Annotated in this window: 102 protein-coding genes, 2 tRNA genes and 1 riboswitch (2 of these 105 cut by a window edge); of the genes, 63 read left to right on the forward strand and 41 right to left on the reverse strand. The window is 61.5% G+C overall.

Annotated features, from left to right (window positions below):
- From GDV60_RS03210 to GDV60_RS03220, 3 genes are all read right to left on the reverse strand, one after another.
- Positions 1–9, reverse strand: the 5' portion of a protein-coding gene (locus tag GDV60_RS03210) for an aldo/keto reductase (RefSeq protein WP_159906279.1). Its footprint begins 804 nt before the window's first position; 9 of the gene's 813 nt are visible here — the first part of the coding sequence; the start codon lies at positions 7–9; its stop codon lies beyond the left edge, outside the window.
- Positions 6–1,181, reverse strand: coding sequence for an FAD-binding oxidoreductase (locus GDV60_RS03215; RefSeq protein WP_159906281.1), 1,176 nt, complete (start codon positions 1,179–1,181; stop codon positions 6–8). The genes GDV60_RS03210 and GDV60_RS03215 overlap by 4 nt, the downstream gene beginning before the upstream one ends.
- A gap of 85 nt (positions 1,182–1,266) precedes the next feature.
- A complete protein-coding gene (locus GDV60_RS03220) occupies positions 1,267–1,602 on the reverse strand; it encodes a multidrug efflux SMR transporter (RefSeq protein WP_029299169.1) in 336 nt (111 codons plus the stop codon).
- A 201-nt stretch (positions 1,603–1,803) separates the two neighbouring features.
- Here GDV60_RS03220 and GDV60_RS03225 point away from each other — a divergent pair, with 201 nt between their 5' ends.
- Complete coding sequence (locus GDV60_RS03225; protein WP_092233020.1) at positions 1,804–2,694, forward strand: LysR family transcriptional regulator; 891 nt, start codon at positions 1,804–1,806, stop codon at positions 2,692–2,694.
- A 23-nt stretch (positions 2,695–2,717) separates the two neighbouring features.
- Positions 2,718–3,995: a lipid IV(A) 3-deoxy-D-manno-octulosonic acid transferase gene (waaA, locus tag GDV60_RS03230; RefSeq protein ID WP_092233022.1), complete on the forward strand. Its 1,278-nt coding sequence runs from the start codon at positions 2,718–2,720 to the stop codon at positions 3,993–3,995.
- Between the two features lie 110 nt (positions 3,996–4,105).
- Here the strand turns inward: waaA and GDV60_RS03235 are convergent, their stop codons facing one another.
- Positions 4,106–5,545 carry a TolC family outer membrane protein gene (locus GDV60_RS03235; protein WP_070996444.1) on the reverse strand — a complete coding sequence of 480 codons (1,440 nt, stop codon included), beginning with the start codon at positions 5,543–5,545 and terminating at the stop codon, positions 4,106–4,108.
- Positions 5,546–5,741: 196 nt separating this feature from the next.
- Positions 5,742–5,847: riboswitch (TPP riboswitch) on the forward strand.
- A gap of 150 nt (positions 5,848–5,997) precedes the next feature.
- Between GDV60_RS03235 and thiC the strand changes: the two genes are divergently transcribed.
- Together thiC and cytX are read left to right on the forward strand one after the other, a co-directional pair.
- The gene (thiC, locus tag GDV60_RS03240; RefSeq protein ID WP_159906283.1) at positions 5,998–7,887 is read left to right on the forward strand and encodes a phosphomethylpyrimidine synthase ThiC; all 1,890 of its coding nucleotides are present in this window, start codon (positions 5,998–6,000) and stop codon (positions 7,885–7,887) included.
- Positions 7,888–8,041: 154 nt separating this feature from the next.
- A complete protein-coding gene (gene cytX / locus GDV60_RS03245; protein ID WP_070996443.1) occupies positions 8,042–9,331 on the forward strand; it encodes a putative hydroxymethylpyrimidine transporter CytX in 1,290 nt (429 codons plus the stop codon).
- Here the strand turns inward: cytX and GDV60_RS03250 are convergent.
- Positions 9,300–10,046: an RsiV family protein gene (locus tag GDV60_RS03250; protein ID WP_104911453.1), complete on the reverse strand. Its 747-nt coding sequence runs from the start codon at positions 10,044–10,046 to the stop codon at positions 9,300–9,302. The two genes, cytX and GDV60_RS03250, sit on opposite strands and share 32 nt — an antisense overlap.
- Positions 10,047–10,248: 202 nt before the next feature.
- On the opposite strand from GDV60_RS03250, the gene GDV60_RS03255 reads away from it, so the two are divergent.
- From GDV60_RS03255 to GDV60_RS03295, 9 genes are all read left to right on the forward strand, one after another.
- Entirely contained in the window at positions 10,249–10,866 is a 618-nt protein-coding gene (locus GDV60_RS03255; protein ID WP_029299158.1) for an NUDIX domain-containing protein, read from the forward strand.
- Positions 10,857–11,306, forward strand: a complete 450-nt coding sequence (locus tag GDV60_RS03260; RefSeq protein ID WP_029299156.1) for a DUF1249 domain-containing protein — start codon at positions 10,857–10,859, stop codon at positions 11,304–11,306. Before GDV60_RS03255 ends, GDV60_RS03260 begins: the two co-directional genes overlap by 10 nt.
- A gap of 97 nt (positions 11,307–11,403) precedes the next feature.
- Entirely contained in the window at positions 11,404–12,219 is an 816-nt protein-coding gene (cpdA, locus tag GDV60_RS03265) for a 3',5'-cyclic-AMP phosphodiesterase (protein ID WP_029299155.1), read from the forward strand.
- Between the two features lie 476 nt (positions 12,220–12,695).
- Entirely contained in the window at positions 12,696–13,304 is a 609-nt protein-coding gene (locus tag GDV60_RS03270; protein WP_029299153.1) for a YqiA/YcfP family alpha/beta fold hydrolase, read from the forward strand.
- A gap of 44 nt (positions 13,305–13,348) precedes the next feature.
- A complete protein-coding gene (gene parE / locus GDV60_RS03275) occupies positions 13,349–15,253 on the forward strand; it encodes a DNA topoisomerase IV subunit B (protein ID WP_032862074.1) in 1,905 nt (634 codons plus the stop codon).
- Entirely contained in the window at positions 15,253–16,248 is a 996-nt protein-coding gene (locus GDV60_RS03280) for an esterase-like activity of phytase family protein (protein WP_159906285.1), read from the forward strand. The genes parE and GDV60_RS03280 overlap by 1 nt, the downstream gene beginning before the upstream one ends.
- Entirely contained in the window at positions 16,245–16,766 is a 522-nt protein-coding gene (locus GDV60_RS03285; RefSeq protein WP_159906287.1) for a TIGR02281 family clan AA aspartic protease, read from the forward strand. The genes GDV60_RS03280 and GDV60_RS03285 overlap by 4 nt, the downstream gene beginning before the upstream one ends.
- A 10-nt stretch (positions 16,767–16,776) precedes the next feature.
- Positions 16,777–19,041, forward strand: coding sequence for a DNA topoisomerase IV subunit A (gene parC / locus GDV60_RS03290; RefSeq protein WP_057437367.1), 2,265 nt, complete (start codon positions 16,777–16,779; stop codon positions 19,039–19,041).
- 176 nt (positions 19,042–19,217) lie between these two features.
- Complete coding sequence (locus tag GDV60_RS03295; RefSeq protein WP_029299146.1) at positions 19,218–19,925, forward strand: membrane integrity-associated transporter subunit PqiC; 708 nt, start codon at positions 19,218–19,220, stop codon at positions 19,923–19,925.
- Positions 19,926–20,099: 174 nt separating this feature from the next.
- Here the strand turns inward: GDV60_RS03295 and GDV60_RS03300 are convergent, their stop codons facing one another.
- Complete coding sequence (locus GDV60_RS03300; protein ID WP_029299144.1) at positions 20,100–21,632, reverse strand: AhpA/YtjB family protein; 1,533 nt, start codon at positions 21,630–21,632, stop codon at positions 20,100–20,102.
- 133 nt (positions 21,633–21,765) lie between these two features.
- Between GDV60_RS03300 and serB the strand changes: the two genes are divergently transcribed.
- The gene (gene serB / locus GDV60_RS03305) at positions 21,766–22,980 is read left to right on the forward strand and encodes a phosphoserine phosphatase SerB (protein WP_092233037.1); all 1,215 of its coding nucleotides are present in this window, start codon (positions 21,766–21,768) and stop codon (positions 22,978–22,980) included.
- Positions 22,981–23,120: 140 nt separating this feature from the next.
- On the opposite strand, the gene asd is transcribed toward serB, so the two are convergent.
- The 3 genes from asd to GDV60_RS03320 are packed head-to-tail and all read right to left on the reverse strand — an operon-like array spanning position 23,121 to position 26,407.
- Entirely contained in the window at positions 23,121–23,981 is an 861-nt protein-coding gene (asd, locus tag GDV60_RS03310) for an archaetidylserine decarboxylase (RefSeq protein WP_070996440.1), read from the reverse strand.
- A gap of 16 nt (positions 23,982–23,997) precedes the next feature.
- A complete protein-coding gene (locus GDV60_RS03315) occupies positions 23,998–24,813 on the reverse strand; it encodes a rhodanese-like domain-containing protein (RefSeq protein WP_070996439.1) in 816 nt (271 codons plus the stop codon).
- Positions 24,814–24,871: 58 nt separating this feature from the next.
- Complete coding sequence (locus GDV60_RS03320; protein WP_029299137.1) at positions 24,872–26,407, reverse strand: HDOD domain-containing protein; 1,536 nt, start codon at positions 26,405–26,407, stop codon at positions 24,872–24,874.
- Positions 26,408–26,573: 166 nt separating this feature from the next.
- On the opposite strand from GDV60_RS03320, the gene motA reads away from it, so the two are divergent.
- Positions 26,574–27,425, forward strand: a complete 852-nt coding sequence (motA, locus tag GDV60_RS03325; RefSeq protein ID WP_029299136.1) for a flagellar motor stator protein MotA — start codon at positions 26,574–26,576, stop codon at positions 27,423–27,425.
- 3 nt (positions 27,426–27,428) lie between these two features.
- Positions 27,429–28,451 carry a flagellar motor protein MotB gene (gene motB / locus GDV60_RS03330; protein WP_029299134.1) on the forward strand — a complete coding sequence of 341 codons (1,023 nt, stop codon included), beginning with the start codon at positions 27,429–27,431 and terminating at the stop codon, positions 28,449–28,451.
- Between the two features lie 149 nt (positions 28,452–28,600).
- Here motB and rsgA read toward each other — a convergent pair whose 3' ends face one another.
- Entirely contained in the window at positions 28,601–29,632 is a 1,032-nt protein-coding gene (gene rsgA, locus GDV60_RS03335; protein WP_029299566.1) for a small ribosomal subunit biogenesis GTPase RsgA, read from the reverse strand.
- Positions 29,633–29,740: 108 nt separating this feature from the next.
- On the opposite strand from rsgA, the gene orn reads away from it, so the two are divergent.
- Positions 29,741–30,283: an oligoribonuclease gene (gene orn / locus GDV60_RS03340; protein ID WP_010213620.1), complete on the forward strand. Its 543-nt coding sequence runs from the start codon at positions 29,741–29,743 to the stop codon at positions 30,281–30,283.
- 205 nt (positions 30,284–30,488) lie between these two features.
- Positions 30,489–31,103, forward strand: coding sequence for a trimeric intracellular cation channel family protein (locus GDV60_RS03345; protein WP_169851492.1), 615 nt, complete (start codon positions 30,489–30,491; stop codon positions 31,101–31,103).
- Here the strand turns inward: GDV60_RS03345 and queG are convergent.
- Positions 31,085–32,164 (reverse strand): tRNA epoxyqueuosine(34) reductase QueG, encoded by a 1,080-nt coding sequence (gene queG / locus GDV60_RS03350; protein ID WP_029299568.1) that lies wholly within the window; start codon positions 32,162–32,164, stop codon positions 31,085–31,087. The genes GDV60_RS03345 and queG overlap by 19 nt on opposite strands.
- Positions 32,165–32,227: 63 nt before the next feature.
- Here queG and GDV60_RS03355 point away from each other — a divergent pair, with 63 nt between their 5' ends.
- The 12 genes from GDV60_RS03355 (at position 32,228) to GDV60_RS03410 (ending at position 46,579) form a co-directional block, all read left to right on the forward strand.
- A complete protein-coding gene (locus GDV60_RS03355) occupies positions 32,228–33,088 on the forward strand; it encodes an NAD(P)H-hydrate dehydratase (RefSeq protein ID WP_159906289.1) in 861 nt (286 codons plus the stop codon).
- Positions 33,076–33,543, forward strand: a complete 468-nt coding sequence (gene tsaE / locus GDV60_RS03360; RefSeq protein WP_029299575.1) for a tRNA (adenosine(37)-N6)-threonylcarbamoyltransferase complex ATPase subunit type 1 TsaE — start codon at positions 33,076–33,078, stop codon at positions 33,541–33,543. Before GDV60_RS03355 ends, tsaE begins: the two co-directional genes overlap by 13 nt.
- Before the next feature lie 17 nt (positions 33,544–33,560).
- Positions 33,561–34,982: an N-acetylmuramoyl-L-alanine amidase gene (locus tag GDV60_RS03365; RefSeq protein WP_029299576.1), complete on the forward strand. Its 1,422-nt coding sequence runs from the start codon at positions 33,561–33,563 to the stop codon at positions 34,980–34,982.
- Positions 34,983–34,996: 14 nt separating this feature from the next.
- Positions 34,997–36,895: a DNA mismatch repair endonuclease MutL gene (gene mutL, locus GDV60_RS03370; RefSeq protein WP_166647829.1), complete on the forward strand. Its 1,899-nt coding sequence runs from the start codon at positions 34,997–34,999 to the stop codon at positions 36,893–36,895.
- Positions 36,895–37,866 carry a tRNA (adenosine(37)-N6)-dimethylallyltransferase MiaA gene (gene miaA / locus GDV60_RS03375; RefSeq protein ID WP_070996436.1) on the forward strand — a complete coding sequence of 324 codons (972 nt, stop codon included), beginning with the start codon at positions 36,895–36,897 and terminating at the stop codon, positions 37,864–37,866. Before mutL ends, miaA begins: the two co-directional genes overlap by 1 nt.
- Before the next feature lie 95 nt (positions 37,867–37,961).
- Positions 37,962–38,222, forward strand: coding sequence for an RNA chaperone Hfq (hfq, locus tag GDV60_RS03380; protein ID WP_010221594.1), 261 nt, complete (start codon positions 37,962–37,964; stop codon positions 38,220–38,222).
- Between the two features lie 12 nt (positions 38,223–38,234).
- Positions 38,235–39,536 (forward strand): ribosome rescue GTPase HflX, encoded by a 1,302-nt coding sequence (hflX, locus tag GDV60_RS03385; protein ID WP_092233046.1) that lies wholly within the window; start codon positions 38,235–38,237, stop codon positions 39,534–39,536.
- Positions 39,537–39,632: 96 nt separating this feature from the next.
- Positions 39,633–40,811 (forward strand): FtsH protease activity modulator HflK, encoded by a 1,179-nt coding sequence (gene hflK, locus GDV60_RS03390; RefSeq protein WP_029299584.1) that lies wholly within the window; start codon positions 39,633–39,635, stop codon positions 40,809–40,811.
- Entirely contained in the window at positions 40,811–41,677 is an 867-nt protein-coding gene (hflC, locus tag GDV60_RS03395) for a protease modulator HflC (RefSeq protein ID WP_010213607.1), read from the forward strand. Before hflK ends, hflC begins: the two co-directional genes overlap by 1 nt.
- Positions 41,678–41,973: 296 nt before the next feature.
- Positions 41,974–43,161, forward strand: a complete 1,188-nt coding sequence (locus GDV60_RS03400; protein ID WP_159906291.1) for an ATP phosphoribosyltransferase regulatory subunit — start codon at positions 41,974–41,976, stop codon at positions 43,159–43,161.
- Between the two features lie 54 nt (positions 43,162–43,215).
- Positions 43,216–44,505: an adenylosuccinate synthase gene (locus GDV60_RS03405; RefSeq protein WP_092233048.1), complete on the forward strand. Its 1,290-nt coding sequence runs from the start codon at positions 43,216–43,218 to the stop codon at positions 44,503–44,505.
- A 139-nt stretch (positions 44,506–44,644) separates the two neighbouring features.
- Positions 44,645–46,579, forward strand: a complete 1,935-nt coding sequence (locus GDV60_RS03410) for a methyl-accepting chemotaxis protein (RefSeq protein ID WP_159906293.1) — start codon at positions 44,645–44,647, stop codon at positions 46,577–46,579.
- A gap of 90 nt (positions 46,580–46,669) precedes the next feature.
- Here GDV60_RS03410 and GDV60_RS03415 read toward each other — a convergent pair whose 3' ends face one another.
- The 4 genes from GDV60_RS03415 to GDV60_RS03430 all read right to left on the reverse strand — a co-directional run bounded on the left by GDV60_RS03415 (position 46,670) and on the right by GDV60_RS03430 (position 49,755).
- Positions 46,670–48,235, reverse strand: a complete 1,566-nt coding sequence (locus GDV60_RS03415; protein ID WP_104911466.1) for an iron ABC transporter permease — start codon at positions 48,233–48,235, stop codon at positions 46,670–46,672.
- Positions 48,235–49,260 (reverse strand): extracellular solute-binding protein, encoded by a 1,026-nt coding sequence (locus GDV60_RS03420; RefSeq protein ID WP_159906295.1) that lies wholly within the window; start codon positions 49,258–49,260, stop codon positions 48,235–48,237. Before GDV60_RS03420 ends, GDV60_RS03415 begins: the two co-directional genes overlap by 1 nt.
- 144 nt (positions 49,261–49,404) lie before the next feature.
- Positions 49,405–49,491, reverse strand: a tRNA-Leu gene (locus GDV60_RS03425).
- Positions 49,492–49,668: 177 nt separating this feature from the next.
- Positions 49,669–49,755, reverse strand: a tRNA-Leu gene (locus GDV60_RS03430).
- A gap of 224 nt (positions 49,756–49,979) precedes the next feature.
- Between GDV60_RS03430 and rnr the strand changes: the two genes are divergently transcribed.
- From rnr to GDV60_RS03505, 15 genes are all read left to right on the forward strand, one after another.
- Entirely contained in the window at positions 49,980–52,610 is a 2,631-nt protein-coding gene (rnr, locus tag GDV60_RS03435) for a ribonuclease R (protein WP_159906297.1), read from the forward strand.
- Positions 52,607–53,362: a 23S rRNA (guanosine(2251)-2'-O)-methyltransferase RlmB gene (gene rlmB / locus GDV60_RS03440; protein ID WP_032862039.1), complete on the forward strand. Its 756-nt coding sequence runs from the start codon at positions 52,607–52,609 to the stop codon at positions 53,360–53,362. Before rnr ends, rlmB begins: the two co-directional genes overlap by 4 nt.
- A 307-nt stretch (positions 53,363–53,669) precedes the next feature.
- A complete protein-coding gene (gene rpsF, locus GDV60_RS03445; RefSeq protein WP_003217491.1) occupies positions 53,670–54,092 on the forward strand; it encodes a 30S ribosomal protein S6 in 423 nt (140 codons plus the stop codon).
- A gap of 29 nt (positions 54,093–54,121) precedes the next feature.
- On the forward strand, positions 54,122–54,352 hold the full coding sequence (gene rpsR / locus GDV60_RS03450; protein ID WP_003171373.1) for a 30S ribosomal protein S18: 231 nt from the start codon (positions 54,122–54,124) through the stop codon (positions 54,350–54,352).
- 36 nt (positions 54,353–54,388) lie between these two features.
- Positions 54,389–55,282, forward strand: coding sequence for a hypothetical protein (locus GDV60_RS03455; RefSeq protein ID WP_029299607.1), 894 nt, complete (start codon positions 54,389–54,391; stop codon positions 55,280–55,282).
- 18 nt (positions 55,283–55,300) lie between these two features.
- Positions 55,301–55,747: a 50S ribosomal protein L9 gene (rplI, locus tag GDV60_RS03460; RefSeq protein WP_003171376.1), complete on the forward strand. Its 447-nt coding sequence runs from the start codon at positions 55,301–55,303 to the stop codon at positions 55,745–55,747.
- A 110-nt stretch (positions 55,748–55,857) separates the two neighbouring features.
- Entirely contained in the window at positions 55,858–57,255 is a 1,398-nt protein-coding gene (dnaB, locus tag GDV60_RS03465; protein WP_017138451.1) for a replicative DNA helicase, read from the forward strand.
- A 218-nt stretch (positions 57,256–57,473) separates the two neighbouring features.
- Positions 57,474–59,777, forward strand: coding sequence for a YgiQ family radical SAM protein (locus GDV60_RS03470; RefSeq protein ID WP_029300547.1), 2,304 nt, complete (start codon positions 57,474–57,476; stop codon positions 59,775–59,777).
- Between the two features lie 249 nt (positions 59,778–60,026).
- Positions 60,027–60,944 carry an NAD synthetase gene (locus GDV60_RS03475; protein WP_159906299.1) on the forward strand — a complete coding sequence of 306 codons (918 nt, stop codon included), beginning with the start codon at positions 60,027–60,029 and terminating at the stop codon, positions 60,942–60,944.
- Complete coding sequence (locus GDV60_RS03480; RefSeq protein ID WP_159906301.1) at positions 60,944–61,387, forward strand: hypothetical protein; 444 nt, start codon at positions 60,944–60,946, stop codon at positions 61,385–61,387. The genes GDV60_RS03475 and GDV60_RS03480 overlap by 1 nt, the downstream gene beginning before the upstream one ends.
- Before the next feature lie 137 nt (positions 61,388–61,524).
- Positions 61,525–62,445: an NAD synthetase gene (locus GDV60_RS03485; protein ID WP_159906303.1), complete on the forward strand. Its 921-nt coding sequence runs from the start codon at positions 61,525–61,527 to the stop codon at positions 62,443–62,445.
- Positions 62,442–62,891, forward strand: a complete 450-nt coding sequence (locus tag GDV60_RS03490) for a hypothetical protein (protein ID WP_159906305.1) — start codon at positions 62,442–62,444, stop codon at positions 62,889–62,891. The genes GDV60_RS03485 and GDV60_RS03490 overlap by 4 nt, the downstream gene beginning before the upstream one ends.
- 187 nt (positions 62,892–63,078) lie before the next feature.
- Positions 63,079–66,363 (forward strand): DUF2126 domain-containing protein, encoded by a 3,285-nt coding sequence (locus tag GDV60_RS03495; protein ID WP_159906307.1) that lies wholly within the window; start codon positions 63,079–63,081, stop codon positions 66,361–66,363.
- Positions 66,364–66,460: 97 nt separating this feature from the next.
- Positions 66,461–68,947, forward strand: coding sequence for a circularly permuted type 2 ATP-grasp protein (locus GDV60_RS03500; RefSeq protein WP_133713913.1), 2,487 nt, complete (start codon positions 66,461–66,463; stop codon positions 68,945–68,947).
- Positions 68,947–69,837, forward strand: coding sequence for a transglutaminase family protein (locus GDV60_RS03505; protein WP_029300524.1), 891 nt, complete (start codon positions 68,947–68,949; stop codon positions 69,835–69,837). The genes GDV60_RS03500 and GDV60_RS03505 overlap by 1 nt, the downstream gene beginning before the upstream one ends.
- A 155-nt stretch (positions 69,838–69,992) precedes the next feature.
- Here GDV60_RS03505 and GDV60_RS03510 read toward each other — a convergent pair whose 3' ends face one another.
- Positions 69,993–70,181: a hypothetical protein gene (locus tag GDV60_RS03510; protein WP_070996421.1), complete on the reverse strand. Its 189-nt coding sequence runs from the start codon at positions 70,179–70,181 to the stop codon at positions 69,993–69,995.
- A 382-nt stretch (positions 70,182–70,563) separates the two neighbouring features.
- Between GDV60_RS03510 and azu the strand changes: the two genes are divergently transcribed.
- Positions 70,564–71,010 carry an azurin gene (gene azu, locus GDV60_RS03515; protein WP_154907262.1) on the forward strand — a complete coding sequence of 149 codons (447 nt, stop codon included), beginning with the start codon at positions 70,564–70,566 and terminating at the stop codon, positions 71,008–71,010.
- Between the two features lie 133 nt (positions 71,011–71,143).
- On the opposite strand, the gene nadE is transcribed toward azu, so the two are convergent.
- The 3 genes from nadE to GDV60_RS03530 all read right to left on the reverse strand — a co-directional run bounded on the left by nadE (position 71,144) and on the right by GDV60_RS03530 (position 74,228).
- On the reverse strand, positions 71,144–71,971 hold the full coding sequence (gene nadE, locus GDV60_RS03520) for an ammonia-dependent NAD(+) synthetase (protein ID WP_029300518.1): 828 nt from the start codon (positions 71,969–71,971) through the stop codon (positions 71,144–71,146).
- A gap of 3 nt (positions 71,972–71,974) precedes the next feature.
- A complete protein-coding gene (gene pncB / locus GDV60_RS03525) occupies positions 71,975–73,189 on the reverse strand; it encodes a nicotinate phosphoribosyltransferase (RefSeq protein ID WP_029300515.1) in 1,215 nt (404 codons plus the stop codon).
- A gap of 148 nt (positions 73,190–73,337) precedes the next feature.
- Positions 73,338–74,228, reverse strand: a complete 891-nt coding sequence (locus GDV60_RS03530; RefSeq protein WP_104911475.1) for a LysR family transcriptional regulator — start codon at positions 74,226–74,228, stop codon at positions 73,338–73,340.
- Between the two features lie 149 nt (positions 74,229–74,377).
- On the opposite strand from GDV60_RS03530, the gene GDV60_RS03535 reads away from it, so the two are divergent.
- From GDV60_RS03535 to GDV60_RS03575, 9 genes are all read left to right on the forward strand, one after another.
- Positions 74,378–75,868, forward strand: a complete 1,491-nt coding sequence (locus GDV60_RS03535; RefSeq protein ID WP_159906309.1) for an aldehyde dehydrogenase family protein — start codon at positions 74,378–74,380, stop codon at positions 75,866–75,868.
- Positions 75,869–76,017: 149 nt separating this feature from the next.
- The gene (locus tag GDV60_RS03540; protein ID WP_092233090.1) at positions 76,018–77,301 is read left to right on the forward strand and encodes an FAD-binding oxidoreductase; all 1,284 of its coding nucleotides are present in this window, start codon (positions 76,018–76,020) and stop codon (positions 77,299–77,301) included.
- Between the two features lie 389 nt (positions 77,302–77,690).
- Entirely contained in the window at positions 77,691–78,827 is a 1,137-nt protein-coding gene (locus GDV60_RS03545; RefSeq protein ID WP_159906311.1) for a branched-chain amino acid ABC transporter substrate-binding protein, read from the forward strand.
- 222 nt (positions 78,828–79,049) lie between these two features.
- Positions 79,050–79,964 (forward strand): branched-chain amino acid ABC transporter permease, encoded by a 915-nt coding sequence (locus tag GDV60_RS03550; RefSeq protein ID WP_029300506.1) that lies wholly within the window; start codon positions 79,050–79,052, stop codon positions 79,962–79,964.
- Positions 79,965–79,966: 2 nt separating this feature from the next.
- A complete protein-coding gene (livM, locus tag GDV60_RS03555; RefSeq protein WP_029300505.1) occupies positions 79,967–81,244 on the forward strand; it encodes a high-affinity branched-chain amino acid ABC transporter permease LivM in 1,278 nt (425 codons plus the stop codon).
- Positions 81,241–82,116 (forward strand): ABC transporter ATP-binding protein, encoded by an 876-nt coding sequence (locus GDV60_RS03560; RefSeq protein WP_029300504.1) that lies wholly within the window; start codon positions 81,241–81,243, stop codon positions 82,114–82,116. The genes livM and GDV60_RS03560 overlap by 4 nt, the downstream gene beginning before the upstream one ends.
- The gene (locus GDV60_RS03565; RefSeq protein WP_029300502.1) at positions 82,113–82,829 is read left to right on the forward strand and encodes an ABC transporter ATP-binding protein; all 717 of its coding nucleotides are present in this window, start codon (positions 82,113–82,115) and stop codon (positions 82,827–82,829) included. The genes GDV60_RS03560 and GDV60_RS03565 overlap by 4 nt, the downstream gene beginning before the upstream one ends.
- A gap of 791 nt (positions 82,830–83,620) precedes the next feature.
- Complete coding sequence (locus tag GDV60_RS03570) at positions 83,621–84,385, forward strand: SDR family oxidoreductase (protein WP_029300500.1); 765 nt, start codon at positions 83,621–83,623, stop codon at positions 84,383–84,385.
- A 172-nt stretch (positions 84,386–84,557) separates the two neighbouring features.
- On the forward strand, positions 84,558–85,463 hold the full coding sequence (locus tag GDV60_RS03575; protein ID WP_029300498.1) for a cation diffusion facilitator family transporter: 906 nt from the start codon (positions 84,558–84,560) through the stop codon (positions 85,461–85,463).
- Positions 85,464–85,855: 392 nt separating this feature from the next.
- On the opposite strand, the gene GDV60_RS03580 is transcribed toward GDV60_RS03575, so the two are convergent.
- Positions 85,856–86,977, reverse strand: a complete 1,122-nt coding sequence (locus GDV60_RS03580) for an AGE family epimerase/isomerase (protein ID WP_159906313.1) — start codon at positions 86,975–86,977, stop codon at positions 85,856–85,858.
- Positions 86,978–88,721: 1,744 nt separating this feature from the next.
- Between GDV60_RS03580 and GDV60_RS03585 the strand changes: the two genes are divergently transcribed.
- The gene (locus GDV60_RS03585) at positions 88,722–89,300 is read left to right on the forward strand and encodes a hypothetical protein (protein ID WP_159906315.1); all 579 of its coding nucleotides are present in this window, start codon (positions 88,722–88,724) and stop codon (positions 89,298–89,300) included.
- A gap of 127 nt (positions 89,301–89,427) precedes the next feature.
- Here GDV60_RS03585 and GDV60_RS03590 read toward each other — a convergent pair whose 3' ends face one another.
- Genes GDV60_RS03590 through ureE form a run of 4 tightly spaced genes read right to left on the reverse strand, consistent with a single transcriptional unit; the run spans position 89,428 to position 91,818 of the window.
- Entirely contained in the window at positions 89,428–90,000 is a 573-nt protein-coding gene (locus GDV60_RS03590) for a HupE/UreJ family protein (RefSeq protein WP_070996402.1), read from the reverse strand.
- A gap of 22 nt (positions 90,001–90,022) precedes the next feature.
- Positions 90,023–90,637 carry an urease accessory protein UreG gene (gene ureG, locus GDV60_RS03595; RefSeq protein ID WP_029300789.1) on the reverse strand — a complete coding sequence of 205 codons (615 nt, stop codon included), beginning with the start codon at positions 90,635–90,637 and terminating at the stop codon, positions 90,023–90,025.
- Positions 90,638–90,646: 9 nt separating this feature from the next.
- Entirely contained in the window at positions 90,647–91,321 is a 675-nt protein-coding gene (locus tag GDV60_RS03600; protein ID WP_092233099.1) for an urease accessory protein UreF, read from the reverse strand.
- The gene (gene ureE / locus GDV60_RS03605) at positions 91,318–91,818 is read right to left on the reverse strand and encodes an urease accessory protein UreE (RefSeq protein ID WP_029300785.1); all 501 of its coding nucleotides are present in this window, start codon (positions 91,816–91,818) and stop codon (positions 91,318–91,320) included. The genes GDV60_RS03600 and ureE overlap by 4 nt, the downstream gene beginning before the upstream one ends.
- 309 nt (positions 91,819–92,127) lie before the next feature.
- On the opposite strand from ureE, the gene GDV60_RS03610 reads away from it, so the two are divergent.
- A complete protein-coding gene (locus GDV60_RS03610; protein ID WP_029300782.1) occupies positions 92,128–92,649 on the forward strand; it encodes a C40 family peptidase in 522 nt (173 codons plus the stop codon).
- Between the two features lie 5 nt (positions 92,650–92,654).
- Here the strand turns inward: GDV60_RS03610 and GDV60_RS03615 are convergent, their stop codons facing one another.
- Both GDV60_RS03615 and GDV60_RS03620 read right to left on the reverse strand, forming a co-directional pair.
- Positions 92,655–93,287 carry a TetR family transcriptional regulator gene (locus GDV60_RS03615; protein WP_029300780.1) on the reverse strand — a complete coding sequence of 211 codons (633 nt, stop codon included), beginning with the start codon at positions 93,285–93,287 and terminating at the stop codon, positions 92,655–92,657.
- Between the two features lie 152 nt (positions 93,288–93,439).
- Positions 93,440–93,859 carry a hypothetical protein gene (locus GDV60_RS03620; protein ID WP_159906317.1) on the reverse strand — a complete coding sequence of 140 codons (420 nt, stop codon included), beginning with the start codon at positions 93,857–93,859 and terminating at the stop codon, positions 93,440–93,442.
- A 368-nt stretch (positions 93,860–94,227) separates the two neighbouring features.
- Here GDV60_RS03620 and GDV60_RS03625 point away from each other — a divergent pair, with 368 nt between their 5' ends.
- Complete coding sequence (locus tag GDV60_RS03625; RefSeq protein WP_159906319.1) at positions 94,228–96,297, forward strand: AsmA family protein; 2,070 nt, start codon at positions 94,228–94,230, stop codon at positions 96,295–96,297.
- A 112-nt stretch (positions 96,298–96,409) separates the two neighbouring features.
- On the opposite strand, the gene GDV60_RS03630 is transcribed toward GDV60_RS03625, so the two are convergent.
- Complete coding sequence (locus tag GDV60_RS03630) at positions 96,410–96,940, reverse strand: bacterioferritin (RefSeq protein WP_029297770.1); 531 nt, start codon at positions 96,938–96,940, stop codon at positions 96,410–96,412.
- Between the two features lie 176 nt (positions 96,941–97,116).
- On the opposite strand from GDV60_RS03630, the gene GDV60_RS03635 reads away from it, so the two are divergent.
- Positions 97,117–98,007, forward strand: coding sequence for a triacylglycerol lipase (locus GDV60_RS03635; RefSeq protein ID WP_104911482.1), 891 nt, complete (start codon positions 97,117–97,119; stop codon positions 98,005–98,007).
- Positions 98,008–98,021: 14 nt separating this feature from the next.
- On the opposite strand, the gene GDV60_RS03640 is transcribed toward GDV60_RS03635, so the two are convergent.
- Positions 98,022–98,900, reverse strand: coding sequence for a DMT family transporter (locus GDV60_RS03640; protein WP_029297767.1), 879 nt, complete (start codon positions 98,898–98,900; stop codon positions 98,022–98,024).
- Positions 98,901–98,997: 97 nt separating this feature from the next.
- Here GDV60_RS03640 and GDV60_RS03645 point away from each other — a divergent pair, with 97 nt between their 5' ends.
- The 3 genes from GDV60_RS03645 to GDV60_RS03655 all read left to right on the forward strand — a co-directional run bounded on the left by GDV60_RS03645 (position 98,998) and on the right by GDV60_RS03655 (position 101,349).
- Positions 98,998–99,786 carry a helix-turn-helix transcriptional regulator gene (locus tag GDV60_RS03645; RefSeq protein WP_029297765.1) on the forward strand — a complete coding sequence of 263 codons (789 nt, stop codon included), beginning with the start codon at positions 98,998–99,000 and terminating at the stop codon, positions 99,784–99,786.
- Positions 99,787–99,857: 71 nt separating this feature from the next.
- Positions 99,858–100,157, forward strand: coding sequence for a PsiF family protein (locus GDV60_RS03650; protein ID WP_029297763.1), 300 nt, complete (start codon positions 99,858–99,860; stop codon positions 100,155–100,157).
- A gap of 178 nt (positions 100,158–100,335) precedes the next feature.
- On the forward strand, positions 100,336–101,349 hold the full coding sequence (locus tag GDV60_RS03655) for an AI-2E family transporter (RefSeq protein WP_029297762.1): 1,014 nt from the start codon (positions 100,336–100,338) through the stop codon (positions 101,347–101,349).
- Positions 101,350–101,485: 136 nt separating this feature from the next.
- On the opposite strand, the gene GDV60_RS03660 is transcribed toward GDV60_RS03655, so the two are convergent.
- Positions 101,486–102,754, reverse strand: coding sequence for an Hsp70 family protein (locus tag GDV60_RS03660; protein WP_159906321.1), 1,269 nt, complete (start codon positions 102,752–102,754; stop codon positions 101,486–101,488).
- A 272-nt stretch (positions 102,755–103,026) separates the two neighbouring features.
- On the opposite strand from GDV60_RS03660, the gene cbpA reads away from it, so the two are divergent.
- Positions 103,027–103,971, forward strand: a complete 945-nt coding sequence (gene cbpA / locus GDV60_RS03665; RefSeq protein ID WP_092233116.1) for a curved DNA-binding protein — start codon at positions 103,027–103,029, stop codon at positions 103,969–103,971.
- Between the two features lie 250 nt (positions 103,972–104,221).
- On the opposite strand, the gene GDV60_RS03670 is transcribed toward cbpA, so the two are convergent.
- The 12 genes from GDV60_RS03670 to urtA all read right to left on the reverse strand — a co-directional run.
- A complete protein-coding gene (locus GDV60_RS03670; RefSeq protein ID WP_070994281.1) occupies positions 104,222–105,349 on the reverse strand; it encodes a sensor histidine kinase KdpD in 1,128 nt (375 codons plus the stop codon).
- Between the two features lie 95 nt (positions 105,350–105,444).
- Positions 105,445–107,145 (reverse strand): urease subunit alpha, encoded by a 1,701-nt coding sequence (gene ureC / locus GDV60_RS03675; protein WP_029297750.1) that lies wholly within the window; start codon positions 107,143–107,145, stop codon positions 105,445–105,447.
- A gap of 111 nt (positions 107,146–107,256) precedes the next feature.
- Positions 107,257–107,562 (reverse strand): urease subunit beta, encoded by a 306-nt coding sequence (locus GDV60_RS03680; protein ID WP_159906323.1) that lies wholly within the window; start codon positions 107,560–107,562, stop codon positions 107,257–107,259.
- Positions 107,559–108,092 (reverse strand): GNAT family N-acetyltransferase, encoded by a 534-nt coding sequence (locus tag GDV60_RS03685; RefSeq protein ID WP_029297748.1) that lies wholly within the window; start codon positions 108,090–108,092, stop codon positions 107,559–107,561. The genes GDV60_RS03680 and GDV60_RS03685 overlap by 4 nt, the downstream gene beginning before the upstream one ends.
- 5 nt (positions 108,093–108,097) lie before the next feature.
- Positions 108,098–108,628, reverse strand: coding sequence for a GNAT family N-acetyltransferase (locus GDV60_RS03690; protein WP_029297747.1), 531 nt, complete (start codon positions 108,626–108,628; stop codon positions 108,098–108,100).
- A 9-nt stretch (positions 108,629–108,637) separates the two neighbouring features.
- Complete coding sequence (locus GDV60_RS03695; RefSeq protein WP_032862374.1) at positions 108,638–108,940, reverse strand: urease subunit gamma; 303 nt, start codon at positions 108,938–108,940, stop codon at positions 108,638–108,640.
- Positions 108,941–109,029: 89 nt separating this feature from the next.
- Positions 109,030–109,869, reverse strand: a complete 840-nt coding sequence (locus tag GDV60_RS03700) for an urease accessory protein UreD (RefSeq protein ID WP_159906325.1) — start codon at positions 109,867–109,869, stop codon at positions 109,030–109,032.
- Between the two features lie 30 nt (positions 109,870–109,899).
- The gene (gene urtE, locus GDV60_RS03705) at positions 109,900–110,598 is read right to left on the reverse strand and encodes an urea ABC transporter ATP-binding subunit UrtE (RefSeq protein WP_029297740.1); all 699 of its coding nucleotides are present in this window, start codon (positions 110,596–110,598) and stop codon (positions 109,900–109,902) included.
- 157 nt (positions 110,599–110,755) lie between these two features.
- Positions 110,756–111,616: an urea ABC transporter ATP-binding protein UrtD gene (gene urtD / locus GDV60_RS03710; RefSeq protein ID WP_133713901.1), complete on the reverse strand. Its 861-nt coding sequence runs from the start codon at positions 111,614–111,616 to the stop codon at positions 110,756–110,758.
- Positions 111,613–112,692 carry an urea ABC transporter permease subunit UrtC gene (urtC, locus tag GDV60_RS03715; RefSeq protein ID WP_070994285.1) on the reverse strand — a complete coding sequence of 360 codons (1,080 nt, stop codon included), beginning with the start codon at positions 112,690–112,692 and terminating at the stop codon, positions 111,613–111,615. Before urtC ends, urtD begins: the two co-directional genes overlap by 4 nt.
- A complete protein-coding gene (gene urtB, locus GDV60_RS03720) occupies positions 112,692–114,194 on the reverse strand; it encodes an urea ABC transporter permease subunit UrtB (protein WP_159906327.1) in 1,503 nt (500 codons plus the stop codon). The genes urtC and urtB overlap by 1 nt, the downstream gene beginning before the upstream one ends.
- A gap of 96 nt (positions 114,195–114,290) precedes the next feature.
- Positions 114,291–115,343: the 3' portion of an urea ABC transporter substrate-binding protein gene (urtA, locus tag GDV60_RS03725; RefSeq protein WP_029297732.1), read on the reverse strand. It continues 213 nt past the right edge of the window; the window shows 1,053 of its 1,266 coding nt (coding positions 214–1,266); its start codon lies off the right edge, out of view — the gene reads right to left on this strand; the stop codon is at positions 114,291–114,293.

Genomic DNA, 115,343 nt, shown 5'->3' on the forward strand with positions numbered 1-115,343 from the left:
CAGGCTCATGGCAACAATTGCTCCCAGGCGGGTTGGGCGATGGCGGGGCGAGGCAGTTGCGGCAATGGTTCGCTGGGTGTCGGCTGGATGCCGTCACGTTCCAGGGCGTTGAGCACCCGGTCGGCGAAGTCCGGCGCCAGGGCCAGCTTGGTTGGCCAGCCCACCAGCAGCCGGCCCTGTTCGGCGAGGAATGCGTTGTCCGGCCGGGTCAGGCCCGTTTGCAGGGGCTCGGCGCGATCCACCCGCAGGGTCGCCCACTGGGTCTGGCTCATGTCGATCCACGGCAGCAGTTGCGCCAGCTCCTTTTGCGCGGTGGCGATCTGCTCGGCGGGCGTGCGGTGCACGCCTTCGGTCTCGGCAATATCGCCGCCCATGTACCACACCCAATTGCCGTCAGCGGTCGGGTGCGTGGTGATGGTGATCCGTGGCTTGGTGCCCCCGCCCAGGCAGTGCGCGTACAGGGGTTTGAGGCCAGGGCCCTTGGCGATGATCATATGCAGCGGGCGCTTTTGCATGGCCGGCTGGCTCAGGCCCAGGGTGGTCAGCAGTTCGGCGGTGCCGCCGCCGGCGCTCAGCACGATGCGCTGGGCGCGAACCGCTCGGCCATCGACTTTCAGGCCAACCAGGATGCCACCCTCAAGCAGCGGCTCGATCTGTTGCCCGGCGAGCAGGCCGTCGCCGGCCAATTGCGCCAGGCGTTCGATCAGGCTCGGCACATCCACCACCAGTTCGGCCAGGCGATAGACCTTGCCCTTGAAGCGGCGGTCTTGCAGGGCCAGCGGCAAATCTTCGCCCTTGACCTGGTCGACGCGGCCGCGCACCGCCTTGCTGGCGAAGAAGCTGGTGAGGTTGCCGGCCAGGGTGCCTGGCGACCACAGGTAATGGGCCTGCGACAGCAGGCGCACGCCCGTCAGGTCCAGCTCGCCGGTGCCGGCCAGCGCCTCGCGCCAGCGTCGTGGCATATCGGCAATAGCTTCAGAGGCGCCGGTCAGGGCACCGTGCAAGGCGTATTTCGCACCACCGTGAATGATCCCCTGGGACTTCACGCTCTGCCCGCCACCCAGGGTCGCGTTCTCCACCACAATCGTGGAAAACCCCTGGCTACGCAGGCGCGCATTGAGCCAGAGGCCGGCAACCCCGGCGCCGACAATCAGGACGTCGGTGGAAATAACGGATGGCATGGGGCGACCTCAGTGTTCAGAACAAGAGGCCAAGTATACAGACTCGACGGCGGGATCTTTGCTCAGGATCAACAACTGTAGGAGGTCAGTGGCCTGCCGTTTTCGAAAACAACTGAATCACCACCACCCCGAGCACAATCAAGCCCATCCCGAGCATCGCCGGCAGATCGAGCTTCTGCCCATAGATAAACAGCGCCGCGATGCTGACCATGACAATGCCCATCCCGGCCCATACCGCATAGGCCACGCCCACCGGGACGGTGCGCACCACCAGAGTCAGCATCCAGAAAGCCACGCCATAACCCACGATCACCAACAGTAGGGGAATCGGCGTGCTCCAGCCCTTGATTGCTTTCATGGAAACGGTAGCGATCACCTCCGAGCAGATGGCGATAGCCAGGTAGTAGTAGGCGACGTTCATGGGGCAATCCTCGGGATGGGCTCAATACTGTAGGAGCGAGCTTGCTCGCGAAAATCGTTAACGGTCATGCGCATAACCTGGTTGAACGTGGTGTTCTCGGGTTTTTCGCGAGCCAGCCCGCTCCTGGAAAGGCTGGCATTTTAGTGCGTTATCAGATGGGGTAAAGTCATTACCTATCCGAATTAAAGATGGGGTTGACCAATGAGCGTGCAATGGAACCTGGAGCAGATGCGCCTGTTTGTCAGCGTCGCCGAACAGCGTTCTTTTTCGGCGGTGGCCCGGGACCAGCGCAAGGCGCAGTCGGCGGTAAGCAATGGCATTGCCTTGCTGGAGGCCGACCTTGGGGTGAGCCTGTTTGATCGTAGCAGCGGTCGCCAGCCCCGGTTGACCGAGGCCGGCGCGGTGCTGCTGGAGGAGGCCCGGGAAGTGCTGCGTCAGTGCGAGCGTCTTAACGGCCGCGCTCTGTCCTTGATGCGTGGCGAAGAAGCGCGGCTGCGCCTGGCCCAGGACGAAGCCATGTTGTATCAGCCGGTACTCGATAGCCTGGAGGCGCTGGCCGGGAAATTTCCTAGCCTGGAAGTGCAATTGTCGAGCACGGCCCAAGGTGATGTCGCACGCAAATTAGTCGAGCGCAAAGCGGACCTGGGGTTGCTGTTCTACCACGACCAGATCCCCGAGGCCCTTGAGCGGCGGGTGGTTGGCAGCGTGGAGATGGTCACGGTGTGCGGCGTCGGGCATCCGCTGGCCAGCGGCGGTTTTGTCGATTGCCAGCGCCTGGCGCAGTTTCGCCAGTTGCTGATGTCGACCCAGACCAGCGTCTACCCCGGTAGCGAGGCGGCCAGCCCGCAGGTGTGGCGTGCCGACAGCTTTTACGTGTTGGCCGAGTGGCTGGCGCGTGGCCTGGGCTGGGCCTGGTTACCGCGACATGTGGTGCAATACCCGACGTATCAGGGGCAGATGGTCGAGTTGGATAGCGAATGGACGCCACCGGCCCTGGTGGTAGAGCTGGTTTGGCGTCGGGATGAACCCTTGGGCCCGGCGGCGCGCTTTCTGGCCGAACGTTTTACCGAGTGTTTGCAGGCGATCGGCTGAAAAAGCCGATAAACTCCGGCGCCATGAATAGAACTCTCTACAGCTGTCTGTTTTACCTGGCGCTGCCGTTGGTGGCCTTACGTCTATGGCTGCGGGCACGCAAGGCGCCGGCCTACGCCAAGCGCGTCAGCGAACGCTTTTCCTACGGGTTGCCGCTACTCAAACCCGGTGGGATCTGGGTGCACGCGGTGTCGGTGGGCGAGAGCATCGCCGCCGCACCGATGATCCGTGGTTTGCTGGCGCGTCATCCACAGTTGCCGATCACCGTCACCTGCATGACGCCCACCGGTTCCGAGCGGATCCAGGCATTGTTCGCCAATGAGCCGCGCATCCAGCATTGCTACCTGCCCTACGATTTGCCATGTGCCGCCAAGCGCTTTCTGGACCGGGTCCAGCCCAGGCTGGCGGTCATCATGGAAACCGAGTTGTGGCCCAATCATATCCACCAGTGCGCCAAGCGCGGGATTCCCGTGGTACTGGCCAATGCGCGGCTGTCGGCACGCTCGGCCAAGGGCTACGCACGTTTCGCCAAACTGACTGCGCCGATGCTGGCAGAAATGAGCCTGTTCGCCGTGCAGACCGCCACCGAGGCCGAGCGCTTTCGCAGCCTGGGCGCACGTGCGGAAACGGTCGAAGTCACCGGCTCGATCAAGTTTGACCTGACCATCGACCCTCAGCTGTTGGCGCGCGCCGCTGCGTTGCGTGAGCAGTGGCAGGCCAGCGAGCGCCCGGTGTGGATCGCCGCCAGTACCCACGAGGGTGAAGATGAAGTGGTGCTGGCGGCCCATCGGCAGTTGCTCGCCAGCTATCCCAACGCCCTGTTGATTCTGGTGCCACGGCATCCGGAGCGTTTCAACACGATGTTTGAGCTGTGCCAGCAGCAGGGTTTTGCCACCGTGCGGCGCTCCAGCGGCGCGCCGGTCAACGCCCAGACCTCGGTATTGCTGGGCGACACCATGGGCGAGCTGCTGTTTTTGTATGCCTTGGCCGACAGCGCTTTTGTCGGCGGCAGCCTGGTGCCCAATGGTGGGCATAACCTGCTGGAGCCCGCTGCGCTGGCCAAGCCGGTGATCAGCGGCCCGCACCTGTTCAACTTCCTCGAAATCGCCGCGCTGATGCGCGAAGCCGGGGCGTTGCGGGAGGTGGAGGATGCCGAGGGCTTGGCCGAGGCGGTGCGGCAGTTGTTTGAGCTGCCGCAGGATGCGCAGAAGATGGCGCAGGCGGGGCTCAAGGTGATGCAGGGCAACCAGGGGGCGTTGAAGCGCTTGCTCGATGGTATCGACCGCCTGATCAACCGCTGACCTTGTGGGAGCGGGCTTGCTCGCGAAGACGGTGTGTCAGTCAACACATGTATTGACTGAGACACCGTCTTCGCGAGCAAGCCCGCTCCCACATTTGTTATGCGGTGGGTTTAGTTGCTGGGGCGGGCCTTCAGTTGCTCGGCCGCAGCCTTGGCCAGGTCCGGCGGCAGGAAGTCCTTGTCCGGGTTGTAGTCAGCCTTCAGGTACCGCGCCAGATCCTGCAGATCCCCCGGGTTCAACGTCCCCGCCGCCTGCTTCAGGCGCAGGTTGTCGAGGATGTAGTCATAGCGGCTGTTGTTGTAGTTGCGCACCGAGGAGTAGAGCTGGCGCTGCGAGTCCAGCACATCGACGATATTGCGCGTGCCCACCTGGTAACCGATTTCCGTGGCTTCCACTGCGCTCTGGTTGGAGATGATCGACTGGCGGCGGGCCTGCACTTGCTCCACATCGGTATTCACCGCGCGGTGCAGGTTGCGGGTGTTTTCCACCACCTGGCGGCGCAGGCCTTCGCGTTGCTGCTCGGTCTGGCCCAGGCGCGAATATGACTCGCGCACCTGGGAGCTGGTGAGGCCGCCGCTGTACAGCGGGATATTCAGGCGCAGGCCGATGGTGCGTTGCTCGACATCACCACGATAGGGCTGGCCGAAGGCGTTGGGGTTACTGAAACCGAGGGCGTCGTTGTCGCCTTTCTCGTATTGCGCCACCGCGTCCAGGGTCGGCGCGTGGCCGGCCTTGCGTTGCTTGAGGGTCTCTTCGGCAGCCGTCACCGCATAGTTGCTGGCCAGCAGGTTCAGGTTCTGCCGCCCGGCGGTGTCGACCCAGGCTTTGGCGTCGTTCGGTGCCGGCGGCAACACCGGCAGCGTGTGGACAATGCCCTGGATCGCGTTGTATTGGCGGTTGGTCAGGGTGATCAGCGCTTCAAACGCGTCATCCACCTGGCGCTGGGCGAGGATCCGGTTGGCGCGTGCGGTGTCGTAGCTGGCCTGGGATTGCAGTACGTCGGTCTTGTCCGACAGGCCCACGTCGAAACGCTCGTTGGACTGGTCCAGTTGGCGCTTGAAGGCCGCTTCCTCGGCCTTGGTCGAGGCCAGGTTGTCCTGGGCGCGCAGCACGGCGAAGTAGTTTTCGGCGCTTTGCAGGATCAGTTCCTGCTCGGTGGCCGAGAGTTGCAGGGCGGCTTGTTCATTCACGGCTTCGGCAGCCTGCAGCTGGAACCAGCGGTCGGCACGGAACAGCGGCTGGCTGAGGGTCGCGCGCCAGGTGTGGGCGTCGCGATTGGCAGTGGCCGAGGGCGTGTCGATCTGGGTGCGCACGTTATTCACGTCGGCGCCGGCCGAGAGGTTGGGCAGCAGGCCGGCACGGGCCTGGGGCACCACTTCTTTTTGCGCGCCGTATTGGGCACGGGCGGCGGCCAGGTCGGCGTTGTTGTCCACCGCTTCCTGGTAGACGCTGACCAGATCGGTTTTGGTCGACAAGGGCGCTTCTGCTGCCCAGACCATTCCATTGGTCGCACAAGACACGGCAAGAGCCAGTGAAAGTTTGCGCAGCATGAGGCGATCCCTAGATAAATATTACGGCGATAATTTAGCGCCCAAGGCTACGACGAGCAATCCATAGCGTCAAGGCGTTGAGACAGTAGCCGAGTGTAGTGGCCGCACTGCGGCACAACAATCCTGTAATTGCGCCATTCATCACGCTGAATGCACCGCTATTGGCAATTTGCCTGCTCCATGGTCTAGACTGGCCGCGTTCTTGTCGGGGTGCCTTGCTATGAGGCTGAGATCGGTAAATACCGGATCCCGTTGAACCTGATCAGGTTAGCGCCTGCGTAGGGAACAAGATTTCTCGTCACCCGGCGAGTCCTCTTGTGCTTCGTCCGGGATGTTGTTCGACCATCGAACAGCCCTCGTGTACCAAGCACAGCACTGATTCCAGTGCGTCCGTCCGTCACAGGTTCGCTCCGACAAAAATCCACTGCCTGGATGTGTCTGGAGAGCCCGTGATGAGTACAAAACTAAAAAACACCGTGCATTTGAGTGAGTCGGCCAAGGTTGACTCGGGATCCGTGCAGCCGTTTACCCGCTCGCAAAAAGTCTATGTGCAGGGCACCCGCCCGGACATCCGCGTACCGATGCGCGAAATCAGCCTCGACGTGACTCCCACCGACTTCGGCGGCGAGATCAATGCGCCCGTGGTGGTCTACGACACCTCCGGCCCGTACACCGACCCCAACGTGATTATTGACGTGCGCAAAGGCCTGGGCGATGTGCGCTCGCCGTGGATCGAATCCCGTGGCGACACCGAGCGCCTGTCCGGCCTGAGTTCGCACTTCGGCCAGCAGCGCCTGAGCGATGCCGAGCTGACCGCCCTGCGTTTTGCCCATGTGAAGAACCCACGCCGCGCCAAGGCCGGGGCCAACGTCACGCAAATGCACTACGCGCGCCAGGGCATCATTACCGCCGAGATGGAATACGTCGCCATCCGCGAAAACATGAAGCTTGAAGAAGCCCGCGCGGCCGGCCTGCTGACCCAGCAACACGCCGGCCACAGCTTCGGCGCCAGCGTGCCGAAAATCATCACCCCCGAATTTGTGCGCGAAGAAATCGCCCGTGGCCGCGCCATCATCCCGGCCAACATCAACCACACCGAACTGGAACCGATGATCATCGGCCGTAACTTCCTGGTGAAGATCAACGGCAACATCGGCAACAGCGCCCTGGGCTCGTCCATCGAAGAAGAAGTGGCGAAACTGACCTGGGGCATTCGCTGGGGTTCTGACACCGTGATGGACCTGTCCACCGGCAAGCACATCCACGAAACCCGCGAGTGGATCATCCGCAACTCGCCGGTGCCGATCGGTACCGTACCGATCTACCAGGCCCTGGAAAAAGTCGGCGGCGCAGCCGAAGACCTGACCTGGGAGCTGTTCCGCGACACCCTGATCGAACAGGCCGAGCAGGGCGTCGATTACTTCACCATCCACGCTGGCGTGTTGCTGCGCTATGTACCGCTGACCGCCAAGCGCGTCACCGGCATCGTGTCCCGTGGCGGCTCGATCATGGCCAAGTGGTGCCTGGCGCATCACAAAGAGAACTTCACCTACACGCATTTCGATGAAATCTGCGAAATCATGAAGGCCTACGACGTCAGCTTCTCCCTCGGCGATGGCCTGCGCCCGGGGTCGATTGCCGACGCCAACGACGCCGCGCAGTTCGGCGAGCTGGAAACCCTTGGCGAACTGACCAAGATCGCCTGGAAGCACGACGTACAAACCATGATCGAAGGCCCGGGCCATGTGCCGATGCAGTTGATCAAGGAGAACATGGACAAGCAACTGGAGTGCTGTGACGAGGCGCCGTTCTACACCCTCGGCCCGCTGACCACTGACATTGCACCGGGCTACGACCACATCACCTCAGGCATCGGCGCGGCGATGATCGGCTGGTTCGGTTGCGCGATGCTCTGCTACGTCACGCCCAAGGAACACCTGGGCCTGCCGAACAAGGATGATGTGAAGACCGGCATCATCACCTACAAGATTGCGGCCCACGCCGCGGATTTGGCCAAGGGCCATCCAGGCGCGCAGATCCGTGACAACGCCTTGAGCAAGGCGCGGTTCGAGTTCCGCTGGGAAGACCAGTTCAACCTCGGCCTGGACCCGGACACCGCGCGCTCCTATCACGACGAAACCCTGCCCAAGGATTCGGCCAAGGTCGCGCATTTCTGCTCGATGTGCGGGCCGAAATTCTGCTCGATGAAGATCACCCAGGAAGTGCGTGAGTACGCGGCCAACCAGCGCATCGAGGCGGTGGATGTGGATGTGGCCAAGGGCTTGGCCGAGCAGGCGCAGCGGTTCAAGCAGGAAGGCAGCCAGCTCTACAAAAAGGTCTGATCCGAGATCGCGGGCGCCTGTAAGGGCCTCATCGCGAGCAAGCCCGCTCCCACACTCGACCGCATTCCAGAGGTGGAACTCGATCGAGTGTGGGAGCGGGCTTGCTCGCGAAAGCAATCTCTCAAACAACAGATACTCCTCAGAGATTCCACCCTTGAGCATTCAACCGAGTACCTACTCTCCCGACATTGCCGTCCCCATAGACAAGCGAGTTTTTGGCGCCCGCGATCTGTTTTCCCTGTGGTTCTCCCTCGGCATCGGTCTGATGGTCCTGCAGACCGGCGCGTTGCTGGCGCCTGGCTTGGGTCTGTCGGGCTCGTTGCTGGCGATTTTCCTCGGCACCCTGGTAGGCGTGCTGCTGTTGGCCGCCGTCGGGGTGATTGGCAGTGACACCGGCCTATCGTCCATGGCCGCCCTCAAGCTCAGCCTGGGCGCCAAAGGCGCTAGCCTGCCGGCGCTGTTGAACCTGCTGCAACTGATTGGCTGGGGCTCGTTCGAAATCATCGTCATGCGCGATGCCGCCAGCCTGCTGGGCACCCGTGCCTTCAACGAAGGCAGTCTATGGGCCAGCCCGTTGCTCTGGACGCTGTTCTTCGGCGGCCTCGCCACCTTGCTGGCGGTCAGTGGCCCGCTGACCTTCGTGCGAAAGATCCTGCGCAAGTGGGGGATCTGGCTGCTGCTGGCGGCCTGCCTGTGGCTGACCTGGAACCTGTTCGCCAAGGCCGACCTGGCCGCGTTGTGGGCCCAGGCGGGCGATGGTTCGCTGCCGTTTGCCGTCGGGTTTGATATCGCCATTGCCATGCCGTTGTCCTGGTTGCCGCTGATTGCCGACTACTCACGCTTCGGCAAACGCGCAACCCGAGTGTTTGGCGGCACGGCCCTGGGCTTTTTTATCGGCAATTTCTGGCTGATGAGCCTGGGCGTGGCTTACACCCTGGCGTTTGCGCCCAGTGGTGAAGTCAACGCGCTGCTGCTGGCGTTGGCCGGGGCTGGCCTGGGGATTCCGCTGTTGCTGATTCTGCTGGATGAATCAGAAAACGCCTTCGCCGATATCCACTCCGCGGCGGTATCCAGCGGCATGTTGCTACGGGTGAAAGTCGAACACCTGGCACTGGCGATCGGGCTTGTTTGCACGCTGATCGCCTGCTTCGCGCCCTTGGCCCAGTATCAGAATTTCCTGCTGTTGATCGGCTCGGTATTCGCGCCGCTGTTTGGCGTGGTGCTGGTAGACCACTTCATCCTGCGCCGACGTGGCCAGGCGCTGCCTGCAAGCCTGCGCTGGCCGGCGCTGCTGGCCTGGCTGGGCGGTATCAGCACCTATCATCTGTTGGCCAATCTGTACCCGGATATTGGCGCGACCCTACCGGCACTGGCGCTGGCAGGGCTGCTGCAATTTATCCTCGGGCGGGCCTTCAGGGGCGTACGGGCACCAGCTCCGGCTTGATGATGCCGTCGAGGCGCGCGTAAGGAATCTGCAACTCGACGTGGCCCATGGCGTAGGGCGCAATGGTGGTCGTAGGGTATTTGAGCACCACCGCGCCGTAGGTCAGCGCCACGTTCGGGGTTTTCTGGAAGGGCCAGCTTTTCACGTACTCCGGCTCCAGGCTCAGGCGGGTGCTGATCAGCCAACTGTTGTGGGCTACCTGGGCGGCTTTCCAGAACGCGTCTTCCTTGCCAGGGCGCAGCATGTCCGCCAGGGTCAGGTTTTTTTGCTGTTGGCGTGAGTAGTTGATGAAGCCGCGGCCAGGTTCGCCATGGGCGCCGCCGGTGTCCAGGTAGCTGGACAGTTCGATGATCACCAAGCCGTCATGCTGCTCCCGTACCTTGGCCTGCAAGTACATGCTGTTGCGTGGGCCGGACTCGCGCAGGAATTTTTCCCGATAGGCGTTCAGCGACGCCGGCAGTGGCGCGCCGGGGGTGGTGCGGGTCATTTCCAGCAGGCGTTGCTCGATCAAGGCGTCGAGCTTGGGCTCGTTGGCGAAATGCACCGTATCGATGTTCACCAGTGGGCAATCGGCAGTGGTGCAGCCCGGTTGCACCACTTCGGATGCATCGCGGGTGGCTTCCAGCGGCGCGCGGTAGCTGGGTTGGAACAGGCTCTGGCAAGCGCCGAGCGTCAAGGCAATACAGGCCACGGAGGCGACTTTTAACAGCGACATGGGCGTCCTTCATAAAGCGGAGAAGAGCGAAAGATATGGGGCTTCGACTGTCGGCATCCCAGTCAGTTCGCCACTAAGCTGATTACAGTGAGTTTGACCGCCGCCGCCTGTCCCGGCAACAGGAAAGGGGCTGCACCGACGGGCGCGGGCGCTGTAGGATGGCGCGATGCCGAGACACACACCGCAATAAACGAGGGTTGATATGACCGACAGTGCGAAATCGACGCCGAACAGATTTGAAGTGGTTCAGCGCGACAATGCCTACCAGGGCTTCTACAAGCTTGATCGTGTACAGCTGCGCCACGAGCTGTTCGACGGCGGCATGAGCCCGGTGATCAACCGCGAGATTTTTGTCCGCCACGATGCCGTCTGTGTCCTGCCCTACGATGCGCAACGCGATGAAGTGGTGTTGATCGAGCAGTTCCGGGTTGGCGCCATGGGCCGCACCGACAATCCATGGTTGGTGGAGATGGTTGCCGGTCTGATCGACAAAGACGAGCAACCGGAGGAGGTTGCGCACCGCGAAGCCGAGGAGGAAGCTGGGCTGACCTTCTCTGCGCTATGGCCGATCACCAAGTATTTCCCGTCGCCGGGGGGCAGCACCGAATTCGTCCACCTGTTTTTGGGACGTTGCGACAGTAGCGGTGCTGGCGGTATCCATGGCCTGGCCGAAGAAGCAGAAGATATCCGCGTTACCGTGTGGGCCTTTGAAGATGCCCTGCAAGCGGTACGCGACGGTAAAATTTCCAACGCAGCCAGCATTATCGCCCTGCAATGGCTTGCGCTTAATCGCGCGGAAGTGAGGGGGTTATGGCAGTAAAGGCACGGGAACGCTACCGGGTCGACCTGATCGGCTTGCAAGCCGCTTGCGAGGCCAACTATGCGCGGCTGATGCGCCTGTTGCCGGACATGCGCCATACGCCCGAAGCACGACGGATCGCCGTGACCCACGGTGACCAGATGCTCGGCGTGCTGACCCTGGAAGTCATCCTCACTTGCCCGTACACCAGCACCCTGCGCGTGCGCCAGGAGCACAGCCTGCCGTGGCTGCCGGTGCCGCAGCTGGAAGTGCAGGTGTATCACGATGCGCGAATGGCCGAAGTGGTCAGCGCCGAACATGCACGGCGCTTTCGCAGCATCTATCCTTACCCCAATATGTTCATGCACCAGCCCGATGAGAAAGCACAGCTCAATGTGTTCCTCGGTGAATGGTTGAGTCATTGCCTGGCCCTGGGCCATGAGTTTGAAGTCGTCCGATAGCGTTCGACGGCGTGCGTTTGACGGCTTTCCTCTTTGTGTCCTGCCCCAGCATAATTGCACCCATTGTCCATTTATGTGATTGCCCTGGGAGAACGCCTTGCCGAGCGTATCCACCGTGAACCCCGATGCGCCGGCGTTGCTGGTGCAACTGTCTGACAGCCACCTGTTTGCCGAGGCCGACGGCACGCTGCTGGGCATGAATACCCGCGACAGCCTGCAACGGGTGATCGAGCTGGTGCGGGCCCGGCAACCGCAGATTGATTTGCTGCTGGCCACCGGCGACTTGTCCCAGGACGGTACGCTTGAGTCCTACCAGCTGTTTCGCGACCTGAGCCAGCAGATTGGCGCCCCGGCGCGCTGGATTCCGGGCAATCACGATGAGCCGCAGGTCATGGCCCAGGCGACCATGGGCAGCGCGTTGCTGGAGTCGGTGGTGGATGTGGGCAACTGGCGCATTACCTTGCTGGACTCCGCCGTGCCGGGTTCGGTACCGGGCTATCTGGCCGAGCCGCAACTGCAATTGCTGGCGCAAGCCTTGAGTGAAGCGCCGGGTCGCCATCATCTGGTGTGCTTCCATCATCACCCCGTGCCCATCGGCTGTGCCTGGATGGAGCCCATCGGTTTGCGCAACCCCGAGGCGCTGTTTGCCGTGCTCGACCGTTTTCCCCAGGTGCGGGCGGTGTTGTGGGGGCATGTGCACCAGGAGATCGACCGCCAGCGTAATGGCGTGCGCTTGCTGGCGTCGCCGTCCACCTGCATCCAGTTCGCCCCCGGCAGTGAGGATTTCAAGGTCAGCGAACAGGCGCCTGGCTATCGTTGGCTGCGTCTGCACCCGGACGGGCGGCTGGAAACTGGGGTAGAACGGGTCGAAGGTTTCACCTTTACCGTGGATTACGGCAGCAACGGCTACTAAACCTGCAAACACACATCAAAATGTAGGAGCGGGCTTGCCCGCGATAGGCATAGGTTTCTACACAACTTTGCCGCATCGCATAACCCCAGGCAGATAGGGCTGTTGTGGCGAGCGGGCTTGTCGGAACGCCGCATCGCCCGCGCTGGGCTGCGAAGCAGCCCCAATAAGCCCGCAGCGTTTCTTCAGATAAATCGCGATAGGCGGGTTTAGGGCTGCTTCGCAGCCCAGCGCGGGCGATGCGGCGTTCCGACAAGCCCGCTCGCCACATGGAAGATCGTCAGTTTCTGAAAGTTGTGTAGATGCCTATGCCGCGATAGGGGAGTGTCAGCCAACCCATCCATGACGGATATACCGCTATCGCAGGCAAGCCAGCTCCCACACTGGTCCGCAGGCCGCGTTCGGCAGTAACCCTGCTCACACCGCGTCATTCCCTGTAAACTGCGCCCCTTTGGCCGATAACGCACGGAGAGCCCGGCATGTCCGCTTCGATCTTGTATATCCACGGTTTCAACAGCGCGCCGGCCTCGACCAAGGCCAGCTACCTGATGGGCGTGATGGACAGTCTCGGGCTGGCCGACCAACTGCGGGTGCCGGCCCTGCATCACCATCCACGCCAGGCGATTGCCCAGTTGGAGCAGGCGATCGGCGAGCTGGGGCGGCCGCTGCTGGTCGGCAGCTCACTCGGCGGCTACTATGCAACCCATCTTGCCGAACGCCATGGCCTCAAGGCCCTGCTGGTCAACCCGGCGGTCAGCCCCCATCGCATGTTCGACGGTTACCTGGGCACCCAGAAGAACCTTTACACCGATGAGACCTGGGAATTGACCCACGATCACGTCGCGGCCCTGGCTGAGCTTGAGGTTGCAGCACCCCAGGATGCCCAGCGCTATCAGGTGTGGTTGCAGACCGGGGACGAAACACTGGATTATCGTCTCGCCGAGCAGTATTACCGGGCCTGTGCCTTGCGTATCCAGGCTGGCGGCGACCACGGTTACCAGGGCTTTGGCCGACAGTTACCGGCCCTGTTGAGTTTTGCCGGCATTGGCGCAGATCAGTACCAATCCTTCGATTTCACCGCATTGTGAAACCGCAGGTTACTTTTTAATCGAACGACTCACGACGAGACCCCATGGCCACTCCCAGCGCTAGCTCTTATAACGCCGACGCCATCGAAGTCCTCTCGGGCCTCGACCCGGTGCGCAAACGCCCCGGCATGTACACCGACACCAGTCGGCCGAACCACCTTGCCCAGGAAGTCATCGACAACAGCGTCGACGAAGCCTTGGCCGGGCACGCCAAGTCGGTCCAGGTCATTCTGCACGCCGACCATTCCCTGGAAGTGTCCGACGACGGGCGCGGCATGCCGGTGGATATCCACCCCGAAGAGGGCGTGTCGGGTGTCGAGCTGATCCTCACCAAGCTCCACGCCGGCGGCAAGTTTTCCAACAAGAACTACCAATTCTCCGGCGGCTTGCACGGTGTGGGTATTTCCGTGGTCAACGCCCTGTCCACGCAAGTGCGGGTCAAGGTCAAGCGCGACGGCAACGAATACCAGATGACCTTCGCCGATGGCTACAAGGCCACCGAGCTGGAAGTCGTCGGCACTGTCGGCAAGCGCAATACCGGGACCAGCGTGTACTTCGCGCCGGATCCGAAATACTTCGATTCCCCGAAATTCTCCATCAGCCGCCTCAAGCACGTACTCAAGGCCAAGGCCGTGTTGTGCCCGGGCCTGCTGGTCAGTTTTGAAGACAAAGGCACCGGCGAAAAGGTCGAGTGGCACTACGAAGACGGCCTGCGCTCCTATCTGGAAGACTCGGTCAGCGACTTCGAGCGCCTGCCCAACGAACCCTTCTGCGGCAGCCTGGCCGGTAACAAGGAGGCCGTGGACTGGGCCTTGCTGTGGTTGCCCGAAGGTGGCGACAGTGTGCAGGAAAGCTACGTCAACCTGATCCCCACAGCCCAGGGCGGTACTCACGTCAACGGTCTGCGCCAGGGCCTGCTGGATGCCATGCGCGAATTCTGCGAGTACCGCAGCCTGTTGCCGCGCGGCGTGAAGCTGGCGCCGGAAGACGTCTGGGAGCGCATCGCCTTCGTTCTGTCGATGAAAATGCAGGAGCCGCAATTCTCCGGCCAGACCAAGGAGCGCCTGTCGTCCCGTGAGGCGGCGGCGTTTGTCTCGGGTGTGGTCAAGGATGCTTTCAGCCTGTGGCTCAACGAGCATCCGGAACTGGGCCTGGCCCTGGCCGAGCTGGCGATCAACAACGCCGGGCGTCGCCTCAAGGCCAGCAAAAAGGTTGAGCGCAAGCGCATCACCCAGGGCCCGGCATTGCCCGGCAAGCTGGCGGACTGCGCCGGGCAGGACCCGATGCGCTCCGAGCTGTTCCTGGTGGAAGGTGATTCCGCCGGCGGTTCGGCCAAGCAGGCACGGGACAAGGAGTTCCAGGCGATCCTGCCGCTGCGCGGCAAGATCCTCAATACCTGGGAAGTCGACGGCAGCGAAGTGCTCGCCAGCCAGGAAGTGCACAACATCGCCGTGGCCATTGGCGTGGATCCCGGCGCCGAGGACATGAGCCAGTTGCGCTACGGCAAGATCTGCATCCTCGCCGACGCCGACTCCGACGGCTTGCACATTGCTACCTTGCTCTGCGCCCTGTTCGTCCAGCATTTCCGCCCGCTGGTGGATGCCGGGCACGTCTACGTGGCGATGCCGCCGCTGTACCGTATCGACCTGGGCAAAGAAATCTACTACGCCCTGGACGAAGCCGAGCGCGACGGCATCCTCGATCGCCTGGTGGCCGAGAAGAAGCGTGGCAAGCCGCAAGTCACTCGATTCAAGGGCCTGGGTGAAATGAACCCACCGCAACTGCGGGAAACCACAATGGACCCGAACACCCGGCGCCTGGTGCAGTTGACCCTGGAAGACTACGCCGCGACCTCGGAAATGATGGACATGTTGCTGGCCAAGAAGCGCGCCGGCGACCGCAAGGCCTGGCTGGAGTCCAAGGGCAACCTGGCCGAGGTATTGGGCTGATGCGCAGCGGTTTCGCCCTGGCGATACTGTTGTTGAGCGGGTTGGCAGCGACCCAGGTCGTGGCCCAGCCTGCGGCCGAGCTCAAGCTGCTGTCCGAACACCCGGTAGACGGCATGCGCGGCGGTAACCTGTCGGGCCTGGCCTTGTGTGGCAAGGAGTTGTGGACGGTCTCTGACCGCGACGACGACCAGATCTACCGCCTCGATACCCGCGCCGAGACCTGGCAGGCCGAGACGGTAAAGATCGACGTGCCGCCGGTGCCTGAGTCGGGTCTGCCCTGGGGCTTGCGCGCGCGCACCACGGCGGCGTCGGTGATTCGTGGTGGCGACCTGGATTTTGAAGGCATCAGCTGTGATGCCGCGGGTAATCGCTATATCGTCAGCGAAGCCCACGCGGCGGTGCTGCAAGTGCCGGCAAGCGGCGATCCGGAATGGCTGAAGATTGCCCCTGGAATGGTTCGCGAGGCGCGGGCCAGTGGCCTGCTGCTGCACTTCAATGCCTTGTTTGAAGGCTTGGCGGTCAACCCCGAGGGCAATCAGATCTGGCTGGCGGCCGAGCGTGAGCGGCGCGGGCTGATTTCGATCAAGCGGGGGCAGAGCGTTTGGGATTGCGACGGCCCCTGCGTACTGTTGAGTGAAGCCGGCCAGGAAATGCAGCCGGCGCAGTTTCCGGGCGCCAAGGCGGTGTCCAAGGACTTTGCCGACCTGGCGCTGTTCAATGGCAAGTTGTTTACCTTGGAGCGCAATGCGTTCCAGGTCTGCCGGCGCGACCGCGTGACGGCCAAGGTCGAGTTGTGCTGGTCGTACGCCGACGAGGCGCTGCAGCCCAATCGACGTTACGCCCAGAGCTACGGCCTGGCAGAAGCCTTGCTGATTGACGCCGACGGAGCCTGGATTGGCATCGACAATAACTTCGGCACCCGGGCCGACGGTGAAAAACGCCCGATGGTCTATCGTTTTGCTGCTCCGGCCGGTGGTTGGAGTGCCCAGCCATGAGTACGCAGCCGCCTGGCAAGCGCGCCGGACGCATATTGATGTTCGTGGCGTGGGGCGCCGGGCTGTTTCTGGCAACACGGTTTTTTGGGCAATGGGAAGCGCGTCAGGAAAACCCCAACGCCGTGGTCACCTCGCAGCAACACGCGGGTTATATAGAAGTGAAACTGGTCGGCAACGGCCAGGGTCATTTTGTCGCCACTGGCCAGATCAACGGCCAGCCGGTGGAATTCATGCTCGATACCGGCGCCACCGACGTGGCGGTACCGGCCGAGTTGGCCGAACGCCTGGGGCTCAAGCGCGGTTTGCCGGTGACCTTGAGCACCGCCAACGGTCGCAGCCAGGGCTATCGCACCCACCTCGAGCGCCTGCAACTGGGCGATATCGTCCTGCAGGACGTACGCGCCCTGGTGGCGCCGGGCCTGGGTGGCGAGCAAGTGCTGTTGGGCATGAGCGCATTGAAACAACTTGAATTTACCCAGCGCGGCGGCACCATGCTGCTGCGCCAGACCAGACAATGATGAGGCCCGCATGAGTGACATCCTTGCAGACAGCTTAGACGGCGTAGAACGCCGGTCGCTGGCTGACTTCACCGAAAATGCCTACCTCAACTACTCCATGTACGTGATCATGGACCGTGCCTTGCCGCATATCGGCGACGGCTTGAAGCCGGTACAGCGGCGCATTATCTACGCCATGAGTGAGTTGGGCCTGGACGCGGACTCCAAGCACAAGAAGTCGGCGCGTACCGTCGGTGACGTGCTCGGCAAGTTCCACCCCCACGGCGACTCGGCGTGCTACGAAGCCATGGTGCTGATGGCCCAGCCGTTCAGCTACCGCTACACCCTGGTCGATGGCCAGGGCAACTGGGGTGCGCCGGACGATCCCAAGTCCTTCGCCGCCATGCGTTACACCGAGGCGCGGCTGTCGCGCTACTCCGAAGTACTGCTCAGCGAGCTGGGCCAGGGCACGGCAGACTGGGGCCCGAACTTCGACGGCACCCTCGACGAGCCGCTGGTCTTGCCGGCGCGCCTGCCCAATATCCTGCTCAACGGCACCACCGGTATCGCCGTGGGCATGGCCACCGACGTACCGCCGCATAACCTGCGCGAAGTCGCCACCGCCTGCGTGCGTCTGCTCGATGAGCCCAAGGCCACGGTCGAGCAGCTGTGCGAGCATATCCAGGGCCCGGATTACCCGACCGAAGCGGAAATCATCACGCCGCGCGCCGACCTGCTGAAAATGTACGAGACCGGCAAGGGCTCGGTGCGTATGCGTGCCGTGTACCACATCGAAGATGGCGACATCATCGTCACCGCCTTGCCGCACCAGGTCTCCGGCGCCAAAGTGCTGGAACAGATTGCCGCGCTGATGCAGGCCAAGCCGTCGAAGCTGCCGCAAGTCGCTGACCTGCGTGACGAATCCGACCACGAAAACCCGTGCCGCATCGTGATCATTCCGACCAACAGCCGGGTCGATCATGAAGTGCTGATGCAGCACCTGTTTGCCAGCACCGAGCTGGAATCCAGTTACCGGGTCAACGTCAACATCATTGGCCTGGACGGCAAGCCGCAACTGAAAAACCTGCGCAACCTGCTGGTGGAGTGGCTGGAGTTCCGGGTCAATACCGTACGCCGCCGCTTGCAGTTCCGGTTGGACAAGGTCGAGCGTCGCCTGCACCTGTTGGACGGTTTGCTGATCGCTTACCTCAACCTGGATGAAGTGATCCATATCATCCGTACCGCCGAGCACCCGAAAGCCGAGCTGATCGCGCGTTTCGAGCTGAGCGAGATCCAGGCCGACTACATCCTCGATACCCGTTTGCGTCAGTTGGCGCGCCTGGAAGAGATGAAGTTGCGCGACGAGCAGGACGCCTTGCTCAAGGAGCAAGCCAAGCTGCAAGCGCTGCTGGGTAGCGAAGCCAAGCTCAAGAAGCTGGTGCGCAGCGAATTGATCAAAGATGCAGAAACCTATGGTGACGACCGCCGCTCGCCGATTGTCGAGCGCGCCGAGGCCAAGGCCCTGACTGAAACCGAGCTGTTGCCCAACGAGAAAATTACCGTCGTTCTGTCGGAAAAGGGTTGGGTTCGCTCCGCCAAGGGGCATGATATTGACGCCACTGGCCTGTCGTACAAGGCCGGTGATGGATTCAAGACTGCTGCGGCCGGGCGCTCCAACCAGTTTGCGGTGTTTATCGACTCCACCGGGCGCAGTTATTCGGTGCCGGCTCATACCCTGCCGTCTGCACGAGGCCAGGGCGAACCCTTGACCGGTCGCCTGGCGCCACCGCCAGGGGCAAGTTTTGAATGTGTATTGCTGCCTGATGATGACTCGCTGTACGTCATCGCCTCCGACGCGGGCTACGGTTTCGTGGTCAAGGGCGAGGACTTGCAGGCCAAGAACAAGGCAGGCAAGGCCCTGTTGAGCCTGCCGAACAACGCCAAGGTGATCTTGCCGCGTCCGGTCGAGGACCGCGAAGGCAATTGGCTGGCATCGGTGACCACCGAAGGGCGCTTGCTGGTGTTCAAGATCAGCGACCTGCCGCAGTTGGGCAAGGGCAAGGGCAACAAGATCATTGGTATCCCAGGGGAGCGGGTGGCCAGTCGCGAAGAGTACGTGACCGACATCGCAGTGATCCCGGAAGGCTCGACCCTGGTGCTGCAGGCCGGCAAGCGCACGTTGTCCCTGCGTCCCGACGACCTGGAGCACTACAAGGGCGAACGTGGACGCCGTGGGAATAAATTGCCCCGTGGCTTCCAGCGGGTAGATGCATTGCTGGTAGAAACGCCCGCTTAAAGCGATATAGAGCGCCCGATCTACGATTTAACGCGTAGATCGGCGCTTTCGCGCTGGAGTCATGGCGCATATTCACGGATGATATGGCCTTTCCAGCGCCGGCGTGGCTGAGCGCGTATAGGTTATTTTTAGTATTACATTGTGGTTTGCCTTGTGGCAGCCACCTGGATGGGATGATGACTGCTCCACGCCTTCCTTTATTTTTGATGCTCGCTGGCCTTTTGGGGTTGGCGGGCTGCACCACGCACCAGCCGGTGTCGCTGTACCAGCTGGATAGCGGAAATCCTGCGCAACCAGCGCAAAGTGCTGGCATGGCGGTGTTGCTCGGGCCGGTCGTGGTTGCCGATTACCTGCAACGTGAAACCCTGCTGCAACGCCAGGACGATGGCAGCCTGCAAGGCTCCATCGACGGCCGTTGGGCCGGTAGCCTGTCGTCGGATATCAACCAGTTGATGCTGCGCCAGGTGGCTGGCCACCTGGACAGCCAGCGTGTGGTGCTGTCGCCGGCGCCCACCAGCTTCTCGCCCGATGTGCAGGTCTTGCTGACCATCACGCGCCTGGATTCCGGGGCGTCGCAGCCGGCCATCCTTGACGCGCAATGGCGCCTGATCGACCGCCGCGGCCAGGTGCGGGACAACCGCATCGTGCATCTGCAGGAACAGCATGCTGGCAGCACGGCCTCCCAGGTCCAGGCCCAAGGCGTGTTGTTGCAGCGTTTGGCAGAACAGCTGTCGGTAGCCCTCAAGCCATTGGCCAACCAGCCACCGATTGCCGAAGCCCCGCGCAAACAGGCCCCGGCACCCGCCAAGCCGGCAGCCCCGGAAAAGCCGAAGATCCCAATGGCTTCGCCGATTCGCACCGACATGGAAGTGTTCCGCTTCTGAGGTAACAGCCCCCTGTAGGAGCGAGCTTGCTCGCGAAAAACTCAAGGGCAACGCGCTCATTCAGGATAAGCGCGTTAACGTTGACGATCTTCGCGAGCAAGCTCGCTCCTACACAGAGCCAATAAAAAGCCCACCCATGAGTGATCATGGGTGGGCTTTTTGTTGGGGGAGGATTCACCCCTTGTTGCGGGTCTCATGCATCCGCGCCAACTGGCGCTCCAGCATCGACGGATAAGGCTCCATCAACCGCTCTACACAGCACGCGCCTTCCGGGCTGGCAATCGGGCGGATGCGCGCGCGTTGGCGGATCAGCGCGTCGTCGCTGATCTTGCGCTCCACCAGCAGCAGGTTGCGGCTGTGTTGCGACAAGGCCAGGGCGTCCTGGGCGTTTTCGGTCAGCAGCAGGTCGATCTGGCTCATGCCATACAGGTCGTCGCCCAGGGTCAGGCCCAGTTGCAGTTGCAGGGTGATGCCGCTGTCAGCGACTTCAATTTGCAACGCATGGCCCAGGGCCCGCAGCAGCTCGCCGCAGCAGATGGCATTGGTCAGGTAGTCTTCGCCGCTGTCTTCGCTGTGGAACAGCATCAAGGTGCTGCCGTCGTTCAGGGTGTGCAGCTCGCTCTGGTACAGCGAGGCAGCCTGGTCGAGGCAGTCGCGGTAGCGTTCCAGCAGTTCGGTCAGGCGTGCACGGGGCAGGCGGCGCAGTTGATCCTGGGCGCCCAGTTGCACGGCCAGTACGGCGCTGTGTTGCGGCTGGGTGTTCTGGGAGACGGCAGGTGTCGGGGTCGGTAACGTTGCAGGCGTTGAGTCGTCGCGCAGGTCGGCAAACGGGTCGTCATCGTCCAGGCTGTCTTCGTCGGCCTTGATGACTGTGCGCGGTACTGGCTTGAGGCCGGCCACCGGCGCCGACTCGTCGAAGCTCGGGTCACGCAGGTTGCGCACTTCAAACTCGGGTTCGTCGTCGTAATCGGCGTCGTCAAACTCCGGTTCAGGCTCGACCTCCTGTACCACCGGCTCTGGAGCGAAGCTGGTGTGCAACTGGCGGGCAAGGTCGCCGATTTCATCCTGGCGGTCAGTGGCCGGGGTGTGCTCGTCGATATCGCGCAGCCAGATGCGCAACTGCATCAGGGGCGTGGAGATATGCCGGCCCAGGCGCAGGCTCAAGGCCAGGGCCAAGGCCAGCAGGATCGCGCTGAGGATGCCCATGCTTTGCAGGCTGATGGTCATCGGCTGCTGGAACTGTTGCATGTCCAGGCTGATGCGCAGTTGGCCGGCTTTCACATCCTGAAACGTGATATTGCTCTGGTACAGGCCTTCGGCTTCACCCAGCAGGCCGTTCTTCGGGCGTTGCCCGGCTTCGGCCATGATCCGGTTGTCCACGCTGTAGATGGCCGCGTGGGCCACCAGCGGGTTCTTGGTCAGGTTGTTGAGCAGCACGTTGAGGCTGAGGATGTCGTTGGACACCAGCAACTCAGTCGCCGAGGTGGCGGTCTGGGTCGTCAAGCTCTCGCCCAGGGCGTCGGCTTGCTCGTGCATGGCCTGTTTGAACTGCAAACCCATCACGCACGCATAGATCACCAGGGCCAAGGCGACCAGGATCACGTTATGGCTGGCGATGCGTAATGCGATCGGTACACGGCGGTGGCGCAGTGCCCGGAAGATCAGCAGGAAGAAGTTATCGGTTTTTACTGGCGTGGGCCGGTTCACTTGCGCTCGGCTCTTGGTCCGTGAAGTTGACGCGCAGTATAGCGACAGGCCCAAGACCGGCAAAGCGCTGGCTGTGCCCGATGGTCACTGAAAGTGGGTAGAATGCGGTTTTTTTCCAGCCCGGGGGTGCGCTTTGCGCGAAATTGTCCTGATTAACATCACAGGTGAGGACCGTCCGGGTCTTACCGCAGCCATTACTGGTGTCCTCGCCCAGGGTGGTGTGACCATTCTCGATATCGGCCAGGCCGTGATCCACGACACCCTGTCGTTCGGCATCCTGGTCGAGATCCCGAGCACTGAGCAAGCCTCGTCCGTGCTCAAGGACATCCTGTTTACGGCCTATAAGCTGGATCAGCAGGTACGTTTCACCCCGGTCTCCGAGGAGGATTACCAGCATTGGGTCGCTGGCCAGGGTAAAAAACGCCATATCGTCACGCTGTTGACGCGCCGGGTGACCGCTGAGCAATTGCAGCGGGTCAGTTCGATCACCGCGCAATATGGTCTGAACATCGATCATATCGACCGTCTGTCGGGCCGCATGCCGCTGGATATGCCGGCGGACCAGGGCAAGGGCTGTATCGAGTTTTCTGTACGTGGCGAGCCGGCCGATCCGCAGGCCTTGCGCGCCGAGTTCCTCAGCGTCGCCCAAGAGTTGAACGTCGACATCGCCTTCCAGGAAGACTCGCTGTTCCGGCGCAATCGCCGCCTGGCGGTATTCGACATGGACTCGACCCTGATCGAAGCCGAAGTCATCGACGAGTTGGCCAAGGCGGCGGGCGTTGGCGAGCAAGTTTCTGCGATCACCGAGCGCGCGATGGCGGGTGAGTTGGACTTTCGCGCCAGCTTCAAGGAGCGCCTGGCGCTGCTCAAGGGCCTGGACGTCAGCGTGCTGGATTCCATCGGCGCCTCGCTGCGCTTGACCGAAGGTGCCGAGACTCTGTTCGCCGAGCTCAAGCGCCTGGGCTACAAGACAGCGATTCTGTCGGGTGGCTTTACCTACTTCGCCAAGCAATTGCAGGCCAAGCTGGGCATCGACTATGTGTTCGCCAACGAGCTGGAAGTGGTGGATGGCAAGGTGACGGGCGTGGCGGTCGAGCCGATTGTCGACGCGCAGCGCAAGGCTGATCTGCTACGGGAGTTGGCGCACAAGGAAGGTTTGCGTCTGGAGCAGACCATTGCGGTCGGCGACGGTGCCAACGACTTGCCGATGCTGGCTATCGCTGGGTTGGGCGTCGCGTTCCGTGCCAAGCCGTTGGTCAAGCAGTCGGCCAAGCAGGCGATTTCGACGTTGGGGTTGGACGGTGTGCTGTATCTGTTGGGCTTTCGCGACCGCGACGGCCAACTATAAGCACCCGATCCCCTTGTAGGAATGGGATCGAAAATGTGGGAGCTGGCTTGCCTGCGATAGCGGTGTTGGATTTACCATCGTCATCGCAGGCAAGCCAGCTCCCACATTGATTGGGTTGCAGCTTCAAATCTGCTGGGGGATCAGGCCTTTGGCAGCGCGATACCCTGGCCCATCTGCACCGGCGTGCCTGCCGCCAGCTCTTGTGCCCACTGCACCTGGTCCGGGCCAAACAGCACGATCGCCGTGGAGCCAAGCTTGAAGCGCCCCAGTTCCGCACCTTTTTCCAGGTGGATCGGCGCACGGGCGGCTTCGTCGTAACGGAAGGTTTTCAACTCGCGCTTGGGTGGTGTTACCAACCCAGCCCATACGGTCTCGATCGACGCCACAATCATCGCGCCCACCAATACCACGGCCATCGGGCCGCGTTCGGTATCGAACAGGCAGACAACTCGCTCGTTACGCGCAAACAACTCCGGCACGTTTTCGGCGGTGGTCTGGTTGACCGAGAAAATCCGCCCAGGCACGTAGACCATTTCCCGCAGGGTGCCGGCCAATGGCATGTGCACGCGGTGGTAGTCCTTCGGCGACAGGTAGATGGTGGCAAAGTCACCGCCCATGAAGGGCGCAGCAACGGCCGCGTCGCCACCGAGCAATTCCAGCACGCTGAAACTGTGGCCCTTGGCCTGGAACACGCGCCCGTGTTCAATCGGGCCGAGTTGGCTGACTGCGCCGTCTGCCGGGCTCAACACCGCGCCCGGGGTCGGGTCCAATGGGCGCGCGCCATCTTTCAGGGCGCGGGTGAAGAAGGCGTTGAAGTGCTCGTAGGCGGTCACGTCCTCCACCAGGGCCTGGGACATGTCGACTTGGTAACGTTTGGCGAACCAGGTGGTGAAGGCATTCTTGAACCAGCGCACGCGGCACTCGGCAATGCAGCCGGCCAGGCGCGACAGCAGGTGATGGGGCAGCAGGTACTGGCTGAGGATAAACAAACGCTTTTTCATGAACTGTCCTTAAACCTTAAATCTCGACGGGGGTGTCGGGGTGGTTGCCCCATTCGCCCCAGGAACCGGCATAACCTTTGACTCGCGGATAACCGAGCGCCTTGGCCACCAGGTAGGTGAAGCCAGAACGGTGGTGAGTCTGGCAGTGGGTGATGATTTCTTTGTCTTTGGTCAGGCCCAGGCTTTCGAGGATCTGCGGCATGTCGCGGCGGATTCGCAGGTTGCGCGCCGTGTCCATGCCCGCAGTCCATTCGAAGTTCACTGCGCCGGGAATATGCCCGCCCTTGGCCGCAAGGACTTTCTCCCCCGAGTACTCCAGCGGCCCGCGTGCATCCCAGATCCCCAGGTCGGCAGCGCCGAGGCGGCTTTGCAGGTACTCGCGGGTGGCGGTGGGCTCGTCGTGCAGGGTCAGGCTGACCGGCCCGGCGACGGCGGCAACGGCCTCGGTGGACACCGGATGCTGTTCATCCAGCCACGCCAGCAGGCCGCCATCGAGGTAGTGATACTTCTTGTGGCCGATCACGTCGAGCAACCAGATGAACCGCCCGGCCCAGCCGCCGCCCTCGTCGTCGTACACCACGTAGGTGGCGTCCGGGGTGTGGCCCAGTTCGCCGAACAGCTTTTCCAGGTCGGCCTTGGCCGGCAACAGCCCCGGCGCGGGTGGCTGGCCCAGTTGGGTGCGCTTGGGATCAACGAAGTGCGCGCCGGGGATATGCCCTTGGGCATAACGGGCGGCGCTGGTGAGGTCCACCAGAATCAACTGCTCGGCGGCGAGGCGACCCAGCAGATCGCTGGGCTCGATCACCAGCGGCAAGCCAGAAAAGTCAGGCATGTGAGGTCTCCCGGGCACTAGGTTTGGGCGATAAAAGAGGGCGATTGTATCGCAAGCATCAGGTGGTGCGGTTGGTAAAGCAGTGCAGGGCTTTCTCGATGCATTGGGCGGTTTTGCCGAAGGCCTGCACGGTGGTTTCGGAGAACGGCCCGCCGCCCTGGTCGGCAATCATCAACATCACCACCCGGCCGTTACAGCTCAGGGAGCGCAACAGCAGGTGCTCGCCCACGAACAGGCGGCGCACGGAGGCAGGCAGCAGCGCCGCGAATTGTGCGTGATTGTCCGGGGTCAGGCGCACTTGTGCAGATTTCTCCAGCAAGCGTTGCAGCAGCGTGCTTTGTGCGGTCTCAAGGCTCAGATTGGCGGCGTCCTTGGGCAGGCCGTCGACCTGATGCACGCGCAACATGGTCAGGGCCTTGTCGGCCATCAGCAGCATGACGCGCTGCATGCCGCTGGCCACCAGGGCCTCCTTGGCGCAGGTGGTCAAGTGCATGGCGTTGGCGAAGCGGCTCGGCTCTACCAGCAACTCGCTGCACCGCTTGCGCCAGATCGCCAGGGCTTCGGCTGTGGGCGGTGGTGCTGGCAGCAGGCCGCGATGCACGCGCTGCACATGCCATGGCCAGATCAGCGCCAGCGCTGGATGCCAGAGGCCTGGGGTCAGGGTATGGCGGGCACTGATGGCGGCCTGTTGGTGCACTTGCTGCTGCACATCGGCCAGCGGTTGTTGCAGGTACAACGCCGTGAGGTACTGCCAGCGCTGGGTGTGCGGGCAGGTCCAGGACTCTTGCGCCGCCAGTGCCATGCCATTGGCCAGGAGCACGGTGTTGGCCGGCTGGTTCAGCCAGCGGCGCAACGCGGGATCGTCATCGAGTTTTTGCTGCTGGCTCAGCGGCACTTCATCGCGGGCGATGTGCAGGGCCTTGACCAGCAAACGTTGTTCCTTGAGCAGCAGTTGGTAGCCCTGAGACACCCAGATCGGCAAGCGCCAGGCCTCGGTCAGCCCCAGGCACAGCTCCAGCAGGCGCACACCAAACAGCTCCTGCTCGACCTTGCGTGCCGACTGGCCCTTGTGGATCACCCGCAGTTCCCATTCTTCGAGGAGCTTGGGGTAGGCCACGGCCATCGGCCACAGCGGCGAGAGAAACAGCAGGCTGCCCCAATGGATATCCTGCCAAAGGCGCGCCAGGCGGCTGGCGAACAGGCCGCTGGCTTGCTGCGAGGCATGTTGGCTGATCAGTTGCAGTTGGCGCAGGGCCACGGGGATTTCATTGAGTGGCACTGACGGCAGGCGTGCGAGCAATTCTTCGGTGCGCTTGAGGCCGAGGCGGTTGATCGCCACTTCAAGGTTTTCTGCGGGTTCCGCCAGGCTGCCGTGGGCCTGGTTATTGGCTTCGCGCATGACGCTCAGGACCAGTGCCGGGCTGTCTTGCATCAGCTCTGCAATATCTCGCAACGAACGGCGGCTGTCGCCGATGGCCTTGCACACGGCCATGTGGCTCGCTTGCGGGACGGGCAGGTGAATCTCGTCCAGGCGCTTTATCCAGCCGGCCAGAGAGTTGGGTTTTGTAGTTGGGACTGTCGTTTCGTTTGCCATGATTGGGGCGCGATCATCACTTGCGGTCAACACGCCCGGAGCGGGCCGAACTGGCTTTTCGCCTTAACGGGCTATAGTCTGGCGCAGTTTTGCCGATAAGTAGAAGAAGAGTTTTTAGATCTTCCGAATATGTCCATGAACCCGACGGCGCAAGTACTCATCCCCTATGGCTAAAATTATCGGCATCATCGTCGTCATCGCAAGCGTGCTCGGCGGATACGTTCTGTCCCACGGTAAAATTGCTGCGCTGATCCAGCCCTTCGAAGTGCTGATCATCGGCGGTGCGGCGTTTGGCGCTTTCCTGCAGGCTAACCCAGGCTACATGACCATGCACGTGGTCAAAAAGTCGCTGGGTATGTTCAGCTCGCGCTTTTCCCACACGTTCTACCTGGAAGTGCTGGGCCTGGTCTACGAGATCCTCAACAAGAGCCGCCGTGAAGGCATGATGGCTATCGAAGCTGATATCGAGGACGCCGCGGCGAGCCCGATCTTCGCCAAGTACCCGGCCGTGCTCAAAGACGACCGCATGACGGCCTACATCTGCGACTACCTGCGCATCATGTCCTCCGGCAACATGGCCCCGCACGAGCTGGAAGGCTTGTTCGACATGGAACTGTTCAGCCTCAAGGAAGAACTCGAACACCCATCCCACGCCGTGACCGGCATCGCCGACGGCATGCCCGGCTTCGGTATTGTCGCGGCGGTACTGGGTATCGTGGTGACCATGGCGTCCCTGGGCGAAGGCGACCAGGCCGCGATCGGCATGCACGTTGGTGCGGCGTTGGTGGGGACCTTCTTTGGTATTCTCGCCGCTTATGGTTTCTTTGGTCCGCTGGCCACCTCCCTGGCCCACGATGCCAAGGAAGAGCTCAATATCTACGAAGCCATCAAGGCGTCGCTGGTGGCATCCGCTTCGGGCATGCCGCCGTCCCTGGCCGTGGAATTCGGGCGCAAGGTGTTGTATCCGAAGCACCGTCCGAGCTTTGCCGAGCTGGAACAAGCAGTTCGCGGTCGCTAAGCCATGGAAAACAACCAGCCAATCATCATCAAGCGCGTCAAGCGCTTCGCGGCCGGGCACCACGGCGGCGCCTGGAAAATCGCGTTCGCCGACTTTGCGACGGCGATGATGGCGTTCTTCCTGGTGCTGTGGCTGATGTCCACTGCCACCCCTGAACAGAAGATCGCCATTGCCGGTTATTTCAAGGATCCCATCGGCTTCTCCGAGAGTGGTACGCCGTTTGTGATCGACCTGGGTGGTTCGCCTGAGTTGGCTCCCGAGCGCACCATCAACCCGGAAGTGCAAACCGAAGCGCCCCAGGAAAACATCCCGATCGAACGCCAGACCGTCGAAAGCATGGCCGAACAGGTCGAGCAGGAGCGCCTGGAATTGTTGCTGCAAGAGTTGCAGAACAAGGTGGATGAGAACCCGCAACTGCAAAAATTCAAGGACCAGATCCACTTCCAGATCACCCCGGATGGCCTGCGTATCCAGATCATGGATGCGGCTAACCGCCCGATGTTCGATTCTGGCAGTGCGCGCTTGAAGCCTTACTTCGAAGACATCCTGCTGGCCATGGCCGACACCATCAAGGCAGTGCCGAACAAGATCAGCGTCAGCGGCCACACCGATGCCAAGCCTTATTCGGGCCTGGGTGATTTCGGCAACTGGGAGCTGTCTGCCAACCGCGCCAACGCTGCGCGTCGTGCCCTGGTGGCCGGCAGTTATCCGGATACCCAGGTAGCGCGCGTGGTGGGTTTTGCTTCATCGCAGCTGTTTGATGTCCAGGACCCGTTCAACCCGGTCAACCGGCGCATTGATATCGTCGTGCTGACCAAAAAGGCCCAGCGTGCGATTGAAGGTGATCAGGTACCCACACCGCCAGTGCCGACCCAAGGCGATGGCGCGCCGGGCGAAGTGCCGGTTGACCCGAACGCGCTGCCGCCAGAGCAGCAGCCGTTGCCAGCGCATGAGTTGCGCCAGAAGCTCAATCTGTTTGATGAGGGTGGGGTGAAGGCTCCCGGAGAAGCCCCGGCCGGGAGCTGATGCGCTTTGTGTGGGAGCGGGCTTGTGTGGGAGCGGGCTTGCTCGCGAAGACGTCGGCCCAGTAAACATTGAGGTTGGCTGACCCACCGCTTTCGCGGGCAAGCCCGCTCCCACACAAGCCCGCTCCCACACATGCGTGTGCCTACAACTTAATAGCTGCTCTCTGGCAAGCTGGCGATGATCGAGCGATAGCTGTTCATCCGCTGCTGCTGCACGCGCCCATCTTCCAGCGCCTTGAGCAAGGCGCAACCCGGCTCGCGGTCATGCTTGCAGTCGCGGAAGCGGCAGGTGCCGATCAAGTCGTTGAACTCGATAAAGCCGGCTTCCACGTCGCTGCGGCTGACGTGCCCCAGGCCGAATTCACGGATGCCCGGTGAGTCGATCAACTCGCCCCCGCCCGGGAAGTGAAACAGGCGTGCGGTGGTGGTGGTGTGCGTGCCCTGGCCGGACAGTTCCGACAGCGGGCCGACGCGGGTCTCGACTTCCGGTAGCAGGCTGTTGACCAGCGACGACTTGCCCACGCCCGACTGGCCGACGAACACGCTGATGCGCCCGTCCAACTGCTGTTGCAGTTGTTCCATGCCATTGCCATGGTGCGCGGAGACTTCCAGTACCGGGTAACCCAACTGCCGATAAACCGCGAGCAGCGCATTCAGCGCTGGCGCGTTTTGTTCGTCGATCAAGTCGAATTTGTTCAGCAGCAGCAGGGGCCGGATACCCGCGTGTTCGGCGGCCACCAGGTAGCGGTCGATCAGGTTGGCGTGGGGCTCGGGCAGCGGGGCGAAGACGATGACAATCATGTCGACGTTGGCCGCTACCGGCTTGAGCTGGCCACGGCTGTCGGGGCGACGCAGTTCGGTGGTGCGCGGCAGTTGCGCGACGATCACCCCGATGCCCTGGTTGCCGGCACGCCAGACGACTTTGTCGCCGGTTACCAGCGCCGGCAGGTTGGCGCGCAGGTGGCAGCGGGAAACCTGGCCCGCCAGTTCGCCTTCCAGCGCCTCGACTTCGACCTGTACCCCAAAGTGCGCGATTACCAGGCCCGTTTGCTCGGGTCCCAGGTCGCCGCCCTCCAGCGCTTCCACGGCAGAGGACTCACGTTTGGCGGCGCGGGCAGCGCGTTCACCCTGGATCTTTTCGATGCGCCAGTTTTGGCGACGGTTGAGCTGGCGTTTGGCCATTGGTGTTCCGTGTCGATAATGCAAAAGGTTGGGTAAAACGGTCGCGAGTCTAGCACGCCGCCGCCTGCTAAACTGCGCAGCTACGCCAAGGTGCCAAGGAACTACGACATGCAAAACCCACAGAACCTGATTTGGATCGATCTGGAAATGACCGGTCTGAACCCTGACACCGACGTCATCATCGAGATGGCGACCATTGTCACCGACAGCAACCTCAACACCTTGGCCGAAGGTCCGGTGATCGCTATCCACCATAGCGACGCGGTGTTGGCCACTATGGACGAGTGGAACACCCGCACCCACGGCAACTCGGGCCTGACCCAGCGTGTGCGCGACAGCCGCATCAGCATGGCCGAGGCTGAGGCCGAGACGATTGCCTTCCTGGAAAAATGGGTGCCCAAGGGCAAGTCGCCGATCTGTGGCAACAGCATCTGCCAGGACCGCCGCTTCCTCTATACCCATATGAAGGCACTGGAAAGCTACTTCCACTACCGCAACCTTGACGTGTCGACCTTGAAAGAACTGGCCGCGCGCTGGGCGCCGGAGGTCAAGGACAGCTTCCACAAGGGCAGCACCCACCTGGCCCTGGACGATATCCGCGAGTCGATTGCCGAGCTGCAGCATTACCGCAAGCATTTCATCAAGGCCTGATCCTACCGTTTGGCAGGTTTGTTGTGGGTATGTCGTGGCGAGCGGGCTTGCCCCGCGCTGGGGCGCGCAGCGGCCCTAATTCAGCCACTGCAACCCTTCGGTCGGATATCATCGCCCAATATCGGGGCTGCTACGCAGCCCAGCGCGGGGCAAGCCCGCTCGCCACCACACGCCAGCTCTGCACAATATTCCTGCAAGGATCGCCATCATGCTGTTGATGCTCTACCTCATCGCCATCACCGCCGAAGCCATGACCGGTGCCTTGTCCGCCGGTCGGCGCGGCATGGATTGGTTCGGCGTGGTGCTGATCGCGTGCGTCACAGCCCTTGGCGGCGGTTCGGTGCGTGATGTGCTGCTCGGCCACTACCCGCTGACCTGGGTCAAACACCCGGAATACCTGGTGCTGACCTCAGTCGCGGCCTTGGTGACGATCTTTATCGCGCCGCTGATGCGCCATTTGCGTTCACTGTTTTTGGCGCTGGACGCCGTGGGCCTGGTGGCCTTTACGCTGATCGGCTGCATGACGGCCCTGGAAATGGGCCACGGCATGCTGGTGGCTTCGGTCAGCGGCGTGATTACCGGGGTGTTCGGCGGCATCCTGCGGGATATCTTCTGCAACGACATTCCGCTGATCTTCCGCCGCGAGCTGTACGCCAGCGTGTCGTTCCTCGCGGCCTGGTGCTACATGCTGTGCATCTACCTCGAACTGCCCAGCGAGCAAGCTATCCTGCTGACCCTGTTCAGCGGTTTTCTGCTGCGTCTGCTGGCGATCCGCTTTCATTGGGAAATGCCCAAGTTCGTCTACAACGACGAGCACTGACGGATCGCGTGCTGGTTCAGTGCCCATTCCACATGTTCGCGGACCAGTTCAGAGGGGTAATCCCGGCGCGCCTTCAACGCTTCGAGCACCGGAATGCTGGAGGGCGCATTCCCCAGGCCCACGGCCAGGTTGCGTAGCCAGCGCTCGTAACCGGCACGGCGCAGTGGCGAGCCTTCGGTGCTGCTGAGGAATTTATCCTCGTCCCACATAAACAACTCGGCCAGTTCGGCGTTATCCAGGTTGTGGCGCGGCTTGAAATCGCTTTCTCCTGAAGGTCGGGCGAAACGATTCCACGGGCAAACGATCTGACAGTCATCACAGCCGAACACGCGGTTGCCAATCAACGGCCGCAGGTCTTCGGGGATCGCGCTCTTCAACTCAATGGTCAGGTAGGAAATACAGCGCCGGGCGTCCAGCACATAGGGCCCGACGAACGCATTGGTCGGGCAGATATCCAGGCAGGCGGTGCAGCGGCCGCAGTGTTCGGTGCTGTGGGGCGGGTCGATAGGCAGCGGCAGGTCGACAAACAGCTCGCTGAGAAAGAAGTAACTGCCGGCCTTGCGGTTGAGGACCAGGGTGTTTTTGCCGATCCAGCCCAGGCCGGCCTTTTCAGCGATGGCTTTTTCCAGCACCGGGGCGCTGTCGACAAAGGCGCGAAAGCCAAACGGGCCGATCTGGGCCTGGATGCGGTCGGCCAGTTGCTGCACGCGCTTGCGGATCAGTTTGTGGTAGTCGCGGCCCAGGGCGTAGCGGGAGATGTAGGCTTTTTCGGGTTGGGCCAGCAGTTGCGCCATTTGCGTGTCGCCGGGCAGGTAATCCATGCGCAGGGACACCACGCGCAAGGTGCCAGGTACCAGTTCGTCGGGGTGCGAGCGCTTGCTGCCATGGGCGCCCATGTAGTCCATCTCGCCGTGGTAGCCCGCGTCGAGCCAGCGCTGCAGGTGCTGTTCATGCTCGGCCAGGTCCAGGCCGCTGATGCCGACTTGTTGAAAGCCCAACTCGCGGCCCCAGTCTTTGATCGATTGGGCGAGGGCGGGCAGATCGGTGGTAATAGCAGGCATGAGACGAGAGAAACCGCAGGTTAGATGCGTATAATTCTGCCAGACATCGGAGCTTGAAGACGCATGCCGCAGACAAAACACGAAATAACCGACGTTCAGCCGCTGTTGCCTGGCCATTTGCCGCAACTGGCTGCGCGTTCCCCAGCGGCCCACAAGGGCCAGTTTGGCCATGTCCTGGTCATTGGCGGCGACCATGGCTTTGGCGGCGCGTCGCTGCTGAGTGCCGAAAGCGCGCTGCGCAGCGGTGCTGGCCTGGTATCCCTGGCGACCCGCAGCGAGCACGTCCCGGCAGCTCTGACCCGTTTGCCGGAAGTCATGGTGCGGGGCGTGCATTCAGCCAATCAGTTGATGGCCCTGCTGGAAAAAGTCTCGGTGATCGTTATCGGTCCCGGCCTCGGCGACATGCCGTGGGGTAAAAGCCTGATGTCGGTGGCTGCCAATGCCCGGCTACCCCAGGTCTGGGATGCTGATGCACTGAACCTGCTGGCCGCAGGCCATGTAGCTCTGCCGGGCGGTTGTGTGATCACTCCGCACCCTGGGGAAGCGGCGCGGCTGATGGGGATCTCGACAGCCGAGGTTCAGGCCGACCGGCTTAAGGTGGCGCGCGCGCTGAGCCAGAAATTCAATGCCGTCACGGTACTCAAGGGCGCTGGCAGCCTGATCGCCAGCCCGGATGGGCGGGTGGCACGTTGCGATCAGGGCCATCCCGCCATGGCGTCGGCGGGTTTGGGCGATGTGCTTGCCGGCCTCACCGGCGCGCTGCTGGCTCAGGGCATTCCGGCGTTCGAGGCCGCCAGCCTGGCGGTGTGGTTGCATGCCACGGCGGGCGACCGTCAGGGTAGTTTTGGTCGCGGCCTGGCTGCCAGCGACCTGATTCCCGCCATTCGTCAGTTGTTGGAGGAGCAGTCACCGTGTCTGAAGTAACGCTGTTTATTGCGGATGAGGAGGCCATGGTGGCTTTTGGCAAACGCATTGCCGAAATCACCCAGGGCGCGGGCCTGATTTTTCTGCAGGGCGATCTGGGTGCCGGCAAAACCACGCTGTCGCGCGGCATTATTCGTGGGCTTGGCCATACCGGCGCAGTAAAAAGTCCGACGTTCACTTTGGTAGAACCTTACGAGATCGGTGACGTGCGGGCGTTCCATTTCGACCTCTATCGCTTGGTGGATCCCGAGGAATTGGAGTACATGGGCATCCGCGATTACTTCGATGGCGATGCGTTATGCCTGATCGAGTGGCCGGACAAGGGCACAGGCTTTTTGCCAAAGCCTGACCTGACCATTACCATTACCCCGCATGACAATGGGCGTCAGTTGAAATTGTTGTCCCAGAGCGCGCGCAGTGAGTCCTGGTGCGCCGCTTTGGCTTTGGAATTCTAATAATGGGTGGGTTAGGTATGCGCTTTCGCGCGTTGGTTGCTGTCGTGGGGGTGTTGCTTGCGGCAATGACTGTCAATGCTCTGGCCGCTTCACAGGTAAAAAGTGTGCGCCTGTGGCGAGCGCCGGATAACACGCGACTGGTGTTCGACCTGTCTGGCCCGGTCCAGCACAGTGTCTTTACCCTGACGGCGCCTGATCGCCTGGTCATCGACATCAATGGTGCGACCCTGGCCGCGCCGTTGAAGGTTTCCACGGCCAACACGCCGATTACCGCGATGCGCTCGGCCCAGCGCACGCCGACCGACCTGCGGGTGGTCATCGACCTGAAGAAGGTCGTCACACCCAAGAGTTTTTCCCTCGCGCCGAACGCCCAGTATGGCAACCGCCTGGTGGTCGACCTGTTTGACAACCCGGCCGACGCGGCGCCAGCCCCTGCGCCAACGCCTGCTGTTGCCACGACGCCTGCGGTGCCGGTCAACCCTGCGCAGCCCCAGGTCAAGTTGCCACCGCTGCCGCCCGCACCGGCCGGCAAGCGTGACGTCATCGTAGTGATCGATGCCGGCCACGGCGGTGAAGACCCGGGCGCCTCCGGCTCCCGTGGCCAACACGAAAAAGACGTGGTCCTGGCCATTGCCCGGGAATTGCAGCGCCAGATCAACGGCATGAAAGGCTACCGCGCCGAATTGACCCGTACGGGTGACTATTTCATCCCATTGCGCGGGCGTACCGAAATCGCCCGCAAGAAGGGCGCCGACCTGTTCGTCTCGATCCACGCCGACGCCGCACCGTCGAAGGCCGCCTTTGGCGCCTCGGTGTTTGCCCTGTCGGATCGCGGCGCGACGTCTGAGACTGCACGCTGGCTGGCCGATAGCGAAAACCGCTCCGACTTGATCGGCGGCGCGGGCAACGTGTCCCTGGATGACAAGGACCGCATGCTCGCCGGTGTGTTGCTTGACCTGTCGATGACCGCCTCGCTGACCTCCAGCCTGAACGTCGGGCAAAAAGTCCTGACCAACATGGGCCGGGTCACGCCGCTGCATAAACAGCGGGTGGAGCAAGCCGGGTTTATGGTGCTCAAGTCGCCGGATATCCCGTCGATCCTGGTGGAAACCGGCTTTATCTCCAACGCCAACGAAGCCAACAAGCTGGCCAGTGCCAGCCATCAGCAGGCCCTGGCGCGTTCCATCAGCTCTGGCGTGCGTCAGTTCTTCCAGCAGAACCCGCCACCGGGCACCTATATCGCCTGGCTGCGCGATTCCGGGAAAATCGCCCAGGGCCCACGCGATCACCGGGTGCAGCCTGGCGATACGCTGGCCATGCTGGCTGTGCGCTTCCAGGTGTCGGCCGCTACCTTGCGCAGCGCCAACAGCCTGAAAACCGACGAACTGAAAGTCGGCCAGGTGTTGACCATCCCTGGCACTGAATTGGCAGCCCAGTAATGAGTGAATCGGTATTGAACAGCGCCTCGCGCATCGAATTGCTCAGCCCGCGGCTGGCCAACCAGATTGCCGCGGGTGAAGTGGTTGAGCGCCCGGCCTCGGTGATCAAGGAGCTGCTGGAAAACAGCCTCGACTCCGGCGCCAAGCGCATTGACGTGGATGTGGAGCAGGGCGGGGTCAAACTGCTGCGGGTGCGCGACGACGGCAGCGGGATTTCCTCCGATGACCTGCCGCTGGCGCTGGCGCGACATGCCACCAGCAAGATCCGTGACCTGGAAGACCTTGAGCGGGTGATGAGCCTGGGTTTCCGTGGCGAAGCGCTGGCGTCGATCAGCTCGGTGGCGCGCCTGACCCTGACTTCCCGCACCCGTGGCGCCGAGCAGGCGTGGCAGGTAGAGACCGAAGGTCGCGACATGGCCCCCCGGGTCCAGCCGGCGGCCCACCCGGTAGGCACTTCGGTGGAAGTGCGTGACTTATTCTTTAATACCCCGGCTCGGCGCAAATTCCTCAAGGCCGAAAAAACCGAATTCGATCACCTGCAAGAAGTCATCAAGCGCCTGGCCCTGGCCCGTTTCGACGTGGCCTTCCATTTGCGCCACAACGGCAAGACCATCCTCAGCCTGCACGAGGCCAACGACGATGCCGCGCGCGCCCGACGCGTATCGGCGATCTGTGGCGCGGGCTTCCTGGAGCAGGCGCTGCCGATTGAAATCGAGCGCAATGGCTTGCATTTGTGGGGGTGGGTAGGCCTGCCGACGTTCTCCCGCAGCCAGGCGGACTTGCAGTACTTCTTTGTGAATGGCCGTGCGGTGCGCGACAAGCTGGTGGCCCATGCGGTACGCCAGGCCTATCGCGACGTGCTGTTCAACGGCCGCCATCCGACCTTCGTGCTGTTTTTTGAAGTGGACCCGGCGGTCGTCGACGTCAATGTGCACCCGACCAAGCATGAAGTGCGCTTCCGTGATGGGCGCATGGTTCATGACTTCCTCTACGGTACCTTGCACCGAGCGTTGGGCGACGTGCGCCCGGATGATCAGTTGGGCGCGCCGATTGTCACTGCCGTCGTCCGCCCGACAGGGCCGGAGGCCGGTGAATTCGGGCCCCAGGGCGAAATGAGCCTGGCGGCCAACCTGCTGCAATCGCCGCAAGCCCAGCCGAGTTACCCGGCGGCGGGTTCCGGTGCAGGTGCCGGCTATCAATATCAATACACCCCGCGACCGCAATCGGCAGTGCCGGTGGCCGAGGCCCAGGCGGCCTATCGCGAGTTCTTTGCGCCGCTGCCCGGTGCCGAGCCGGGCGCAGTGGCTTTGCCGGAAGGTGGCGGTGATATCCCGCCCCTGGGTTATGCCCTGGCCCAGCTCAAGGGCATCTATATCCTCGCGGAAAACGCCCACGGCCTGGTGCTGGTGGACATGCACGCGGCCCATGAGCGGATCATGTACGAGCGCCTGAAGATCGCCATGGCCAGCGAAGGCCTGAGCGGCCAGCCGTTGCTGGTGCCGGAGTCGTTGGCGGTCAGCCAGCGCGAGGCCGATTGCGCTGAAGAGCACCTGGCGGTGTTCCAGAAGCTGGGCTTTGAGTTGCAGCGCCTGGGGCCAGAAACCCTGGCGATCCGGCAGATTCCGGCTTTGCTCAAGCAGGCCGAGGCCAATCGGCTGGTAGCTGACGTGCTGGCGGACCTGATGGAATACGGCACCAGTGACCGGATCCAGGCGCATATCAACGAACTGCTCGGCACCATGGCCTGCCACGGTGCAATCCGCGCCAACCGGCGCCTGGCCCTGCCGGAAATGAACGGCTTGCTGCGGGATATGGAAAACACCGAGCGCAGCGGCCAATGCAACCACGGCCGACCGACCTGGACCCAAATGGGCCTGGATGATCTGGACAAACTATTCCTGCGCGGCCGTTGATGAGCTCTCTACCTCCCGCCATCTTCCTGATGGGCCCGACGGCCGCCGGCAAGACCGACCTGGCTATCGAGCTGACCAAGGTCCTGCCGTGCGAGTTGATCAGCGTCGATTCGGCCCTGGTTTACCGGGACATGGACATCGGCACCGCCAAACCGTCCAAAGAGCTGTTGGCCGCCCATCCCCATCGTCTGATCGACATTATCGATCCGTCGCAAAGCTACTCGGCGGCGGATTTTCGCAGCGATGCCCTTGCCGCCATGGCGCAAATCACCGCGCGGGGCAATATCCCGCTGCTGGTGGGCGGCACGATGCTCTATTACAAGGCGCTGCAGGAAGGCCTGGCAGACATGCCGCCCGCCGATCCGCAGGTGCGCGCGGAAATCGAAGAAGAGGCTGCGCGCCTTGGCTGGCAGGCCCTGCACGAGCAATTGGCGGCGATTGACCCGGTGTCTGCCGCGCGCATTCACCCCAATGACCCCCAGCGCCTGAGTCGGGCCCTGGAAGTCTGGCGCGTGAGTGGTCAGACCATGACAGCCCACCGCCTCAGACAATCTGCGCAAAGTACTGACGCAGGCACCTCTGGACCGGGACAATTGCCCTATACTGTCGCAAATCTGGCGATCGCTCCGGCGAATCGCCAGGTGCTGCATGAGCGAATTGCACAAAGATTCACAATTATGTTGGAACAGGGGTTCGTAGAGGAGGTCGTAGCACTGCGTTCAAGAGGTGATCTGCATCCGGGATTGCCTTCGATACGTGCTGTAGGCTACCGCCAAGTCTGGGATCATCTGGATGGCAAGCTGACGTCAGCCGAAATGCAGGAGCGCGGCATTATTGCCACGCGCCAATTGGCAAAGCGCCAGTTCACTTGGCTGCGCAGCTGGACTGACTTGCATTGGCTGGACAGTCTGGATTGCGACAATCTGTCACGCGCCTTGAAATACTTGGGAACGGTCTCCATATTGAGCTGAGTCCTTGCAATTGCCGTCTATCCTTGGGGGTGTGACGGTCACAAACTATCTATTTTTCCGATTTTTTATTATTGATCCTTAAAGGAGTGCGGCACATGTCAAAAGGGCATTCGCTACAAGACCCTTACTTGAATACTTTACGTAAAGAGAAAGTTGGGGTTTCCATCTATCTGGTCAACGGCATCAAGCTGCAAGGTACGATCGAGTCTTTCGACCAGTTCGTTATCCTGCTGAAAAACACCGTCAGCCAGATGGTCTACAAACACGCTATCTCGACAGTAGTGCCGGTTCGTCCAATTCGTCTGCCTAGCGCAACCGAATCCGAACAGGGTGACGCTGAGCCAGGTAACGCCTGATAGGAGTCTCCTTTGTTCTTTGAGCGCCACGGTGGTGGTGAGCGAGTAATCCTCGTTCACTTGGATGGACAGGACCCTGAGGCGCGCGAAGATCCGCAGGAGTTTCAGGAGCTGGCAAATTCGGCCGGCGCCGAGACCGTCGCGTTTTTTAACGTGCCGCGTCATCGGCCAACCGCCAAATTTCTGATTGGCAGCGGCAAGGTCGAGGAACTGCGCGACCTGGTCCATGCCGAAGAAGCCGATCTGGTGATCTTCAATCACATCCTCACGCCCAGTCAGGAACGTAACCTCGAACGTGTGTTCGAGTGCCGCGTGATTGACCGCACCGGTCTGATTCTCGATATTTTTGCCCAGCGCGCCCGTACCCATGAAGGCAAGCTCCAGGTCGAACTGGCCCAGCTTGACCACATGAGCACCCGCCTGGTTCGCGGCTGGACTCACCTTGAGCGTCAGGGTGGCGGTATCGGCATGCGTGGCCCGGGTGAAACCCAGCTTGAGACCGACCGGCGTCTGCTGCGGGTTCGCCTGCGCCAGATCAAGGGCCGTCTGGAAAAAGTACGCAGCCAACGCGAGCAATCGCGCCGTGGGCGTACGCGTGCGGATATCCCTACCGTGTCCCTGGTGGGCTATACCAACGCCGGCAAATCCACGCTGTTCAACAACGTGACCAAATCGGACGTGTACGCGGCCGACCAGCTGTTCGCCACCCTCGACCCGACCTTGCGCCGTCTGGAACTCGACGACCTGGGGCCGATTGTGCTGGCCGATACCGTGGGCTTCATTCGCCACTTGCCCCACAAGCTGGTCGAGGCGTTCCGGTCTACGCTCGAAGAGTCGAGCAACTCCGACCTGCTGCTGCACGTAATCGATGCGGCCGAGCCTGACCGGATGTTGCAGATCGAACAGGTCATGGTGGTACTGGGCGAGATTGGTGCCCAGGACTTGCCGATCCTTGAGGTCTATAACAAACTCGATTTGCTTGAGGGTGTAGAGCCGCAAATCCAGCGTGACGAAAACGGCAGGCCCCAACGGGTCTGGCTCTCGGCGCGCGATGGTAGCGGTCTTAAGCTGCTCGAGCAGGCGATTGCCGAGTTGCTCGGTGGTGATTTGTTCGTCGGCACCTTGCGCTTGCCGCAGCGTTTTGCTCGACTGCGTGCTCAGTTTTTTGAGTTGGGCGCCGTACAGAAAGAAGAACACGACGAAGAAGGTGTCAGCCTGCTGGCTGTTCGTTTGCCTCGTTCGGAGCTCAATCGGCTGGTGAGTCGTGAGGGTGTTGTACCGACAGAGTTCCTCGAACAACACACTTTGCAATAAAAGCCTGAGAAAGCGGTTGTGCCGCTGTGGCAGGCATTCTGTAGCATTGGTCGGCGCGCCGTGGGTGCGTCTTTGCTTTATCAGATGGAGAGCGCTATGGCTTGGAATGAGCCGGGTGGCAACTCGAATAATCAGGATCCTTGGGGTGGTAAACGCCGCAATAATGGCGACCGCAAGGGGCCACCAGATCTCGACGAGGCCTTCCGAAAGCTGCAGGAAAGCCTGAATGGGTTGTTCGGTGGTGGAAAAAAACGTGGTGGTGACGACGGCGGTCGCACGAGCAAGGGCGGCGGCTACGGCCTGCTTGGCCTCGGTCTCGTGGCGCTGGCGGCTGTCTGGCTGTACAGCGCGGTCTATGTAGTCGACGAGCAGGAGCAAGCCGTGGTGCTGCGCTTCGGCAAGTACTACGAGACTGTCGGTCCAGGCCTGAACATCTACTTCCCGCCGATCGACAAGAAGTACATGGAGAACGTCACGCGTGAGCGTGCCTACACCAAGCAGGGCCAGATGCTGACCGAAGACGAGAACATCGTCGAAGTGCCGCTGACCGTGCAGTACAAGATCAGCAACCTGCAGGACTTCGTGCTTAACGTCGACCAGCCGGAAATCAGCTTGCAGCACGCGACCGAAAGCGCCCTGCGCCACGTAGTGGGCTCCACTGCGATGGACCAGGTGCTGACCGAAGGTCGTGAATTGATGGCCAGCGAGATCAAGGAGCGCCTGCAACGGTTCCTCGATACATATCGCACCGGTATCACTGTTACCCAGGTCAACGTACAGAGCGCAGCGGCACCGCGTGAAGTGCAGGAAGCCTTCGATGACGTGATCCGCGCCCGTGAAGACGAGCAGCGTTCGCGCAACCAGGCTGAAACCTACGCCAACGGCGTCGTGCCGGAAGCCCGTGGTCAGGCCCAGCGCATCCTTGAAGATGCCAACGGTTACCGCGACGAAGTCGTGTCCCGCGCCAAGGGTGAGGCTGACCGCTTCACCAAGCTGGTGGCCGAGTACCGCAAGGCACCGGAAGTCACCCGCGAGCGTCTGTACCTGGACACCATGCAGGAAGTCTTCACCAATACCAGCAAGGTACTCGTGACCGGCAACAAGGGTGGGCAGAACAATCTGCTGTACCTGCCGCTGGACAAGATGATCGAAGGTGGTCGTAGCGCTGGTAACACTTCGTCTTCCGCCAGTTCGACTGCCGCTGCCAACGAAGCGAGCGCCCGTGCGGCCGCTGACTTGCAGCAACAGCAAACACGTTCCAGGGAGAGTCGTTGATGAGCAATAAATCGCTGACCGCCCTGATTGTGGGTGTCGTCGTGGTCATCGCTGCCTGGAACTGCTTCTACATCGTGGCTCAGACCGAGCGTGCGGTGTTGCTGCAATTCGGTCGCGTGGTCCAGGCGGATGTCCAGCCAGGCCTGCATGTGAAGGTCCCCTACGTCAACCAGGTGCGCAAGTTCGACGCCCGCCTGATGACCCTGGATGCACCGACGCAGCGCTTCCTGACCCTGGAGAAGAAAGCCGTGATGGTTGACGCCTACGCCAAGTGGCGCGTCAAGGATGCCGAGCGCTTCTACACCGCGACTTCCGGCCTCAAGCAGATTGCCGACGAGCGTTTGTCCCGTCGTCTGGAATCGGGCCTGCGTGACCAGTTTGGTAAACGCACCCTGCACGAGGTGGTATCGGGTGAACGTGATGCGCTGATGGCTGACATCACGCGTTCGTTGAACACCATGGCCGAAAAAGAGCTGGGCATCGAAGTGGTCGATGTTCGGGTCAAGGCCATTGACCTGCCCAAGGAAGTGAACCGCAGCGTGTTCGAGCGTATGAGCACCGAGCGTGAGCGTGAGGCTCGTGAGCACCGTGCCAAGGGTAACGAACTGGCTGAAGGTATCCGTGCGGATGCCGACCGTCAGCGTCGCGTACTGTTGGCAGAAGCCTATCGTGAGTCTGAAGAGGCTCGCGGTGATGGTGATGCTCAAGCCGCGGCGATCTACGCCAAGGCTTACGGCCAGGACCAGGAGTTCTACGCGTTCTATCGTAGCCTGCGTGCCTACCGTGAAAGCTTCGCGAACAAAACCGATGTCATGGTGCTGGACCCAAGTAGCGATTTCTTCCGCTACCTGGAAAAGTCCAAGTAACCCGCTGACTGGCTGGTTTCACTCCGTCGGGCGGCTAAAACGCTCGGCGGGGTGATCCTTTCGGAAAACGGGTGTATGATGCGGCAGCCGGGAAATTCCCGGCTTTTTTGCGTCTGCATGTTTGATTGTTGTTGTGCGCTGCAGGCGTGACAGGTTTTTCGAGGAAAGTGCCCGACGAGGCCCGTTACAGGCCATTCGTCACGTCGCTCTTGCGCGTGGTTTATGCAGGGGCCGGGTATTTTCTGCTTCACTCAAGGCTCGCCCAAGGGCTGGCCGGGTCATAGGGGAATGGCGTAATGGCAACGGTAGACCGCTGGCTGCTGCCAGATGGCATCGAAGAAGTACTGCCACCAGAGGCTGCGCGTATTGAAATCGCGCGTCGCCAGGTGTTGGATCTGTTCCAGAGCTGGGGTTACGAGTTTGTCGTGACTCCCCATATCGAGTACCTGGAATCCCTGCTGACCGGCGCGGGCCAGGACCTGGATCTGCGCACCTTCAAGGTCATCGACCCGCAATCGGGCCGGCAAATGGGCTTTCGCGCCGACATCACGCCGCAAGTGGCGCGCATCGATGCGCATACCCTGCGCCGTGAAGGGCCGAGCCGCCTGTGCTACGCCGGCAGCGTGCTACATGCCCAGCCGCGTGCCTTGTCGTCTTCCCGTAGCCCGATCCAGCTGGGCGCCGAGTTATACGGCGATGCAAGCCCGAGCAGCGACGTCGAAGTCATCAGCCTGATGCTGGCGATGCTGCAGTTGGCTGACGTGCCGGATGTGCACATGGACCTGGGGCATGTCGGTATCTACCGTGGCCTGGCCCGTGCGGCGGGTCTGTCCGGTGAAGTTGAGCAACAGTTGTTCGATGCCCTGCAGCGCAAGGCTATCGACGAAGTGATCGCCCTGACCGAAGGTGTGCCTGCCGATCTGGCTGGCATGCTGCGTGCGCTGGTGGATCTGTGTGGTGGTCGCGAAGTACTGGTCGCCGCCCGTGAGCGCCTGGCCAAAGCGCCTGCGCCTGTATTGGCGGCGCTGGACGATGTGCTGGCGATTGCCGAGCAGTTGTCGGCGCGCTTCCCGCAGTTGCCTTTGTATTTCGACCTGGGTGAGTTGCGCGGCTACCACTACCACACCGGTGTGGTGTTCGCCGTGTTTGTGCCGGGTGTTGGCCAAGCCATTGCCCAGGGCGGTCGTTATGACGATATCGGCGCCGACTTCGGTCGTGCCCGTCCGGCAACTGGTTTTTCTACCGATTTGAAAACCCTGGTGACCCTGGGGCGTGCTGAAGTCGAGCTACCGTCTGGCGGTATCTGGATGCCAGACAGTACGGACGCGGCACTCTGGCAGCAGGTCTGCCAGTTGCGCAGCGAGGGTCAGCGTGTCGTCCAGGCTTTGCCTGGGCAGCCATTGGCCGCCGCCCGTGAAGCGGACTGCGACCGGCAATTGATTCAGCAGAACGGGCTTTGGCAAGTATCGCCACTGGCTTCTTGAGTTTTCCTGCCGGCCAACGCCGGCACCAAGTTTGCGCGAATGAGGACAAGTGTTATGGGTAAGAATGTCGTAGTCCTGGGCACCCAATGGGGTGATGAGGGCAAAGGCAAGATCGTTGATCTGCTGACCGAACATGCTGCCGCCGTAGTGCGCTACCAAGGTGGCCACAACGCTGGCCACACCCTGGTCATCGATGGCGAAAAAACCGTCTTGCACCTGATCCCGTCGGGCGTCCTGCGCGAAGGCGTGCAGTGCCTGATCGGCAATGGCGTGGTGGTTGCACCTGACGCCCTGTTGCGCGAGATCACCAAGCTGGAAGAGAAAGGCGTACCGGTGCGCGAGCGCCTGCGTATCAGCCCGTCCTGCCCGCTGATCCTGTCCTTCCACGTCGCCCTGGATCAGGCCCGTGAAAAGGCCCGTGGCGAGCTGAAGATCGGTACTACCGGTCGCGGCATCGGCCCGGCCTACGAAGACAAGGTTGCACGTCGTGGCCTGCGTGTGGGCGACTTGCTCAACATGCCGCGCTTTGAAGACAAGCTGCGTGAACTGGTGGATTACCACAACTTCATGCTGGTCGGTTACTACAAAGAGCCGGCCATTGAATTCGACAAGACCCTGGCTGAGTGCAAAGAGTACGCTGAGCTGCTCAAGCCGCTGATGCTGGACGTGACGGCCGAGCTGCACGACCTGCGTCGCGCCGGCAAAGACATCATGTTCGAAGGTGCCCAGGGTTCGTTGCTGGACATCGACCACGGTACCTACCCGTACGTGACCAGCTCCAACACCACCGCTGGTGGCGTGGCGACCGGTTCGGGTGTTGGCCCGATGTTCCTGGACTACATCCTGGGCATCACCAAGGCCTACACCACCCGCGTAGGTTCGGGTCCATTCCCGACTGAGCTGTTTGACGATGTCGGTGCGCACCTTGCCAAACAGGGTCACGAGTTCGGCGCGACTACCGGTCGTGCTCGTCGTTGTGGCTGGTTCGACGCCGTTATCCTGCGCCGCGCTATCGATGTGAACAGCATCTCGGGCATCTGCCTGACCAAGCTGGACGTGCTCGACGGTCTGGAAGCCATCAACATCTGCATCGGCTACAAAGATGCAGACGGTAACGATGTTGCCCCGACTGACGCCGACAGCTACGTGGGCCTGCAGCCGGTGTACGAAGAAGTGCCGGGCTGGACCGAGTCGACCGTGGGTGCCAAGACCCTGGAAGAGCTGCCTGCCAACGCCCGTGCCTACATCAAGCGCGTTGAACAGTTGATCGGCGCGCCGATCGACATTATTTCGACGGGCCCGGACCGCAACGAGACCATCGTCCTGCGTCATCCGTTCGCTTAATAAGCTGTTGATGTAAAAAGCAAAGGGCCCCTTCGGGGGCCCTTTGTCGTTTCTGTCTCGGGCACGGCACGACCCTTGCTATGTTTCTCTCTTTCGCGGTGCTATCAATTTAATGGCACCCGTGGTGGAGGGATTCCCGATGTCTGCCGTTCTCTCATTGTTACAAAGCCGGTTGTTGCGACCGGTGTTCGTTACCCTTGGTATCGCTCTTTTGGTGCAAGTGCTGGTGGCGGTCGCCCTGACCCGGAGCACAGTCACGGCCCTGGAAGCCGATTTGGGCAAGCGCCTGGGCGTCGACAGCCAGAAACTGTCGGGCGAATTGACGCAGGCGGGCAAGGAAGTGATGTCCAGCCTGGACAGCTTATCGACCAGTATCAGTGACCGCCTGACTGCCGGGCTTTCTGCGCGTTTGAAGCAAGAGCAGCAGCAACTGCGTGCGACCCTGGAAAAGGACCTGAAAGACTCTGCCAACGACATGGCGCAGTTGCTGGCCTCGGTTGCACCGCGTGCGATGTGGGACAGTGATGTTCCGGCACTGTCGGAATTCGCCCGGCGCGCCCAGCGCAATCCCAATGTGTTGTTTGTGGTGTATGACGACGCTACTGGCCAGCATCTGACCCGTTATCTGAACCGGGAAAACCCGATCAACAAGGCGCTGTTGGAGAAAGGCGAGGGTGACCGTGCGTTGGATAAAGTGTTGAATGCCGCGAAAAACGACCCTTCGGTGTACTACGTCGAAGCCTCTATCAGCCCCAATGGCGTGGAGATCGGCAAGGTGCTCATGGGGGTTTCCACTGCGGCGGTGGAGGCTGACCTGACGGCGCTGGACCAGCGCTTTGCTGCGCTGATCGCCAGCGGCGGTCAATTGGTGGGGGATAGCCTCAAGGGCGCAGCGGCCGACAGTGCGGCAGCCATGGGCGCCCGCCTGCAGTCGGCGCAAGCCACGGCCACGGAAATGACGGCCAACACCTCGGGTGCGGTACAGGAGGCCGCGCAAGCCTTGCGCTGGCGCATCGGCCTGGGCCTGGCGGTGGTTGGCCTGGGCGTATTGTTGCTGATTGCCGTGGTGCTTGGGCGGCGTGTGGTCAACCGCTTGAAACTGCTGATTGCGGCCATGGATGATCTGGCGGCGGGTGAGGGCGACCTGACCAAGCGTGTGCAGATCAACAGCCAGGATGAAATCGGCGCCATGGCCTCGGCGGTCAATCGCTTTGTGGATAAGTTGCAGCCCATTGTGCGGGAGGCGGGTGATGTGGCGCAGCGTACCGGTGTGGAAATCGGCGCGATGACTCTGCGCAACGCCGGTGCCGATGCGGCGGCGGGCTTGCAGCGCGATGAAGTGGCCGAAAGTCTGCGGGCCCTGTCGCAAATGGCTGATGAGGCCCAAGCCGAAAGCCATGCCATGCAGGCCGCGTTGCAGCAGGTGGTGGATATTCGCCAGGCCACCGATGAAAATTCGCGGACCTCGGCCGAGGTCGGCAGTTTGATCGAGGCATTGGCGGGCCAGGTGCAGGCCGGCTCCAAGGTGATCGAGCGCCTGGCCCAGCAAAGCGAGCAGATTGAAGTGGTGCTGACGGTGATCCACGGCATCGCCGAGCAGACCAACCTGCTGGCCCTGAACGCGGCTATCGAAGCGGCGCGGGCCGGTGAGACCGGGCGTGGTTTTGCGGTGGTGGCGGACGAAGTGCGCGCGCTGGCCAGTAAAACCCAAAGCTCCACGGGCGATATCCAGGCGCATATCGTGGCGCTGCAACAAGGCGCGCGCGAGGCGGTGGAAACCATCGGCAAGGCCGGACGCCAGGCCAGTGAGGGGCTGCTGGTACTGCGCGACAGCGTGCGCTTGCAGCAAACGGTACAGGCCTCGGTTGAGCAGGTGCATGCGGCGATAGGCCTGGCGACTCGGGCTGCCGAGCATCAGGCCCAGGGCGCGCATGCGGTGCGTGGTCGGGTCGAAGTGATCCACGCCCAGGCCGAGCGTGCGGCCCAGGCGGTGGTGGAAACCACCGCCAGTGGCAAGGTGCTGGATGGGTTGGCGGCGCAGTTGAAGGCCAGCCTGGGGCAGTTTCGGGCCTGAGGTTGGCTGCTCGGGCCTCATCGCGGGCAAGCCCGCTCCCACAGGTAATCGCGTTCCAATGTGGGAGCGGGCTTGCCCGCGATTGCGGCCTCAGCGGCTCAGATACATCCGCGTCGTGAGCAGATAGACGGGCAACCCCGACACCACAATCAACAACGCTGCATAAGGCGCCGCCGCCGCAAACTCCACATTCGAGGTATGCGCCCACACGGCAGTGGCCAAGGTATTGAGCCCGGTCGGGCTAAGCAGCAGGGTCGCGGTCAATTCCTTCATCGCATCGAGGAACACCAGCGCAAACGCGGCCCCCAATGCCGGAAAGATAATCGGCAAGGTCACCCGGCAAAATGCGCTGAATGACGATGCACCCAGCGTGCGGGCCGCTTCCTCCAGTTGGGGCGCCGCCTTGTTCAGCGCGGTCCGGATCGGCGCCTGGGCCAGCGGCAAGAACAGCAATGCATATGCGATCAACAGCAGTGCCGAGGTCTGATACAGCGCCGGCACGTAATGCAGGGCGAAATACACCAGGGTCAAGGCAATCACCAGGCCGGGCAGGGCGTGCAGCAGGTAGGGCAGGCGTTCGGCCCACAGCGCCAGTTGGCCCTTGTAGCGCACCACCAGCAAGCCGACTGGCACCGCCAGCGCCAGGCAAAGTGCGGCGCCGCCCAGGGACAAGGCCAGGGACGACAGCAACGCCTCACTGATTTGCGCGACCGGGAAGGCGGCCGAAGAACCGACGGCCAGCCAGTAACCGAGCATCCCCAGTGGAATGCCGCTGCCAATGATCGCCAGCATCAAGCAATAAAGCTGACCCAGTGGCGCCCATTTTCCCAGTCGAACCTGCTCGGCATGCCGCGCCGCGCCTTGCCCGGTGCGCACATGGCGGCCCTTGCCGCGCACGCGCAATTCCAGCCAGAGCAGGGTCAGGCACATCATCAGCAACACCGCAGACAGCATCGCCGCGTTGGCATTGCTGAACTCCAGTTCGAACTGCTGGTAGATCGCCGTGGTGAAGGTTTGCAGGCCGATGATCGACAGGGCTCCGAATTCCACCAGCATATGCAAGGCAATCAGCAGGGCGCCGGCCAGCAGCGACGGCCACAACAGCGGCAAAGTAATGCGAAAGAACACGCCCCAGCGATTGAGCCCCAGGGTGCGGGCCGACTCTTCCAGGGACGGATCGAGGTTGCGCAGGGTGGCCGCTACCGGCAAAAACACCAGAGGGTACTTGGACAGGGTCATCACCAGGATCGCTCCGCCAAGGCCTTCGAACTGGGCACTCAGCGACACCCAGGTAAAGCTGCTGACAAACGCCGGCACGGCAAACGGCAGGCACAAAATCACGCCCCAGATGCGCCGGCCCGGGAGGTTACTGCGCTCCAGCAGCCAGGCCAGGGACAGGCCGATCACGGCGCAGGCCACGGTCACGCCGATCATCAGTGCCAAAGTATTGCGCAGCAACCCGAACACATACGGTCGCCACAGCAGATGCACTGCCTCGGCCCAGCCGGCTTGCCAGGCCTTGAGGCCTACATACACCAACGGCAGCAGGCTCAGGCCGACCAACAGTAAGACCGGCAGCAGCAACCAGATCGAGGGGCGCTTGCGCCGTGGGCTAAAACCCCCGCGCAAGGCGGGGGTCGGTAGCGATGGGTTCATCAGTTCAGGCCAACCTCACGTTCCAGCTCCAGGGCTTCTTCGGCATTGCCCAGGTCGGCGGGAGTGATTTTCGGCGGTTGCAGTTCGCTAAATGGCTTGAGGCCGCGATTGGATTCCATGCCTTTGCGCAGCGGGTATTCGGCGGACGTGTTGGTAATCACGCGCTGGCCTTCTTCGCTGGCCATGAACGCCAGCAGTTGCTGGGCTTCCTTGGGGTGCTTGCTGGATTTCAGTGCTGCTGCTGCGGATACGGTAATCAGGCCGCCGGCATCGCCATCGGTGAAGTAGTGCAGTTGCGAATCCAGGTTGGTCTTTTCCTTTTTCAGGGCAAACCAGTAGTAGTTGTTCACCAGCACCGTGGCCACTTCGCCGTTTTCCACGGCTTTGAGGGCGACCATATTGTTGCTGTAGACCTTGCCGAACGCGCGCAGGCCGGTGAGCCATTCTTCGGCGGCGTCGCGCCCGTGCATCTTGAGGATCGCGACGGCTTGTTCCTGGAAGGCGCCGCTGGTTGGGACGAAGCCAACCTTGCCTTGCCACTCGGGGCCGGCAAAATCCAGCACCGACTTGGGCAGTTGGTCTTCCTTGATCAGTTTCGGGTTGAAGGCCACGACCCGGGTGCGTGCGGTCACGCCCATCCAGGCGCCGTCGGCGGCCACGTATTCCTTGGGTAATACATCTAGCGTGCTGGCATCGATGGTCGCCAGCAGGCCTTGTTCGCCGAGTTTGTTCAGCGGCGGGGACTCTTCGGTGTAGATCACGTCGGCAGGGGAGCGATCACCCTCTTCAACGACCTGGCTGGCCAGTTGGTTGCTGCTGCCCTTGCGCACATTCACATGGATGCCAGTCTTGGCCTCGAAGGCCTTGGCGAGTTCATCGCCGACTTCCTTGTGCTGGCCGTTGTATAGGGTCAGTTCAACCTTGTCGGCGGAATAGGCGGTGGGCGAGAGTAGGGTCAGGCCGAGCAGAGTGATGGTCAGGCCACGCAGAAGGGATGTCTTGAGACGGATATCGCGGATCATCATCCGGGGTGTTCCTCACTTGTATGCAACAAATTCTTACAAGGATAAACGATAAACCTTCTCAAGTCCGGGCATGGCTGGAATTGCTGGCAGAGTTTTTAAACCCCAGAAACGAAAAAACCCGCTTTCGCGGGTTTGATCTGAATTTGGTGCCCAGGAGAAGACTCGAACTTCCACGACCTTGCGATCACCAGCACCTGAAGCTGGCGTGTCTACCAATTTCACCACCTGGGCATTATCAAACAACGTTGCCGCTGTTGATGGGGCGAACTATACGGCGGGCTTTTTGATCTGTAAACCCCTGATTTGATTTTATAAATCAAATTTTCAGTTAAAAATCAAAGGCCTGTAACGCAAAAACCCGCTTTCGCGGGTTTTTGTGAAACTCAAGGCTGACCTTGGGTTTTGAATTGGTGCCCAGAAGAAGACTCGAACTTCCACGACCTTGCGGTCACCAGCACCTGAAGCTGGCGTGTCTACCAATTTCACCATCTGGGCAGTATCTTCAACGTTGCCGTCGTCGATGGCGCGCACTATACGGAGTGACTTTTACGCTGTAAACCCCCGTCATCAAAAAAGCCTGGAAAATTTCGCGGGCGGTCGCGCAAGGTGGCTTACTGGGGCTATAAAACGCATTTCCCGGCTAGTTATTGCTGGAAATTTCCCGTTTCAATACGCGTATGCCAAACTAACCCACATATAGACAAGGTGAAAACTCTCTAATGGCCGATTGGCAGTCCCTCGATCCCGAGGCCGCTCGTGAAGCGGAAAAATATGAAAACCCTATTCCTAGCCGCGAACTGATCCTGGCGCATCTCGCCGATCGGGGTTCGCCTGCTAGCCGCGAGCAGCTGGTTGAAGAATTCGGTCTGACCACCGAAGACCAGGTCGAAGCGCTGCGCCGCCGCCTGCGCGCCATGGAGCGCGATGCACAGTTGATCTACACCCGTCGTGGCACCTACGCCCCGGTGGACAAGCTCGACCTGATCCTTGGCCGCATTGCCGGTCACCGTGATGGCTTCGGCTTCCTGATCCCTGACGATGGCAGCGATGACCTGTTCATGAGCCCGGCGCAAATGCGCCTGGTATTCGATGGCGACCGTGCCCTGGCGCGCGTGTCCGGCCTGGACCGTCGCGGTCGCCGTGAAGGCGTGATCGTCGAAGTGGTGTCCCGTGCCCACGAGTCCATCGTCGGTCGTTACTTCGAAGAAGGCGGCATCGGCTTCGTGATTCCGGACAACCCGAAGGTCCAGCAGGAAGTGCTGGTAACCCCGGGCCGCAATGGCGCTGCCAAGGTCGGTCAGTTTGTCGAGGTGAAAATCACCCACTGGCCAACCCCGCGCTTCCAGCCACAGGGCGATATCGTCGAAGTGGTCGGCAACTACATGGCGCCGGGCATGGAAATCGATGTTGCGCTGCGCACCTACGATATCCCGCACGTCTGGCCTGAGGCCGTGCTCAAGGAAGCCGCCAAGCTCAAGCCGGAAGTCGAAGAAAAAGACAAAGAGAAGCGCATCGACCTGCGCCATCTGCCGTTCGTCACCATTGACGGTGAAGATGCCCGCGACTTCGACGATGCGGTCTACTGCGAAGCCAAGCCCGGCAAACTGCGCCTGTTCTCCGGCGGCTGGAAGTTGTTCGTCGCGATTGCTGACGTATCCAGCTACGTGAAGATCGGTTCGGCCCTGGATAACGAAGCCCAGGTGCGCGGCAACTCCGTGTACTTCCCTGAGCGCGTGATCCCGATGCTGCCGGAGCAGCTGTCCAACGGCCTGTGCTCCCTGAACCCGAAAGTCGACCGTTTGGCCATGGTGTGCGAGATGAGCATCTCGAAAACCGGCGAAATGACCGACTACCAGTTCTACGAAGCGGTGATCCATTCCCAGGCGCGCCTGACCTACAACAAGGTCAGCACCATCCTGGAAACGCCGAAGACCAGCGAAGCCAAGGCTTTGCGCACCCAGTATGCAGACGTAGTCCCGCACCTCAAGCAGCTGTACTCGCTGTACAAGGTGTTGCTGGGCGCTCGTCATGTGCGTGGCGCGATCGATTTTGAAACCCAGGAAACCCGGATCATCTTCGGTTCCGAGCGCAAAATCGCCGAGATCACGCCGACCACCCGTAATGACGCGCACAAGCTGATCGAGGAATGCATGCTGGCGGCCAACGTGGCCACCGCTGAGTTCCTGAAAAAGCACGAGATTCCTGCGTTGTATCGGGTCCACGATGGTCCGCCGCCGGAGCGCCTGGAAAAGCTGCGCGCCTTCCTCGGCGAGCTCGGCCTGTCGCTGCACAAAGGCAAGGACGGCCCATCGCCGAAGGATTACCAGGCTTTGCTGGCCAGCATCAAGGATCGTCCGGATTTCCACTTGATCCAGACCGTGATGCTGCGTTCCCTCAGCCAGGCAGTGTACAGCGCCGACAATCAGGGCCACTTCGGCCTGAATTACGAGGCGTACACGCACTTCACCTCGCCGATCCGTCGCTACCCGGACCTGCTCACGCACCGCGCAATCCGCAGCGTGATCCATTCCAAGCAGAACACCCCGCACGTCAAGCGCGCCGGTGCCATGACCATTCCGAAGGCACGGATCTATCCGTACGACGAAGCGGCCCTGGAACAGTTGGGCGAGCAGTGCTCCATGAGCGAGCGCCGTGCCGACGAAGCCACTCGCGATGTGGTGAACTGGCTCAAGTGCGAGTTCATGAAAGACCGCGTAGGCGAGTCGTTCCCGGGTGTGATCACCGCCGTGACCGGCTTTGGCTTGTTCGTCGAGCTGACCGACATCTACGTCGAAGGCCTGGTGCACGTCACCGCCTTGCCGGGTGACTACTACCACTTCGACCCTGTGCATCACCGCCTGGCGGGCGAGCGCACCGGTCGCAGCTTCCGTTTGGGCGATACCGTCGAAGTGCGGGTCATGCGCGTCGATCTCGACGAACGCAAGATCGACTTCGAGATGGCTGAAAAAACCATCGACGCTCCGATTGGCCGCAAAAAGCGTGGTGCTGAAACTGCAGCACCGGCGAAAAAAGGCGCTCCGGCGAAAGCTGCCGCTGCAGCTGAGCCAGCCGCCAAGCCTGCTCGTCGCTCGTCGACCAAGGAAAAGGTCAGCGATGCTTACCGTCCTAGCGATGCCGCGGCGAAAAACGCCGAGCTGCGCAAGAGTCGCGAATTGAAGCAGCAGTTGCTCAACGAAGCCAAAAGCGGTGGTAAAGCGGCGTCTGGGGGAAAGTCCCAGGGCGCCGACAAACCGTCGAGCAAACCGAGTAAGCACCGTAAAGGCCCGCCTAAGGCGGGTTCGGCCCCTGCGAAAAGCGGCGGGTCGCGCAAACCTAAGGCCAAGTCATGAGTCTGGAAAAAATCTACGGCGTGCACGCCGTAGAAGCGTTGTTGCGTCACCATCCCAAGCGCGTCAAGCAAGTGTGGCTGGCCGAAGGTCGTAGCGAGCCGCGCGTGCAAGCGCTGGTCGAGCTGGCCAACCAGAACAAGGTTGCCATCGGCCAGGCCGAGCGTCGTGAAATGGACGTCTGGGTCGAAGGCGTGCACCAGGGCGTGGTCGCGGACGTGAGTCCGAGCCAGGTCTGGGGCGAGGCGATGCTCGACGAGCTGCTCGATCGCACCGAAGGCGCGCCGCTGTTGCTGGTGCTTGACGGGGTGACCGATCCGCACAACCTCGGCGCCTGCCTGCGTTCGGCGGACGCTGCCGGTGCGTTGGCGGTGATCGTGCCTAAAGACAAGTCGGCCACGTTGACGCCGGTGGTACGTAAAGTCGCCTGCGGCGCGGCGGAAGTGATTCCGCTGGTGGCCGTGACCAATCTGGCGCGCACCCTGGAAAAACTCCAGCAGCGCGGCTTGTGGGTTGTGGGTACGGCGGGGGAGGCCGAGGTCAGCATCTATGACCAGGACCTTACCGGCCCGACCATCTTGATCATGGGGGCAGAAGGCAAGGGTATGCGTCGCCTGACCCGTGAGCATTGCGATTACCTGGTGCACTTGCCGATGGCCGGTAGCGTCAGCAGCCTCAACGTTTCAGTCGCAACGGGCGTCTGCCTGTTCGAAGCCCAGCGCCAGCGCGGCGCCAAGGCCAAGACCAAGAAGTAATCAGGCCTGGCACAGGTCCAAATGTGGGAGCGGGCTTGCTCGCGAATGCGCAGTGTCAGTCGCCATAAATGTTGGCTGGCCTAACGTATTCGCGAGCAAGCCCGCTCCCACACTGGTTTTGCATCGCTTGAAAGATTGTTCAAATAATCACCAATTGCCTTGCACCCTTTCTTCCCCTTCTCTACAATTGCGCCCCTTGCCTTCCCGGCGGGCACGCATGTGCCTCCCAGCGGCAAGATTCCTAAGTGTCATTCACTCCTTGTCTGACCGTTTTTGAGCGGCAGGCTACAACCCGTAAGGAGCATTCATGCGTCATTACGAAATCATCTTTTTGGTCCACCCGGATCAAAGCGAGCAAGTCGGCGGCATGGTTGAGCGTTACACCAAGCTGATCGAAGAAGACGGCGGCAAAATCCACCGTCTGGAAGATTGGGGCCGTCGTCAACTGGCCTACGCAATCAACAATGTTCACAAGGCTCACTACGTGATGCTGAACGTTGAGTGCACTGGCAAGGCCCTGGCCGAGCTGGAAGACAACTTCCGCTACAACGATGCAGTGATCCGTAACCTGGTCATCCGTCGCGAAGAAGCCGTTACCGGCCAATCCGAGATGCTCAAGGCTGAAGAAAACCGCAGTGAGCGCCGTGAGCGTCGCGACCGTCCTGAGCACGAAGGCGCTGAAAGCGCTGATAGTGATGACAGCGACAACAGCGATAACGCTGACGAGTAATCCACGGACCTTATTAAGGAGCCTATCAAATGGCACGTTTCTTCCGTCGTCGTAAGTTTTGCCGCTTCACCGCTGAAGAAGTGAAGGAGATCGACTACAAAGATCTCAACACTCTGAAAGCCTACGTATCCGAGACCGGCAAAATTGTTCCAAGCCGTATCACCGGTACCAAAGCTCGTTATCAGCGTCAGCTGGCCACCGCTATCAAGCGCGCCCGCTTCCTGGCCCTGCTGGCCTACACCGACAGCCACGGCCGCTGAGACCGGGCAGTCGACAAGTAGTAAGGGATTGAATGCATGCGCGCCTTAGCTGAGTTCATCATGCGCGGTCGTGTGCAGGCCACTCTGGTAGTGGCTGGATGTGCAGCGTTGCCGTTGTTGTATTGGTTGGGTGCTGCCGCAGGAAGCCTTGTGCTGCTGCGGCGCGGTTTGAAGGACGCCTTGGGCGTCCTTGCCCTGGGGTTGCTGCCGGCCTTGATCTGGTGGCTGCAATTCGACGATCCACGGGTACTTCTGGTACTGCTGGGGTCTTCGAGCCTTGCGTTGGTTCTGCGCGCAAGTGAGTCCTGGGTCCGTACGCTGCTGGTCAGCGTGGCATTGGGAGTGGTGTATTCAGTGGTGCTTGGCGCGGCTTTCCGCCCGCAAATCGAGGCGCTGTCGCAGGAGTTGGTAAAAATCCTGCCACTGGCCCTCGGGGATCTCTACCAGCAATTGTCGGTAGATGAGCGAGCGCGCATGGCCACACTGATTGCTCCGGTCCTTACCGGCCTGATAGCGGCACTGTTGCAGATCGTCAGTGTGCTGAGCCTGATTCTTGGGCGCTACTGGCAGGCGTTGTTGTATAACCCGGGTGGTTTTGGTCGCGAGTTTCGCAGTATCAGAATCCCCGCAGGCCCAGCGATGTTGCTGCTGGCGTGCATGCTTGTGGGGCCGAACTTCGGCCCGCAAATGGCCATGTTGACGCCGTTGTGCAGCGTACCGCTGGTGATTGCCGGGCTGGCCCTGATACACGGGCTGGTGGCGCAAAAGCGCCTGGCCAAGTTCTGGCTGGTGGGGTTGTACGTGACGCTGTTGCTGTTTATGCAACTGATCTATCCGTTACTCGTGGTCTTGGCCATTGTCGACGGCCTGATTGATTTTCGCGGTCGTCTGGCGCCGAAAGACGCCGATAACGCGAACGGTGAAGGTTAAAAGTTAGAGGATTTTCACATGCAACTGATCCTTCTGGAAAAAGTCGCCAACCTGGGCAACCTGGGCGACAAAGTAAACGTTAAGGCCGGCTACGGTCGTAACTACCTGCTGCCATACGGCAAAGCCACCGCTGCAACCGCTGCCAACCTGGCCGCGTTTGAAGAGCGTCGCGCTGAGCTGGAAAAAGCCGCAGCAGACAAAAAAGCTTCGGCTGAAACCCGTGCTGCCCAACTGGCCGAGCTGGAAGTGACTATCACTGCCACCGCTGGCGACGAAGGCAAGCTGTTCGGTTCGATCGGTACTCACGACATCGCTGACGCACTGACCGCCTCCGGCGTTGAAGTGCAGAAGAGCGAAGTTCGTCTGCCGAACGGCACCATCCGCAACGTAGGCGAATTCGACGTAGCCGTGCACCTGCACGCTGAAGTTGAAGCCACCGTACGCGTTGTCGTGGTAGCAGCTTAAGAAGCACCTAACTGACTGGCACCTCGCGTGTCAGCCAGTTAACATCGGGCACGATCCTGTTTACAGGTCGTGCCTTTTGTTTTTCTACACACCCCTAATTCCAAGTGGCCATGAACGATATTTCAGCTCCTGAGCAATACGATCTGCAAACCGCTGCCCTGAAGGTGCCGCCGCATTCCATCGAGGCCGAACAGGCCGTGCTCGGTGGCTTGATGCTGGACAACAACGCCTGGGAACGCGTGCTCGATCAAGTCTCGGACGGTGACTTCTATCGCCATGACCACCGCCTGATCTTCCGCGCCATTGCCAAGCTGGCCGACCAGAACTCACCGATCGACGTGGTGACCCTGGCCGAGCAACTGGACAAGGAAGGCCAGACTTCACAAGTTGGCGGCCTCGGTTACCTAGGCGAGCTGGCGAAAAACACGCCATCCGTCGCCAACATCAAGGCCTACGCCCAAATCGTGCGCGAGCGGGCAACCCTGCGCCAGTTGATCGGCATCAGCACCGAAATCGCCGACAGCGCCTTCAACCCCGAAGGCCGCACTGCCGCCGAGATCCTCGACGAAGCCGAACGGCAGATCTTCCAGATCGCCGAAGCCCGCCCGAAAACCGGCGGCCCGGTCAGCGTCAACGACCTGTTGACCAAGGCTATCGACCGTATCGACACCTTGTTCAACACCGACAACGCCATCACCGGTATCTCCACCGGCTACACCGACCTCGACGAGAAGACCAGCGGCCTGCAGCCGTCCGACCTGATCATCGTCGCCGGCCGTCCATCCATGGGTAAGACCACCTTTGCGATGAACCTGGTGGAAAACGCCGTGTTGCGCAGCGACAAGGCCGTACTGGTGTACTCCCTGGAGATGCCAGGCGAATCGCTGATCATGCGTATGCTTTCCTCGCTGGGTCGGATCGACCAGACCAAGGTGCGCGCCGGTCGCCTGGAAGACGACGATTGGCCGCGCCTGACCTCGGCGGTCAATCTGCTAAATGACCGCAAGCTGTTCATCGACGACACCGCCGGTATCAGCCCCTCCGAGATGCGTGCGCGTACCCGGCGCCTGGTGCGTGAGCACGGCGATATCGCCCTGATCATGATCGACTACCTGCAGTTGATGCAGATCCCTGGCTCCAGCGGTGATAACCGTACCAACGAGATTTCCGAAATCTCCCGGTCCCTCAAAGCCCTGGCCAAGGAATTCAACTGCCCGGTGGTGGCCCTGTCCCAGCTCAACCGTTCCTTGGAACAACGCCCGAACAAGCGCCCGGTGAACTCCGACTTGCGGGAATCCGGAGCGATCGAGCAGGATGCCGACGTGATCATGTTCGTGTACCGCGACGAGGTGTATCACCCCGAGACGGAGCACAAGGGCATTGCCGAAATCATCATCGGCAAGCAGCGTAACGGGCCGATCGGCTTTATCCGCCTGGCCTTCATCGGCAAATACACGCGCTTCGAAAACCTGGCGCCGGGCAGTTATAACTTCGACGACGACGAATAAGCGCCCTCCAATGTGGGAGCGGGCTTGCTCGCGAAGGCGGTGTGTCAGTCAATATATCGACTGACTGATCCGCCGCTTTCGCGAGCAAGCCCGCTCCCACATTGCAAAGCATTCACAATTCAGGGCACTCCACAATTCCGACCATTACCGTCGGAATTGGTCAAAATTTGTGCTATATTCCGCGCCCGCGATTTTTCATCTCAACACCGGTCACCGTCATGCAAACAGCCAAGCCGTTATTTGACTATCCCAAGTACTGGGCCGAATGTTTCGGTCCAGCGCCATTCCTGCCCATGAGCAGGGAGGAGATGGATCAGCTCGGCTGGGATTCATGCGACATCATCATCGTCACCGGTGATGCCTACGTTGACCATCCGTCGTTCGGCATGGCAATCATCGGCCGGCTGCTGGAGTCCCAGGGCTTTCGCGTCGGGATCATTGCCCAGCCCAACTGGCAGTCCAAAGACGATTTCATGAAGCTCGGCGAGCCGAACCTGTTCTTCGGCGTCGCGGCCGGCAACATGGACTCGATGATCAACCGCTACACCGCCGACAAGAAAATCCGTTCCGACGACGCCTACACCCCTGGCGGCATGGCCGGCAAACGCCCGGACCGCGCGAGCCTGGTGTACAGCCAGCGCTGCAAGGAAGCCTACAAGAACGTGCCGATCGTACTCGGCGGTATCGAGGCCTCCCTGCGTCGCATCGCCCACTACGACTACTGGCAGGACCGGGTGCGTAACTCGATCCTGATCGATGCCACCGCCGACATCCTGCTGTACGGCAACGCCGAGCGGGCCATCGTCGAAGTTGCCCAGCGCCTGTCGTGGGGCCACAAGATCGAAGACATCACCGATGTGCGCGGCACCGCGTTCATTCGCCGTGACACGCCAGCCGGCTGGTACGAAGTGGACTCCACCCGTATCGACCGCCCGGGCAAGGTCGACAAGATCATCAACCCGTACGTGAATACCCAGGACACCCAGGCCTGCGCCATCGAGCAGGAAAAGGGGCCGGTTGAAGATCCGGAAGAAGCCAAGGTCGTACAGATCCTGGCCAGCCCGCGCATGACCCGCGACAAGACCGTGATCCGCCTGCCTTCCGTAGAGAAAGTGCGTGGCGACGCGGTGCTGTATGCCCACGCCAACCGCGTGTTGCACCTGGAAACCAACCCAGGCAACGCCCGCGCCCTGGTGCAGAAGCATGGCGAAGTAGACGTGTGGTTCAACCCGCCGCCCATTCCCATGACCACCGAAGAAATGGACTACGTGTTTGGCATGCCTTACGCACGTGTCCCGCATCCTGTGTACGGCAAGGAGAAGATCCCGGCCTACGACATGATCCGCTTCTCGGTGAACATCATGCGTGGCTGCTTCGGCGGCTGCACCTTCTGCTCGATCACCGAGCACGAAGGCCGGATCATCCAGAACCGTTCCGAAGAGTCGATCATTCGCGAGATCGAAGAGATCCGCGATAAGGTCCCGGGCTTTACCGGGGTGATTTCCGACCTCGGCGGCCCTACCGCGAACATGTACCGCATCGCCTGCAAGAGCCCGGAAATCGAATCCGCGTGCCGCAAGCCATCGTGCGTGTTCCCCGGCATCTGCCCGAACCTGAACACCGACCACTCCTCCTTGATCCAGCTGTACCGCAGCGCCCGTGCATTGCCGGGTGTGAAGAAGATTTTGATCGCTTCCGGCCTGCGCTACGACCTGGCTGTCGAGTCGCCGGAGTACGTCAAGGAACTGGTGACCCACCACGTCGGTGGTTACCTGAAGATCGCCCCGGAACACACCGAGGAAGGTCCGCTCAACCAGATGATGAAACCGGGCATCGGCAGCTATGACAAGTTCAAGCGCATGTTCGAGAAGTACACCAAGGAAGCGGGCAAGGAACAGTACCTGATCCCGTATTTCATCGCGGCCCACCCGGGCACCACCGATGAAGACATGATGAACCTGGCCCTGTGGCTCAAGGGCAATGGCTTCCGCGCCGACCAGGTGCAGGCGTTCTACCCCTCGCCAATGGCCACCGCCACCGCGATGTACCACTCGGGCAAGAACCCGCTGCGCAAGGTCACCTACAAGAGCGACGCGGTGACCATCGTCAAGAGCGAAGACCAGCGCCGCCTGCACAAGGCGTTCTTGCGCTACCACGACCCGAAGGGCTGGCCGATGCTGCGTGAAGCATTGACCCGCATGGGCCGCGCCGACTTGATCGGGTCGGGCAAGGACCAGTTGATCCCGCTGCACCAGCCGTCCACCGACAGCTACCAGAGTGCCCGTCGCAAGAACTCGACGCCGGTGGGCAGCCATAAGGTCGCCAAGGAAACCACCACCAGGATTCTCACCCAGCACACCGGCCTGCCACCTCGCGGCAGCGACGGCAGCAACCCGTGGGACAAGCGCGAACAAGCCAAGGCCGCGGCCCAGGCACGTAACAAGCAGGCGGCCAAGGAGCGCGCTGATGCGGCGAAGGGCAAGGGCGGCAAGCCTGCGCGCAAGCCGGTCGTACCGCGTTGATCGCAGCCTGAACATGCAAAACGCCAGCCTCGTGCTGGCGTTTTGCTTTCTAGCGGGTCGGGAACCTGTTTGTTAAGGTGGCGCCCGTTAAGCTGCCATACCTGTAGGAGCGAGCTTGCTCGCGAAAAACGTCAACGATAACGCGAGCTGCCTGGACAAACGCGGCGCTTGTGAATTTTTCGCGAGCAAGCTCGCTCCTACAGAAATGAGGCCTCTGCGGTCACTCGAACCCTCCAAGGAAGAACACCCATGAGCAACCCCCTGCTCAACATCGGCATGGACTCCAACCGCTCCCAGTTCATGGCGCGCCAGCGCATCGAAAGCCAGATCAACCTCCCACGCCTGTTCGCCGCCATCGACGCCGACCCCGGCATCGTCGGCGCGGGGGTGGTGTACATCGACGCTGACTTCAATGTCATTACCCTGCGCGAGTTCAAGCCGATCTGCAGCATCAAGCCCAAGCGCATCATTTTGCGTGAGGCGCAGAGGTACATTTCGCCGGCGCAGTTTGCCAATCAGGTGGCTAACAACCCGCGTGAGTCCCGGTTGGTGGGCGAAGCAGTCAATACGACCCTGTCTTGTGCGGGCGCAATCCTCGGTTGGATTGTGGTGTTCAGCGGTACAGTCGCCGTGCCTTTCACTGGTGGCGCGAGCCTGGTGGTGGCGGGCATCGGTGCGACGGCTGCAGCGGCCAGTACTGCGCAATGTGTCGTCGGGGGTGTGAGAACTATCAACGAACTCAATGACCCGGCAGCCAACGACGATATGGATAGCGAGGACTGGTATCACTATGCAATGCCGGTATTGGACGCCGCTTCACTGCTGGGGGCCGGCGCCTCTACTCTGACGACTCTTCGGCTGCTGCAGGCTAGAAAGGTGACCACTGGCAGAAGTTGGTACGAGTTGTCCAAGGGGTTGTCCCGCCAGCAACGCAAGGCGCTCACCAAAGAGTTGCTGAGCCTGAAAGATCCAAGACTGAGCAATAAACTCTTGAAACTGCGCCAGCGCTCCGGTCAGCTGGCCAAGCGCTATTCAGCGAGCGAGATCAATCACGCTACTGTGACGCAGATCAGAGACTCCCTCGGGGCAGCCGTTGGTCTTACCGGGAGCGCTATATCAGGCAACATTAGAACGATTGCAGTTGGCCTCTATGAGGAGGTTGAGTGATGGATCGTCCGAGTTCATTGAGAGCTTTTTTAGCGCAATATTTTCCAGCGTTTATATGCGCATTCTTCCTTGCCTGCTTCTCTCTTTCCGCCGCTATTTCATTGGCTTCAAGTACATTTTTTCGCAGTGACCCAGAGCGGGCGCGTTACTCTTTTCTGGCGGCAGTTTTCTTGGGCTTGCTCTTGGCGTTCAGCCATTTCGTCATGATCAGAGGGCGAGAGTGGGGGGCTTGGGTCATCGCTGCCTTCTACGTTGTATGTTTGCTGGTCGTGTTGCCAACCTATAGCTATCGGCCACATATGGCAGCGTATGTAATAGGGCTGCTGTTTCCGTTGGCGGGGTTGCTGTTGCTCAATAGTCAGCGTCATCGGGCAATGCGACAGAAACTCGTCGAGCTGCGCCATCTGCGCCAGGCTGCGACTGCAAAGTACAAAAAATGGTGAATGTGTGGATTTACTAGCCTTGCCTCAATGTGAGCTGCCTGGACAAACGCGGCGCTTGTGAATTTTTCGCGAGCAAGCTCGCTCCTACAGAAACGAGGCCTCTGCGGTCACTCGAACCCTTCAAGGAAGAACACCCCATGAGCAACCCCCTGCTCAACATCGGCATGGACTCCAACCGCTCCCAGTTCATGGCGCGCCAGCGCATCGAAATCCAGATCAACCTCCCACGCCTGTTCGCCGCCATCGACGCCGACCCCGGCATCGTCGGCGCGGGGGTGGTGTATATCGACGCTGACTTCAATGTCATTACCCTGCGCGAGTTCAAGCCGATCTGCAGCATCAAGCCCAAGCGCATCATTTTGCGTGAGGCGCAAAAGTACGTTTCGCCGGCGCAGTTTGCCCAGCAGGTGCAGGACAATCCGCGGGAGTCGCGTCTGGTCGGCGAAGCGATCAACACCACTTTGTCCTGCGCCGGTGCTGTGATCGGCTGGGTCGTAGTATTGAGTGGTACCGTTGCTATTCCGTTTTCGGCGGGAGCCAGTACCGTGGTCGCGGCGCTTGGTTACACCGCTGCGGCTGCCAGCTCTGTCCAGTGTTTTGCCAGTGGATATCGCACTGTCAATGAGATCAGAAACCCCGCACGCAACGATCAACTCGATAGCGAGGAGTGGTATCAGTACACCATGATCGTGTTGGATGCTGCGTCGCTGGTTGGGGTTGGAGCATCGGCACTGACAACGGTCAAGCTGGTGAGGCTGAACAGGGTGACAACCGGCAAGAGTGTGAGAGAGGTGCTCAAGGGCCTGAGTCGGCAGGAGCGAGCCAAACTGACCAAGGAACTATTGAGTATCAACGACCCTCGCTTGACATCGAAGATGATTAAGTTGAAGCAGTTGTCGGGTGAACTACCCAAGCGTTTCGCGCCTACCGAAGTCAAGCATGCAACAGTCACGCAAATTAAGGATGCCTTGGGTGCTGCGGTCGGTTTTACCGGCAGTGCGATTTCGGGGAATGTTCGGACTGTTGCTGTAGGCCTATACGAAGAGATCGAGCAATGAATGAGTTTCCCAGCATTCGTAGTTTTCTTTCGCAGTATTTCCCGGTTTTTATGGGGGGGATATTCGCGTCCATTTTTACGTTGGTATTTGCAGTTCCGTTGTTTTTCGACAGCTATTTTCAGGACCTTCCCATTGAGGACAATGCAAAGTATTCGTTCCTGGGTGGCATCGCGCTCACCTTGGTGGTGGTGCACTGCAATTTCATGATTGCTCGCGGACGTGCGCAATGGGTGCGGCCGCTGGCGGTGCTTCTGGGGTTGTGCCTCCTAAGTGTGTTGCCCGCCATCAGTGATCAGCAGCATCCGTTGATCTATAGCTTGAGCTTATTGTTCCCATTGCTGGGCTTGCTGCTGCTCAACAGCAAGCGCCATCGCGAAATGCGCCAGCGGCTGCTTGAAATACGCCACCTGCGCCAAGCCGCAATCGCAACGCGCAAAAAGCGTTGATTGGGTAGATTCACCACTGCGCCCCGCACTTGCGCCACAAATATGTGCAACCCTCGCACCACGGCGTTCACTCTCGCGCCGTTTTGGTGCTGTACTGCACCGGGTCCCTCGATAAAGCGTAATGACCGCCGCTCTGGCATAAGTCTTGCGCGCTTTGTTTCCATGCCCTGGCTCGCAGGAGGCCGCCGTGTCGATTCATGTCGCGTTGCACCATGTTACGCATTACCGTTACGACCGTGCGGTGGAGCTTGGCCCGCAGATTGTGCGCCTGCGCCCGGCGGCCCATAGCCGCACGCGGATCCTGTCCTATGCGCTGAAGGTGCTGCCCGAGCAGCACTTCATCAATTGGCAGCAAGACCCCCAGGGCAATTACCTGGCGCGCCTGGTGTTCCCGGAAAAAACCGATGAGCTGCGCATCGAAGTCGACCTGGTCGCTGAGATGGCGGTGTTCAACCCGTTCGACTTTTTCCTTGAGCCCTACGCCGAAAAAATCCCTTTCAGCTACGCCGCCGATGAGCAGCGCGAGCTGGCGCCTTACCTGGAAACCCTGCCGCTGACGCCAAAATTTGCCGCGTACCTGGCCGCTATCGACCGTACGCCGCTGCCGGCCGTGGATTTCCTGGTCGGTCTCAACCAGCGCCTGGCGGCGGATATCGGCTACCTGATCCGCATGGAGCCGGGCGTGCAAACCCCGGAATTCACCCTGGAAAACGCCTCCGGCTCGTGTCGCGATTCGGCCTGGCTGCTGGTGCAATTGCTGCGCAACCTGGGCTTGGCGGCGCGATTTGTCTCCGGTTACCTGATCCAGCTCACCGCCGACGTCAAGGCCCTCGACGGCCCGTCTGGCACCGAGGTGGACTTCACCGACCTGCACGCCTGGTGCGAGGTGTATTTGCCCGGCGCCGGCTGGATTGGCCTGGATGCCACCTCCGGGCTGTTCGCCGGTGAAGGCCATATTCCGCTGGCCTGTAGTCCCGATCCATCGTCCGCCGCCCCGATCAGTGGGCTGGTGGAGCCGTGCGAGTGCGAATTTACCCACGAAATGTCCGTGGAGCGCATCTGGGAAGCCCCCCGGGTGACCAAGCCCTACACCGAAGAACAATGGCTGGCGATCCAGGCCCTGGGCCGGCAGATCGATGGCGACCTGCTCAAGGACGATGTGCGCCTGACCATGGGCGGCGAGCCGACGTTTGTTTCCATCGACGACCCCGACGGTGCCGAATGGAACACCGCCGCCCTCGGCCCGGACAAGCGCCGCCTGTCTGCCGAGTTGTTCCAGCGCATGCGCAAGCACTACGCGCCCAAGGGCCTGGTGCACTTCGGCCAGGGCAAGTGGTACCCCGGCGAGCAACTGCCGCGTTGGTCGCTCAATTGCCATTGGCGCCGCGATGGCGTGCCGGTCTGGCACAACGACGCGTTGATTGCCGACGAGCAGCAAGACTACGGCGCCGATGACGTGATGGCCGGGCGCTTCCTGGCGAGCATTGCCGAGCGCCTGAAACTCCCCGCGCGCTATGTATTCCCGGCCTTCGAGGACAATTTTTACTACCTGTGGCGCGAAGGTGCCTTGCCGCAGAACGTCAGCGCCGAGGATTCACGCCTGGAGGATGGGCTGGAGCGCGAACGCCTGCGCAAGGTGTTCAGCCAGGGCCTGGATAAAGTCATCGGCCATGTACTGCCCCTGGCGCGCACGGCGGCCAATGATCGCTGGCAGAGTGGCCGGTGGTACCTGCGCGACAGCCATTGCCGGCTGGTACCGGGTGATTCGCCGCTGGGCTATCGCTTGCCCCTGGCCTCACAGCCGTGGGTGACGGCGGCAGACTACCCCTTTGTGCATCCGACCGACCCCAATCAGGACCTGCCGGAGCTGCCCTTCACCGCGCCAGCGCCTGGCGAGCCCGCCCCCATCGACGAGCGTGTGCCCAAGGTCGACGAGTCCGCTGACTGGCTGACCCGCACCGCTTTGTGTGCCGAAGCGCGCGGGGGGCGGCTCTACCTGTTCATGCCGCCCCTGGAGCGGGTCGAGGACTACCTGGAGCTGGTGGCCGCCATCGAGGCCACCGCCCATGAACTGCATTGCCCGGTGCTGCTGGAAGGCTACGAGCCGCCGAGCGATCCACGCCTGAGCAACTTCCGCGTCACGCCCGACCCAGGCGTGATCGAAGTCAACGTGCAGCCATCGACGACCTGGGATGAATTGGTGGAGCGCACCGAGTTCCTCTATGAGGAAGCCCGGCAAACTCGCCTGACCACCGAAAAATTCATGATCGACGGGCGCCACACTGGCACAGGCGGCGGAAACCACTTCGTGCTGGGCGGCGCCACGCCCAAGGATTCGCCGTTCCTGCGCCGCCCGGACCTGCTGCGCAGCCTGATCAGCTACTGGCACAACCACCCGTCCTTGTCGTACCTGTTTTCCGGGCTGTTTATCGGTCCTACCTCACAGGCGCCACGGGTGGATGAGGCGCGCAACGATGCGTTGTATGAACTGGAAATCGCCTTCGCGCAGATGCCCGCGCCAGGCGAGGAATGCCCGCCGTGGCTGGTGGACCGCTTACTGCGCAACCTGCTGATCGACGTGACCGGCAACACCCATCGCGCCGAGTTTTGCATCGACAAGCTCTACTCCCCCGACGGCGCCACCGGCCGCCTGGGTTTGCTGGAGCTGCGCGCCTTTGAGATGCCGCCCCACGCACGCATGAGCCTGACCCAGCAGTTGCTGTTGCGAGCCCTGGTGGCGCGCTTCTGGCGTGAGCCCTACGCGCCGCCAAAGCTGGCGCGCTGGGGCACGGAGCTGCACGACCGGTTCCTGCTGCCGCACTTTATCGAGCAGGATTTTGCCGACGTGATCGTCGAACTCAACGCGGCCGGTTATCCGCTGCGTGCCGAATGGTTTGCCGCACACCTGGAGTTCCGTTTTCCCAAGGTGGGCGACTATGCCGTCAGCGGTATCGAGCTGGAACTGCGCCAGGCCCTGGAGCCCTGGCATGTACTGGGCGAAGAGGGCGCAGCGGGCGGTACGGTGCGCTATGTGGATTCATCCCTTGAGCGTTTGCAGGTGAAACTCAGCGGCTTGCCACCCCAGCGCTATGTGCTGACCTGCAACGGCGTGGCCGTGCCGCTGCACGCCACCGGCCGGGTGGGCGAGTTCGTCGCGGGCGTACGTTATCGCGCCTGGCAACCGGCCAACTGCCTGCAGCCGACCATTGCGGTGCACGCACCCTTGGTATTCGATCTGCTCGATACGTGGATGCAGCGCTCCCTGGGCGGTTGCCAGTACCACGTGGCCCATCCGGGCGGGCGCAATTACGACAGCCTGCCGGTCAATGCCAATGAAGCGGAGAGCCGGCGCATGGCGCGGTTTTTCCGCTTGGGGCATAGCCCCGGGAAGTTGCCGATACCACCGGTGGTGATCAACGATGAACTGCCTATGACCCTGGACCTACGGCGTATTCCCCATAAAAATGACTAAACACAAACCTAAGGTAGGAGCCGGCAAGCCCGCTCCTACAGTAGATTTGCAGTGTTTGTGAGTTAATCTGCCTTCCCTTGCCCCTGCCGAGCGTTCCATGTCCGACTTGCTCGACCGTTACCCGCTGACTGCGGGCACTTATCACGAACTGCTGGACGACAGCGGCGCGGTGCGCGCCCATTGGCAGCGCCTGCTCGACCATCTGCAGCGCAGCACCCCGGCGCAGTTGGCCCAGCGCCAGGCGCTACTGACCCGCCAGATCCAGGAAAACGGCGTGACCTATAACGTCTACGCCGACCCCAAGGGCGCCGACCGCCCCTGGGAGCTGGACTTGCTACCCCACGTATTGGCTGCGGATGAATGGGCGCATTTGGCGGCGGGTATCGCCCAGCGTGCGCGGCTGCTCAACGCGGTACTGGCCGACCTGTATGGCCCGCAACGCCTGATTGCCGAAGGCTTGCTGCCGGCTGAGCTGGTGTTTGGCCATAACAACTTCCTGTGGCCGTGCCAGGGCATCCAGCCGCCCGATGGGGTGTTCCTGCACCTGTATGCGGTGGACCTTGCGCGCACCCCGGATGGCCGTTGGTGGGTCACGGCGGACCGTACCCAGGCGCCGTCCGGCGCCGGTTATGCCCTGGAAAACCGCACCATCGTCTCCCGCGCGTTCCCGGATTTGTATCGCGACTTGCAGGTGCAGCACCTCACCGGGTTCTTCCGCACCCTGCAGGAAACCCTGGCCCGCCAGGCGCCCGGCGATGACCAGCCGCCGCTGATCGTGCTGCTGACCCCGGGGCGCTTCAATGAAAGCTATTTCGAACACCTGTACCTGGCCCGTCAGCTTGGCTACCCATTGGTAGAAGGCGGCGACCTGACCGTGCGCGACAGCACCGTGTACCTCAAGACCCTCAGTGGTCTGCGCCGTGTGCACGCAATCATGCGGCGCTTGGACGATGATTTCTGCGACCCCCTGGAACTGCGCACCGACTCGGCCCTGGGCGTGCCCGGCCTGCTGGACGCGGTACGCCAGGGCAATGTGCTGGTGGCCAACGCCCTAGGCGCCGGCGTGCTGGAATCGCCCGGGCTGCTGGGGTTCCTGCCCAAGATCAATCAGTTTCTGTTTGGCGAAGAACTGATCCTGCCGTCCATCGCCACCTGGTGGTGCGGCGAAGCGCCGGTGCTGGCCGAAGCCCTGGAAAAACTGCCGGAACTGCTGATCAAGCCGGCGTTCCCTTCGCAAAGTTTTGCCCCGGTGTTTGGCCGCGACCTGAACGATGAGCAACGCCAGGCCCTGGCCGAGCGCATGCAGGCGCGACCCTACGCCTATGTGGCCCAGGAGTTGGCCCAACTGTCCCAGGCGCCGGTCTGGCACACCGTGGATGACCATCTGCAACATCGCGCCATCGGCATGCGCGTGTACGCAGTGGCCGGTGAGGATGGCTACCGGGTGCTGCCGGGTGGCCTGACCCGCGTGGCAGCGCAGGCCGATGCCGAAGTGGTCTCGATGCAGCGTGGCGGGGCGAGCAAGGACACCTGGGTGCTGGGCGAGCGCGCGCCCGGTGGCGAGCAATGGCGCGCGCAGCGGGCGATCGGCACCCACGACCTGGTACGTCGCGACCCGTACCTGCCTTCGCGGGTCGTAGAAAACCTGTTCTGGTTCGGCCGTTACTGTGAGCGCTGTGATGACAGTGCACGCTGGCTGCGCATCGTCCTGGCGCGCTATGTCGACGGTGACGACCCCCTGGCCTTGCAGGCCGCCGTGGAACTGGGGGAAAGCCTGCGCCTGCTGCCGGAGGAGGGCGAGTTGCCCGAGCGCCTGCTGCAGGCCCTGCTCGGTGATGACTGGCCCTCGAGCCTGCGGGCCAACCTGCAGCGTCTGCAGTGGGCGGCGTCCCAGGTGCGCGGCAAGCTGTCCCGGGAGAACTGGCAGGCCCTGGTGGAGTTGCAGCGCGAAGCCATGGAGCTGGAACGCGAGACGCCGGATTTTGGTGAACTGCTGGACTTCCTCAATCGCCTGGTAATGTCCCTGGCGGCCTTGTCCGGCTTTGCCCTCGACGACATGACCCGCGACGAAGGCTGGCGCTTTTTGATGATGGGCCGGCGCATCGAGCGCCTGCAGTTTCTCAGCAGCAGCCTCGCGGCCTTCCTGCGCGGGGTAGCGGTGTTCGATCAGGCCGGGCTGGAGTGGTTGCTGGAACTGGGCAACAGCAGCATCACCTACCGTTCGCGCTACCTGGCGGTGCCGCAATTGATTCCGGTGCTGGACCTGTTGCTGCTGGATGAACAGAACCCCCATGCGGTGCTGTTCCAGCTCAAGCTGGTGAGCCGCACTTTGCGCCGGCTCAACGATGACTTCGGCGTACCCCGGGAGACCGGCCTGGCACCGCTGGTGGAGCGCCTGGCGCGCTTTGACCTGGGTTGCCTGGAGAACCCGTTGTTTGGCGACGCCAGCGTGCGTGCGGCCCTCGATGGCCTGGCGGACCTGTTGCAGGCTGTCGCCGATGAGAGCGGGCAAGTTTCTGATCGCCTGGCCCTGCGCCATTTTGCCCACGTGGATGATGTCAGCCAGCAAACGGTGTCTGTGTAATGAGCGCGCGCTATCAGATTTTCCACGACACCCATTATCACTACGACAGCCCGGTGTCCCTGGCCCAGCAACTGGCGCACCTGTGGCCGCGCCCCTGTGCCTGGCAGCGCTGCACCTCGCACCAGTTGCAGATCAGCCCCGAGCCGACCGCGCGCCGCGATGAGCTGGACGTGTTTGGCAACCCCATCACCCGGCTGGCGTTCGAGCGGCCCCATGACGAATTGCTGGTCAACGCCGGCTTGACCGTCGAAGTGCTGGCCCGGCCGGTACTGGACTTCAGCCAGTCACCACCCTGGGACCAGACCCGCAACAGCCTGAGCTACAGCGGCCAGCCGTTGTCGGCAGAGGCAATCGAGGCGTGCCGCTATCGTTTCGAATCGCCCTACGTGCATTTGAAGAAAAACTTTGTCGAGTTCTCCGAGAGCTGCTTTGCGCCCGGTCGCCCGCTGTTGTTGGGGGTGCAGGCGTTGATGGAGAAGATTTTCAGCGAGTTCACCTTCGATGCCGAAGCCACCCAGGTCGCCACGCCGCTGGTGGAGGTGCTGGAGCGTCGACGGGGGGTGTGCCAGGACTTTGCCCACCTGATGCTCGCCTGCCTGCGCTCACGGGGCCTGGCGGCACGTTACATCAGTGGCTACCTGCTGACCCAGCCACCGCCCGGCCAGCCACGGCTGATCGGCGCCGATGCGTCGCACGCGTGGGTATCGGTGTTTTGCCCGCGGTCGGGCTGGGTGGATTTTGACCCGACGAACAATGTGCAGCCGGCACTGGAGCACATCACCCTGGCCTGGGGCCGGGATTTTTCAGATGTCTCGCCGTTGCGCGGGGTGATTCTGGGAGGGGGGAGCCATGACCCGGAAGTGCGGGTAACGGTGATGCCGCTGGAATAACCGATGGTTCCCGTGTTGTGGCGAGCGGGCTTGTCGGAACGCCGCATCGCCCGCGTTGGGGCGCGAAGCAGCCCCAGAAATGGGACTGCTGCGCAGTCCAACGCGGGGCGAGCCCGCTCGCCACATACAGGTCAGGTATTCATTGAGGCGGGTGTTCAGGCCTCAGGTGCAGGGTCTTTCGGGGTTTCAGTGTCATCAGCAGCCACTTCACCTTCGGCATCCGGGTTCAGTGCGCCTGCTTCTTCGTCAGCTGCAGCTTTCTTGCGTTGCAGCTTTTCCTCTTTCTTCTGTTCCTTGGCCAAGTCTCTCTGACGTTTGGCGAAGGAGTAATTAGGTTTTGCCATGGGCGATCCTCTGGGGTCGAAGGTGAGGTTGAGCGGCGGCTATTCTGCCTTTAAACGCGCCCCAAGGGTTAATCGGGTTTCAGAATCGCCTCTACCGATTAAACGTTAGTCGACATTAACCGTTTCGTAAGTACCGCTGGCGCCACAGGCGTAAGTGGCAAGCAAGCTGCGCAACAGGCTGTTGAGGTGCATGGCTCGGACTCCAGGAAGTAAAGATGGGCCGATCATAGGTCGTGTGCGGCACTTTGGCCGGTTGATTCTGTCGATCAGTCTGATAGCCTAAAGTTGTATACAATCTGTTGATTCAGATCATTGGAACATTTGCCTGCCTCAGGCACCCTTGTCGCACATGCGTTTTTTAAACCCTGCCTTGGAGATTCACATGTTTGCCAAAATCGTTGCTGTTTCCCTGCTGACGCTGGCTAGCGGCCAGTTGCTTGCTGCAGAGTGCAAGGTCACTGTCGACTCCACTGACCAAATGTCCTTCGACACCAAGGCCATTGAAATCGACAAGAGCTGCAAGACATTCACCGTTGATCTGAAACACTCCGGCAACCTGCCGAAGAACGTCATGGGCCATAACTGGGTGCTGACCACTGAGGCTGATATGCAGCCGGTTGCAACCGAAGGCATGGCCGCCGGTATCGACAAGAACTACCTGAAAGAAGGCGATACCCGCATCATCGCCCATACCAAGATCATCGGCGCTGGTGAAACCGACTCGGTGACCTTCGATGTGTCCAAGCTCAAGGCTGACGGCAAATACATGTTCTTCTGCTCGTTCCCAGGCCACATCGCGATGATGAAAGGCACTGTGACCCTGAAGTAAGGCTCAAGACCGCGTTATCGTTCATCGCAGGCAAGCCAGCTCCGACATTTTGATTTGTGAATACATTCAAATGTGGGAGCGGGCTTGCCCGCGATAGCGGTCTGACAATCAATACGCAACTATCAGGCTCACCTCACGGCGCAAACGGCATCACCCGCTTGTGCTCAGTCTTGCGATAGGTCTCGCAGATAATCCTGAACGCCTCTTCACGCACCGGTTGGCCGTGCAGGAATGCATCGATCTCGGTATAGGTCACGCCATGGGACGCTTCATCCGGCTTGCCCGGTGACAGGTCTTCCAGGTCGGCGGTCGGGATCTTCTCCACCAGCGACTCAGGCGCACCAAAGTGCCGGGCAATCGCCCGTACCTGGTTTTTCACCAGCCCGCTCAACGGTGCCAGGTCGCAGGCGCCATCGCCGAACTTGGTGAAAAAACCCATTACCGCTTCCGCCGCATGGTCGGTACCGATCACCAGGCCGCTCGCCGCGCCGGCGATGGTGTATTGCGCGACCATGCGCATCCGCGCCTTGGTATTGCCCAGCACAAAGTCACGGGACACCGCCGCCTTGCCTTCGAAGGCCGCCACTTCATTGGCCAGGGCCTTGACCGCCGCGCCGATATTCACCGTGTGGCGCTCGTCGGGGTTGATAAAGTCGACGCTGGCCTGGGCATCGTGTTCGTCGAACTGAGTCTCGTAAGGCAGGCGCACCGCGATAAAACGGTAAGCGTCATCGCCTTTGAGGGCGCGCAGCTCTTTCATCGCGCGTTGGGCCAAGAGGCCGGCGGTCAGGGAGTCGACACCGCCGCTGATGCCGAGCACCAGGGTCTTGAGCCCCGAATTGAGCAGGCAGTCCTGGATAAAGGTGATCCGCCGGGCCACTTCTGCTTCAAGGGCGGCGTGGTCCTGGAACGGTGGTTGGACCTTGAGCTGTTGGGCAATCTCACGCTGTACGGCTTGCATGATTCACTCCTCGCTAGAGATGGCAGGTACTTTGAAAACGTGGCGCAAATAGGCGACGAAGTTCGGATCCGTGCAGTGGGTCTTGCCCGCTTCATCGGAAATCTTCGCCACGGGCTGGCCATTGCAGGCGGTCATTTTAAGCACGATGCTCATCGGTTCCACACCTGGAATGTCACAGGTCAGGTTGGTACCGATGCCAAAGCTGACATTGATCCGTCCACGCAGCGCGCGGAAAATCTCCAGGGCCTTGGGCAGCGTCAGGCTGTCGGAGAACACCAGGGTCTTGCTCATCGGCTCGATGCCCAGCTTATGGTAATGGGCGATGGCTTTTTCGGCCCACTGCACAGGGTCGCCAGAGTCGTGGCGCAGGCCGTCGAACAGCTTGGCGAAGTACAGATCGAAATCGCTGAGGAAGGCATCGGTGGTGATGCAATCGGTCAGGGCGATACCCAGCAGGCCACGGTACTCGCGAACCCAGCAATCGAGTGCGGCGATCTGGCTGTCGATCAGCCGCGGGCCCAGTTGCTGGTGGGCCATGATCCACTCATGGGCCATGGTGCCCAGGGGTTTCATGTCCAGCTCGCGGGCCAGGTGTACGTTGCTGGTGCCGACGAAACGGCCGGGGAAGTCGTGCTTGAGCACATTCACCACTTCCTCCTGCACGCGGTAGGAGAAGCGCCGGCGCGTGCCGAAGTCCGCGACCTGCAACTCGGCCAGCTCGTCGCTGCTGGCGTTGGCGCTCAGCCAGTCGAACTTGCGATACAACTGCTCGCGCGCCTGCTCCAGGATGATGGTCTGGTAGCGATAGCGGTTGCGCACTTCGCTGACGATGGCCAGCAGTGGCACTTCAAACAGGATCACGTGCAGCCACGGGCCGCGCAGGCGGATAAACAACTCGCCGTTCTCGATGCCGGTCTGCACGTAGCGCAGGTTGAAGCGGAACAGGCCGAGGAAGCGCAGGAAGTCCGGCTTCATGAAGCTGATGCGTTCCAGAAAGCCCAGTTGATCCGGGCTCAGGCTCAACTCGGCCAGGCGCTCGATCTGGTAACGGATTTCTGCCAGATACGGGCGCAGGTCTTCGCTGTTACGGCAACGGAATTCCCATTCAACTTCCACATTGGGGTAGTTGTGCAGCACCGCCTGCATCATGGTCAGCTTGTAGAAGTCGGTGTCGAGCAGGTTCTGCACGATGCGATCGGCAAACACACTCTCGCTCATAACGGGAATCTCCAGACAAGAATGGCGCTAGTGGCGCATAGACCTGTGTTGTTTTGCCAGAGGTTTTTTTGTCGTGGCCTCTGGCGTCATCGCAGGCAAGCCAGCTCCCACAGGAGAATGCATTCCAAATGTGGGAGCATTCCAGGGGCTAAACAACCTGCTCCATCATCCACTTCACAAAATCCCGCACCTTGGGCACCTCCGCCGAATGCTCTGGATACGCCAGGTAGTACGCATCCTGGCTGGGCATTGCATGTTGCCAGGGGATCACCAACTTGCCGTCTGCCAGCTCTTCTTCCACCAGGAACCGTGGCAGAAGCGCCACGCCACAGCCCACCTGGGCGGCGCGGATGCACATATAGAAGGTGTCAAAGCGCGGCCCGTGGTAGCTGTGCTCGGTCTGGTAGCCCAGGCTGGCGAACCAGTCGTGCCAGCCCTGGGGGCGCGAGGCGTTTTGCAGCAGCACCAGTTCGCTCAGTTGCGTGGGGTCACGTAACGGCTGGGCCGGCAGGCTCTCGGGAGCGCACACCGGCACCAACTCTTCGCCGAACAACTTGAGGCTCTCGGTGCCCGGTCGCGAGCCTGCGCCGAAGTAAAACGCCAAGTCGGCCTTGCCTTGCAGCAACTCGTCCGGGGTCTGCTCGTTGCACAGGTCCAGGTGAATCTGCGGGTGGCGCAGGCGCCAGCCCTTGAGGCGCGGCACCAGCCAGCGGGCGCCGAAGGTGTAGGGCGTGGACACGCGCAGTACTTCGGTCTCGCCGCCGTAGGAACGCAGGTAGTGGGTCGACATCTCCACCTGGCTCAAGATCTTTCGTACTTCCACCAGGTACAGATCGCCCGCTGGCGTCATTTGCAAGCGGCGGCGCACCCGGCGAAACAACAGGTGTTGCAGCAACTCTTCCAGCTGCGCCACCTGCTTGCTGACCGCGCTCTGTGTAAGGTTCAGTTCCTCGGCGGCGCGGGTGAAGCTCAGGTGGCGGGTCACGGCCTCGAAGCACTGCAGGGCGGTGATCGAGGGTAAATGTCTTTTATTGAGCACGGCCTGCCTCTTTTTTGTTTTGGCATGAATAAACGGAATGATATCTCGCCTAAAGGTCGTTTGTTGGCAAGTCCTGGGCCAGCTACAAATAAGCGCTGATCGTCGTGTTGGTCGCGGCGCAATTTTTGTGTGGATTGAAGGAGTGACCCATGGTTGCCGCATTGCTTGATCGTCTCGGCGTAGACCCGGCGTTGTACCAGGCCGGTAAACAGCCTGTGCATTCACCCATCGATGGCAGCCGCATCGCCAGTGTGCACTGGGAAGGGGCCGCCGAGGTCGAACAGCAGGTCAGTCGCGCCGAGCATGCATTCGACGCCTGGCGCAAGGTACCGGCACCCCGTCGCGGTGAGCTGGTGCGCCAGTTCGGCGACCTGCTGCGCGAGTACAAGGCCGACCTGGGCGAGTTGGTGTCTTGGGAAGCCGGCAAAATCACCCAGGAAGGCCTGGGGGAAGTGCAGGAAATGATCGACATCTGCGACTTCGCTGTGGGTCTGTCGCGCCAGTTGTACGGGTTGACCATCGCCTCCGAGCGCCCTGGCCACCATATGCGGGAAACCTGGCACCCGCTGGGCGTGGTCGGCGTGATCAGCGCCTTCAACTTCCCGGTGGCGGTGTGGGCATGGAACACTGCGCTGGCGCTGATGTGCGGCAACGCGGTGATCTGGAAGCCTTCGGAAAAGACCCCGCTCACCGCCCTGGCCTGCCAGGCGCTGTTCGAGCGGGTGGCGAAAAACTTCAGCGATGCACCGCCGTACCTCTGCCAGGTGGTCATTGGCGGGCGCGACGCCGGCGCCGCCCTGGTGGACGACCCACGTGTGGCGCTGATCAGCGCCACCGGCAGCACGCGCATGGGCCGCGAAGTGGCGCCCAAGGTCGCCGCGCGGTTTGCCCGCAGCATTCTTGAACTGGGCGGCAACAACGCGATGATCCTCGGCCCCAGCGCCGACCTGGACATGGCCGTGCGCGCCATCCTGTTCAGCGCGGTGGGTACCGCCGGCCAGCGTTGCACCAGCCTGCGCCGGTTGATCGCCCATGAGTCGGTCAAGGAAGAAATCGTCACGCGCCTCAAGGCCGCCTATTCCAAGGTGCGCATCGGCCACCCGCTGCAAGGCAACCTGGTCGGCCCGCTGATCGACAAACATAGCTTTGAAAACATGCAGGACGCGTTGGAGCAGGCCCTGAGCGAAGGTGGCAAGGTGTTTGGCGGCAAGCGCCAGTTGCAGGAGCAGTTCCCTGACGCGTACTACGTGTCGCCGGCCATTGTGGAAATGCCCGAGCAGAGCGATGTGGTGTGCAACGAAACGTTCGCGCCGATCCTGTATGTGGTCGGCTACAAGGACTTCAGCGAGGCGCTGCGCCTGAACAACGCTGTGCCACAGGGCTTGTCGTCGTGCATCTTTACCACCGATGTGCGCGAGGCCGAGCAGTTCATGTCGGCGATAGGCAGTGATTGCGGGATCGCCAACGTCAATATCGGCCCCAGCGGTGCGGAGATCGGCGGCGCGTTTGGCGGTGAAAAAGAAACCGGTGGCGGGCGTGAATCGGGTTCGGATGCGTGGCGCGGGTACATGCGTCGGCAGACCAATACCGTGAACTATTCGCTGGAATTGCCGCTGGCCCAGGGCATTACCTTCGACTGAGCCAGCCGAAATGCGGTCAATGTGGGAGTTGGCTTGCCTGCGATGGCGATGGCGAATCCAATACCGCTATCGCAGGCAAGCCAGCTCCCACAGTTGATCGGGTTTGCAGTTCAACAATTGTTTGTTAGGTCTCATCCCGGAGTCTGGCAATGCCATTACGCGAAGCGTGTTTGTGGGAACAACTGACCCCTGGCCGGCCAGATCGCGCCGCGCTCACGGGCGAGGTCAAGGTGGATGTGTGTGTGATTGGCGCCGGTATCACCGGTTTATCGGCGGCCATCCATCTGCTGGAGCAAGGCAAAAGTGTCTGCGTGCTGGAGGCCCATCGCACCGGCCATGGCGGTTCGGGGCGTAACGTGGGCCTGGTCAACGCCGGGATGTGGATCCCTCCGGACGACATCGAGGCCGGTTTCGGCACGGCGGTGGGCAGCCAGCTCAACCGCATGCTCGGTGCGGCGCCGTCCCTGGTGTTCAGCCTGATCGACAAGTACAGAATTGATTGCCAGCTGCGCCGCGAGGGCACATTGCACATGGCGCACAACGCCCGTGGCGAAGCCGACCTGCGCAGCCGCGAGGAACAATGGAAGCGCCGTGGCGCGCCGGTGGAGTTATTGACCGGTGCTGCGTGTGAGCAGGCCACCGGCACCAAGAAGATCGCTGCCGCCTTGCTCGACCGGCGCGCCGGCACCTTGAACCCGATGGCCTACACCAGTGGCCTGGCCAATGCGGCGGTGGGCCTGGGCGGGCAGCTGTTCGACCATTCCCCGGTGACGCAACTGGAGCGTCAGGGCCAGCACTGGTCTGTGCAAACTGCCCAGGGCGCGGTGCAGGCTGCACAAGTGGTGATCGCCTCCAATGCCTACACCGAAGGCGAGTGGACCGAGCTGCGGCGCAATTTTTTCCCTGGCTATTACTACCAGGTGGCTTCGGCGCCATTGAGTGATGACGCTGCGCAACAAATCCTGCCGGGCGGCCAGGGTTCCTGGGACACACGCCAAGTGCTGAGCAGCATCCGCCGCGATGCCGAGGGGCGTTTGTTGCTCGGCAGCCTGGGCAATGGCAACCAGAAACCTGTGTGGTTCCTCAAGGCCTGGGCTGACCGCGTGCAGCAGCACTACTTCCCGTTCCTCAAGGCGGTGGACTGGGAATACACCTGGACCGGCTGCATCGCCTTTACCCCAGACCATTTGATGCGGCTTTTCGAGCCAGCGCCCGGCTTGGTGGCGGTCACTGGCTACAACGGGCGTGGCGTGACCACAGGCAGCGTGGTCGGCAAGGCATTTGCCGACTATTTGTGCCACCAGGATCCCCAGGCCCTGCCGATTCCGTTTGCGCCGATGCAGCCGCTGGCCGGTGTAGGCCTGCGCAGTTGCCTGTACGAGGCGGGGTTTTCGCTGTACCACGCCGGCCAATGCCTGCGAATTGTCATCTGATCAGCGAAATACCCTTCAGAAGCCGGCATTTTCTTAGCCGGCTACTAATCTGTATTGGTGCGAGTCGTAGCAGTGACGCACTGTAAATGTGCACTTCCGTTACGCACATGGTTACAGATGCTCTAAGGCGCGCTTGATGGCTGGCTGACATCAGTTCATCGAGCGGGTTTTACCTTTTTTTCGCCTTGGTTGCACCTCTGTGATCTAGAGGGTTGCACGTCCCGCCAAAAAGGCACCGAAACACCTGTAATAACAATGACACCGTGTCTTTCTGAAATAAAAAAACGCAATGGCACGCTGCTTGCTCTCAGCTTTCCAGTGAAGGTTTCAAGTGAAAGTTTGAAGTGAAATTGCAGTGCCCATTCAACAAAAAACTCGGAGCACCACTCATGTCCCAGACGTTTTACAAGAAAGGTTTCCTGGCCCTCGCGGTAGCTGCCGCGCTGGGTGTTTCTACGTTTGTTCAAGCTGATGTGAAGATTGGCGTGGCGGGGCCGATGACCGGTGCCAACGCTGCCTTCGGTGAGCAGTACATGAAAGGTGCCCAGGCGGCAGCTGACGTTATCAACAAGGCCGGCGGGATCAACGGCGAGCAGATCAAGCTGGTGGCCGGTGACGATGCGTGCGAGCCCAAGCAGGCCGTGGCCGTGGCCAACCGCCTGGCTGACCAGGACAAAGTGATCGGCGTGGTCGGACACTTCTGCTCCTCGAACACCATTCCAGCCTCCGAGGTTTACGACGAAGCGGGCATCATCGCCATCACTCCAGGCTCCACCAACCCACAAGTCACCGAGCGTGGCCTGGGCGCCATGTTCCGTATGTGCGGGCGTGACGACCAGCAGGGCATCGTGGCCGGTGACTACATTGTCGACGTGCTCAAGGGCAAGAAAGTCGCCGTTATCAACGACAAGGACACCTACGGCAAAGGCCTGGCCGATGCCACCGCAGCCCAGTTGACCAAGCGCGGCGTCAAGCCGGTGATAGAGGAAGGCCTGACCCGTGGCGAGAAAGACTTCAGCGCCCTGGTCACCAAGATCCGCAGCAAGGGCGCCGACGTCGTGTACTTCGGCGGTCTGCACCCGGAAGCCGGCCCTCTGGTGCGCCAGATCCGTGAAGCGGGCCTCAAGGACGTCAAGTTCATGTCCGACGATGGTGTAGTGACCGATGAACTGGTGGCGACCGCCGGTGGTGCGCAGTACGTCGATGGCGTCTACATGACCTTCGGCGCCGACCCGCGCCTGCTGCCAGACAGCAAGGCGGTGGTGGAAGAGTTCCGCAAAAACGGCACCGAGCCTGAAGGCTACACCCTGTACGCCTACGCTTCGATCCAGGCCCTGGCGGCCGGTTTCAATGGTGCCAAGTCCAACAAGGGTGAAGACGCGGCCAAGTGGCTCAAGGCCAATCCGGTGCAAACCGTGATGGGCAAGAAAGAGTGGGATACCAAGGGCGACCTGAAGGTCTCCGACTACGTGGTGTACCAGTGGGACAAGGACGGCAAATACCACCAGTTGGAAAAGCAGAAGTAATCAACCAGCCACCACCGACCCCTTGTGGGAGCCGGGCTTGCCCGCGATGACGGACTGACAGCCAGCACCTGTGTTGAATGTGAAACCGCTATCGCCGGCAAGCCAGCTCCCACATTGGATCGAGGTTGCCCGGGCCATGGTGCCCGGCACCCAATCTGTCTTTTCCTCCAGAAGGGCCGCACACCTGATGGTGTGCAGGTTCTCACCGCGTGAGATTGCGTTATGGATGGTATTTTCCTGCAGCAACTGGTCAACGGCCTGACCCTCGGGTCGGTCTATGGCCTGATCGCCATCGGCTACACAATGGTCTATGGCATCATTGGCATGATCAACTTCGCCCACGGCGAGGTTTATATGATTTCCGCTTACCTCGCGGCGATCAGTCTGGCACTGCTGGCGTACTTTGGTCTTGAATCCTTCCCGCTGCTCATACTCGGCACCCTGATATTCACCGTCGTCGTCACCGGCGTCTACGGCTGGGTCATCGAGCGTGTCGCCTACAAACCGTTGCGCAACTCCACCCGCCTGGCCCCGCTGATCAGTGCCATCGGGATCTCGCTGATCCTGCAGAACTACGCGCAGATCGCCCAGGGCGCCAAGCAACAAGGCATTCCGACCCTGCTGGCCGGCGCCTGGCGCGTCGATATCGGCACCGGGTTCGTGCAGTTGACCTACACCAAGGTGTTTATCCTGGTCGCGGCCTTTGCCGGCATGGCGCTGCTGACCTACATCATCAAGTACACCAAGCTCGGCCGCATGTGCCGCGCGACGCAGCAAGACCGCAAGATGGCCTCGATCCTGGGGATCAACACCGACCGCGTGATCTCCTACGTGTTTGTCATCGGTGCGGCCATGGCGGCCCTGGCCGGTGTGCTGATCACCCTGAACTACGGCACGTTCGACTTCTATGCCGGCTTCATCATTGGCATCAAGGCATTTACCGCAGCGGTACTCGGCGGCATCGGCTCCCTGCCTGGGGCGATGCTGGGCGGGATCATCCTGGGGATTTCCGAGTCGCTGTTCTCGGGGTTGATCAACTCTGACTACAAAGACGTGTTCAGTTTCTCCCTGCTGGTGGTGATTCTGATTTTCCGTCCCCAGGGCCTGCTTGGTCGCCCACTCGTGGCGAAGGTGTAAACATGTCTGCAGCCAAATCTATCGATATCAAGAAAAGTGTGGTCGATGCAGTCCTCGCCGGGCTGATTTCCCTGATCGTGTTCGGGCCCATCGTCGGCGTGGTCCTGGACGGCTACAGCTTCAACCTGGAGCCCGCCCGCGTGGGCTTGCTGGTGGCCATTGTGATGGCCGGGCGCCTGGTCATGAGCCTGTTCCTGCAAACCCCCAAGGGCTTGAAAATTCTCCAGGGTTTTGAAAACTCGGGCTCCGGCGTGCATGTGCTGGCGCCGGACTACAAGTCGCGGCTGCGCTGGATCATCCCGGCGCTGATCGTGATCGCCATCGTCTTTCCGTTTTTCGCCAACAAGTACCTGCTGACCGTGGTGATCCTCGGGCTGATCTACGTGTTGCTGGGCCTGGGCCTGAACATCGTGGTCGGCCTGGCCGGGCTGCTCGACCTGGGTTACGTGGCGTTCTACGCCATCGGCGCCTATGGCCTGGCCCTGGGTTATCAATACCTCGGGCTGGGCTTCTGGACGGTGCTGCCACTGGCGGCCATCGCGGCGGCGTTGGCCGGATGTATTCTGGGGTTCCCGGTGTTACGAATGCACGGTGACTACCTGGCCATCGTGACCCTGGGTTTTGGTGAAATCATCCGCCTGGTGCTCAATAACTGGCTGTCGTTTACCGGTGGGCCGAACGGCATGCCGGTGCCATCGCCGACGTTCCTCGGCCTGGAATTCGGCCGGCGGGCCAAGGAAGGCGGGGTGCCGTTCCATGAGTTCTTCGGCATTGCCTACAACCCCAACGTGAAATTCCTGTTCATCTACATCGTGCTGTTTCTGGTGGTATTGCTGGTGTTGTACATCAAGCACCGCCTGACTCGCATGCCGGTGGGCCGCGCCTGGGAAGCCTTGCGTGAAGATGAGATCGCCTGCCGCTCCATGGGCTTGAACCACGTGCTGGTGAAGCTTTCGGCGTTCACCATTGGTGCGTCCACTGCTGGCCTGGCCGGTGTGTTTTTTGCCAGCTACCAGGGCTTCGTCAACCCCTCGTCGTTTACCTTCTTCGAATCGGCGTTGATCCTTGCGATTGTGGTGCTGGGCGGCATGGGCTCGACGGTGGGCGTGGTAATTGCCGCGTTTGTGCTCACCGTGGCACCTGAACTGCTGCGCAGCTTCTCCGAGTACCGCGTACTGCTGTTCGGCGTGTTGATGGTGGTGATGATGATCTGGCGGCCACGGGGCCTGATCCGGATCAGCCGTACCGGTGTGACACCACGCAAAGGGGTGGCGCCATGAGCAAGGAAGTCGTTCTCAACGTGGAACACCTGATGATGCACTTCGGTGGCATCAAGGCCTTGAGCGATGTAAGCCTCAAGGTCGAGCGCAACTCGATCTTCGCCCTGATCGGCCCCAACGGCGCCGGCAAGACCACGGTGTTCAACTGCCTGACCGGGTTTTATACGGCCAGCGGCGGCAAGATCGAACTCAACATACGCGGCAAGCAGACCAACGTGATCCAGTTGCTCGGCGAGCGCTTCAAACCTACCGACTTCGTTTCGCCCAAGAGCTTTTTCAGCCGGGTGTACTACAAGATGTTCGGCGGCACCCACCTGGTGAACCGCGCCGGCCTGGCCCGCACGTTCCAGAACATTCGCCTGTTCAAGGAAATGTCTGTGGTGGAAAACCTGCTGGTGGCCCAGCACATGTGGGTCAACCGCAACATGCTGGCGGGCATCCTCAACACCAAGGGCTACCGCAAGGCCGAAAGCGATGCGCTGGACCACGCCTTCTACTGGTTGGAAGTGGTGGACCTGGTGGACTGCGCCAACCGCCTGGCTGGCGAGCTCTCCTACGGCCAGCAGCGCCGCCTGGAAATCGCCCGGGCCATGTGCACCCGGCCGCAGATCATCTGCCTGGACGAACCGGCTGCGGGCCTCAACCCCCAGGAAACCGAAGCCCTCAGCGCGATGATTCGCCTGCTGCGCGACGAACACGACCTCACAGTGGTACTGATCGAGCACGACATGGGCATGGTGATGAGTATTTCCGACCACATTGTGGTGCTGGACCACGGCAACGTCATCGCCGAGGGGGGGCCGGAAGCGATCCGCAACGACCCGAAAGTGATCGCGGCCTACCTGGGCGCCGATGAAGAGGAGTTGGTATGACGACGCCTATCCTCGAAATGAAGGACCTGGACGTGTTCTATGGCCCGATCCAGGCCTTGAAGAAGGTCTCGCTGCACATCGACGAAGGCGAGACGGTGAGCCTGATCGGCTCCAATGGCGCGGGCAAGTCCACGCTGCTGATGTCGATCTTCGGCCAGCCGCGCGCCGAGTCCGGGCAGATCCTGTATCAGGGCGTGGACATTACCCACAAGTCGTCCCACTACATCGCCTCCAACGGCATCGCCCAGTCCCCGGAAGGGCGGCGGGTGTTCCCCGACATGACCGTCGAGGAAAACCTGCTGATGGGCACCATCCCGATTGGTGACAAGCACGCCAGCGAAGATATGCAACGCATGTTCGAGCTGTTTCCACGGCTCAAGGAGCGGCGCAACCAGCGCGCAATGACCATGTCCGGTGGCGAGCAGCAAATGCTCGCCATCGCCCGGGCGCTGATGAGCCGGCCCAAGCTGCTGCTGCTCGATGAACCGAGCCTGGGGTTGGCACCGATCGTGGTGAAGCAGATTTTTGCCACACTGCGTGAGTTGGCCGCCACCGGGATGACCATCTTTTTGGTGGAGCAGAACGCCAACCACGCGCTGCGCCTGTCTGACCGGGCGTATGTGATGGTCAACGGCGAGATTCGCCTCACAGGCAGCGGCAAAGAGCTGCTGGTGAACGAGGAAGTGCGCAACGCCTACCTCGGCGGGCACTAGATAATCACAAGCTGTACGCAAGACCCCTGTGGGAGCGGGCTTGCTCGCGATAGCGGTGTGTCAGTTGACCTCTTATTCGGCTGACACACCGCTATCGCGAGCAAGCCCGCTCCCACAGTGTTTTAGGGTGTTCTCAAGCACACCGGCAAATTGTGGAAAACAAATCCACACACCTGCCAAAGCGCGACATATAGCCGCCGCAAATCCCTGTTTTGTCACACAAATGACTTGTCCCCATCCACTGTGGAACCGGCTGTGGGTAACATGGGAGTAGCTGGCTGCAAGCCTCTATTTACGTGGCCTGCAGCGTGGTGAGTGTTTTTTGATCAGCGGCTTTTTCGTGGGCTTGCACAGGATTTGTCAACCTGTTCATAGACACAGGTATATGACCGAAAGATGATGCCAGAGCCTGTGGATAAGTCTGTGGTTAAACTCTGGAAAGACCTTGGTAGGGGCCGGATTTACTGGCCTGGAGCCATGTCCCTCGGCGCGTTGCTTTGCACAGGCCTACATAGGGCGGGTCCAAGGTCAAGCAAAAAACTTTTTGAATCGCGCTGAAAGCCTTGTACATAGCGGCCTGGAGGGTTTTGCAGTTGCCCCCAAAGACTGTGGGCGCAGCTGTGGATAACCTGCGCGCACATGGCTGTAAGCCACGGTTCACAAGGCTTTACGTGGCATGGTTAAAAAGTGACCAGGTGTGCGTGGGATTATGTGCATAGCGGTTGCCGCGACGGCGGCGTAAGGGCATTCTGCTGGCTGATTTTTTTCTCGATGCCTGCAAGGAGAACACCATGTCCAACACGCTGTTTATTACTGGCGCAACCTCAGGTTTCGGCGAAGCCTGTGCCCGTCGCTTCGCTGAGGCCGGCTGGAAACTGGTGCTCACCGGCCGGCGTGCCGAGCGCTTGAATGCTCTGGTCGAGGAGCTTTCCAAGCAGACCGAGGTGCATGGCCTGGTAGTAGACGTGCGTGACCGCAAGGGCATGGAAGAAGCGATTGCCAACCTGCCAGCGTCGTTCAGCAAGCTACGCGGGCTGATCAACAACGCCGGCCTGGCGGTGGGCACTGACCCGGCGCCCAAATGCAGCCTCGACGATTGGGAAACCATGGTCGACACCAACATCAAGGGCCTGCTGACCACCACCAGCCTGCTGCTGCCGCGCCTGATCGCCCATGGCCGTGGTGCCGGGATCATCAACCTGGGCTCCATCGCCGGCAACTACCCGTACCCGGGCAGCCACGTGTATGGCGGCTCCAAGGCGTTCGTCAAACAGTTCTCCCTGAACCTGCGCTGCGACCTGCAAGGCACTGGCGTGCGCGTGACCAACATCGAGCCGGGCCTGTGCGAGAGCGAGTTCTCCCTGGTGCGCTTTGGCGGTGACCAGGCGCGTTACGACGCCACCTACGCCGGCGCCGAGCCGATCCAGCCCCAGGACATTGCCGACACCATCTTCTGGGTGATGAACACCCCGGCGCACGTGAACATCAACCGCCTGGAACTGATGCCAGTGAGCCAGACCTGGGCTGGGTTTGCGATTGAGCGTGGGGCCAAGTAAGGCTTGAGACTGCGTCGCGTGTTTCGCGGGCAAGTCGGGTCATTGCACCGCCGGTGCGACGATTCGACGTGCCCGCGAAGGCGTCAGATCGGTCAAAACAGGGCATAAGGTACACTCCACTCCTGAAAACCCCACTGCACCCAGCGGTTTAAAGGTTTTGACAGGAGGATATGTGAGTAACCGAGGTGAGCAGGCACTGCTCAAACAATCGACCATCCTGATGTTCGCCGTGGCGATCGCCGGGATTGTCACGGGTGTGATATCAGGCGCCCAATCCATTTTATTCGATGGCTTTTTCTCGCTGATCGCGACCTTTATCAAGGTACTGATGCTGATCACGGCCAAGCTGATCGCCAAGAAAAGCAACGACCGTTTCCAGTTCGGCTACTGGCACCTGGAGCCCATGGTGCTGCTGATCGAGGGCAGTTTCCTGCTGTTGATCGCCATCTATGCGTTTCTCAACGGGGTGTTCGGCATTATCAATGGCGGGCGCGAGATCGAGTTGGGGCTGGTGATCATCTACGCCGCGGTGTTTACCGTGGTCGAGTTCGCGTACTTCTTCTATGTGCGCCACCGCAACCGCAAGCTGCAATCGTCGTTGATCCAGTTCGACAACATCAGTTGGCTGGTGGACGCGATGCTCTCGGTGGGCTTGCTGGTGAGCTTCCTGGCCGCGTTGCTGCTCAAGTCCCAGGGCTATGGCGAGTGGGCGGTGTATGTCGACCCCATGATCCTGATCCTGCTGGCCCTGAGCATGCTGGCGCCGGCCTTGAAGATCCTGCGCCCGGCCTTGCGCGATGTGCTGGGGATTGCCCCGGACCAGTTGGACGACAAGGTGCGCGAAGTGATGGACGCGGCCCAGGCCCGGCATGGTTTCGAGGACTACGTGTCCTACGTGCAGAAACACGGGCGGGCGCGGTTTATCGAGATTCATGTGGTGCTGCCGGCTGACTACCCGGTGGATAAAGTCGCAACGCTCGATGAGCTGCGTGAAGAGATATCCACAGGGCTGGGCGCGGCGGACAAGGCGCGTTGGTTGACCATCAGCTTTACCGGCGATCGCAAGTGGATTGCCTGATAGTCAGTTAGACCGCGGTGAGGCTATCGCTGCATAGGTATCTACACAACTTTCAGAAACTGACGAACTTCCCTGTGGCTAGCGGGCTTGTCGGAACGCCGCATCGCCCGCGCTGGGCTGCGAAGCAGCCCCAAAACCAGCCGCTGCGGTGTATCTGGTACAACGCATTCGGCTTATTGGGGCTGCTTCGCAGCCCAGCGCGGGCGATGCGGCGTTCCGACAAGCCCGCTCGCCACAATTGCGCTATCTGCCTGGATTTAGGCGTTGCGGCAAAATTGTGTAGATACCGATGGCTATCGCAGGCAAGCCAGCTCCACATTCGACCGCATTCCAAAGATGGAACTCGGTCAAGTGTGGGAGCTGGCTTGCCTGCGAAAAAAGGGCTGCAAAGATCAGCCGAAAAATTCGATCAGGCCCTGATAGCACGTCGCCAAATGGTAGGGCGTAGTCGACGGCATATCCCGGCGGCTCACCTCTCCCTTGGCATCCAGGCACTCATTCCAGCCCCGGGCATGCAAGAAATGCTGCTGCAACGCCAGCAATTGGCGCTGCAGCACCGCTGCGCTACCCGCACGCAAAGTCAGTGCCCGCAGGTACTCGGCCTGGGCCCAGATGCGTTGGGTGCCGTCACGCACGGTACCGTCCAGGGCCAACATGCCACTGACGGCGCCACTCACGTTATCCACACCCATCTGCTCGGCATAGGCAAATGCCCGGCTCAGCGAGGCATGCAGCGCAGTGCCGCGCAATACGGGTGAGGACTCCAGGAGGAAGAACCACTCGAACTGGTGCCCCGGTTCGAACCAGTTATCCACAGCACCCAGCGGCTTCTCCATCATCACCCCATGCTGGCGGTCGATGAAACGCTGCTGCATGGCCGTCGCCAATGCCAGCAGGGCCTGTTGCACTGCGGCGTCTTCACGTGCCGCGAGGGTGGCGAGAAAGCCTTCGGCCAGGTGCATCAGCGGGTTTTGCAGCGGGCCGGAATTGAGGGATGACCAGTTACGCTCCACTACCGCCTCATACAGGCCGTCGCCCGTGGCAAAGCGTTCGGCAACCACTTCCAGGGCGGCATTGAGCACCGATTCCACCAGCGGCTCACGGACCTTGGCCCAGTAATGGGCGCAGGCGAAGATGATAAACGCGTGGGTATACAGGTCTTTGCGCTTGTCCAGCGGCTTGCCGTGGGGGTCGATGCTGTAGAACCAGCCACCGTGCTCGGCGTCATGGAAGTGCCGTTGCAGCGAGCGAAACAACGCCGCGGCACGTTCTTCGGCAAAGTCCTGGCCCAGCTCGCCGATCAGGCTGGCAAACACGTACAACTGTCGCGCACAGGCCATGGCGCGGTAGCGCTGTGGGGGCAAGGGGCGGTGATCGGCATCCAGCGCCTCATAGGGCAACGCCAACTCGGCATTCCAGCCCGGACCCTGCCAGAGCGGCACGATCAGGTCGTTGAAGTGCGTGAGCACAGCGTTCAAGTGAGGCTTGTTGGCAGAGCTTGGAGCGATGGGCATCGGCTGGCGTCGTCACGGCAGGGGTGTTTGCCGCGCATGTTAGCAGGCTTGTGATCGGCGGTGTCTGTGCGACCGCTATCGCGGGCAAGCCCGCTCCCACCTATTTGAAGTGTTAACCCCTTCAAATGTGGGAGCTGGCTTGCCTGCGATAGCCATGAGTATCTACACAACTCTCTGATACTTCTGGGCTCTGGGTTTTGGGCTGATGTAGGGGGCATATCCATTGCTGCGGTAACGGCGGCCATGGGTTCCGCCCTTACGGCGGCTCACTTTTGAACAGCGCAAAAGTAAGCAAAACGCTCTTGCCCCACCACTCGGTGCCTCGCCTAGGCTCGGCATGCCCGCAGCCAGGCATTGCTCCGTGGGCCCGCCGCGATCGGCCATCCATGGCCGTGTCGCGGCTACCCCGGCATCCTGCCGGGGTGCCCACTGCGCAATACCTGCCTGCGGCCATCGTGGTTTAACGGGGCGCCTAAGATCAAAAGCCAGATCAACAGCAAAAGCAAAGCTGCCTACCTGTGGGAGCGGGCTTGCCCGCGATGGCGTCAGTAAGAGCCCCGCAAAGTGTCAGATATCCAACGTCATCGTTAACGACCATCGCGAGCAAGCCCGCTCCCACAGGGGTACGCGCACGATTCGACGATCAGGTCGGCTGTCAGGCCGCCTCGCTTTGCTTGTGATTTTGATCTTAGCGCCCCGTTGAACCACGCTGGCCGTCATCCGATATTGATTTTGGGAGTAAACCGGCAGGACGCCGGTTTAGCCGCGCTGGGCCATGGATGGCCCATCGCGGCGACCCCCAAAATCAATGTCGGATGACGGGCACACCGAGCCTAGGCGAGGTGCCGAGTGGTGGGGCAAGAGCGTTTTGCTTACTTTTGCGCTGTTCAAAAGTGAGCCGCCGTAAGGGCCAGCCCTTTCAAGGTCTTTGATAAAATCCCCCAAAACGCCAGTCAGGGGAACGAAATCGATGTGGGCAGAAGTTCTAGCGCGGTTTGAGAAAAAGCACCGGCCAGTGTCATGACCAAAGTGATATTGGAACAGGCTGTTCCTGCTGAATGGGTCGATCAGGTATTCGAAAAACATCGTCAGCGGCAGTACCCACGCGAGCTTTTGTTTTCAACCATTGTTGAACTGATGTCCCTTGTTTCATTGGGCTTGCGACCTTCTCTGCATGCCGCCGCGCGCAGATGGAAGACCTTCCTGTTAGCTTGGCGGCGCTGTATGACAAGGTCAGCCGCACAGAGCCTGCGCTGCTGCGCGCCCTGGTCACCGGGAGCGCAGAGCGCTTGGCCCCGACGATAAAAGAGCTGGGGCACTCAGCCATTTTGCCTGGCTGGCAATTAAGGGTCGTTGACGGTAACCACCTGCCTTCCAGCGAAAGCGCCTGGGCGCTTTGCGCAGGGAACGGGGCGCCGCCCGGCCTGGTTTTTCCGTTGTGGTTTACGACCCCGATCTGGACCAAGTCGTCGATCTTCAGCCTTGTGAAGATGCCTATGCCAGCGAACGCGTCAGCGTGCTGCCATTGCTGGAAAAAAGCCAGTGCGGGACAACTGTGGATGGCTGATCGACTCTACTGCACACTCCCGGTCATGGGGGCCTGTGAAGATACCGGGGCCTCGTTCATCATCCGCGAACAGAGCAAACATCCACGTCTGCTTAAGGAAGGCGATTGGCAGGAGCCTATCGCGGTTGCGGCAGGCAGCGTGCGCGAGCAAATCATCGAAGTAAAAGGTGGTTGCCAGTGGCGGCGAGTCGAACTGAAGCTGCAAAACCCACCGAATCCGGCGACACCACGCTGCTGTTCTGGAGCAACTTGCCTGACTCTATCAGTGCCGAGCAAATCGCCGATTTGTACCGCCGTCGCTGGAGTATCGAAGGGATGTTCCAGCGCCTGGAAGCGGTGTTGGACAGTGAAATCGAAACCTTGGGCAACCCCAAAGCAGCCCTGTTGGGGTTTGCGTCGGCCGTGTTGGCTTACAACGTTTTGGCGGTGCTCAAACGCAGCGTTGAGCAGGCTCATCGCCAGATCCTGCCCGACGATTGGGAAGCATCGATTTTCCACCTGACGGTACAGGTACGCAGCGGATATGAAGGCATGCAGATTGCCTTGCCGCCAGAGCCCTTATCGATCCCAATTCCTGAAGCAGGATTGGCTCCGTACTTACTGACGCTGGCGAAAAACGTCCTACCTAAAGCGGTCGCCAAGAGCAAACGGGGGCCAAAGGTGCCTAAACCCAAAGAGTGGCTGGAAGGCAAAGCCGCGAATGCTCACGTGTCGACGGATCGGGTACTCAAGGCAGCTAAGCTCAAAAGACCTTGAAAGGGCTGGCCGTAAGGGCGGAACCCATACCCGCCGTTACCGCGGCAACGGATATGTACACATACCCAGAAGAGCGAGTTGTGTAGATACTCATGCTGCGATGAGTGCCTTACAGGCACTGCATGATTCAGCCCGCCAGCAACCAAACCCCAGTCGCCGCCGAAGCCGCCCCCGCCACCCGCACCAGCGGTGCCGCTGCAGCCGGCAGGAACCGCACCAGCGCATAACCGGCCGCGTGCAATACCGCCGTCGCCCCCACGAACCCGGCGGCATACGCCCAAGGGCTGGTCATGTCCGGCAGCTCCAGGCCATGGGCCACACCATGGAACAGGGCAAACACGGCTGTTGCGGCCACGGCCACCGCCACCGGTGGGCGAATCGCCAAGGCCACCGCCAGGCCCAGGGCCAGTACCGACGCGGCAATCCCGCTTTCCAGGGCTGGCAATGCCAACCCTTCAAAACCCAGCATGCCGCCCAGCAGCATGGTGCCGACAAAGGTACACGGCAGCGCCCAGCGCGCCGCGCCTTGTTGCTGCGCCGCCCACAGGCCGACCGCCAGCATCGCCAGCAAATGGTCCAGCCCGCCGAGTGGATGGCTGATACCGGCCACCAGGCCATTGTCGCCATGACCCGGATGGGCAAAGGCCAGGGCCGGGGCCAGCAGCAGGGTGGCGGCGGCAAACAGTTTGTTGAGGCTCATAAACAGCTCCTTGGTAAGGGGATCAGGCTGCGCTCAGCAGGCCTTGGCGTTCGATAAAGGCGACGATTTCTTCGAGGCCGACCCCGGTTTTCTGGTTGCTGAACACGAACGGCTTGCCGCCGCGCATGCGCTGGGTGTCGCTGTTCATCAGTTCCAGCGAGGCGCCGACCAACGGCGCGAGGTCGATCTTGTTGATCACCAGCAGGTCCGACTTGCAGATCCCCGGCCCACCCTTGCGCGGCAGCTTGTCGCCGGCCGACACATCGATCACGTAGATCGTCAGGTCCGACAGTTCGGGGCTGAAGGTGGCCGACAGGTTGTCGCCGCCCGACTCCACCAGAATCAGGTCCAGGCCTGGAAAACGCCGGTTCAACTGGTCCACGGCTTCCAGATTGATCGACGCGTCTTCGCGAATGGCCGTGTGCGGGCAGCCGCCGGTTTCCACTCCGATGATGCGCTCGGGTGCCAGCGCCTGGTTACGCACCAGGAAGTCGGCATCTTCGCGGGTATAGATATCGTTGGTGACCACCGCCAGGTTGTAGCGATCACGCAGGGCCAGGCACAGCGCCAGGGTCAGGGCGGTCTTGCCGGAGCCAACGGGGCCGCCGATACCGACGCGCAGGGGTTGTGTGTTCATGGGGCTCTCCTAGGAACGGAACAGGCGGCTGTACTGGCGCTCGTGGGCCATGCATGCCAGGGACAGGCCGAACGCGGCGCTGCCAAAATGATGGGGATCGCGCTGGCGGGCGTCCTGCTGGGCCTGTTGCAGCAACGGCAGCAGTTCGCTGGTCAGGCGTTGGGCGGCTTGCTGGCCCAGGGGCAGGGTTTTCATCAGCACCGCCAATTGGTTTTCCAGCCAGCTCCAGAGCCAGGCGGCCAGGGCATCGTCGGGGCTGATTGCCCAGGCGCGTGCGGCCAGTGCCCAGCCCAGGGCCAGGTGGGGTTCGTGGGTGGCGTCGAGAAAACGCCGGGCCGGCTCATCCAGCTCCGGCAGGCCGTTGAGCAATTGTTGCAGGGAGTAGCCCATTTGCCGGCTCTCCTGGAACAGCTCGCGGGTTTCGCGGCTGGCGCGGTGTTCTTCACACAGGTGGCGCAGCGCCTCCCAGTCGTGGTCCGCAGCGGCCTGGCAATGGGCAAGCAGCAGCGGCGCTTCGAAACGCGCGAGGTTGAGCAACAGTTGGTCGCTGATCCAGCGTCGGGCGCTGGCGGCATCGCACACACGGGCATTGTCCACGGCCATTTCCAGGCCCTGGGAGTAGCTGTAGCCGCCAATCGGCAATTGCGGACTGGCCAGACGCAGCAGCGCCCAGGCCGGGTTCAAAGGCGCACGCCGAACTGGTGCAGTTTGGGCGGGTAGTTGAAGTCTTCATCACCGTGGCGCGAGTGATGATGACCGCCACCATAGGCCCCGTGCTCGGGCTGGAAGGGCGCTTCGAGGGTTTGGGTATGGGCGCCCAGTTGCTCGAGCATGGCCTTGAGCACGTAGTCATCGAGCAGACGCAGCCAGCCGTCACCCACTTGCAATGCTACGTGGCGGTTGCCCAGGTGATAGGCCGCGCGGGTCAACTCGAAGGCGCTGCTGCAGGTGACGTGCAGCAGTTGTTCAGGGCGCGCGCAGACACGTACGACACGTCCGTCCTCGGCCTGTAGGAATTCACCATCATGCAGCGGCGGCTGGCCGCGCTCCAAAAACAGGCCGACGTCTTCGCCCTCGGCACTGAAACAGCGCAGACGGCTTTTGCTGCGGGCTTCGAAGTTCAGCAACAACTCCGCAGCCCAGGTGGATTGGGGCGCAATTTTGCGGTGGATCACCAGCATCGGGAAGCTTCCAGCTATGAGCGATAAACAGGCTAGAGCAAGGGGCTTGCCAACCAAGCTGGATGTAGGAAAACGCCGTAGGTTCGGGGCATTGCGCCACTAAACGGGGCGAGCGTTCTGGAAGGGGGTGATCCAATTTGGTGCGCGATGGGGGGTGCAGGCACTCGAATTGGGCGATTTGAACGTGGGGTATTTATCGGTGGTGATGTTTGGGATTTATCCTACGAGAATCTTGGATTTTCCGTTCATCATGCTACGCGTCGTTTTACTAGGATTTCGCCCCGTGTTTAATCCATTGCGACGTTCATCATGTTCAAGTCTTTTTTATGTGTAGTTCTTGTCGGTCTGTTCGGCATCGTTTCATCGGCCTCGGCCAACTTCACCAAGCGCAACAACACTGGCCTGGCCCCGTTCGGCTCTTCGCTGCAGGCCGTGCCGCAGCCGACCATCGACAATGTGATCGACCGCGCCCATCAATTGCTGGGCACCGCCTACACCTGGGGCGGTACCTCCCAGGAACAGGGGTTTGATTGCAGCGGCTTGCTGGTCTATCTGTTCAAGACTGAAGCCAACATCGTCATCCCGCGCACCACGGCAGCGATGCACCGTTCAACGGCGGCGACGATCAAGCGCAACGCACTGCAACCCGGCGATGCGGTGTTTTTCCGGGCCAATGGCAGTGGCCAGGTCGGTCATGTCGGCCTGTATGTGGGGGAGGGTAAATTCATTCACTCGCCGCGCAAGGGCAAGAGCGTGCGCATCGACTCGCTGGCCAACAATTACTGGAAGAAGAACTACACCACGGCCAAGCGTTTCCACGCGGTGCGTTGAGCGCGCTACTCGGTGCTGCCCAGGCCTTGCCAGTGCTTGAGGCCGATAAAGATAAAGCGCAGTTGCTGGGTGATCTTGGCCTGGGGCGTGAGGTGCGCCGGCAGGGCCGCCGCGGGCGGGTCGATGATGTCGGGCAGGGTGGCGAACACGCTCTTGACGATCAGGTCGGCCATCACATGCAGGCCCTCGGCATCCAGGTGCTGGAGCTTGGGCATCAGCGTCAGGTCGGCCGCCAGGTCCGAGGTGATGTCTTCGCGCAAGGCGCCGATGGCTTGGCGCACGGCCAGGCAGCCGCCGTATTGCTCGCGGGCCAGGAATAAAAACTGCGAACGGTTGGCCGCCACCACATCGAGAAAGATGCGCACTGAGGCATCGATGATGCCACCCATGACAAATTCGTTGTGGCGTACCAGGCGGATTGTGGCGCGAAAGGTCTGGCCGACCTCACTGACGAGCACCAGGCCCAGTTGGTCCATATCGGCAAAGTGACGGTAAAAACCGGTGGGCACGATGCCGGCGCTCTTGGCCACTTCCCGCAGGCTCAGGCTGCCAAACCCTCGGCCACCCTCCATCAGATGGCGGGCTGCGTCCATCAAGGCAAGGCGGGTCTGTTGCTTCTGTTCGGCGCGGGGCAGCATGGGCGGGTGAGCTTTGTAGACAAGGACAGCGACGCACTCTAGCAAAACAACTTTACCGGCGTCGAACTTGAAGCAGGACAAAGGTGGTGCGGATCGTACAAAGTCAAAGCCCGATCTCAGGGGATCGGGCTTTTTTCAGGGCCAGCACCGGCTTAGCTCGTTGCTTTATGCATTTCTTCCAGACGGTCGGAACCGCCTTCGGCAACGAATTCGCGTTGTTGCAGGCGGTCCGAGCCACCTTCAACCAGGCCTTTCTGTTCGAGGCGATCACGGCCGCCTTCGGCAACGAATTCGCGTTGTTGCAGACGGTCCGAGCCACCTTCAACCAGGCCTTTCTGTTCAAGGCGATCACGGCCGCCTTCAGTGACGAATTCGCGTTTTTGCAGACGGTCCGAACCACCTTCAACCAGGCCTTTCTGTTCCAGGCGATCACGACCCCCTTCGGCAACGGTCTGGCCGATGTGCGAAGCGTCAGCCTTGGCTTGTGGGATGGCTTGTTCGGTAGCGGGCAGGGCAAAAGCACTGGTGGCCAGGACAGAGAGTGCAACACTGAGCAGTAATTGGCGTTTCATGATGAGTTGCTCCTTGGGAGGGCGATAAAGTGGGTACGGAGGCAATGCTACTCTCGATATCTCGATATAAAAGTTCATAAACACAATGGTAATAATCAACAGAATTGATTGTTCTGCGCCGAGGCTCTAGATCGCGCCTCTCAAGCACGCGCTTTTGCACCGGGGTGGGTATTTTCGATACGGGCATGGGTAACAACGGTGCGCTGGCCATGAGACAAACTGTCGGATCAGTCAGAAAAAGCGCTTTTCACCGCTAATTGCCATCTGCGGTTAAACCCCCAGGCCATTTGCCAGTCGTAGCCATATAAGCTTTAGTCCTTGCGCGCGTTGCCGGTGGCACGCGCAGCCGTAATCAGGAGCCCTGTGCAATGACGCGCACTCGTAAAATTCTCGCCTGGAGCAGTGCCTGCTTCGTTCTGTTAATCGCCGCCGTGGTGTTGATCCTGGTGTTCTTCGACTGGAACCGGATCAAGCCGCAAATCAATGCCAAGGTCTCTGAAGAGCTGCACCGCGCCTTTGCCATCAATGGCAACCTGGCTGTGGTCTGGCAGCGCGAGCCGGACGAGGGCGGTTGGCGGGCCTGGGTGCCGTGGCCCCATGTGGTGGCCGAGGACCTGAGCCTGGGCAACCCCGAGTGGTCGAAAAAACCGCAGATGGTCACCCTCAAACGCGTCGAACTGCGCATCTCGCCCTTGGCGTTGCTGGCCCAACGCGTGGTGATCCCGCGCATCGACCTGACCGAGCCGAGCGCCCAATTGCAGCGTCTGGCCGATGGTCGCGCCAACTGGACCTTCACCTTTGATCCCAAGGATCCGAATGCCGAACCCTCCAATTGGGTGGTAGACATCGGCGCCATAGGCTTCGATAAAGGCCACGTGACCCTCGACGACCAGACCCTCCAGACCCGCCTCGATGTGCTGATCGACCCCCTGGGCAAGCCGATTGCGTTCAGTGAGATCGTCGGCGAGCGCGATGCTAAAAAAGCCCTGGAGCAGGGCGCCACGCCCCAGGACTATGCGTTTGGCCTCAAGGTCAGCGGCCAGTACCACGGGCAGAAACTGGCGGGCAGCGGCAAGATCGGCGGGTTGCTGGCTTTGCAAGACGCGGCCAAGCCATTCCCCTTGCAGGCCCAGGCGAAGGTCGGTGATACCAGCATCGCCCTGGCCGGCACCCTGACGGACCCCCTGAACCTCGGCGCCCTGGATCTGCGCCTGAAACTGTCCGGCACCAGCCTGGGCAACCTTTACCCCCTGACCGGCGTGACCCTGCCGGACTCGCCGGCCTATTCCACCGATGGTCGCTTGATCGCCAAGTTGCATGAAGCCGGCGGCGCGTCGTTCCGCTATGAAAACTTCAACGGCAAGATCGGTAACAGCGATATCCACGGCGACCTGGCCTATGTCGCCAGCCAGCCACGGCCCAAGCTCAGTGGCGCGCTGGTGTCCAATCAACTGCTGCTGGCCGACCTGGCGCCGCTGATCGGTGCCGACTCCAACGCCAAGCAAAAGGCCCGTGGCGGTGAAAGCAAGCAACCGGCGACCAAAGTGCTGCCGGTGGAAGAGTTCCGCACTGAGCGCTGGCGCGACATGGACGCCGACGTCGAGTTCACCGGCAAGCGCATCGTGCACAGCGCCGAACTGCCCTTTACCGACCTCTACACCCACCTGGTGCTCAACGATGGCCAATTAAGCCTCGAACCCCTGCGCTTCGGCGTGGCCGGTGGCAAGCTCGATGCGCAGATCCGCCTCAATGGCCGCATCACCCCGCTGGAAGGCCGGGCGAAGCTGACGGCGCGCAACTTCAAGCTCAAGCAGCTATTCCCAACCTTTGAACCGATGAAAACCAGCTTCGGCGAGCTTAACGGCGACGCCGATATCGCCGGGCGCGGCAACTCGGTGGCGACGCTGTTGGGCAGTGCCAATGGCGATCTGAAAATGCTCATCAACGACGGCGCGATCAGCCGCAGCCTGATGGAAATTGCCGGGTTGAACGTGGGCAACTATGTGATCGGCAAGTTGTTTGGCGACAAGGAAGTGAAGATCAACTGCGCAGCGGCGGACTTCGGGATCAAGACCGGCCTGGCCACCAGCCGGCTGTTTGTGTTCGATACCGAGAACGCGATCATCTACATCGATGGCACCGCGAACATGGCCAGCGAACAACTGGACCTGACCATCACGCCAGAGTCCAAGGGTTTTCGCTTGTTCTCACTGCGTTCGCCGTTGTACGTCAACGGGCCGTTCATCAAGCCCAATGCCGGGGTCAAGACGGTGCCGCTGTTGCTGCGTGGTGCGGGGATGGTGGCGCTGGGTGTGATCGTCGCACCTGCGGCGGGCTTGCTGGCGCTGGTGGCGCCCAGTGGGGATGAGCCGAATCAGTGTGTGCCGTTGTTGCAGCAGATGAAGGAAGGCAAGGCGCCGAAGACGGTGAAGGGCTAAAGGTGGGAGCGGGCTTGCTCGCGAATGCGGTGTATCAGTCAACATATCCGTCACTGATCTACCGCATTCGCGAGCAAGCCCGCTCCCACATTAGTGAATGCTGCTGGCAGGCTTACAGGTCTTTGAGAATGTCCGCCATATCGTCAGCGTGCTCTTCTTCCTGGGCCAGGATGTCTTCAAAGATCCGGCGGGTGGTTGGGTCTTTCTCGCCGATGTACTGAATGATCTCGCGATAGCTGTCCACTGCGATGCGCTCGGCCACCAGGTCTTCGTAGACCATTTCCTTCAAGGTCTTGCCGGCCACGTATTGCGCATGGGAATTCTTGGACAGCAGGTCCGGGTTGAACTCCGGCTCGCCGCCCAGTTGTACGATGCGTTCGGCGAGTTTGTCGGCGTGTTCCAGTTCCTGGTTGGCGTGTTCCAGGAACTCATCGGCAGCCACGCTGGCTTTCAGGCCGCTGGCCATGAAGTAGTGGCGCTTGTAGCGCAAGACGCAGACCAGTTCGGTGGCCAGCGACTCATTGAGCAGGCGCAGGATCTCTTCGCGGTCGGCACTGTAGCCTTCGGTCACTGCGCCGTTTTCCACATTCTTGCGCGCACGTTCGCGAAGGGTGCTTACGTCAGACAAATGCATGTCGGTCATTTCAATCTCCTGAGGCTAATCCGGTTTTGCGCCACACTCTGGTGGTGTGATCGCTCAAAGTTGTGAGTGCTGGGCGGCGCAAAAAGTTTTATCGGATGTTGCCGGCTGTCATATCGATTGCCCAAGAGCTGGTCTAGGATCAGCTCAGTCGCCCCTTTTCAAGGATGTTCGCCGCCATGGCGCAGACATTGGCTACACGTTATCCCCTGGTTTTGGTGCCGGGCATGCTCGGGTTTGTAAGGCTGGTGCTGTACCCCTACTGGTACGGCATCGTCCCGGCCTTGCGTGCCGGTGGGGCGCAGGTGTTTGCGGTGCAGGTGGCGCCGCTCAACTCCAGTGAGGTGCGCGGCGAGCAGTTGCTGGTGCAGATCGAGCAGATACGCCGCCAGACCGGCGCCGACAAGGTCAACCTGATCGGCCACAGCCAGGGTTCGCTCACCGCCCGTTACGCGGCGGCCAAACGTCCGGAATGGGTGGCTTCGGTCACTTCGGTGGCCGGGCCCAACCACGGGTCGGAACTGGCGGACTACCTGCACACCCATTACCCGGCCGACAGCGCCAAGGGCCGCATCATGAGTGCGCTGTTGCGCCTGGTGGGCGGGGTGATGGGCCTGCTCGAAACCGGTTATCGCGGCCCGCGCTTTGCCGCGGATATCCATGCCTCCCATCAATCCCTGACCAGCGCGGGGGTGGCGCTGTTCAATCGCCAATACCCCCAAGGCCTGCCACACACCTGGGGCGGGCAGGGCGCCGAGGAAGTGAACGGTGTGCGCTATTACTCCTGGTCCGGCACCCTGCAGCCGGGCAAGACCGATCGCGGGCGCAACCTGCTGGACGGCACAAACCGCAGTTGCCGGCTGTTTGCGCGGACCTTCGTCAAGGAGAAGGGCCAGTGCGATGGCATGGTCGGGCGCTACAGCTCACACCTGGGTACGGTGATCGGCGATGACTATGCGCTGGACCATTTCGATATCGTCAACCAGTCCCTGGGCCTGGTGGGCAAGGGCGCCGAGCCCGTTCGGCTGTTTGTCGAACATGCGCAGCGGTTGAAGGCGGCCGGGGTCTAGGCGATAGCAATCGGTCAGGCGACGCGCCTGACCGGTGTCGTCCACCGCTCCGAAAGAATCACCCCACCCAACGTCAACACACCCCCCACCAAGTGATACAGCGCCAACTGCTCCTTGAGCACCACCGCTGCAATCAGTGCGGTGATCAACGGCAGCAGATTGAAAAACAGCGTGGTCCGGCTCGGTCCCAGGTTTTTCACCGAATGCATCCACGCCAGTGGCGCGATCATCGAGGCCAGCAGGCAGGCATAAACCACCAGGCCAATATTCGACGGGCCCAGGCCGACCTTGTCCGAGGCCAGGAACAGCGGAAACAGCACCACCACCGCCACCAGCACCTGCAAATACAGCAGCACCAACGGTGGCAGGCGCAGCTGCCATTTCTTCAGCAGGGTGCTGTAGATCGCATAGGCCAGGGTGGCTACCAGCATCATCGCGTCGCCCAGGTTCACCCCGTGTTGCAGCAACGCGCCGAGGCTGCCGGACGAGACGACCACCGCGACCCCGGCAAACGACAGTACCGCACCGGTCAGGGCGCCAAAGGTCAGGCGCTGGCCGAGGCTGATAATGGCCGCGGTCAGGGCCATCAACGGCATCAGCGACAGGATGATCCCCATATTGGTGGCGCTGGTCAGGCTCGCGGCGTAGTACGCCAGGCTCTGGTAGACCGCCATGCCGAGCACGCCAAGCACGGCGATCTTGCCCAGGTTGGGGCGGATCAGCGCCCAGTTGGCGATGACTGGCTTGAGCATGAACGGGGTAAACAGGATGGCAGCCAGCAGCCAGCGATAAAAGCCGATCTCGGCCGGGAAAATCGAACCCACGGCGAGTTTGTTGACCACGGTATTGCCGGCCCAGATAAAGATGGCCAGCAGTGGATAAGCGTATTGCATTGCAAGGAACCAGGAACGTTAGTGAAGGCTGATTATCCTTTGTCTGGATCGAAGCCTATACTTCGATCCGGCCAAGCCACCTTTGGATCCAGACAACATGTCCCAGACCTACATCAACCTGCCCGATTTCGAGGTACTGCCGGCCCCGGTGTACTTTCGCTATTCGGAATTTGCCGCCGACAGCCGTGCCTCCAGCCATCAGCATGCCTGGGGCTCGCTGGATTACTCGGCCCGTGGCGTGATGCGCTTTGAAGTGGGCGGCAACCGGTTTATGTCGCCACCGCAATACGCGGTGTGGATCCCGCCCAACACCCAGCACAGTTCCTACAACGCCCAGGCGATTGTCTACCGCTCGGTGTACCTGGCGCCGTCCTTGTGCGAGCAATTGCCCTCGCAGCCCTGCACCCTGACCATCAGTAACATCCTCAAGGCCATCCTCAGTGACTTTGCCGAGCGCGATGTCAACATCCCCGCCAACGAGGCCGACGTGCGCCTGGCCCAAGTGCTGGTGGACCAACTCCGGCAGGCGCCGGTGCATGATTGTTTCCTGCCCTATGCCAGCAGTCCCGGCCTGCTCAGCGTGCTTGAAGGCATGCAGGTGGATCCTGGAGACAACCGCGCGCTGGCGCAGTGGGCACAGCAGGTGCACGTCAGCGAACGCACCCTGGCCCGGCAATTTGCGCGGGAACTGGGCATGAGTTTTGGCGAATGGCGCCAGCGCTTGCGCTTTCTTGCGGCCATCGAAGCCCTGGAAAGCAGCCGCAGCGTGCAGGAAGTGGCCTTTGACCTGGGCTACAGCACCGCCTCGGCGTTTATTGCGATGTTCCAGCGCCAGGCCGGCAGCACACCGGAGCAGTATCGGCGGACGAATCTACGTAGCAGGTGAAGGTGTAACAGGCTTTGTCTACACTGCAGGGGAGGCCGCGCCCCTCGGCGTGGTAACAGGGAGAAAACTCCATGAAGATGTTGCGTATTCCGTTGTTGATGATCGGTCTGCTGCTCTGTTCCCAAGGGTTTGCGGCCACTGCCCAGCAAAACAAAATGACCACCTGCAACGCCGAAGCCACCACCAAGACCTTGAAGGGCGACGAGCGCAAGGCCTTCATGAAAACCTGCCTCTCGGCCCCGGCAGCCAACGACGCCAAGACCCTGACCCCGCAGCAGCAAAAAATGAAGGACTGCAACGCGTCGGCGAAAACCAAGGCGTTGACTGGCGATGCGCGTAAAACCTTTATGAGCACCTGCCTGAAGAATTAATAGCCCCGGACTACCTAAGGCTGCGACACTCGCACAGCCCTTACACCTGTAGGAGCGAGCTTGCTCGCGAAGAACGTGAACGGTATCGCGCTCATCCTGAATGCACGCGTTGCCCGTGAGTTTTTCGCGGGCAAGCCCGCTCCTACATGTCCTTTAACGCCGTTCGTTTAGAGGCTGTATGCCAACGTTTTCTTCGCGTCATGTGTTGTTGCTGGCCAGCTACATCATCATCTTCGGCGGGTTGCTGCTGGTCCTGCCATTAAAACTGCTGCCTAGCCTGTTGGCCGGCCTGTTGGTTTTCGAACTGGTCAACATGCTCACTCCACAACTGCAACGCCTGATCGAAGGCCGGCGCGCGCGTTGGCTGGCGGTGGCATTGCTCGGTACCGTGATTGTCAGCGTGCTGACCCTGATCTTCGCCGGCGCCATCAGCTTTTTGCTGCACGAAGCGGAAAACCCCGGGGCCTCCCTGGATAAATTCATGGGCGTGGTCGACCGCGCGCGCGGCCAGTTGCCGCCGTTCCTCGACGCCTACCTGCCGGCCAGCGCCGCCGAGTTTCGCGTGGCCATCGGCGAATGGTTGAGCAAGCACCTGAGCGACCTGCAACTGGTGGGCAAGGACGCGGCGCATATGTTCGTGACCCTGCTGATCGGCATGGTCCTGGGGGCAATCATCGCCCTGCAGCGGGTACCCGACCTGACCAAACGCAAACCCCTGGCCGCCGCGCTGTTCGACCGCCTGCACCTGCTGGTCCAGGCTTTTCGCAACATTGTCTTCGCGCAAATCAAAATCGCTGCCCTCAACACCGTGTTCACCGGGATATTCCTCGCGGTGGTGCTGCCGTTGGCGGGGATCCACCTGCCGCTGACCAAGACCCTGATCGTCCTCACATTCCTGCTGGGCCTGCTGCCGGTGATCGGCAACCTGATGTCCAACACCCTGATCACCATCGTCGCGTTGTCGATGTCGATCTGGGTGGCGGTGGCGGCGCTGGGTTATCTGATCGTGATCCACAAGGTCGAGTACTTCCTCAACGCACGCATCGTCGGCGGGCAGATCAGTGCCAAGTCGTGGGAGTTGCTGTTGGCGATGTTGGTATTTGAAGCCGCATTCGGCCTGCCGGGCGTGGTGGCGGGGCCGATCTACTATGCGTATTTGAAGAGTGAGTTGAAGCTGGGCGGGATGGTCTGAGGATTGAGGGTGCCTGGACTGGCCCTTTCGCGAGCAAGCCCGCTCCCACATTTGGACTGCATTCCCCAGGCGGAACTCGATCTAAATGTGGGAGCGGGCTTGCTCGCGAAGGCCGCACCACGGTCTTAACTAAAGATCAGTAGCCGTAACGCTTACTGGCCTCAATCGCCAACCCGCTACCAATGCTGCCGAAGATATTGCCTTCTACATGTTGGGCATTGGGCAGCATCGCCGAAATGCTCTGACGCAGGGCCGGGATGCCGCTGGAGCCGCCGGTGAAGAACACCGTGTCGACCTGGGCCACGTCTACCGAGGCGTCGTCGAGCAGTTGGGTCACGCTGTTGCGCACTCGCTCCAGCAGGTTGTCGATGGAGGACTCGAACAGGGCGCGGCTCAGTTCCACGCTCAGGCCTGGTTCTACCCGGTCCAGCGGTACATGGCGGCTGTCGTCGTGGGTGAGGTGGATCTTGGTTTCTTCCACCTCCATCGCCAGCCAGTGCCCGGCGCGCTGTTCGATCAGCTTGAACAGGCGGTCGATGCCACCGGTGTCCTCGATGTCGTAGCGCATGCTGCCCAATGCAATCTGGGATTTTTGCGAGTACACCGAGTTGATGGTGTGCCAGGTGGCCAGGTTCATATGGTGGCTGGTGGGCATGTAGGCGCCGCTTTTCATACGGCTGCCGTAGCCGAACAGCGGCATCATGCCTTGCAGACTCAGTTGTTTGTCGAAGTCGGTCCCGCCGATATGCACGCCGCCGGTGGCGAGGATGTCGTCGTGGCGGTTGTCGTGCTTGCGTCGCTCGGGCGACAGGCGCACCAGGGAGAAGTCGGACGTACCGCCGCCGATGTCGACAATCAGTACCAACTCTTCTTTTTCAATGGTGGACTCGTAGTCGAAGGCTGCGGCAATCGGCTCGTACTGGAACGAGACTTCCTTGAAACCGAGCTTGCGGGCCACGTCCACCAGGGTGTCTTCGGCCTCTTTGTCGGCCATCGGGTCGTCGTCGACGAAAAATACCGGGCGGCCCAGCACCACTTCCTCGAACTCACGGCCGGCGGCGGCTTCGGCGCGGCTCTTGAGCTGGCCGATAAACAGGCCCAGCAGGTCCTTGAACGGCATGGCCGTGCCCAGCACGCTGGTGTCGTGCTTGATCAGCTTGGAGCCCAAAAGGCTCTTGAGCGAGCGCATCAGGCGGCCTTCGTAGCCTTCCAGGTACTCGTGCAGCGCCAGGCGGCCATAGACCGGGCGGCGTTCTTCGAAGTTGAAGAACACCACTGACGGCAGGGTGATCTTGTCGTCCTCCAGCGCGATAAGCGTTTCCATGCCGGGACGGATCCAGCCGACAGTGGAGTTGGACGTGCCGAAGTCGATGCCGCAGGCACGGGCTGGGGAGGTGTTGTTCATGTCTAACAGGTTCCGGTTAAAAAACGGCCGCGCAGTGTATGTCACTCGCGTGCAGATGCGTAGGCCGACTATCCGCTAAATACAGCAGACTTGTTACCTTGAAAGGTCGGCTCTTTGCCCCCAACTCCTGTGCATACGGTTGGTGGCTGTCGAAAGGATCAAGTTTGTCCTGCAAGCCGCCGATAATTTTCTGACGCACCTCGAATCGCCCCGCAATGCCCCGGCAGGCAGGGCGCGACTGTGCGATCTCGATAACGGATGGTGATGCCCCCATGGATTTCAAAGACTATTACAAGATTCTTGGTGTCGAGCCGACGGCCGACGACAAGACAATCAAGGCCGCTTATCGCAAGCTGGCGCGTAAGTATCATCCCGACGTCAGCAAGGAAAAGGACGCGGAAGCGAAGTTCAAGGACGCCTCGGAAGCCTATGAAGCGTTGAAAAGCGCAGACAAACGCGCCGAATACGACGAGTTGCGCCGCTATGGCCAGCACGGTCAGCCCTTCCAGGGGCCGCCAGGCTGGCAGAGCCGTGGCGGGTTTGGCGGTGGCCAGGATACGGGCGAGTTTTCGGACTTCTTCAGCTCGATCTTCGGCTCGCGCGGCAATGGCTTTGGCGGTGCCCAAGGGCGCAGCCCCGGCCGTCGCGGCCAGGATGTGGAGATGGAGTTGCCGGTGTTCCTGGAAGAGACCCTGTCTACCGAGTCCAAGGCGATCAGCTTCCAGGTTCCGCAATACGATGCGTCGGGCCGGCATGTCAGCAACACCACCAAGAGCCTGAATGTAAAAATCCCGGCCGGTGTGGCCGATGGCGAGCGCATCCGCCTCAAGGGCCAGGGCGCGCCGGGGATTGGCGGTGGGGCCAATGGCGACCTGTACCTGATCATCAAGTTTGCGCCGCATCCCAAGTTCGAAGTCGACGGCGAAAACCTGATCATCAACCTGCCCCTGGCCCCCTGGGAGCTGGCGTTGGGCGCGGAAGTCGCGGTGCCGACGTTGACCGGCAAGATCAACCTCAAGGTCCCGGCCGGCAGCCAGAATGGCCAGCGCATGCGGGCCAAGGGCCATGGCTTGCTGAACAAGGCCGGGCAACGCGGCTATCTGTTTGTGCAGCTCAAGGCCGTGATGCCCAAAAGCAGCGACGAAGAGGTCAAGGCGTTGTGGCAGGAGCTGGCGAAAAAGGCCGATTTTGATCCGCGGGAAAACTGGGGTCGCTAAGGGGGGAGCGGGCTTGCTGTGACCAGGGGGCTTGTTGTGGCAAGCGGGCCCGTTGTGATGAGTGGGCTTGTTGTGGCGAGCGGGCTTGCCCCGCGCTGGGGTGCGAAGCAGCCCTATCCCCTGCCGCTGAGGTGTATCTGGAAGAATGCAGTGACTTTATTGGGGCTGCTTCGCACCCCAGCGCGGGGCAAGCCCGCTCGCCACGACAAGCCGGCTCATCACAACAGGCCCACTAGTCACAACAATCGCACTAGCACCGTCGCGGCAGCACCACGGTGAATGTGGTGCCTTCGGCCTCGCTGGAGGTCACTTCAATCGTGCCCTGATGGGCCAGCACCACTTCCTTGACGATAAACAGCCCCAGCCCGAGGCTGGTCGAGGTGTTGCCCAGTTCTTCAGTGGCGCTGCGTACCAGCGGGTCGAAGACGGTGCCCAGCGCCGCCTGGGGAATCGGGATGCCGTAGTTGTGCACGCTCAGTTCCACGGTGTCGGGCGTGCCCTTGAGGTTCAGGGTCACGGCCTGGCTGTTGAGGCCGTGCTGCAACGCGTTGCCAATCAGGTTCTGCAGCAGTTGATCGATTCGCCCACGATCCCACTGCCCCTGGGTGTCGTCCTCGACATGCAAATGGGCCTGGCAATCCGGGCGACCAGCGCATGCTTCGTCGATGGCGGCCTGCGCGGCGTCAGCCAGGTTCATCGGCTTGGGTTCGATCGGCAGGCTGCTGCCCAGCCGGCTGCGCACAAACTCCAATAGATCGCGGACCATTGCCCCCATATGCCGGGCGCCATTTTTGATATTGCCCACCAGGCTCAAGCCTTGGCTGTCCAGCGCGACTTTGCGCAACAACATCTCGGTGGACATGTTCACCGCCTGCAACGGTGCGCGCAGGTCGTGGCCGAGGATGGCGAGGAAAATATCCCGCGAGCGATTGACCTGCTCGGCGTAGGCCGCGGTGGATTCGGCCAGGGCTTCGTCGATGGCCTCATTGAAGCGGATCATGTCCTGGAAGTACGTCATGTCCGGCACCTCGAGGCTATCGACCCACAGCCGGATCACACAGGCCCGCAGGTGGCGGAACTCGGAGGTCATCTGCACCAGGTCAAAACCCACGGTATGACGTAGCTCGCCATGGCTGGCGGCGGCTTCGTCCAGGCTTGGGGTTTTCTCCGGGCCTTCGCCCTTGGCCTTGGCCGCTTGTTCGTCGGCGCTCTGGCGGGTGTTCATGTCCCGTGCGGCGGCCAGCAGGATCGAGTGCGCGTGGTCGCGCAGTTGCGTGCGGTTCAGGGTGTCGGCGGCCGGGGTCAATGTTTCGGCAAACTGCTCCCATTCATCGACGATCCGCTCGGCATGCAACACGATGAATTCGGATAGGCCCATAGCCAGGTTCCCAAGTGCAAGACAGTAAAGAGGCGCATCGTAGCGCCTTACGCCTCTTCGCTTCACTGGCACACAGGGTTAATGCCGATGAACGGTCAGAATAGAAAGTAACGCTGGGCCATCGGCAACACATCCGCCGGTTCGCACCACAGCAATACACCGTCGGCCTTGACCTGATAGGTCTGCGGATCGACCTCGATCTGCGGCAGGTAGTCGTTGTGGATCAGGTCGGTTTTCTGCACCTGGCGGCAGCCCTTGACCACCCCGATCTGCTTCTTCAGGCCCAGGGCTTGCGGCAGGCCCTCGGCCAGTGCCGCCTGGCTGATAAACGTCAGGCTGGTGGCGTGCAGCGCGCTGCCGAAGCTGGCGAACATCGGCCGGTAGTGGACCGGCTGCGGCGTAGGAATCGAGCCGTTGATATCGCCCATCAGGCTTGAAGCAATCGCCCCGCCCTTGAGAATCAACGTGGGCTTGATCCCGAAGAACGCCGGGCGCCACAGCACCAGGTCGGCCCACTTGCCCACCTCGATCGAGCCCACTTCATGGCTGATGCCATGGGTGATCGCCGGGTTGATGGTGTACTTGGCGATGTAGCGCTTGGCACGGAAGTTATCGTTGCCTGCTCCGTCCCCCGGCAGCGGCCCGCGCTGTTTTTTCATTTTGTCGGCGGTTTGCCAGGTGCGCATGATCACCTCGCCCACGCGGCCCATGGCCTGGCTGTCGGAGCTGATCATCGAGAAGGCGCCAAGGTCATGCAGGATATCTTCGGCGGCGATGGTTTCGCGGCGGATGCGGCTTTCGGCGAAGGCCACGTCTTCGGCAATGCTCGGGTCCAGGTGATGGCAGACCATCAACATGTCCAGGTGCTCGTCGATGGTATTGCGGGTGAATGGCCGGGTCGGGTTGGTGGAGCTGGGCAGCACGTTGGGGAAACCGCAGGCCTTGATGATATCCGGCGCATGCCCGCCGCCGGCCCCTTCGGTGTGGTAGGTGTGGATGGTGCGCCCCTTGAGCGCGGCGAGGGTGGTTTCGACAAAACCGGACTCGTTGAGGGTGTCGCTGTGGATCGCCACCTGCACATCGTATTCGTCGGCCACGCTCAGGCAGTTGTCGATGCTCGCCGGGGTGGTGCCCCAGTCTTCATGCAGCTTCAAGCCAATCGCCCCGGCCTTGACCTGTTCGATCAACGGCTCAGGCAGGCTGGCGTTGCCCTTGCCGGTAAAGCCAATGTTCATCGGGAACGCATCGCTGGCCTGCAGCATGCGCGCCAGGTGCCACGGGCCCGAGGTGCAGGTGGTGGCGTTGGTGCCGGTGGCCGGCCCGGTGCCGCCGCCGATCATGGTGGTGACGCCACTGGTCAGCGCCTCTTCGATCTGCTGCGGGCAGATGAAGTGCACATGGGTGTCGATGCCGCCGGCGGTGAGGATCATGCCTTCGCCGGCAATCACTTCGGTGCTGGCGCCGATGGCCAGGGTCACGCCCGGCTGGATATCCGGGTTGCCGGCCTTGCCGATCCCGGCGATACGCCCGTTCTTCAGGCCAACGTCGGCCTTGACGATGCCCCAGTGATCGATGATCAGCGCGTTGGTGATCACCGTGTCGACCACGTCGGCGGCCAGCAGTTGGCTCTGGCCCTGGCCGTCGCGGATAACTTTGCCGCCGCCGAACTTCACTTCTTCGCCGTAGGTGGTGAAGTCCTGTTCCACTTCAATCCACAGCTCGGTATCGGCCAGGCGGACCTTGTCGCCGACGGTGGGGCCGAACATGTCGGCGTAGGCTTGGCGGCTGATTTTCATAGGGGTGTCCTGAAGAATTTGTGTTGAATGTGAATCCGCTATCGCAGGCAAGCCAGCTCCCACATTTGAAATGCACTCCCATGTGGGAGCTGGCTTGCCTGCGATGCGGCCCTACAGGTCGCCCATGATGCGTCCGGCAAACCCGAACACCCGGCGCAACCCCGCCAGCTCCACCAACTCCACCTCGCGGCTCTGCCCCGGCTCAAAGCGCACCGCCGTGCCCGCCGGGATGTTCAGGCGCATGCCGCGGCTCAGGGCGCGATCGAAGGTCAGCGCGTCGTTGGTCTCGAAAAAATGGTAATGGGAGCCGACCTGGATCGGCCGGTCGCCGCTGTTGGCCACGCTCAGGGTGACAGTGCGCCGGCCCACGTTGAGTTCGATTTCACCAGGCTGGATCTGATATTCACCAGGAATCATGCAGGTTGCCCCAGGGTCTTGTAGTAGATGGCGGTCGGGCTGTAGCGCCCGTCCGGGCTTTGGCAGTAGTCCGGCAGTTCGCCGATCTTGGTGTAGCGCAGCGCCTGGTAGAAAGCTTCGGCGGGGGAGCCGGCTTCGGTGTCCAGGTACAGCAGGCCGCGCTTGTGCTGGCGCGCGCACAGCTCCAGGGCGCTCATCAATTGCTGGCCGAGGCCGTGGCGCCGGGCGTCATTGCGCACCAGCAGCTTTTGCACCTCGGCGCGGTTGAGGCCGTTGGCTTTCTGGCACAGCGCCAGTTGTACGCTGGCCAGCACCTGTTCATCGCGCACCACCACCCACAGCAGCAGGCTGGCGTCCTCGATACCAGCCTGTACGCCGTCGAAATAGTCCCGTGCCTGAGCCGCGTCGAGGTCGGCCATGAAGCCCACCGATGCGCCGTGCTGCACGGCGTCCAGCAACAGCTCAATCAAACCCTGGCGGTAATGGGCAAAGCTTTCGGTGTTCACTCGACGCAGTTGGGCGGCGCTCATTGCTGTTACTCCTTGTGAACCGCCGGCGGCTGGGCGCCAGGGTTGAGCATCAGTTGCATAAAGGTCAGGTCCAGCCAGCGGCCGAACTTGGTGCCCACCTGGGCCATTTGCCCGGTGATGCCAAAGCCCAGGCGCTCATGCAGGCGGATCGAAGCCTGGTTGCCGCTTTCGATGGCGGCGACCATCACGTGTTTGTCGCAGGCCCTGGCGCGTTCGATCAGGGCCTGCATCAGCAGGGGGCCGAGGCCTTTGCCGCGCTGGTCATTGCGCACATACACCGAATGCTCGACGGTATGGCGAAAGCCGTCGAAGGGCCGCCAGTCACCGAACGAGGCGTAGCCGACCACGTGCTCGGCCTCCACCGCCACCAGGATCGGATAGAACTGCGCCTGGCGCGCACTGAACCAGGCCTGGCGATTGCCCAGGTCCACCGGTTGGTCGTTCCAGATCGCCGTGGTGTTGAGCACGGCATCGTTGTAGATATCGCGGATCGCCGGCAGGTCGCCGTGCACCGCGTCACGAATCAGCAAGGACATGGCCGGGCCTCAGGCGATGGGTTGGTGGACGGTCACCAGCTTGGTGCCGTCGGGGAAGGTGGCTTCGACCTGGATATCCGGGATCATCTCCGGGATGCCTTCCATCACTTGCTCGCGACTGAGCAGGGTGGTGCCAAAGTGCATCAGGTCGGCCACCGTGCGCCCGTCGCGCGCGCCCTCGAGCAGGGCGGCGGAGATGTAGGCGATGGTTTCCGGGTAGTTAAGCTTCACCCCGCGCGCCAGGCGGCGTTCGGCCACCAGGCCTGCGGTGAAGATCAGCAGTTTGTCTTTTTCCCGTGGGGTCAGGTCCATGGTCAGCAATCCGTCATAAAAAGCATTCTAAAAAACACCGAAAATCCAATGTGGGAGCTCCCACACAAGTTCAGTTCCACCTTGAATGTTCAGGTGTTCCAAATTCTTGGGGGCACAGCTTCACGCCCCAGCAATGCCGGGCGCAACAGCCGCCACAGATCAATCAACCAGCCCCGCGCCAGTAACGTCTCGCTGGCCAGGCAGCGCGCCACCAGCAAACCCGGCAGTTGGGTCAGGTCGCCACGCACTGCATGCGGCAGCGCACGGCATTGTTCAAGCAGTTCGGTATCGATTTCCCCGCTCACCAGCAACGTGGCAAACACCGGCTGCCCATCCAGGCCAATCGGCGAGTCGAGCAGGCCGTCGTCGCCGACGATGCGTTGGCGCTCATGCCACAGCAACTGGCCGTCGCGGCGGATATCCAGGTGCGACTGAAAGTGGCCCCGGTCGAAACGCTCGCCACTGGCCGGGCGCCCTAGCGCCACCACGTCCCAGTAGAACAGCCGGGCGTTGCCTTCGAGGTTGATACGCGTGCTGAGTTCGGCCTGGGCGGCGCTGAACACGATGGTTTCCTGGGGCAGCCACTCCAGGGTGGCGCCGGCCTCGACCGTCAATACCACTTGCTGGTAGGCGGGCCCGCTGGCGCGATACCACTTGGCGGCGCCGGGGCTGGTCAATTGCGCCCACGCGCCCTCAGCCAGATGGGCGGTGATATCCAGGCGATCCCCACCGGCAATCCCGCCCGGGGGGTGCACGATGATGTGCTGGCACACCTCGGGGCCTTCGGCATACAGGTGTTTTTGCACCCGCAGTGGGCCAAGGTGGCGGCGCAGCACCGGGCGCGTGGTTGCGCCGAATCGCGCATAGCCCAACTCCAGCGCGGCGTGCCAGCTGGGGGTGAACAGGGCGGTGGGGGCAGGCACAGTCATGGTTTGGGCTTATCGACAAGACGCTACAGATTAGATGGTAACCAGGCCGCGTACACCCTCGGCCTCCATATTTTCACCACGGCCTTGCTGGACGATTTCCCCGCGGGACATCACCAGGTATTGATCGGCCAGTTCGGCGGCGAAGTCGTAGAACTGCTCCACCAGCAAAATCGCCATGTCGCCGCGCTCGGCGAGTTTCTTGATCACCGCACCGATCTCCTTGATCACCGAGGGCTGGATGCCTTCGGTGGGCTCGTCGAGGATCAGCAGGCGTGGGCGGCTGGCCAGGGCGCGGCCGATGGCCAGTTGTTGCTGCTGGCCGCCAGACAGGTCGCCACCGCGCCGATGCTTCATTTGCAGCAGCACCGGGAACAGCTCGTAGATAAACGCCGGGACTTGCTTGGCTTCGCTGCCGGGAAAACGCGACAGGCCCATCAGCAGGTTTTCTTCCACCGTCAGCCGGCCGAAAATCTCCCGGCCCTGGGGCACGTAGGCAATGCCGGCGTGTACCCGCTGGTGTGGCTTGAAACCGGTGATGGCCTTGCCTTCCCAGTTCACCGCGCCTTCCTTGGCGGGCAACAGGCCCATCAGGCATTTGAGCAGGGTGGTCTTGCCCACGCCGTTACGGCCGAGCAGGCAGGTGACTTCACCGACTTTCACGTCAAAGGACAGGCCGCGCAGGATATGGCTGCCGCCGTAGTACTGGTGCAGTTTGTCGACTTGCAGCATGTTCAAACTCTCCTCAATTCCCTGTAGGAGCGAGCGTGCTCGCGAAAAACGCCAAGGCACCGCGGGCATTCAGGCTCGGCGCGTTATCGTTGACGATCTTCGTCGGAACGCCGCCCGGAGCCAAGCTCGCTCCTACAGAGAGCAATCCGCATCGGGTTCAGCGACCGAGGTACACCTCGATGACGCGCTCGTTTTCCTGCACCTGTTCCAGCGACCCTTCGGCCAGCACACTGCCCTGGTGCAACACCGTGACGTGGTCGGCAATCGAGCCGACAAAGCCCATGTCGTGTTCCACCACCATCAGCGAATGCTTGCCCGCCAGGCGCTTGAACAGCTCGGCGGTGAACTCGGTCTCGGCGTCGGTCATGCCGGCCACCGGCTCGTCGAGCAGCAGCAGCTGTGGGTCTTGCATCAGCAGCATGCCGATTTCCAGGAACTGCTTCTGGCCGTGGGACAGCAAGCCGGCGGGGCGTTGTGCCGACGCGCTAAGGCGGATGGTGTCCAGCACCTCTTCGATGCGGTCCTTCTGTTCCCCGCCAAGGCGTGCGCGCAGGCTGGCCCATACCGATTTGTCGGTCTTCTGCGCCAGCTCCAGGTTCTCGAACACGCTCAGGGCTTCGAACACCGTGGGCTTCTGGAACTTGCGGCCGATGCCGGCCTGGGCGATCTGCACTTCGCTCATGCGGGTCAGGTCCAGGGTTTCGCCGAACCAGGCCTTGCCGTGACTGGGGCGGGTCTTGCCGGTGATCACGTCCATCAGGGTGGTTTTGCCTGCGCCATTGGGGCCGATGATGCAACGCAGTTCGCCAACGCCGATGTACAGGTTCAAGTCATTGAGGGCCTTGAAGCCGTCGAAGCTGACGCTGATGTCTTCCAGGGTCAGGATCGTGCCGTGGCGGGTGTTCAGGCCTTTGCCGGCGGCCTGGCCGAGGCCGATGGCCTCGCGGCTGGTGCCCTGGTCGCGGTTCGGTTCGATGATCGGTTCGAGCATGAACTGGTCGGTTGCCGTGACTCTCATTGTTCGCCCCTTTTCTTCAACAGGCCGATGATGCCCTTGGGCAGGTACAGGGTGACGATGATGAACAGCGCCCCAAGGAAGAACAGCCAGTACTCCGGGAAGGCCACGGTGAACCAGCTCTTCATGCCGTTGACCACGCCGGCTCCCAGCAGCGGGCCGATCAGCGTGCCGCGCCCGCCCAGGGCGACCCACACGGCGGCTTCGATGGAGTTGGTCGGTGACATTTCGCTGGGGTTGATGATGCCCACCTGCGGCACGTACAGCGCCCCGGCCAGGCCGCACAGCACGGCGCTCAACACCCAGACAAACAGCTTGAAACCACGGGGGTCGTAGCCGCAGAACATCAGGCGGTTTTCTGCATCGCGCAGGGCCGTCAGCACGCGGCCGAACTTGCTCCGGGCCAGGCGCCAGCCGATAAACAGGCTGCCCACCAACAGCAGCACCGTGGCCAGGAACAGCACCGCACGGGTGCCGGGTTCGGTGATGCCAAAGCCCAGGATGCTGCGGAAGTTGGTAAAGCCGTTATTGCCGCCAAAGCCGGTCTCGTTGCGGAAAAACAACAGCATCCCGGCAAAGGTCAGGGCCTGGGTCATGATCGAGAAATACACGCCCTTGATCCGTGAGCGGAAGGCGAAGAAACCGAACACCAGCGCCAGCAAGCCCGGTGCCAATACCACCAGGCACAGGGCCCAGAGGAAGTGCTCGGTACCGAGCCAATACCACGGCAGTTCGGTCCACGACAGGAAGGTCATGAACGCCGGCAACTCGCTGCCGGCGGCCTGGCGCATCAGGTACATGCCCATCGCGTAACCGCCGAGGGCAAAGAACAGACCGTGGCCCAGGGACAACATGCCGGCGTAGCCCCACACCAGGTCCAGGGCCAGGGCGACGATGGCGTAGCAGAGGATCTTGCCCACCAGGGTCAGGGTGTAGGCCGAGACGTGGAATGCACTCTCTGCGGGCAACAGCGACAGCAGCGGCAACGCCAGCAGCACGGCGAGGATCACCGCGCCCACCGCAATCGTCACCTTGGGGCCGGCCTTTTGCGCGGCCGTGAGCATCAATGGCTGGTTCATCAGTCGATCACCCGTCCTTTCAGTGCGAAGAGTCCTTGCGGGCGTTTCTGGATAAACAGAATGATCAGCGCGAGGATCAGGATCTTGCCGAGCACGGCACCGATCTGCGGTTCAAGAATCTTGTTGGCAATCCCCAGGCCGAAGGCGGCCATGACACTGCCGGCCAGTTGGCCGACGCCGCCGAGTACCACCACCAGGAACGAGTCGATGATGTAGCTCTGGCCCAGGTCCGGGCCGACGTTGCCGATCTGGCTCAGGGCCACGCCACCTAAGCCAGCGATGCCCGAGCCGAGGCCAAAGGCGAGCATGTCCACGCGCCCGGTGGGCACGCCGCAGCAGGCGGCCATGTTGCGGTTCTGGGTCACGGCGCGCACGTTGAGGCCCAGGCGGGTCTTGTTCAGCAGCAGCCAGGTCAGCACCACCACGCACAGGGCAAAGCCGATGATGACGATGCGGTTGTACGGCAGCACCAGGTTGGGCAGCACCTGGATCCCGCCCGACAGCCAGGCCGGGTTGGCCACTTCGACGTTCTGTGCGCCGAACAGCAAGCGCACCAGTTGGATCAGCATCAGGCTGATGCCCCAGGTGGCCAGCAGGGTTTCCAGCGGCCGGCCGTAGAGATGACGGATCACCGTGCGCTCCAGCGCCATGCCGATGCCGGCGGTGACAAAAAACGCCACCGGCAGCGCGAGCAACGGGTAGAACTCGATGGCCTGGGGCACGTAGCGCTGCATCAGCAACTGCACCACATAGGTGGAGTAGGCACCGAGCATCAGCATCTCGCCGTGGGCCATATTGATCACGCCGAGCAGGCCGAAGGTGATCGCCAGGCCCAGGGCCGCCAGCAACAGGATCGAGCCCAGGGACATGCCGCTGAAGGCCTGGCCAAGCACCTCGCCCACCAGCAGCTTGCGCTTGACCTGGGCCAGGCTGGTTTCGGCGGCGGTGTGCACCCCGGCATCGGTTTCTACGCCAGGCGCCAGCAGCGCTTCCAGGCGCGTGCGGGCCAGTGGGTCGCCGGTGCTGCCCAGCAGACGCACGGCAGCCAGGCGCACGGCCGGGTCGGGGTCGACCAGCTGCAGGTTGGCCAGGGCCAGGCTCAGGGCGCTGTGTACCTCGTCATTGGTTTCGCTGGCGAGTTGCTGGTCGAGGAATTTCAGTTGCGCAGGTTGCGCGCTTTTTTGCAGGGTCTGGGCGGCGGCCAGGCGGACCTTGGGGTCGGCGGCGAGCAGTTGCTGGCTGGCCTGCACGTTGTTGATCAAGCCACGCAGGCGGTTGTTCAGGCGTACGGTCTTGGTTTCGCCGTTGACGCTGACTTGGCCTTGTTGCAAGGCGTTGACCAACTCGATGCGCGCCGGGTCGGGCTGGGCGGCCCAGTCTTGCAACAGTTTGGCCTGTCGCATGGGGTTGGCCGCGAGGAAGTCTTCGGCATCGCCTGCGTGTGCGGCCAGGGGCAGCAACAGCAGGCAGGCCAGGATGAAACGGTGGAGGGCAGTGGGCATAAACAAATGTCCTGGTCATGCACGGACTAGGTTTATGTGGGAGCGAGCAAGTCGAATCGTCGCACCGCCGCTCCCACATTTGATCTGTGTTGGGGCTTAGTTGCTCTTCACCGCGTGATCCGGCTTTTTGTCATTGCCAGGGATGTACGGGCTCCAAGGCTGGGCGCGGATCGGCCCTTCGGTCTGCCACACCACCGAGAACTGCCCGTCTGACTGGATCTCACCAATCATCACCGGCTTGTGCAGGTGGTGGTTGGTCTTGTCCATGGTCAGGGTGTAGCCCGACGGCGCGGCGAAGGTCTGGCCGCCCAGGGCTTCACGCACTTTGTCGACGTCGGTGGACTTGGCTTTTTCCACGGCCTGCGCCCACATGTGGATGCCGACGTAGGTGGCTTCCATCGGGTCGTTGGTCACGGCCTTGTCGGCGCCCGGCAGGTTTTTCGCCTTGGCATAGGCTTTCCAGTCGGCGACGAACTTGGCGTTGACCGGGTTCTCTACCGACTGGAAGTAGTTCCACGCCGCCAGGTTGCCCACCAGCGGCTTGGTGTCGATGCCGCGCAGTTCTTCTTCGCCGACCGAGAACGCCACCACCGGAACCTCGGTGGCTTTCAGGCCCTGGTTGGCCAGTTCCTTGTAGAACGGCACGTTGGAGTCGCCGTTGACCGTGGACACCACGGCCGTCTTGCCGCCCGCCGAGAACTTCTTGATGTTGGCGACGATGGTCTGGTAATCGCTATGGCCGAACGGGGTGTAGACCTCTTCGATGTCCTTGTCGGCCACGCCTTTGGAATGCAGGAACGCGCGCAGGATCTTATTGGTGGTGCGTGGGTACACGTAGTCGGTGCCCAGCAGGAAGAAGCGCTTGGCGCTGCCGCCTTCTTCGCTCATCAGGTACTCCACCGCCGGGATTGCCTGCTGGTTGGGCGCCGCACCGGTGTAGAACACGTTGGGCGACATTTCTTCACCTTCGTACTGCACCGGGTAGAACAGCAAGCCATTGAGTTCTTCGAACACCGGCAGCACCGATTTGCGCGACACCGAGGTCCAGCAACCAAACACCACCGCGACCTTGTCCTGGGTCAGCAACTGCCGGCCTTTCTCGGCAAACAGCGGCCAGTTGGACGCAGGGTCCACCACCACCGGCTCGAG

The sequence above is a fragment of the Pseudomonas sp. DTU12.1 genome, from assembly GCF_009873475.1.
Classification (GTDB): domain Bacteria; phylum Pseudomonadota; class Gammaproteobacteria; order Pseudomonadales; family Pseudomonadaceae; genus Aquipseudomonas; species Aquipseudomonas proteolytica.

Bases quoted from the DNA above. Each gene is read 5' to 3' on its own strand.
- GDV60_RS03400 (WP_159906291.1), top strand. From the start codon at position 41,974: ATGGCAACGGTAGACCGCTGGCTGCTGCCAGATGGCATCGAAGAAGTA.
- GDV60_RS03670 (WP_070994281.1), bottom strand. From the start codon at position 105,349: ATGGGCCTATCCGAATTCATCGTGTTGCATGCCGAGCGGATCGTCGAT.
- GDV60_RS03235 (WP_070996444.1), bottom strand. From the start codon at position 5,545: ATGCTGCGCAAACTTTCACTGGCTCTTGCCGTGTCTTGTGCGACCAAT.
- GDV60_RS03220 (WP_029299169.1), bottom strand. From the start codon at position 1,602: ATGAACGTCGCCTACTACTACCTGGCTATCGCCATCTGCTCGGAGGTG.
- parC (WP_057437367.1), top strand. From the start codon at position 16,777: ATGAGTGACATCCTTGCAGACAGCTTAGACGGCGTAGAACGCCGGTCG.
- GDV60_RS03640 (WP_029297767.1), bottom strand. From the start codon at position 98,900: ATGCAATACGCTTATCCACTGCTGGCCATCTTTATCTGGGCCGGCAAT.
- GDV60_RS03615 (WP_029300780.1), bottom strand. From the start codon at position 93,287: ATGCTGCCCCGCGCCGAACAGAAGCAACAGACCCGCCTTGCCTTGATG.
- hflC (WP_010213607.1), top strand. From the start codon at position 40,811: ATGAGCAATAAATCGCTGACCGCCCTGATTGTGGGTGTCGTCGTGGTC.
- GDV60_RS03315 (WP_070996439.1), bottom strand. From the start codon at position 24,813: ATGCCTGACTTTTCTGGCTTGCCGCTGGTGATCGAGCCCAGCGATCTG.
- GDV60_RS03570 (WP_029300500.1), top strand. From the start codon at position 83,621: ATGTCCAACACGCTGTTTATTACTGGCGCAACCTCAGGTTTCGGCGAA.
- GDV60_RS03255 (WP_029299158.1), top strand. From the start codon at position 10,249: ATGACCGACAGTGCGAAATCGACGCCGAACAGATTTGAAGTGGTTCAG.
- GDV60_RS03500 (WP_133713913.1), top strand. From the start codon at position 66,461: ATGTCCGACTTGCTCGACCGTTACCCGCTGACTGCGGGCACTTATCAC.
- GDV60_RS03685 (WP_029297748.1), bottom strand. From the start codon at position 108,092: ATGAGCGCCGCCCAACTGCGTCGAGTGAACACCGAAAGCTTTGCCCAT.
- GDV60_RS03320 (WP_029299137.1), bottom strand. From the start codon at position 26,407: ATGGCAAACGAAACGACAGTCCCAACTACAAAACCCAACTCTCTGGCC.
- rpsF (WP_003217491.1), top strand. From the start codon at position 53,670: ATGCGTCATTACGAAATCATCTTTTTGGTCCACCCGGATCAAAGCGAG.
- waaA (WP_092233022.1), top strand. From the start codon at position 2,718: ATGAATAGAACTCTCTACAGCTGTCTGTTTTACCTGGCGCTGCCGTTG.
- ureE (WP_029300785.1), bottom strand. From the start codon at position 91,818: ATGCTGGTGATCCACCGCAAAATTGCGCCCCAATCCACCTGGGCTGCG.
- GDV60_RS03420 (WP_159906295.1), bottom strand. From the start codon at position 49,260: ATGATGATCCGCGATATCCGTCTCAAGACATCCCTTCTGCGTGGCCTG.
- hfq (WP_010221594.1), top strand. From the start codon at position 37,962: ATGTCAAAAGGGCATTCGCTACAAGACCCTTACTTGAATACTTTACGT.
- GDV60_RS03215 (WP_159906281.1), bottom strand. From the start codon at position 1,181: ATGCCATCCGTTATTTCCACCGACGTCCTGATTGTCGGCGCCGGGGTT.
- thiC (WP_159906283.1), top strand. From the start codon at position 5,998: ATGAGTACAAAACTAAAAAACACCGTGCATTTGAGTGAGTCGGCCAAG.
- GDV60_RS03655 (WP_029297762.1), top strand. From the start codon at position 100,336: ATGCCAACGTTTTCTTCGCGTCATGTGTTGTTGCTGGCCAGCTACATC.
- urtD (WP_133713901.1), bottom strand. From the start codon at position 111,616: ATGAGAGTCACGGCAACCGACCAGTTCATGCTCGAACCGATCATCGAA.
- rpsR (WP_003171373.1), top strand. From the start codon at position 54,122: ATGGCACGTTTCTTCCGTCGTCGTAAGTTTTGCCGCTTCACCGCTGAA.
- GDV60_RS03270 (WP_029299153.1), top strand. From the start codon at position 12,696: ATGTCCGCTTCGATCTTGTATATCCACGGTTTCAACAGCGCGCCGGCC.
- GDV60_RS03415 (WP_104911466.1), bottom strand. From the start codon at position 48,235: ATGAACCCATCGCTACCGACCCCCGCCTTGCGCGGGGGTTTTAGCCCA.
- GDV60_RS03565 (WP_029300502.1), top strand. From the start codon at position 82,113: ATGACGACGCCTATCCTCGAAATGAAGGACCTGGACGTGTTCTATGGC.
- rnr (WP_159906297.1), top strand. From the start codon at position 49,980: ATGGCCGATTGGCAGTCCCTCGATCCCGAGGCCGCTCGTGAAGCGGAA.
- urtB (WP_159906327.1), bottom strand. From the start codon at position 114,194: ATGCCCACTGCCCTCCACCGTTTCATCCTGGCCTGCCTGCTGTTGCTG.
- rplI (WP_003171376.1), top strand. From the start codon at position 55,301: ATGCAACTGATCCTTCTGGAAAAAGTCGCCAACCTGGGCAACCTGGGC.
- GDV60_RS03610 (WP_029300782.1), top strand. From the start codon at position 92,128: ATGTTCAAGTCTTTTTTATGTGTAGTTCTTGTCGGTCTGTTCGGCATC.
- urtC (WP_070994285.1), bottom strand. From the start codon at position 112,692: ATGAACCAGCCATTGATGCTCACGGCCGCGCAAAAGGCCGGCCCCAAG.
- GDV60_RS03250 (WP_104911453.1), bottom strand. From the start codon at position 10,046: ATGTCGCTGTTAAAAGTCGCCTCCGTGGCCTGTATTGCCTTGACGCTC.
- GDV60_RS03355 (WP_159906289.1), top strand. From the start codon at position 32,228: ATGCCGCAGACAAAACACGAAATAACCGACGTTCAGCCGCTGTTGCCT.
- GDV60_RS03455 (WP_029299607.1), top strand. From the start codon at position 54,389: ATGCGCGCCTTAGCTGAGTTCATCATGCGCGGTCGTGTGCAGGCCACT.
- GDV60_RS03650 (WP_029297763.1), top strand. From the start codon at position 99,858: ATGAAGATGTTGCGTATTCCGTTGTTGATGATCGGTCTGCTGCTCTGT.
- GDV60_RS03225 (WP_092233020.1), top strand. From the start codon at position 1,804: ATGAGCGTGCAATGGAACCTGGAGCAGATGCGCCTGTTTGTCAGCGTC.
- GDV60_RS03490 (WP_159906305.1), top strand. From the start codon at position 62,442: ATGAATGAGTTTCCCAGCATTCGTAGTTTTCTTTCGCAGTATTTCCCG.
- azu (WP_154907262.1), top strand. From the start codon at position 70,564: ATGTTTGCCAAAATCGTTGCTGTTTCCCTGCTGACGCTGGCTAGCGGC.
- GDV60_RS03590 (WP_070996402.1), bottom strand. From the start codon at position 90,000: ATGAGCCTCAACAAACTGTTTGCCGCCGCCACCCTGCTGCTGGCCCCG.
- GDV60_RS03470 (WP_029300547.1), top strand. From the start codon at position 57,474: ATGCAAACAGCCAAGCCGTTATTTGACTATCCCAAGTACTGGGCCGAA.
- GDV60_RS03630 (WP_029297770.1), bottom strand. From the start codon at position 96,940: ATGACCGACATGCATTTGTCTGACGTAAGCACCCTTCGCGAACGTGCG.
- GDV60_RS03545 (WP_159906311.1), top strand. From the start codon at position 77,691: ATGTCCCAGACGTTTTACAAGAAAGGTTTCCTGGCCCTCGCGGTAGCT.
- GDV60_RS03405 (WP_092233048.1), top strand. From the start codon at position 43,216: ATGGGTAAGAATGTCGTAGTCCTGGGCACCCAATGGGGTGATGAGGGC.
- rlmB (WP_032862039.1), top strand. From the start codon at position 52,607: ATGAGTCTGGAAAAAATCTACGGCGTGCACGCCGTAGAAGCGTTGTTG.
- urtE (WP_029297740.1), bottom strand. From the start codon at position 110,598: ATGCTGCAAGTCGACAAACTGCACCAGTACTACGGCGGCAGCCATATC.
- GDV60_RS03695 (WP_032862374.1), bottom strand. From the start codon at position 108,940: ATGGACCTGACCCCACGGGAAAAAGACAAACTGCTGATCTTCACCGCA.
- GDV60_RS03580 (WP_159906313.1), bottom strand. From the start codon at position 86,977: ATGCCCATCGCTCCAAGCTCTGCCAACAAGCCTCACTTGAACGCTGTG.
- livM (WP_029300505.1), top strand. From the start codon at position 79,967: ATGTCTGCAGCCAAATCTATCGATATCAAGAAAAGTGTGGTCGATGCA.
- GDV60_RS03560 (WP_029300504.1), top strand. From the start codon at position 81,241: ATGAGCAAGGAAGTCGTTCTCAACGTGGAACACCTGATGATGCACTTC.
- GDV60_RS03540 (WP_092233090.1), top strand. From the start codon at position 76,018: ATGCCATTACGCGAAGCGTGTTTGTGGGAACAACTGACCCCTGGCCGG.
- GDV60_RS03680 (WP_159906323.1), bottom strand. From the start codon at position 107,562: ATGATTCCTGGTGAATATCAGATCCAGCCTGGTGAAATCGAACTCAAC.
- GDV60_RS03485 (WP_159906303.1), top strand. From the start codon at position 61,525: ATGAGCAACCCCCTGCTCAACATCGGCATGGACTCCAACCGCTCCCAG.
- GDV60_RS03285 (WP_159906287.1), top strand. From the start codon at position 16,245: ATGAGTACGCAGCCGCCTGGCAAGCGCGCCGGACGCATATTGATGTTC.
- cbpA (WP_092233116.1), top strand. From the start codon at position 103,027: ATGGATTTCAAAGACTATTACAAGATTCTTGGTGTCGAGCCGACGGCC.
- hflK (WP_029299584.1), top strand. From the start codon at position 39,633: ATGGCTTGGAATGAGCCGGGTGGCAACTCGAATAATCAGGATCCTTGG.
- rsgA (WP_029299566.1), bottom strand. From the start codon at position 29,632: ATGGCCAAACGCCAGCTCAACCGTCGCCAAAACTGGCGCATCGAAAAG.
- nadE (WP_029300518.1), bottom strand. From the start codon at position 71,971: ATGCAAGCCGTACAGCGTGAGATTGCCCAACAGCTCAAGGTCCAACCA.
- GDV60_RS03260 (WP_029299156.1), top strand. From the start codon at position 10,857: ATGGCAGTAAAGGCACGGGAACGCTACCGGGTCGACCTGATCGGCTTG.
- asd (WP_070996440.1), bottom strand. From the start codon at position 23,981: ATGAAAAAGCGTTTGTTTATCCTCAGCCAGTACCTGCTGCCCCATCAC.
- GDV60_RS03505 (WP_029300524.1), top strand. From the start codon at position 68,947: ATGAGCGCGCGCTATCAGATTTTCCACGACACCCATTATCACTACGAC.
- GDV60_RS03480 (WP_159906301.1), top strand. From the start codon at position 60,944: ATGGATCGTCCGAGTTCATTGAGAGCTTTTTTAGCGCAATATTTTCCA.
- GDV60_RS03550 (WP_029300506.1), top strand. From the start codon at position 79,050: ATGGATGGTATTTTCCTGCAGCAACTGGTCAACGGCCTGACCCTCGGG.
- GDV60_RS03635 (WP_104911482.1), top strand. From the start codon at position 97,117: ATGGCGCAGACATTGGCTACACGTTATCCCCTGGTTTTGGTGCCGGGC.
- GDV60_RS03625 (WP_159906319.1), top strand. From the start codon at position 94,228: ATGACGCGCACTCGTAAAATTCTCGCCTGGAGCAGTGCCTGCTTCGTT.
- dnaB (WP_017138451.1), top strand. From the start codon at position 55,858: ATGAACGATATTTCAGCTCCTGAGCAATACGATCTGCAAACCGCTGCC.
- GDV60_RS03280 (WP_159906285.1), top strand. From the start codon at position 15,253: ATGCGCAGCGGTTTCGCCCTGGCGATACTGTTGTTGAGCGGGTTGGCA.
- GDV60_RS03660 (WP_159906321.1), bottom strand. From the start codon at position 102,754: ATGAACAACACCTCCCCAGCCCGTGCCTGCGGCATCGACTTCGGCACG.
- orn (WP_010213620.1), top strand. From the start codon at position 29,741: ATGCAAAACCCACAGAACCTGATTTGGATCGATCTGGAAATGACCGGT.
- GDV60_RS03620 (WP_159906317.1), bottom strand. From the start codon at position 93,859: ATGAAACGCCAATTACTGCTCAGTGTTGCACTCTCTGTCCTGGCCACC.
- ureC (WP_029297750.1), bottom strand. From the start codon at position 107,145: ATGAAAATCAGCCGCCAAGCCTACGCCGACATGTTCGGCCCCACCGTC.
- pncB (WP_029300515.1), bottom strand. From the start codon at position 73,189: ATGAGCGAGAGTGTGTTTGCCGATCGCATCGTGCAGAACCTGCTCGAC.
- GDV60_RS03295 (WP_029299146.1), top strand. From the start codon at position 19,218: ATGACTGCTCCACGCCTTCCTTTATTTTTGATGCTCGCTGGCCTTTTG.
- motB (WP_029299134.1), top strand. From the start codon at position 27,429: ATGGAAAACAACCAGCCAATCATCATCAAGCGCGTCAAGCGCTTCGCG.
- GDV60_RS03475 (WP_159906299.1), top strand. From the start codon at position 60,027: ATGAGCAACCCCCTGCTCAACATCGGCATGGACTCCAACCGCTCCCAG.
- motA (WP_029299136.1), top strand. From the start codon at position 26,574: ATGGCTAAAATTATCGGCATCATCGTCGTCATCGCAAGCGTGCTCGGC.
- GDV60_RS03535 (WP_159906309.1), top strand. From the start codon at position 74,378: ATGGTTGCCGCATTGCTTGATCGTCTCGGCGTAGACCCGGCGTTGTAC.
- GDV60_RS03690 (WP_029297747.1), bottom strand. From the start codon at position 108,628: ATGTCCTTGCTGATTCGTGACGCGGTGCACGGCGACCTGCCGGCGATC.
- GDV60_RS03365 (WP_029299576.1), top strand. From the start codon at position 33,561: ATGCGCTTTCGCGCGTTGGTTGCTGTCGTGGGGGTGTTGCTTGCGGCA.
- queG (WP_029299568.1), bottom strand. From the start codon at position 32,164: ATGCCTGCTATTACCACCGATCTGCCCGCCCTCGCCCAATCGATCAAA.
- GDV60_RS03510 (WP_070996421.1), bottom strand. From the start codon at position 70,181: ATGGCAAAACCTAATTACTCCTTCGCCAAACGTCAGAGAGACTTGGCC.
- GDV60_RS03410 (WP_159906293.1), top strand. From the start codon at position 44,645: ATGTCTGCCGTTCTCTCATTGTTACAAAGCCGGTTGTTGCGACCGGTG.
- GDV60_RS03645 (WP_029297765.1), top strand. From the start codon at position 98,998: ATGTCCCAGACCTACATCAACCTGCCCGATTTCGAGGTACTGCCGGCC.
- GDV60_RS03700 (WP_159906325.1), bottom strand. From the start codon at position 109,869: ATGACTGTGCCTGCCCCCACCGCCCTGTTCACCCCCAGCTGGCACGCC.
- parE (WP_032862074.1), top strand. From the start codon at position 13,349: ATGGCCACTCCCAGCGCTAGCTCTTATAACGCCGACGCCATCGAAGTC.
- ureG (WP_029300789.1), bottom strand. From the start codon at position 90,637: ATGAACACACAACCCCTGCGCGTCGGTATCGGCGGCCCCGTTGGCTCC.
- miaA (WP_070996436.1), top strand. From the start codon at position 36,895: ATGAGCTCTCTACCTCCCGCCATCTTCCTGATGGGCCCGACGGCCGCC.